This is a genomic window from Brevibacillus laterosporus (genome assembly GCF_030489605.1).
In the GTDB taxonomy this organism is placed as follows: Bacteria; Bacillota; Bacilli; order Brevibacillales; family Brevibacillaceae; genus Brevibacillus_B; species Brevibacillus_B laterosporus_E.
In genome coordinates, this window is sequence record NZ_JAUKFY010000010.1 from 1 (window position 1) to 115,343 (window position 115,343).

Genomic DNA, 115,343 nt, shown 5'->3' on the forward strand with positions numbered 1-115,343 from the left:
AAAGAGAAAGGAAATTCCTTTCTCTTTTTTCATTGCATGGAATTATTTAATTGTTACCCCGAATGTTTCCTCCAAAAGACCAACTGGTAGGAATAGACGGTTTTTCACAATGTCGGAATTTGTTTCTAAGGTTTTACCGTTAGCAATTACCTCAGAAGCCCCAAGGACATAAACAAGTTTTGCATTTCCTTTAGTCAAAGTAACGCTTCTTGTTTTATTGTCGTAGGCTACTTGAATCCCTAGACCCTCAGCAGTTGCACGAACAGCAACTAGTTTATTCGGGTCTTTCTTAGGTTCTTCTTTTTTCACATCTTCTTTAGAAGCGTCGTCTTTCTTAGGTTCTTCTTTTTTCACATCTTCCTTAGAAGCGTCGTCTTTTTTAGGTTCTTCTTTTTTCACATCTTCTTTAGAAGCGTCGTCTTTTTTAGGTTCTTCTTTTTTCACATCTTCTTTAGAAGCGTCGTCATTCTTAGGTTCCTCTTTTTTCACGTCTTCTTTAGAAGCGTCGTCTTTTTTAGGTTCCTCTTTTTTCACATCTTCTTTAGAAGCGTCGTCATTCTTAGGTTCTTCTTTTTTCACGTCTTCTTTAGAAGCGTCAGCAGATTCAGCTACTTTTTGAGTTGTAGAAGAAAGGTCAATGCTATATTTAGCAAAACCGTTTTCTCCCTCACCAATATACTTGATGTAACCGAGCTTTTCAGCAACTTCTTTTGCTTTAGGAGAAGAGGTTAGCGTTACTTTAATGTCACCTTTGATAGGTGCAAAACCCCAGTTTCCATCAGCTGTTGGATTGAAGGATTTTTGCTCTTTAATGTAGTTAATTAATACTTCACGGTTTTCGTCTGGAGAATCGATGATGACATTAGAACCGTCAATACCAGGGAAGTTACCGCCACCGAAAGCACGATAGTTATTTGTTACCACGATGAATTTTTGTTTAGGATCGATAGGTTTACCGTTATATTGCAGGTTAATTACACGATTTGCTTTTTCATTAACCAAAGTACCCTTGATATCATAACGGGAAGGCTGAGTCAGATCGAATTGATACTCTACACCATCCAATGTATCAAAGTTATAAGTTGGGAAAGCATCATTAACTAATGCTTGCTCTTCCTTTTTGGTTGGATCGATTTGGTTAAATTGTCCAGCGGAACGCTCCAACCATTCTTTTACTTGGCTACCGTCGATTAATACAGCTTTAATTGTATTTGGGTAGATATATAGATCTGAAACGTTTTTAACAGCAATTGTTCCAGCTTTAATGTCTGTATAGTATTCAGCACCGTTACGTCCGCCTGCTTTAAATGGCGCAGCTGCAGACAAGATTGGAGTACCTTCATATTCTGTTCCTTGCGTTGCTTTTTCGGCCCACCATCTTTGTGCATTTGAAACGATTTGAACAGATGGATCGTCATTAACTAATGCAAAGAAACTGTTGATTGGAGCTTTTGTTTCGCCAACTGGTCCGCGAACATAGCCTAAGGTGTTTTCGTGGTCATCTTTTACAGCATTCACAATATCCTTATCAGCTTCCACTAGAGCTTTTTTGGTAGCAGCATCATAAATTGGACGTGCTTCAGTTGTGGAATCAATCACTTGCCATTTTCCATCTACTTGTTTAAGAGTTAGGTCGATAACGCCCAGATGATCGCCCCAGAAGCCTGGCATAACAGATGGGATACCATTGATTGTACCTTTTGCTGTGTCAACGCCTTCAATTCCATCAAAATCTTTGCTTGGGAATAGCTTGTGAGCATGACCAAACAGGATAGCATCAATGCCTTCTACTTTACTTAGGTAGTAAACGGCATTTTCGTCATTTCCTTTTGCTGGAGCTTTTTCAAATCCGGAATGAGGAATTGCTACAATGATGTCTGCCCCTTCTTTTTTCATTTGAGGAACGAATTTTTTCGCTGTTTCAATGATATCCTTAGCGATTACTTTACCTTCTAAGTGACCTTTGTCCCAAGCAGTTACTTGTGGAGGAGCAAATCCGATTGCACCGATTTTAATTGTTACTTCTTTTCCGCTTTCATCTTTTACTTTCTTTTCAAAGATGTGGTAAGGAGTGAAGTAGTTTTTATCGTTGTCAGGATTGTTATCCTTGTCATCGATATAGATGTTAGCGTTTACGTATGGGAATTTTGCGCCTTTAAGAGAAGCTTGAAGATAATCAAGGCCAAAGTTGAATTCATGGTTACCGATGTTGCCTACTTCATAGTCAAGTAGATTCATCGCTTTGTAAATTGGATGAACATCTCCATCTTTCAATCCTTTTTCATGAATGAAATCGCCAAGCGGATTTCCTTGGATCAAATCACCATTGTCAAACAAAACACTGTTTGTAACCTCTCCACGTGCTTTCTTGATCAAGGTAGCTGTTTTAGCTAGACCGAATTGGTCAGTCGGAGCATCCTTATAGTAGTCATAGTTCACGACATTTGTATGGATATCAGTTGTTTCCATCAAACGTAATTTCACAATGCTTTCTCCCTCTGCACCTACATGAGCTGTAGGAAGAGCAAACATACTTAGCACCATTGAGGTAGCCAGCACACTGTGTAGATGTGTCTTCTTCAAGTGAAAAGCCCCCTTAAAATATTATAAAATGATGAGAATTGGACAAGTTCGATCATATCACAAGTTTTTAATTTTCGACAGATAAATCGGGAGGAGCAACACAAAATTTACGAAGATTTTACGAGTCAAACGGGAAATGACTGACATAAAAAACGCTTACATTAACAATAATAACGAAATATATTACAACTCATTATAAAAACGTTCGTGATTTATCTGTTTATCTACTATTGTATAAAACTCGTTGCAGATGGAGAATAATAGGAGAAAAACGCCATCTAAAGGGGTTTTTCTGCTATGCTCAAATCATTGCGCCCAGCAAAACTGAAGTGGAAATGGCTAATGTTGTTTCTTATGTTAACAATAGGCTTAGTATTGGGGTTCTGGGTTTCTCGTCTTGAAATGAAGCTGACTAATCAAGTAGATAAAAATAGGATGTCATCGCAAATGGAAGGGAATGAAAGTGTCCCTGTATTCTCCATGCCAAGACAGGTCGTCTTAACCCGTACATACGTATGCGGAGTAACGGATGAGGAGAAAAAAGAAGTCAGAGAACAAACCTTAGAGCAAATATTGAAACCGTACGCCGGCTGGGAGCTGGTTTCGGTTCATCCAGATTATATTGTGTTACATAAAGAAGAGAATGACCTTGCTCCCATTTGTAAAGAGAAGGGTTACTTTGGTTTATCACCTGATGGTTTTTTAACCTTCTTTGAAGGGTTGCCGGATTATCAGAAAGTGATTCAAACCTTTTATCGAATTAACACGGATAGTATGAAAGCGAGCCTTTCTAAAGAAGAGATTGGTCATTTGTATAAAGGTATCCGTGTACATGATCTCGCTGAATATAACAGTATTTTATCTACTTTTAGCGAATTTCAGCGACAGATTGAGCCTCAGTAATCAAAAGCCCGCTCATTACCTAAGTAATAAAAAACAATCAGCTTCTCTTTTGCATTTCGATTGATGAGAAAAGCTGGTTGTTTTTTGTTGGGCTGATTTGTTTGAATGTTAGGAGGAGAAAGAGGAGATCAAATATTCTCTACTATGTAATCGCTTCCTATTTATAATGGGAAAATATTGTTTGGGAACGAGACGTGTTTCCTGCTTGTCGAAAAATAGTGGGTATGTTACAGTGTACCTATTCAATTTCAAATGACTCGTATAATTCTTGGGGATATGGCCCATAAGTTTCTACCAGATGACCGATAATCTCATCTGACTACGAGTGAAAGTGCATCTAGGGTTCCGTTTTTGTCATGCGTTTATTGACAGAAGGACTGGTCCAAGCGATGCAAGCTTTGTTATATACAAAGCTACACCTAAGGGATAAAAACCCAGAAGGACAGGTTTCACTTGAACATTGTTTTTCAAGTGCCTTGTCCTTTTGGGTTTTTTTGTTTTTTTAAAATACTTTGTTGAAAATGTGGAAAGGGGCTTTTGGCTACTCATGAAGGTATTACAGGAAAGAATTTGTCAGGACGGAAATGTATTGTCCGATACGGTTTTAAAGGTAGATGCTTTTTTAAATCATCAGGTGGACTCAAAGCTAGCCATGCTGATCGGGGAAGAATTTGCAAAGCGATTTGCTAAAGAAAACATTACGAAGGTTTTAACAATCGAGGCGAGTGGGATTCAATTTGCAATGGCAACAGGCTTTGCGCTACAGGTCCCTTTTGTTTATGCAAAAAAGAAAAAAGCAATTACGCAATCGGATGATGTATATACGGCATCTGTGCATTCTTTCACACGTAAAGAAACATACCAGATTAGTGTGGCTAAAGCCTATTTAAAGCCGGGTGAGCGCGTACTAATCGTAGATGATTTCCTAGCTACTGGAGCTGCATTAGTAGGATTGTGCGACATTGTGAAAGAAGCTGGTGCTGAATTGATTGGCGTAGGTGCTGTTATTGAAAAAAGCTTTCAGGAAGGTCGAGGCTTGCTTGAGGAAAGAGGGATTGCTATTCATTCGTTAGCTCGAATCAAATCGATGTCCCCAGAAACAGGTATTGAATTTATTGAGGAAATCGGCGCATGCAAATCGTAAGGCAAAAAGGGAGAGATAGAGGGCAATGTTAAGCAAGCAAAAGATATTTACCTTGGGCTTTCAACAGGTTCTAGCGATGTATGCAGGGGCTGTTATCGTTCCGCTTATTATCGGTAAAGAATTGGGATTAACACCACAACAGATGGCATATCTAATCGCAGCGGACCTCTTCACCAGCGGGCTTGCGACCTTGCTTCAAGTGTATGGCGGAAAGTACATTGGATCGGGGCTTCCCGTAATGCTTGGATGTACCTTTACGGCAGTAGGGCCCATTATTGCCGTGTCCCTTTCAGCAGGGAACAGCTTAACAACCGCATATGGTGCTATTATCGTATCTGGTATTTTTGTATTTTTATTTGCACCTTTATTTGGCAAATTACTACGTTTTTTTCCAACAGTGGTTACAGGCTCAGTCGTTACTATCATTGGGTTATCCTTAATTCCTGTTGCGATGAAGAATGCGGCTGGTGGGGAAGGTAGTGCATCTTTTGGTTCCCCTACCAATTTACTTCTAGCTCTTTTAACCTTGCTTTTAATCCTGTTGTTTAATCGTTTCTTTACAGGATTCATTCGATCGATTGCCGTATTGATTGGACTTGTGACGGGTACCATGATCGCCTTTTTCTTAGGCATGGTTGACTTCTCGCATGTGTGGACTGCCTCCTGGATTAGCATCGTACAACCATTCTATTTCGGGGCGCCGCGCTTTGATATAATGGCAATTCTAACCATGATCATTGTCAATATAATCAGTATGGTGGAATCTACGGGTGTCTATTTTGCAGTTGGAAAAGTAACGGACACCAAGATTGAACCCAAAACAGTAGTAAAAGGCTTACGTGCAGAAGGGCTTGCTATTACAATGGGCGGTGTCTTTAACGCTTTCCCATATACAGCTTTCTCGCAAAACGTCGGGCTCCTTTCATTGACAGGAATCAAAGGTCGAGAAGCCATTATGGGAGCGGGCGTAATTCTAGTTACCTTGGGAATGCTGCCAAAATTGGCTGCACTTACAACCGTTATTCCTGATGCTGTATTAGGCGGGGCTATGATTGCCATGTTTGGAATGGTAGTTGCATCAGGTATTAATATTTTATCTAGCGTCGATCTATCCAAAAATGAAAATCTTTTAATTGCAGCTTGTAGTATTGCAGTAGGCTTAGGTTCCGCTGTGGTTCCGCAAATGTTTGATCAACTACCGGGTATGGCGAAAATGATTATGCAAAATGGGATTGTTACAGGCTCTTTAACAGCGATTGTATTAAATATTTGTTTGGCTCGAACAGATAAGGCAGTCAATAGCACTTCTCAGACGACCTCTGAAACGGTATCTGTGTAAGAAAATAAACAATTTCAGGTTTAAAGGTAAGAAAGGATGTTCCAAACAGCAGGATTGCTTAGGGAACATCCTTTTTATCCAACCGTTCTTTGTTACTCTCCAACAAGCTCCAATTCGGCGATTCGCCAACGATCCCATTGTGATCCTCTAACTAAGGTAAAATAACAGACTCTTTGGTAGTTCTTTCCTTTAATGGCATAGGAGAGTTTAACAGGGATGGTGACTGAAAACATATCGCTGGTTTGCTCCTCCGCTGTCATCTTATCTAAAAGCGGGTGCAACCGTTCACGAACATACACCGGATCATTCATGGATGCCAGAGAGCTTGGTGATCCTGCAACCAGCAAGGAAGCAAGACGCTCCTCTTCCCGCAGACAGGTGAGATAATAATCAATAATTTGAAGGGGGCTAGCCTCCCGCAGAGCTGAATAGAGTGTTCCAGCCGCTTTTTGAATCATCAATTGGTGGCCAGCATCCGGCTCGTGACGCTTGTGAGTCGAGCTGCCTAAGAAGTGAATACAAAAATGCCCATTAAATTGATTTCCAGGAATTCCATCTCCACCGTGAGGCATACCGTGCATGGAAGCCGCATAATGTTTTCCGTTTACGGTCAATAAAATGGCGCGCCTTTTCCAGCTCCATTTTCCCTGATAGATCCTCTTCATAATGAGGGTATCCTGCTTGGTTAAAGGCTGTACGTCAGCATGACCACTGCCGGCTCGACGCTGTACACGGAATTGTTCACCTGATTCAATATCTGTGACAGTTCCGCAAGCCATACGTTTAAAGTTTTGTTGTACCTCGCTCCACGGCGATAATAAACCATAATGCTTTTGTTCTGTTAAAGAAACCCATTTTTCAAGATGTGTACGCAACGAATTCGTTACTAGTACTTCCCGATAGGAGTCAAATTCAAATAAACGCTGCTCATCACTATATAGATAACGATTTTTTTCCGTATAGATGATAGCCCGAACAAATTCTGGTTCTGAGCTTGAAATGCGCGGTCTGGCTTCAATTAGCTGTCCCCATTTTTCCTGGCCTGATATCGTCAGCTTCGATTGAAAAGCCGCATGAACAGAGGTTTTTACAATGATGGTTATGCCCCCTTGAGGGAGGGAACCCGGGGGAAATGGCACGAGTTTATCTGTTTTGCTTACGTACACATGATGTTTTCCAAAAGCAGCGGAGGGGGAAAATAGTAAACAAAAGCAGATTAGCAGAAAATAGAGACTGGAAAAGGATTTCGTCTTCATAAACATACCCCTCTTTAAAATGGACAAATGAAAGCGACTTCAGTTATAGAATGCTTCCAGAAATCCATTTCATTCTAAGCTTGTTCGCCTTTTCTGATCGAACGCAAATAGGTAAAATCGGGATACATACCGCAATCATCAACATCGCATACTGTAGGGGACGGCCATGTGAAGGAGGAGTTCTTGTATGTCTTCAATGCCTAGAGGAAGCTACAAAGACCAGTTCCATCAACGCTTGTATGTTCAGCTCAACCAAGGTCATAACAAATTGGACTATCGAAAAATAAATAGTATCGAGAATCAGATGCAGAACGAAGTGGACAATTACGCCCATATGCAGCATGACTTAGCTGATGAGCTTGGTATGAACAAACACTAATTGGCCGTCCCGCGTTATGAAACGAGGCAGAAGGAGTCTGTTGAGAACAATCTCAGCAGGCTTTTTCTGCGTGCTCTGTAATAAAGCAATGAAATGAGCTGAAGATTCATAATCGTAAAAGGGGTAGAAAAAAGCTAGGGTTCGATCTTATAGAAGGGGTTATCAAACTTTCAACGGAAATGCATGTTCGCAATCTGTCTGGTTTGTGTTACAGTTAAAGGAAGACTGGAAGAAGCGGAGAGAATGGAATGCGGATAGTCGGAATTGACCCGGGGATTGCAATTGTCGGGTTTGGGTTTGTAGATAAAGAAGGAAGTTCCTTAAAGCCTGTACAGTATGGTAGCATACAGACAGAAGCTCATACACCTGTGCCGCTGCGATTGCGACAAGTGTATGATGCTACCATCGAGCTTTTGGAAACGTATAAGCCTGATGAAATGGGCATAGAAAAATTGTTTTTTAACCGAAATGTGACCACAGCCTTTACTGTAGGGCAGGCTCGGGGTGTTATTATTTTGGCTGCGGAGCAAAAAGGGATCCCGGTTTTTGAATACACACCAATGCAAATCAAGCAGGCAGTGACTGGCTACGGTGGAGCTGAGAAAAAGCAAATTCAAGAAATGGTACGGATGTTATTGAGATTAAAGGAAGTGCCAAAACCAGACGACGTAGCAGACGCATTAGGTGTAGCGATTACGCATGCTCAAAGCCGCACGTATTATGATATATCGGAAGGTGCAAAGAAATGATTGATTTTGTAGAGGGAATTGTCACTTATATAGATACGGAATACGTTGTGGTGCAAGCAGGCGGGCTTGGTTACCGCATTTTTTGTCCTAATCCTTATTATTTTGTGAAAGATGAAGGGAAGTCTTGCCGTTTATTTACGCATCACCATGTACGTGAAGATGCGATTCATTTGTATGGATTTGCAACCAGAGATGAACGCGATTTATATCGCCGGCTGCTTGATGTGAATGGCATCGGACCAAAAGGCGCATTAGCTATCTTGGCTGGGGCTACACCTGACCAAATTGTTTCTGCTGTTCAACAAGAGAATGTGACTTATTTAACAAAGTTTCCTGGGATTGGGAAGAAGACGGCCCAGCGCATGATCTTAGACTTGAAAGATAAGCTGAAGGGCTTTACACCGTCTATGCTGGTTACATCTGCACCAGAATCTCTTTTGGTGAAGGGAAATTCCGACATGGCTGCTTTAGAAGAAGCAATGCAGGCGTTGATGGCTTTAGGCTATTCAGACAACGAAACACAAGGGATTCGTCCTAAATTGCTGGAATCAGCCAAATCGGGGGCTAGTGTAGAGCAATTGATTAAACAGGGGCTTGCGCTCTTTATGAGGGGATAAAAGAAGATGGACGATAATCGGATTATTACCACCCATATGCAGTGGGAAGAAGATGCTAATGAATTTAGTTTGCGTCCTCGCTTCTTATCCGAATACATCGGGCAAAAGCAGGTAAAAGAAAATTTAAAGGTCTTTATCGAAGCTGCTAAAATGAGAAAAGAGGCGTTGGACCATGTATTATTATATGGACCTCCAGGTTTAGGAAAGACAACTTTATCCCAGATTATAGCTAATGAACTAGGCGTTAATCTAAAAACAACCTCTGGACCCGCTATTGAACGACCAGGTGATTTAGCTGCCATCCTTACGAATCTTCAGGAGGGGGATGTGCTGTTTATTGACGAGATACATAGACTTAATCGCAGTGTAGAAGAGGTCTTGTATCCAGCAATGGAGGATTTTGCCCTGGATATCATCATCGGAAAAGGGCCGAGTGCTCGCAATGTCCGACTTGACCTTCCCCCCTTTACCTTAATAGGGGCTACGACGCGTGCGGGATTACTTTCGTCTCCGTTGCGTGATCGATTTGGGGTCGTTAATCGTTTGGAATTTTATACAATTGAAGAATTAGCTTTCATTGTTTCGCGTGCAGCAGACATCCTGCAAATTGGGATGCAAGAAGGTGGAGCTCTAGAAATTGCCAAGCGCTCCCGAGGGACACCGCGTATCGCCAATCGCTTATTAAAACGTGTCCGGGATTTTGCTCAGGTTCAGGGCGAAGGAATTATTACCCAAGAAATTGCCCATGAGGCTTTAGTCAGACTCCAGGTGGATGCTTGCGGACTCGATCATATTGACCATAAATTACTTCTTGCCATTATTGAAAAATTTGCAGGCGGACCAGTAGGACTGGATACGATTGCTGCTACCATTGGGGAAGAATCACAAACGATTGAAGATGTTTGTGAGCCTTATTTGTTACAAATTGGGTTCATTCAGCGAACACCGCGTGGACGTATTGCGACACCGGCATGCTACACGCATTTTCAACTTCCAATGCCTTCTGAGTCCTAGAAGGATTTGTCCAACAGCAATGAACCTGCAAAAAAGGAGATTAGAGAGACGTGGATGTAACTTTATTTGATTTTGACCTGCCTGAAGAGTTGATTGCCCAGCATCCACTTGAGGATCGCACAGGGTCTCGTTTGCTTGTTCTTGATAAACAAACAGGTGAAGTAACTCATCGGCAGTTTACGGACTTAATTACGTATTTAGAAGCGGGGGACGTGCTGGTTGTTAATGACAGTCGCGTGTTGCCCGCCCGTTTGATTGGCGTAAAAAGCGAGACAGGGGCTAAAATTGAGATTCTGCTGCTCAAGTCGCTTGGGGATGACCGTTGGGAAACCTTAGCACGTCCAGGGAAACGATTTAAAGTAGGGGCTGAGATAGAGTTTGGTGACGGTATGCTTCGCTGTGTTTGCGAAGAGATTACACCAACAGGAGGGCGGATTGTGCGATTCTCCTACGAGGGAATTTTCTATGAGATTTTAGATCGATTAGGCTCAATGCCCCTGCCGCCTTATATTCATGAACAACTAGATGATCGCGAACGCTATCAGACTGTTTACTCTAAGGAATTAGGCTCTGCGGCGGCACCGACAGCAGGCTTGCATTTTACACAGGAATATTTGGATAAGCTTCAGCAAAAGGGGATTAAATTGGCCTATGTCACTTTGCATGTGGGATTAGGAACATTCCGTCCGGTGGAAGCAGATGTAATTGAAGAGCATGTGATGCATGCTGAGTATTATCAATTGACACAGGAAATGGCTGATCTGATCAATGGCGCAAAAGAGGCAGGAAAGCGAGTCATTGCTGTCGGCACTACATCTTGTAGAACGCTGGAGACGATTGCGAAAGAACATGGTGGCAAGCTGGTTGCTCAGTCTGGTTGGACGGATATTTTTATGTATCCTGGCTATGAATTTGCGATTATTGACGGTCTTTTAACTAACTTCCATTTGCCTAAATCAACGCTGGTCATGCTAATTAGTGCTTTGGCCGGACGTGAAAATGTTCTTCGTGCTTATCAGGATGCGATTGCCCGCAAGTATCGTTTCTTTAGCTTTGGAGATGCGATGTTAATTAAATAAAAGAATTTTTATGCGTTTTCTTGTGATTCATGATCATACCTTTTATAATAGATAAGACGTAGGAAAAACATGCTAATAAAACAGATGGTGTTCACATCTGGTTATTGAGGAGTGCAGAAACTTTGGCAGTACGCTACGAATTAATTAAAACGTGCAAACAGACTGGCGCACGGCTGGGACGAGTTCATACCCCGCATGGTACTTTTGAAACCCCAGCATTCATGCCGGTTGGGACTCAAGCCACAGTTAAAACCATGTCCCCTGAAGAAATCAGCGGGATGGGCGCTAACATTATTTTGAGTAATACGTATCATCTATTCTTGCGTCCGGGTCACGAGATCGTTAAAGAAGCAGGTGGCTTGCATAAATTTATGAACTGGAACGGAGCTATTTTAACAGATAGTGGCGGTTTTCAGGTATTTAGTTTAAGCAATTTACGTAAGATTACAGAAGAGGGTGTATCTTTTCGCTCTCACTTAAATGGGGAAAAGCTGTTTATTGGCCCGGAAGAAGCGATGCAGATTCAAAACGCACTTGGTGCCGATATTATGATGGCTTTTGATGAGTGTGCCCCGTATCCGGCTGAGTACGATTATGTAAAAAAATCGATGGAGCGGACAACCCGTTGGGCAGAGCGTTGCTTACGTGCGCATGAGCGCAAGGAAGATCAAGCTTTATTCGGGATCGTACAGGGAGGCATGTATCAGGATTTACGGGAACAAAGTGCACGTGACCTTGTACAGATGGATTTCCCGGGGTATGCCATCGGTGGACTTAGCGTAGGTGAGCCATTCCCGTTAATGTATGAAGTGCTGGATTACACAGTTCCGTTGCTACCGGATAACAAACCTCGTTATTTGATGGGTGTAGGTTCTCCGGATGCCCTCATAGAAGGTGCGCTTCGTGGAATTGATATGTTTGACTGTGTGTTGCCTACTCGTATAGCTCGAAATGGGACATGCATGACGAGCCAAGGAAGGTTAGTCGTACGCAATGCAAAGTTTGCGCGCGATTTTACTCCACTTGACCCTAATTGCGACTGCTACACGTGTAAGAATTATACGCGTGCTTACATTCGTCATTTGATCAAAGCTGAAGAGACCTTTGGCATTCGTTTAACTACGCATCACAACCTGCACTTCCTCATTAAATTGATGGAGAAAGTGCGCCAAGCGATCCGTGAAGATCGTTTGAAAGATTTCAGAGACCAGTTTTTTGCCCAATATGGATTGGGTGAAAATAGATCTTTCTAAGAACTAAGGAGGATGAACCATGCAAGGTTTAGGTGGATTGTTGCCGATTATTATTATGTTTGTGATCTTTTACTTTTTGTTGATTCGCCCTCAACAAAAACGTAATAAAGAACGCAATGCAATGTTGGCAGCTATGAAAAAAGGGGATCGCGTTGTAACAATTGGAGGACTGCATGGCACTATCCAAGACATTACTGACGATACACTTATTTTGAAGGTTTCTCACAACGTACACATGACGTTCGACCGCGGTGCAGTAAATTCTGTTACAGTTCCTAGCCCTACAAAAGAAGTAGCGGAAACGAAAAAAGAGGAATTGGAAGCACCTGCAGAAGATACGAAATAAACATAAACACAAGAAAGCTGTTAGCGATATGCTAACAGCTTTTTTCCTTGTCAACAGATCAAGCCCCTTGATCTGCAAGCCGGAAATTACCGCCGATTAGTCGTATTTACACCAAAAACGCCGCCAATCCCTGCGATAAGAAAGGCAAAGAGAGTGTACAATAAGGTTGAAAAATTAAGCGGAGCATTAAAGCCTAAAAAACCGATCAGCAAGACGAGAAAGAAATAGCCTAAACCGGTTAAACCTCCGTAATACCAGCCGCGTGCACCGCATTTGCGCCCCGTTACGAAACCGCCAATCAACAAGCTGCAAATGTTAATGACATAGCTAAAGTAAGGTAGAGAGCTTTCCTTGACATTGGTAAAGGAAAGAAGTAATGCAGCAAAAATAGAACCTAGCAAGACAAGGCCAAGCGTTAGAAATAATCCCGTCATCACCGAGGCGGAATGACTGCGCATAACACGATCCCATCCTCTCTTTATGATTCATTTTCTTATTACCATCTATATGAGAGGCTTGACAGGCTTATTCATCTCTTGATTGAACATCGCCGCGAATTTTCGTATGATGGATAAGGGAAAAAGACGGGGGTGAGGATACCGATGATAAAAACCTATTTTTATAATCATTCCGAACAAAAGATGATCCACGATGTAGATTTAACAACCAAGGATCAATGGCTGAAATCTCCTGAGGATTTATTATGGATTGATCTGTATGATGTAGGCAATCAGGAGCTGCATTACATTGCGAAAATTTTTGAGTTTCATCCATTGGCCATTGAGGACTGTTTGCATGTCAGCCCGCGTGCAAAAGTGGATAAATATGATGACTACTATTTCTTCGTTTTTCACGCGCTCCGATATAATGAGGAAAGCGATAACGAGATTACTACAGTAGAGCTTAATGTTTTCCTTGGTCCGAACTACATTGTTACTATTCATAAATCACCAATGAATACGATTGGGCGCATTGCAGCTCAATGTCATCGAAGCAATTCCTTCTTAAATCGAGGTCCGGATTATTTGTTGTATGCAATTGTTGACGGGATTACCGATGAATACTTTCCAATTATGGATCGCTTAAGTGTCCGTATTGATGATTTAGAGGATGAAATCTACGAGCATCAAACTGAAGAAATTACAGAGGAATTCTTAGCGTTAAAGCGTACTTTGATTTTAATACGCCGCGTGATTTTGCCGCAAAAGCGGATTTTTGCCAATGTGAACGGTCGCTATTCGTTTGATATTTCAGAGGAAAATGTTCCTTTCTATGTGGACTTAACGGATCACTTGGAGCGAATCGTTGACTCAACAGAAACATTTCGGGATTTAGTAAACGGTGCACTAGATACTTATTATACGATTATTACGGGCAGAAGTAATGAAACAGTACGTATCCTGACTATTATCTCTACTGTTATTCTGCCACTAACCTTTATCACAGGGATCTTTGGAATGAACACCTTTGGATGGATGGGGGATAAGGCAGAGCCTGTCATGTTTGTCATCGCATTCGGTTCAATGATTTTATTGACATCGTGGATGCTCTATGTCTTTAAAAAGAAAAAATGGCTATAACAGAAAGGAAAAGAGAGGGACGCATAAGGTAGGATGGACCCGTGGACACTACTACATAAGGTAGATGAACATGTGGGAGGTCTTATACCGTGGAGCTACTAACCATACTTATGCGTACCCTCTTTAGTTATTTCCTCCTCCTACTCATCATGAGGCTGATGGGCAAAAGAGAACTGGGTCAAATGTCTTTGTTTGATGTTGTTATTTCTATCATGCTGGCAGAAATGGCAGTTCTTTCGATTGATCAGGTGAATAAACCACTTCTGCACATGTTTTCGCCCATGATCCTTATTATGCTGTTGGAAATTGGAATGGCGTATTTGTTTATGAAGAGCAAAAAGATCAGGAACTTCGTTAACGGAGAAGCAGATGTTTTGATTGCAAATGGTGAAATAAGAGAAGAAGCGTTGAAAAAAAATCGACTTAACCTAGATGACCTATTGATTCACCTGCGTCAGGAAAATATAAAAAACCTGGCCGATGTTGAATTTGCCATATTGGAAACGACAGGTAGGGTCAGTGTATTTACGAAACCGGGAAAAACACCTGTTACCTTGCAAGATTTAGGCCTGCAACAGAAGAAGCCTAAGCAATCCTTCACAGGTGTTACTGTGAAATTTCCTATTCCTTTAATTATGGATGGAGAGGTGCAGATGAATGCTTTGGAAAAAATTGGTAAAAATATATTTTGGCTCAAGCAGGAATTAAAAAAACTAGGTTTTCGTCATACGAACGAGATTATCTTTTGTAGCATTGATGAACAAGGAAAACTGTTTGTAAATAAAATCCAAAACCCCCGCAAATAATCACCTGCGGGGGAAAAACATGCTTAATTGCTGACCAATCCAAGGAATCCGCGCTACATCTTGTTTACCCAATACCCTCATGCTAACAAGTAATACTAAGTAGAGAAGCATAGAAGCAGAAGAGCATATTGTTAACATATGGAGTAAGCTAGTATCCTTGAACCAATGCTCAGACATATACGTGCTGCAATAGCCGATAGCCAGCATAGCAAAACCAATTTTTACAAATTCGCCAACCTGAATAGTAAAACCGATCCCTTTGACGAGGCTAGCAAAATGGAGCATGGTTACCAACGTAATGTTTAAATTCAGCGCAATGATCGCTCCATTGATTCCAAATTCAGGACGAGATGTCAGGATAAACATGGATGCGATTTTGACGACTGTTCCAATCAGGGTGTTACGGAATACAACATGTGCTTGATCCAAACCCTGTAGAGCAGCGGCTAATGGAGCCTGGAAAAACAAAAATACAGAAAATGGTGCCAATTGCTTCAATAATAGGCCAACCTCGGCCTGCTTGTATAATAGTTGACAGAGAGGCTCTGCAAATACATATAATAAAACAGCACAGGGAGCTCCGATAACCAGCGTTATACGCATGGCTTGATAAATGCGGCGATGAACCATCTTGCTGTTCTTCTCAAAAGCGGCTTCTGCAACAGCAGGAACCATTGAAATGGATAACGAATAGGTAAGAAAAGTAGGGAAAAGTAACAGAGGGACAGCCATTCCAGAAAATTGACCATATAAGGAGGTCGCCTGAACGGTTTTATACCCTGCTAATAAAAGCGCATAGGGGACAAGCATTGGTTCCATCACATAAGCAATAGAACCTACTACGCGGCTCATCGTGACTGGCAGGGATACATGCAAGAGCTGCTTAATAGCCGGGGAGCTTTTTTGAAACAATGCCCGACGTGAGCCAGGTCTCTTAAACAGATCGCCGAGTTCGCGACTGTTCTTTTTATAATTCCATATCATGTATAACAGGCCAGCTAGCTCACCTAGTAAAATGCTGCCGACTGCACCAATGGTAGCAATAAAAATTCCATAGGGGGCAAGTGTCAAGGTCATACCTATTACTATTAAAATACGGACTATTTGCTCAATCAATTGAGAGAGGGCTGTAGGCACCATATTTTGTTTTCCCTGGAAATAACCACGTAACACAGCCGAGAAACTAGCGATCGGTAGAATAGGTAAAGCTGTCAGCAATAACAGATGGGTGCGCGAGTCCGTAAAGAACAATTCCGTAAAAAAGCGAGCTCCAACAGCTAACAATAATGAGACTAACGTACTCAGTCCAATTGTAATAGCTAGGGCCAAATAGAGGAATCTTCTTGATTGCTGATGATTTTTGGCCGCTTCCGCTTCTGCAACCTGTTTAGCGATGGCAACAGGCAAACCAAATGTAGTAATGGTAATCAGAAAGTAGAGAAGTGGGACGATCATTTGATACAGCCCCATACCTTCTGAACCAATTAATTGGGAAAGAATAATACGATGGGCGAAACCAAAAATCTTAGTAATGGCGCCTGCTACGATGAGTACCATGGTACCGTAAAAAAAGGATTTTTTCATAGGGATAGCCCCTTCTCTTTAACATTTACCTTAAGCTTTACTTACTACACTATTACCATATGGACGTGCCACCTGGGGCATGACTAGATTTTATGTATGGGAGAAACATTTTATAACAACAAAGGTCACGTAAAGAGGTGTAGGAATATGGAAAATAAAGGGAATGTAGTGAGCTTTATTGAGGTAGACAAATATCAGGAAATGTTAGTTTTATGCAAAAGTAAGGCAGAGGAATTTTTGATTCTAGGTTACGATAACATTACTCCTGAAGAGATATGGGAGTGTGTGATATCAGCCTATAAAGGAGAAGAACGCCCCACTCTACATCGTCTTGTTAACGATATCCTCTCCTTAAAAATTAGCAAATATATGAACTATGTGATGATTAATATGTATAAAAATAACGGCGTAATTTGACATGCATTTTTCTACAAGTCTATAATGGGCATATTGATTCTTTGAATTGGGATATTTGCGTATGAACGCTTGGTATCCGTTGGGAAAGGGGCATTATGTTAGATGATAAAGTGGAGTAGATTTGTTCTCTTCCTACTGGTGATCGGACTCTTAGGTACGCTCATGGCCACTACTACCACAAAAGTAGCGGGCAATATCGTACTTGGTCTTGACTTAAGAGGCGGATTTGAGATTTTGTATGAAGTAGAACCGCTTGATGCAAAGCACAAAACAAACACTGAACTACTTGCAGCAACAGCTCAGATGATTGAGAAACGTGTTAATATCGGGGGAGTTTCTGAACCAGAGGTAACCATTGAAAATCCTAACCGCGTACGCGTTAAATTGGCAGGGGTTACTGATCCCGAGAAGCTGCGTTCATTGATCGGGAAACCAGCCGTATTGACGTTCCGTGACATGACAGGTGAAGTCGTTATGCGTGGAACAGACCTAGCGCCTGGTGGTGCTGCTGTTGGTTATGGTGAGCTAAATGAGCCGCTTGTTACCCTGAAATTTGCCGATGCAGAAAAATTTGCAGAAGTAACACGCAAAAATTTAGGAAAACCAGTTGCCATCTTCTTAGATGAAAACTTGTTAACAAATCCTACGATTCAAACTGTTATTACAGGCGGCAGCGCACAAATAACAGGTAAATACACAAAAGAAGAGGCACGTGAATTAGCAGAAACGTTAAATGCAGGTTCATTGCCGGCTAAATTAATTGAAAAGCAAGTAACGGCAGTAGGAGCAAGCCTTGGTGATCTTGCTTTGAAAAAGACTATTTATGCAGGCTATATCGGCGGAGCACTAATTTTCCTCTTTATGCTTTTTGTATACCGTGTTCCTGGTATGATTGCAAATATTACGTTAACAGCGTTTGTTTACGTATGTTTAGTAGTTTTGCAATGGATGCATGCTACGCTTACGCTGCCAGGTATTGCCGGCTTTATTTTGGCTGTAGGTATGGCGGTAGATGCTAACATTATCACCTATGAACGCATTCGAGAAGAAATCATGACAGGTAAGACCGTTCTGTCTTCTTTCCGTGCGGGTGAACGTCGCTCGTTGATTACAATCATTGACTCGCATGTTACTACTTTGATTGCGTGCGTCGTGCTCTTCTACTTTGGGACGAGCTCCATTCAAGGTTTCGCGATTATCCTAGCAATGACTCTAATTGTCAGCTTGATTACCAACGTGTTCGGCTCTCGCTTTTTGCTATGGTTGCTTCTTCGTTCCAATGCGTTTAAGAAGCCTCGCTGGTTTGGTGTAAAGGAGAGTGAAATCGGTGAACTCTAAAGAAAAAGATATTGTTAAATTTGATATTGTTAAAAACCGACACAAATTCTATTGGTTTTCAGGTATCTTACTAGTTCTAGGTTTAGCCTCGATGCTAATGTTTGGACTAAATAAAGGCGTTGATTTCACAGCAGGTACTCGTTTGGATTTATTTATTAACAAGCAGTTTAATGAAGCAGACGTCCAACAAATTATTGCAAAAGTAATTCCTGATGTTCACTTTAAAGATGTAACCAAATATGGTAATAATAAGGAATTTGCAACGACAACGTTTACAGAAACGATCACTCCAGAAAAGCTGAAAGAGATTGAGGCTGCTGTTAAAGCGAAATATGGTAATCAGGTAACGAAACAGGAATCTACAGTTGACCCCGTGATTGCCAATGAGCTCGTGAATAAAGCCATTATCGCTGTTTTAGTTGCTTCTGCGGGGATTGTTGTCTATATTGCGATTCGATTCCAATTCTTATTCGGGATTGCTTGCGTAATCTCCATCTTACATGATGCTTTTATCCCGATTGCTTTGTTCTCCTTGTTCCGTTTGGAAGTTGACTTAACATTTATTGCAGCGATTTTAACGATCGTTGGTTATTCCATCAATGATACGATTGTTATCTTTGACCGTATCCGTGAGAACATGCGGACAATGAAAACAAAAACCATTGAGGATTTAGAACATATGGTCAACGTGAGCTTATGGCAAAGTATGCGCCGCTCTATCTTTACTGTTTTGACCGTGTTCATTACGGCTGCTGCGATTGCTATTTTTGGTAGCGAAGGCATTCGTAACTTCTCCTTAGCTCTTATCTTTGGTCTGATCAGTGGTACGTATTCTTCCATCTTTATCGCTGCACAGATTTGGGTATCTATGAAAGAACGTGAGATGAAGAAAAAAGGATTAAAAGCTACTCCTAATGAGAGCTAAATTGGATAGAATAAACCGTGGGGGATAGCCCCTGCGGTTTTTTTATTCTCAAAAAAATACAATAAGTGGTGGATGGGCAAGCGAAGCGGTACAATAGGTTCATCCAACTGATAAAAGGAGGAAGAAACCAGGTGGAAAATCGTTTGGCAAAGGCTCAGTTTGCTGCATGGGTCGGTATTGTTGGCAATCTGTTGCTGGCACTTGTCAAATTACTTGTGGGCTTGGTAGCTGATTCGCGAGCGATGGTAGCCGATGCCGTTCATTCTGCATCTGATGTAATCGGGTCAGTTGCTGTTTTAATAGGGCTTCGCGCAGCAGAGGCGCCCCCAGATCAAGACCATCCGTATGGGCACGGAAAAGCAGAGTCAATTTCAGCTATTATCGTATCTATCCTACTCGCTATTGTAGGCTTTGAAATTGCTTATTCCTCGTATAAATCACTCTATGAGCCCCTTGAGCCTCCTGGCATGTTAGCCGTATGGGCGGCGTTAGGCTCCATGATAATAAAAGAATGGATGTTTCGATATAAGTATCATCTAGGGAAAAAATTGAATAGCCAATCATTAATTGCGAATGCCTGGGAGCATCGTTCTGATGTATATTCTTCCTTCGCTGCGTTAATTGGTGTTGGCGGGGCAATTCTTGGGGAGAAGCTAGGGGTAAGTTGGACCGTATATCTTGATCCCATTGCAGGGATTTTTGTATCCTTCCTTGTATTAAAAACAGCCTACCATATTTTAAAGGAATCAATTCATTCCGCGATGGATCATGTATTGCACGAGGAAGATACCTTGCCTTTGCGTAAAACCGTTATGGAGGTAGAGGGAGTATTGCGAATTGATGAGCTGTGGGCCAGAGAAACTGGTCACTATCAAATCGTGGATATTAAGGTTTCAGTTGATCCGTTTATAACGGTAGAGGATGGACATCGAATCGGGAAAAATGTTAAACGCAATTTAATGGAAAAACATCAGGATATTCGAAATGTGTTTGTTCACATTAATCCGTATGATGAAAAAGGAAAGTCATGGGATGAGGAACCTGTTAAGACGGATGAATAATGCAGTTATTATTGGACTTTTTCACAATTCAAGCTTATTTATGACAGGACGTTCTTAAAACATACGCTTTTTGCGTTTATAAGAAAGCTTGGCATGCCCTCTATTTCTTTATATAATGGATGAGGATTGGAGGGCTGCCTCATGCTACAAGCGAAATCGCGATGGCAACTCACCCCATATGACGAAGCAATAAGTGCAGAGATTGCCCAAGCGTGTGGAATATCGCCTTTGCTTGCACGTTTGCTCGTTCAAAGAGGGATGGATACGTCACAAAAGGCACGTGACTTTTTGAATGTCAGTCCAAAACAGCTACATGATCCATTTTTATTGGATGGCATGGACAAAAGCGTGCATCGAATCCAACAGGCGATTGAGCGACATGAACCGATTTGCATATATGGAGATTATGATGCGGATGGAGTTAGCTCCACTGCTTTAATGGTGCATTTGTTACGAAAATTGGGAGCCACATTTGATTATTATATACCGAATCGTTTTAAAGAAGGATACGGGTTAAACCAAACAGCGTTGTCATACATTTATGACAGCGGTTTTCGGCTTGTCGTGACTGTGGATACTGGCATAAGCGCGGTAGAGCAGGTAGCGCATGGAAATCAGTTGGGGCTTGATATCATCGTGACGGATCACCATGAACCACCTGAGCTTCTGCCTGATGCGTTTGCAGTAATGAATCCTAAAAAACCGGGCTGTTCCTATCCGTTTGACATGCTGGCTGGTGTAGGCGTTGCTTTTAAGCTGGCCCAAGCCTTGTTAAAAGAGCCTCCGATGGAGTTCGTCGATTTGGCCGCGATAGGAACGATTGCTGACCTTGTTCCTTTAGTGGATGAAAACAGGGTATTAGCTAGTTTAGGATTGCAACGATTGAATCGAACACAAAATGTAGGTATCCAAGCTTTACTTGATGTGTGCGGGCTTCAGGAGAAAGAAATTACTGCGGGACATGTGGGCTTTGCCATTGGACCACGAATTAATGCGGGCGGTCGTTTAGAAACAGCAGAAGCAGCGGTTAAATTGCTCGTGTCAGAGGATGTACAGGAAGCGAAGGAACAAGCGGAAGTACTTGATGAGTTGAACCGGGAGCGCCAAGAATTAGTTCAAGCTATGGCGGAAGAAGCCATTGAAATGGTTGAACAGCTATATCCGGCTGATCAGAGTGGAGTAATTGTTGTAGCCAAAGAGGGATGGAATGTCGGCGTTGTTGGTATTGTTGCCTCTCGTTTAGTGGAGAAATTCTATCGACCTGCTATTGTGCTTGGAATCGATCCTGAAAAAGGCACAGCAAAAGGCTCGGCCCGAAGCATTGCTGGCTTCGACATGTATGAGGCGTTGACGGCCTGCAAGGAGCTTCTACCACACTATGGTGGTCACACAATGGCAGCGGGTATGACATTGCCCATAGAGAATGTAGATCCGCTACGCAAGGCGTTGCATCGCATTTCACAGGAATGGCTGCAACCAGAAGACTTCATCCCCAAAACAAGAGTAGATCTTGAAGTGGCTTTTGATGAAATGAATCTAGATCTTGCTGTAGAACTGGAAGCTTTAGCTCCATTCGGCATGGGTAACCCTACTCCAATACTTGTCTGTGAAAAAGTCGGTCATCAGGGTATGCGTAAAATTGGGAAGGATGAGACACATCTAAAATGTGTATTGTCACATGAGAAATCGCAACTAGATGCAATCGGCTTTGGTTTTGCCCCAATTATGGAACAGGTAGCTCCAACATCAAAGCTTTCAGTGCTTGGTGAATTGCAGATTAATGAATGGAATGGGTTGCGAAAGCCTCAATTCTTGCTTCGTGATGTAGCGGTCAAGCATAAGCAGATTTTCGACTGGCGAGGCACCCGCGATAAAGAGAAAAAATGGTTAGATAAAATAGCAGCGGAAGAGTTGATTACCATCACATTCCAAGCAGCTAATCATCAACGTTTGCACTCTTTACTCGCAAGTCAGCAGCTTACCCAAAGGTCGCTTCTGTATGTAACGAATGCTGGAGAAATGCAAGGAGACTGGAAAGAAGGATGTCGCTCGATCATCTTATACGACCTTCCTTCCTCCAAAAAAGCATTGGGACAGGCGATGACTGCGTTACATGAAATGGACTCCATTTACTGTTTATTTGGAGAAGCGGATGAAGCCTTTGAATTGCTGCATGTACCGAGCCGAGAAGATTTTAAAGCGCTGTATCAAATTTTTCGACAATATGGTAAAATCAACAAGGCTCATCTCGATGCATTAGCTAAAAAATTGAAGCTAAAGCGTTCCATTGTGGAGCGAATGCTTACTATTTTTACAGAGCTTTGTTTTATTGAAGATAGCGAGCAAGCATACCTATTGCATCCAGAACCGGCTAAAGCGCCTTTGGATACATCTTCACGATATCTAGACTGGCGCGAGGAAGCCGAGCTACACGCCGAACTGCTCCTTTCTAATCATGATGGACTAGGAAAATATTTGGATATGCTTCATCAGTCTTAGAAGAAGAGCACCCAACTTACTTTGTTTTTATTCTTTTGTAGGAGGCATTCCTTAATGAACTTTAAAGATTATATTCGCGTGATTCCAGATTACCCACAACCGGGGATTCGTTTCAAAGATATTACTACCCTATTAAAAGATGGCCCTGTATATAAAGCGGCAATCAATGAATTGAAAACATTTGCTGATACCCTAAACGTGGATGTAATCGCAGGACCGGAAGCGCGCGGTTTTGTTGTAGGGGCACCATTGTCATATGCGATGAACGTCGGGTTTATTCCGATTCGCAAGGCAAACAAATTACCTTACAAATCTATTCAAGCTGATTATAGCTTAGAGTATGGCAGTGATGCATTAGCAATGCATGAAGATGCAATCAAGCCTGGTGATCGTGTATTGATTGCAGATGACCTGCTTGCAACGGGCGGTACGATTGAGACATCTATAAATCTTGTTGAACAATTGGGCGGAATCGTAGTAGGGGCTGTATTCCTGATTGAATTAAGCTATCTCGATGGTCGTGAAAAACTAGGTGACATCCCGGTTTCTTCGTTAATCACATATTAATCTGTTGGATAAAAACCTCTGTAAGCTCTGCGCTTGCGGAGGTTTTTTGCGGATTTACCTGAGAAACTCAAGTATAAAGTGTCTATTTTGTGTGTTTTAAGTAGAGAATGGAAGATTATTACCTTTACATTCTCCCCTTCATACCAGATAATAAAAGGTAATACGTTTAAGGGAAAGATAGACGGTTTTCATCTTCAGAGTGAAGATTAAGGAAGGGAAATATGACTACGGGCATCGAGGAAATTTTAAGCAAAGCGAATAGCTATATGTCAAGCGAGGACGTTACTATGCTGGAGCGGGCCTATGATTTAGCACGCAAGGCTCATGAGGGTCAAGTGCGTAAATCTGGGGTGCCTTACATTATGCATCCGATTGCGGTTGCAGGCATTTTAACGGATATGCACATGGATGCAGTAACTGTTGCTGCCGGTTTTCTCCATGATGTTGTGGAAGATACCGATATTACGCTGGATGATTTACGTAAGGAATTCGGATCAGAGGTAGCACATCTGGTAGACGGGGTCACAAAGCTAGAAAAAATTAAATACAAATCCAAAGAAGAGCAGTTAGCGGAAAATCATCGTAAAATGCTTGTAGCCATGGCACAAGATATTCGGGTCATTTTAATTAAATTGGCGGACCGATTGCATAATATGCGTACGTTACGCCATATGTCCGAGGAAAAACAACGTGAAATATCGGATGAAACGCTAGAAATCTTTGCGCCACTGGCTCATCGCTTGGGGATTGCATTTGTAAAGTGGGAGCTAGAGGATACAGCACTGCGCTATTTGAATCCGCAGCAATATTATCGGATTGTAAACCTCATGCAGAAGAAACGGACGGAGCGCGAGGAGTACATTTCAGAAGCAAAAGCAATGATTACTGATAAATTACATGAGTTGCATATTGAAGCGGAGATTGCGGGCAGACCTAAGCATATCTACAGCATCTATAAAAAGATGGTGTCACAAAATAAGCAGTTTAACGAAATCTACGACTTGCTGGCTTTACGCATCATTGTCAATGATATTCGTGATTGTTATGCTGTCCTTGGAATTGTGCACACGTTGTGGAAACCTATGCCAGGACGATTTAAAGATTATATTGCTATGCCAAAGGCCAATATGTATCAATCCCTGCATACCACTGTAATCGGGCCAAAGGGTGAACCATTAGAAGTACAAATTCGCACATGGGATATGCATCGAACAGCAGAGATTGGTATCGCTGCTCACTGGGCCTATAAAGAGGGAAAAGGAGGAGTGCAGGGCTCCTTTGAAGAGAAGATTGGTAATCTCCGTGAGATTATTCAGGGTGGACAAGAAGAGACACCAAATGCTCAGGAATTCATGGAATCCCTCAAACAGGATTTGTTTTCTGATACGGTATTTGTCTTTACGCCAAAAGGCGATGTGGTGGAGCTTCCAAAAGGCTCGGTTCCTTTGGACTTTGCATATCGGATACATTCGGCTGTCGGCAATCGAACCATTGGAGCTAAAGTGAACGGCAAGATCGTTCCGCTTGATTTTGCGTTGCGTACGGGCGACATTATGGAAATCTTGACTTCCAAGCATTCATATGGTCCAAGTCAAGATTGGCTCAAAATAGCAAAGTCTGCCCATGCCCGCAATAAGATCAAGCAATGGTTTAAGAAAGAAAAGCGCGAAGAAAATGTTGCTAAAGGGCTATCGATGATTGAAGCTGAGGTAAAAGCGCGTGGCTTTGATTTAAAAGAAACCATGACTGCCGAGAATTTAAAAGAAGCAGCAGCTAAGTTTAATTTCCAATCTGACGAAGATATGTTTTCTGCTGTCGGATATGGCGGGCTTACTTCAGCACAAGTAGCCAATCGATTGACGGAAAAAATACGTAGAGATCGAGAAGAGCAACAACAGCAACAGCAGCAAGCCATTCAGGAATTTAAATCTCATGCACCTACCCAGAAGCAGACTCGAAGCGACACGGGCATCCGCGTAGAAGGCGTAGACAATTTGTTGACTCGTATTTCTCGATGTTGTTCGCCGGTCCCAGGTGATGACATTATTGGTTTTATTACAAGAGGACGAGGGGTCTCCATTCATCGCAAGGATTGCCCGAATGTGACGGTGGAAGAGAGTGATCGGCTCATCCCTGTACAATGGGAAGGTGACCAGAAACAAAACTACAATGTAGATATAGAAATCACTGGCCATGATCGCACAGGCTTATTAAACGATGTACTACATGTAGTTGGGGAGACCAAAACCAATATAGCGGCTGTGAGTGGAAAAGCGGACCGCAATCGGGTAGCTACGATCAACATGACAATTTGTATTAACAACATAGATCATTTGCATCGTGTGGTAGAACGGATCAAGCGTATCAAAGATATTTATTCCGTTCGTCGAATTCTTAATACCTAGCATATCTTTATTATTATGTGACAGGCAGTGGTTCCTTGGGGACACTGCCTTTTCTTTCATAACCATAAGGGCATAAATTAAAAACAAGAGAACCGGAGTGATAAGTAGTGCGAGTCGTTGTCCAAAAAGCAAAAGCATCCAGTGTATCGGTAAATGGTGAGGTAGTCGGTAAAATTGAGCGAGGGCTGGTTTTATTAGTCGGTATTACCCATGAGGATACGATAAAAGATGTAGAGTTTGTAGCAGATAAGGTAGCCAATTTGCGGATTTTTGAAGACGAGGAGGGAAAGATGAATTACTCTGTTCAAGATACGAAGGGGCAAATCTTATCTGTTTCTCAATTTACATTATATGGAGATTGCAGGAAAGGCCGTCGACCTAATTTCATGGCGGCTGCCCGCCCAGAAGCCGCTGAACCATTATATGAGCAGTTTAATGAGGTGCTACGGAGTAAAGGGCTTCATGTAGAGACAGGGCGATTTGGTGCAATGATGGATGTGCAGATACATAATCATGGACCGGTGACATTAATTGTTGAAAGTTAATGACAGGTGAAACATAGGGCTAGTCAAATTGCCTAGCTAAACACCTAGAAAGAAAGCAGCTAGTCAAAAAATAGACTAGCTGCTTTTTGTGTAAAAAAACTAGTTTGGATAAACCTGGAAGTAACGCAGTATGCCTCGGAACAACCCTTCCGCCGCATTTTGCTGGTGCTGGTCGTCACGTATGTTAGCTTCTTCCTGCGGATTGGTTATAAAGCCGATTTCAGCAAGAATAGCTGGTTTTGGATTTTCGCGAATGACATGAAAATCACCAAATCTGGATGTTAAATCCTTATAGTGAGTTGTCGAGACGATCTCTTTTTGAGTCATTTGGGCTAATTCCATCGATTTTCCTTTGTGATAGTAAAAAATGATGGTACCATTGGTAGCTGCATTAGGATGTGTATTGTGATGGACACTTACAAACATATCCGCATTGTTTTGTACAGCAACCTGAACACGTTGATTCAACGTAAGAGTCGTATCATCGGAACGAGTCATGATCACACGTGCTCCAGAAGCCTCTAAGCGTTGTTTTAGCTTCAGAGCAACCTGTAAGTTAACTTCTTTTTCAAACGTCTTGTACGTCGTCCCTACAGCCCCGCTATCTGTTCCGCCGTGTCCTGGATCAACTACAATCAATTTGCCTCTCGCTTCATTACCGGTTAAAGGAGGCAGATTGGCTATATCTGTTGATTCGTTTTGAACGACCCAGCTCGCGATGTAGGCTGTTGAGTTATCTTTTAGGCGGATTTGATGCCAATCGCCCTCTGTTTTGATTACTGAATAGCTTTCGCCTGCTTGTACGGTACCTACCGGTTCATATTGGGTGCCAGGGCCAGAACGAATATTGGTGCCTTCGTTAATCACCTTGATTTTCATTTCTGATTGATTATTGCTTGGCACCGAGGGCTGAAGAGAGTTTTGGTTCTTATGTTCATTTGGATCAACTACTCCAAGTGTAGGGGGAGCTTCTGTTGATTTAGTTACTAACCAACTGGCAATCCAACCTGTTTTCCCATCCGGTGTTTTTACCTGAAACCAATTGTTGCTTTGAGACAATACCGGTAGAATCACTCCGTTATTTACTTGGGTGAGGACCTGGCTTGTTGTATTAGCTTCACTCCGAATGTTTACATTATTTGCCGTTACCTTCACCGTAGAGCCTGATGTAACAGGATTTTGTTGTGTCGGAGGAGGTGTTGCTTGTCCGGTTTTAGAAGCTTTGGGATTAGCAATCCAAGCTGTTGTTCCATTGTACAGGATTTGATCCCATCCATTTGACTCCGAATATTTACTTACCTGATCCCCTGCGCTTAACTGCCCGATAATCATGGCTGAGACATTAGGCTCTGCATACACGTTAGTTACTGCAGAGATTTTAATACTGCTGGTAGATGGTGGCTGTACAGTAGGTTCTACAGGTGGCAATACCTCAGCAGGTTGGTTATTCTGACCCGGTGGTGTTGTTCCTGGTAGGGGCGTTGATGTAGCAGGCGGAGTAGCATGTTTTACAAATTTAGCATTAATCCAGCCTGTTACCTTTTCAGACACCTGAATTTGTGCCCAGACGCCTTCCTTTTTAATCATTTTATAGCTTTTTGTCTTATCCATTACCTGAATGATTTGAGCATCAGACTTTGGTGCAGTCCGAATGTTTAACATATCAACCGTGCTTTGTAAATAAATTACCTTTGGTGGTTGAGGAGCTGCTTTGATCTCCTGAAGGTATGTATTCAATCCCCAGCCTTGTTTGCCATTCGGCAATTTTACCTGTATCCATTTATCCTTTTTTGATATAACGGTTAGTTTTGTCGACTTAGGCACGGAACTTACGAGTTGATAGTTGGTTCCTGGACCAGAGCGAATGTTTAAATTATCGGCAGTTACCTGCACCTGGCTGGCTGCCCAAACCATTTGGAAGGGGGCGACCAAGCTAGTGAGACACGTTGCAAGTCCGATAATCATCTTCTTGCGAGAAAACACGTTTGTCCCATCCTTTCTGTTTTTCATAATTCCTACGAGCGGAAAATCACATTTTCCACAAAACAATAATCTTCTTCATAGAGCTTGGACTTTCCTGCAACTTTCGACAATTTTTTCGAGATGCATGCAAATCTTCCCATGCGGAAACAATAGGGCAAGGAGGGATTAAGTATGCGCCAATCCAATAAAGAACGTTTCGCTCAAGAATTAAACCGTCGCATTTTTTCTGTCGATTTTCATGATTTCTTGCAAAAAGAAGCCATTTTAAACGATGTAGAAATGTCTCAGGAGTTTCATATAAGCATCCGAGAGGTACAAGAGCTGCGTCGGCGTGCTAAACAATAATTAATGGCGAAAAGCTATTAAAAGTATGCAGGAATCAAGCTGGTAGAGTTTGATAGGGTCGTAGCTTCATGTAGCGAAAAGTCAATGATCCATCAGGAAGTCTCATGTACCCCTTTTTCGCAATAATTATGCCAAATCGTTCTGATGAAACGAACGGCTTTCGAAATCCGTCCATTTTTGAAGTGAACAGTTGGTGCCTTCTCTGAAATTGACCCCCTTATGCTGGTAAGGTAAGATGAGAAGGATTGCGAAAGAAGCAGGTGAAGAACATGTTGCAAATAAAATGCGTGGGTCATCAGTTCGAACGTGAAATCGGCTTTATTGCCGCACTGTTCTACGAAGATCCCGCGATTCATTATGTACAAGATTGGGAAAATTGCTCCCATCAAGATATTAAGATAGAGCTTTGCTGTGAGTCACAAGCCGATGGTGTCCATGCTACTGGACAATTATTGTTTGCCGATCAAAAGCATTCATTTGAGTATGATCGTCCCTATAAGGAGCACTCCGAAAAAGGTATGCGCAAAACAGCAAAGCAAGCAATTAGCTATACGCTATTAACATTGCTGGAGCGTCATACGGGAATGGAACAGGGATGGGGCATTTTGACCGGTATTCGGCCGACTAAATTGCTTCACAAGATGCTACAATCTGGGTTGAGTCGCGAGGAGGCTCATCGCCAATTACGCGAGGACTATATGGTTCGCCCCCACAAACTACAGCTCTTACAAGAGATAGTGGATCGTCAGCTACATGTTGTTCCTGATTTATATCAAATAGATCGGGAAGTCTCTGTCTACATTGGAATCCCATTCTGCCCAACAAAATGTGCGTATTGTACGTTTCCAGCTTATGCGATTGGTGTGCATCGCCAGAATGTAAATCCATTTTTGGCAGGTTTACATGAGGAAATTCGCTCAATAGGTGATTGGTTGACCCGCCAAGACTTGGTAATCACCTCCATTTACTTTGGCGGAGGTACACCTACCAGTATTACTGCTGACGAGTTAGATGAGCTTTTTGTTACACTTTATAAGCATTTTCCTCATATGGATAAAGTGCGTGAACTGACAGTGGAAGCGGGAAGGCCCGATACGATCACTCCTGATAAAATTGAAATCATGAAAAAATGGAGGGTTGACCGTATCAGCATCAATCCGCAGTCGTTTACACAAGAAACCCTTCAAGCGATCGGTCGGCACCATACAGTCGAAGAAACAGTGGATAAATATAAATTGGCCATGGAGATGGGGATAACAAACATTAATATGGATTTGATCATAGGGCTGCCAAATGAAGGGATGCAGGAAATGAAGCATTCGCTTCAGGAGATTGAAAAGCTAATGCCTACTTCTCTAACAGTCCATACACTTTCATTTAAACGTGCTTCGGAAATGACCCAAAATAAAGATAGATATCAGGTGGCTAGCCGTGAAGAGATACTAAGCATGATGCAAAAGACCGAAGAGTGGGCCAAGAAGCAAGGATATGTCCCATATTATCTGTATCGGCAAAAAAACATTTTGGGCAATCTCGAAAATGTTGGCTATGCACTGCAAGATCAAGACTCTATCTATAACATCGTTATGATGGAGGAAGTTCAAACGGTTCTTGGCTTAGGCTGTGGGGCTGTCTCCAAATTGATGCGGCCTGGCAGCGGTCTATTATCACGTTGGCCAAATCCGAAAGATCCTAAAACCTATAATGATACGTATAAGCAGTTAATCGAGAAAAAGCTGAAGGATTTAGATGCACTTTACTCTGATAAATAATCGGGTGATTGCAGGTTGACGCTCACTCTCGATTTTGCTATGATCTGTAATATATTTTGATCTGATGACGGGACCAAGTAACCTTTAGACGGATAGCTAGAGAGGAAGCATCGTGGCTGAAAGTGCTTCTCTATTACGTTTAGGCGAATGACCTCCCTGAAGACCCCAGTGAAAGATAGCATTGCTATTAGTAACTGTAAGGCGCGGCATCGGCGTTACGATGAAAATGAAGTGGGATATGATTACATATATATCCAAGCAGGGTGGCACCACGGGAGAAGAATACAATCTCTCGTCCCTGACATGTACGTAAGTTGGGCATGTCAAGGACGGGAGATTTTTTGTGTTTTCTAACAATTATTTTTCCTGACTTGCCCTGTACGGATTCTTTTTATATAGCACGTAAATAAACAAAAAAGGAGAGACTCACATGGCGAAAATCCAAATTCCACGTGGTACACAAGACATTATGCCGGGCACAGTGGAGCTTTGGCAGCACATCGAAGGAAAGATGCGAGATCTTTGCACACGCTACAATTACCAAGAGATCCGGACGCCAATTTTTGAGCAGACAGAACTGTTTAGACGAGGCGTAGGTGAGACTACGGATGTAGTGGAAAAAGAGATGTATAGCGTTGAATCCCGTGGAGAAGGGGATTTCACCTTACGTCCAGAGGGCACAGCAGGGGTTGTGCGCTCTTATGTGGAGAAAAAATTGTATGGTGTTCCGAATCAACCTACGAAGCTGTATTACTTAGGGCCAATGTTCCGACATGAACGCCCGCAGGCAGGTCGATTCCGCCAGTTCGTTCAATTTGGAGTGGAAGCAATCGGTTCGGCTGATCCTGCAATTGATGCCGAAGTAATTGCTGTAGCAATGCGAATCTATCAAGAGTTAGGGCTTACAGGCTTGTCCGTAGAGTTAAACAGTGTAGGAACTCTGGAAGATCGCGCCCGTCACCGTGGAGCATTGCTTGAAGTATTAAATAGTGTACGAGACGAGCTTTGTGAAGATTGCCAATCACGAATTGATCGGAATCCTTTGCGAGTTTTGGATTGCAAAAACAAAAAATGTCAGACCCTTACAAAAGATGCACCTTCTATTTTAGATTATCTAAGTGACGAATCTAAAAAGCATTTTGAAGAGGTGCAGGCATATCTTACTGCAATCAACATTCCGTTCCACATTAATCCGCGTTTAGTCCGTGGTCTTGATTACTACACGCTGACTGCTTTTGAAATTAAAATGGCAGAGATCGGTGCAGTTGAAACGTTGTGCGGTGGCGGTCGTTATAATGGGTTGGTTGAGCAGATTGGCGGCGAAGATATGCCGGGCATTGGTTTTGCGATGAGTATTGAACGCTTGTTAATGGCTTTAGAATCACAAAATATTCAATTGCCAATTGAAACAGGGCTAGATGCTTACATTGTTTTACAATCTGAAACAGCAAAAACGAAGGCATTCCAGTTGTTAGATTCTCTGCGTGCCAAGGGTGTTAAGGCAGAGATGGACTATTTAGGCCGTAAAATGAAGGCTCAGTTAAAAGCAGCGGATCGTGTAGAAGCAAAGTATGCTGCTATCATTGGCGAATCAGAATTGGAAAAAGGCGTAGTCATGCTAAAAGAACTAGCGACCGGCGAACAGCAGGAAGTAACTTTTGCGGAAGTAAGCGATTGGCTATTGGCTAAACGTTAAGGATATAGAAAAGAGAACGAAATATTGACCTATTGGAGGGACCAACGATGAAATTTGATGTGCGCACTATCTATTGTGGCGAAGTAACCAAACAACATGTAGAACAAGAGATCATTTTAAATGGTTGGGTTCAAAAGCGCCGTGACCTTGGTGGGGTTATCTTTATTGATCTGCGTGATCGCTCAGGAATTTGCCAAGTGGTGTTTAACCCAGAAGTAAATAAAGAAGCATGGGAAAAAGCAGATTGTGTGCGTAGCGAGTACGTCTTATCTGTTAAAGGTAAGCTGATCAATCGTGAACCGGAAGCCGTGAATCCGAAAATTAAAACTGGCGAATTCGAATTGCTAGCAACGGAAATTACCATTTTAAACGATGCGAAAACTCCTCCGTTCTTAATTGAAGATGAGATTGATGTAGATGAGCAGGTTCGCCTAAAATATCGCTATTTGGACCTTCGTCGTCCTGAAATGCAAAAGGCATTCTACTTGCGTTCGAAAGCTACAAAAGCGTTCCGTGATTTCTTGGATCAAAAGGGCTTCTTAGATATTGAAACGCCAATGCTTACGAAGAGCACTCCAGAGGGAGCTCGTGATTACCTAGTACCATCTCGCGTACACCCAGGTGAGTTCTATGCATTGCCGCAGTCTCCTCAGATTTTTAAACAATTATTGATGGTTTCCGGATTCGAGCGCTACTATCAAATCGTACGTTGTTTCCGTGACGAGGACTTGCGCGCTGACCGTCAGCCAGAATTCACTCAAATCGACATTGAAACATCCTTCTTGCCAATGGAACAGCTATTGCCAATGATGGAGGAAATGGTTCAGCATGTATTTAAAGAAACAGTTGGTACGGATGTAGGGACATCATTCCCTCGCTTAACGTATGCAGAAGCGATGGATCGCTTTGGTTCTGACAAGCCAGATATTCGTTTTGGTATGGAGTTGACCAACGTATCCGATCTTGTAAAGGATAGCGGCTTTAAAGTATTTGCAAGCACAGTAGAAGCTGGTGGACAAGTAAAAGCGATTAATGCAAAAGGCTGCGGGCATTATTCACGCAAAGATGTCGATGATCTAGGTAAGTTCGCTTCACGCTATGGAGCAAAAGGTCTAGCATGGATTGCATTTAAAGATGGCGAAGTGAAAGGGCCAATCGCTAAATTCTTCTCTGAAGAAGAGATTACAGCAATTAAAGAGCGCTTGCTAGTAGAAGAAGGCGATCTATTGTTGTTCGTAGCTGATAAACCGAAAGTGGTAGCAGATTCTCTAGGTGCTCTACGCAGCAAGCTAGGTGCTGAATTAGGCTTAATTGACCACAGTAAGTTTGCTTTCCTGTGGGTAGTAGATTTCCCATTGGTAGAGTGGGATGAGGAGGCTAAACGTTATGTAGCTCTCCACCATCCATTCACTCGTCCAAAAGACGAAGATTTGCATCTGTTTGAAACAGACCCAGGTGCGATTCGCGCACAAGCTTACGACTTAGTTCTGAATGGTTATGAATTGGGCGGCGGTTCCATGCGTATTTACAAGCGTGACGTACAAGAGAAAATGTTTACTGCTCTTGGATTTAGTCCAGAAGAAGCAAGAGAGCAATTTGGCTTCTTAATGGATGCGTTTGAATATGGAACACCTCCACATGGTGGTATCGCACTAGGGTTAGACCGTTTGGTAATGTTGCTTGCTGGACGTACGAATTTACGCGAAGTAATTGCTTTCCCGAAAACAGCAAGCGCCAGTGACCTAATGGTTAACGCTCCAAGTGAAGTTGACGAAAGTCAATTGAAGCAGTTGTTTATTGCGACTATTGAAGAAGTGAAAAAAGAAGAAGTAACAAACAAATAACAAACAAGTAAATTTACTTGGGCAAATGGGTCCAACCGAGGCAAGAGGTCTTTTGGTTGGACCTGTTTTTTTGTTTGCTTTGCAGAATTCAATGTGCTAGCATATGTCTGATTCGTAAACGGCTTGGAGTCCTAGTGGAATAATAGGAATTGAATATCAGCCTATTGATAGGTATAATCGGAATGTCACTATTTTTATGATTGTATAAAAAGTATAAATCTGAGAAGATTACTGGGTCATATACGGATGACATGAAATTGTAATTATAGATGGAATGCTACTTACCAAATAGATGAATGTAGGAAAGGTTGTTATTGAATATGTTACATCAATTCTCGCGTTGTGAACTGGCATTTGGTCCAGAGGGCTTGGAGAAAATGAGAAACAGTACCGTTGCTGTGCTTGGTGTCGGTGGAGTAGGGTCCTTCACTGTAGAAGCTTTAGCGCGTACTGGCGTAGGAAAACTGATCCTGATTGATAAAGATGACGTTGACATCACAAACATTAACAGACAAATTCATGCTACTTTACACACGATTGGCCAACAAAAAACAGAGCTAATGAAAGAGCGTATCCACTCCATTAATCCAGAGTGCGAGGTAGTCACGCTTCAGATGTTCTATGACGATGAAACAGCTCCTCGTCTATTCGAGCATAAGCTGGACTATATTGTTGATGCTATGGATACCGTGTCTGCAAAAATTCATGTTATCCTGGAAGCAAAAAAACGCAATATCCCGATTATCTCTAGTATGGGGGCAGCTAATAAGATGGACCCAACGCGTTTTGAAGTGGAGGACATCTCTAAAACCAGCTATGACCCTATTGCCAAGGTAATTCGTCGTGAGCTTAAAAAGGCACGCATTTATAAGGGGGTTAAGGTGGTATATTCCAAGGAAATCCCTGTAACGATTCGTACGGATGTACGGGAACAGATTGTTCAAAATCCGGATTCCCCTATTCGTAAAGTAAAACAACCGCCGGCAAGCAATGCATTTGTGCCATCTGTGGCAGGCTTGATTTTAGCTAGTGTGGTTGTTCAAGATATAATTGGTTGGGTACCGAAAAAAGGGTAGCAAAAGAGTGCCCCGAATAGCGTAGTACGGTTTTACAAAAAAGTGATTAACAATGTTGAAAAGGATAGCGCAGAGGCCTTCGGGCTTTTCTGCGCTACTTTCTTTACGGAAGGAAAGCTCCCCTTTATGTCTTGAAGCACTTGTGATCGATACATGCTATTTAAGAGAATGATTTGATTGATGTTAATAAGCAATCAGCTTGCCTAGTTACTTGCCTTTTCGAAACTTGGCGAAGCCTGGTTTTCTAAGTAAAATGAACAGGGATGATAGCTCAAGGCTATGGTAACAAAAGACAGTTTATAGTTGCAAATAGTTTGAAGAAACCAGATTGGGGTTGAGAAGGATGGATTTATTTTCTTTCGCCCATGAACAGGAAGATTCCAAAGGGCGCACCAAGCCGCTTGCGGCACGAATGAGACCAAAAAACCTAGATGAAGTAGTTGGCCAACAACATATATTAGCTAAAGGATCACTGCTTCGAAGAGCCATTGAAGCGGATCAAATCTCTTCTTTAATTTTCTACGGACCTCCAGGCACAGGAAAAACAACTTTAGCAAAAGTCATAGCGCGTACAACTAAATCGCACTTCAGTGAATTAAATGCGGTGACCGCAGGAGTAGCAGACATTCGCCGTATCGTAGAGGAAGCGAAGGATCGCTTAGTAATGCATAACCAACGTACTACGTTATTTATTGATGAGATCCACCGTTTTAATAAATCTCAACAGGATGCGCTGTTGCCCTATGTAGAAGAGGGAACAGTCATTTTGATTGGAGCAACAACAGAAAATCCTTTTTTCGAAGTCAATGCAGCGTTGCTGTCTCGTTCACAAATTTTTTCCTTGCAATCCCTAACAGATGAGGATTTGGGGCAGGTTATAGATAGAGCATTAACGGATGAGCTTGAAGGGCTTGGAGAATTACGGGTTAAAATGACACCGGAAGCTAAGGAACATCTAATTCACTATGCAGAAGGGGACGCTCGTCGCTTATTAAATGCGTTGGAATTAGCAGCAACGACTACACCATTAAATGAAGCAGGAGAGATTGTCATCACGCTGGATGTGGCCGTAGAATCAATCCAGCGTAGAGCTGTCCGTTACGATAAAAGCGGAGATAATCATTACGATACCGTTTCTGCCTTTATTAAGTCTATTAGAGGATCCGATCCAGATGGCGCATTGTACTGGTTAGCAAGGATGATTGATGCAGGTGAAGATCCGCGTTTTATAGCGCGTCGCTTAATAATCTCTGCATCAGAGGATATCGGTAATGCTGATCCTCAAGCCTTATCCGTTGCGGTATCTTGCTTTCAGGCTCTTGAATTAATTGGTATGCCAGAGGGACGCATTGCTTTGGGACAAGCCACAACCTACCTTGCAACTGCCCCGAAAAGTAATGCAGCGTACATGGGCATTAATCAAGCACTTACGTATGTCCAAAAAGAGGGGCATAAGCCTGTACCTGTTCACTTGCGGGATCGACATTATAAAGGAGCTGCGAAGTTAGGTCACGGGGAAGGGTATCTATATCCGCATAATTATCCCGAAGGCTATGTGAAACAGCGTTATTTGCCTGAGGGTGTGGAAGAGAAATTTTATGAGCCTAAGCAGATAGGATATGAGGCAGAAATTCAAAAGCGTCAAGCATCTCGAAATTAACCCCGATTATTCCGATGCCTTTACATTCTTTTGGGAAAAGTTTATATTTATCGTAATAAAAAACAACTAGAGCGTACTGATCATTCTTTGTTTTGAATAAAAAGAAGAACTTCGACCCTCTGAGCAGGAGAGATCGAAGTAATAGCATGCGAGAAGGATTTCTTACAGAGTACACATGACTATGGGCGTTAAAATGCTACCTTACATGTAGGAACGAATATTTTTCAAAAAAAATAATGATAAAGGAATCTGTCGGGAAAGTACAAAGCTTTAGTAAGGCGAAAGAAGGCCAATTCATTCTTATTGTTTTTACGTCCGTACATTTCCGCCCGGTTTATTCGGTAAATCCCCGTTCTCATTTGGTTGCTTGCTGTTTTTGCTCGCACCAAATCTTGCTTTGTGAGCAATGGTTCCGGCTGGTACTTCATAAAGAACGTCAGATGGATGGTTTCGTCCACGTTCGGAACGCTTATTGGTTGCCATATAAGCTCACCTCCCTGACCATATTTTGACCGAAAGCAAGCAACTCATGTGCTACAAATTCAGGGAAGTTTGTCATAGACGTACAGTGAAACATAGAGGAGAGTTGTTAACGTTGAAAATTTCGACTAAGGGACGCTACGGCTTAACGATTATGATGGAGCTAGCCACCCGTCATGGGGACGGCCCTATTTCATTGAAAAGCATTGCTCAGAGGCATGAATTATCTGAGCATTATTTAGAGCAATTAATCGCTCCCCTGCGAAATGCAGGATTAGTGAAAAGCATTCGAGGGGCTTATGGTGGCTATGTGCTCTCCAAATCACCTGATGATATTACATCGGGAGATATTTTACGAGTATTAGAAGGACCGATTAGTCCTGTGGAGTTTGCGGAGGAAGAGGATCCGGCAAAGCGTTATCTATGGTTGCGCATTCGAGATAGTATAACGTCTGTAATAGACTCCACTACATTGCGTGATCTCATCAATTATCAAGATGATGGACGCACTGATAATTATATGTTCTACATTTAGGTTGTTAGATTACAAAGTAGGGGATTAGAACATGAACTCACACGTATATTTGGATAATGCAGCAACGACTCCTGTTCATCCGCAAGTGATAGCGGCCATGCAACCATATTTCACTGAGGTATATGGAAATCCATCCAGTATTCATGGATTTGGCCGTGAAGCACGTAAAGCATTGGAAAAAGCACGGGAGACAATCGCGGACTTTCTCGGGGCTGATCCCAGTCAAATCATTTTTACCAGTGGCGGAACAGAAGCTGATAATATGGCATTGATCGGTGGAGCGCTTGCTAATGAACAAAAAGGTAAGCATATTATTACAACTCAGATCGAGCATCATGCGGTATTGCATGCTTGTGAGCATTTAGAACGAATGGGATTTGAAGTAACGTATTTACCAGTGGATAAAACGGGAATGGTTAGTCTGGACGATGTTAAAAAAGCGATTCGTCCCGATACCATTTTGGTTTCTATTATGTATGGAAACAATGAGGTTGGGACAATTCAACCCATTCAAGAAATAGGGAGCTTTTTACAGGAGCAAGGAATTCTGTTTCATTCAGATTGTGTACAAGCCTTTGGTTTATTGCGCATTAAGGCAAATGAACTGCCTGTTGATTTAATTTCTTTATCTGCCCATAAAATCAATGGACCAAAAGGTGTCGGTGCCTTGTGCATGGGGCGTAAAACGACAATTACTCCGTATTTACACGGGGGAGCACAGGAGCGTAAGCGACGGGCGGGAACTGAAAATCTCGCTGGTATTGTAGGGTTTGCTCAAGCAATCGAGCTAATGCGCTCTGACCGGGAAGAGCGTCGGCAAAAATATTTAGATATGCGTCAAGCTATGCTACAGGTTTTTAGGGAAGCAGGTATTGCATTTGAGATAAATGGTCATGAGGAACATTTTTTGCCCCACATTCTAAATGTTAGTTTTTTAGGGGTAAATACTGAGACAATGCTGTTTAATCTAGATTTGGCTGGAATTGCAGCAGCAAGTGGTTCTGCTTGTACATCGGGTTCGTTGGAGCTATCTCATGTGCTTACAGCTATGAATTTACCTAAGGAGCGCTCACATACAGCTATTCGCTTTAGTTTTGGCATGACCAACACAACAGAAGAAGTGACAACAGCAGCTCAAAAAATTGTACAGATCGTAAAGCGCTTAGTAAAATAAAGAATAAATATACAGTTTGTTAGAAGCCTAATGAGTTGTGAAAGGTTTGGAACGCTTGTTCGAATCAAGTTGTCAAAACCCTTTTCAGCAAAGTACAATAAAGTAGCACACATCCACTATCATATCGGATAGTGGAATTTTTTTTACGATGAATATTTTCTTATAAAAAGCTCAATAAAGCAGTTCAGCTCAAGGCTTTGCTGGGCTCCAGAAGTCTTTTAAAGTCAAGGCTTTATAGAAAAAGGAGGCGTACTACCGTGCAGCAACAGGCCCTCCCGTTGTTTCGTGAGACCTACATCCGAGGACAAGTAAAACACGAAATTTTTTATAACGAAGAGAACTGGTATGCCATTATTCGTTTTAAAGTGGAAGAGACAACGGAACCGATTAAAGATAAAGAAGTCATTGTTGTAGGGCATTTTCCGCGTCCTCACGAGGATGAGACGTATACATTTTATGGTGAGTGGAAAGATCATCCTAAATACGGAAAGCAGTATGTGGCAGAACGCTACGAGCGTGAAACACCCAAAACAAAGTCGGGTGTTGAAAAGTATTTAGCAAGTGGACTTTTTAGTGGGATTGGTAAAAAGCTGGCAAAGCGGATCGTGGAACATTTAGGCGTCGATGCACTTACCATCATTGCTGAAAATCCCGATGATCTTGCCGCTATTCCAGGTATCTCTCCTAAACGAGCTAAGCAAATCTATGAATCAGTCCTAGAGCATCAATCATTAGAACGTACCATGGTTTTCTTATATGAATTTGGAATTGGTGTTCATTTGGCTTTACGTATTTATCAAGCCTACAAGCATAATACGATGACTGTTTTGACAGAAACTCCATATAAGCTTATTGAGGATGTGCAAGGCATCGGTTTTAAACGTGCAGACGAAATTGCTCTGTCGACAGGAATTGCGGCATCGTCCCAGGAACGAGTCATGGCAGCATGCCTGTATGTTTTACAAGAAGCCGGTTATAGTGAGGGGCATGTCTATTTTCCTCATGAAGAATTAATTACGCGGGCGATTTCGCTATTAACCGAATGCGGCGGACACGTTTTCGAGGCAGAGGATGTAAAGAGCGCGATTGAACAATTGGTAATGGATAACAAAGTACACTGGGAGGAAGAGCGCGTTTATCTTCCGTCCTTGTTTTTTGCAGAGATTGGTCTGGCAAAACGACTTCACTATTTTGCCTCAAGAGAAAATCCTGACAGCTATCCGGCCTCTGAGTTTTACCAAGCGATTGGAAAAGTAGAGGAAGAATTGGGGATTAGCTATGCATCTAAGCAGAGAGAAGCAGTAGAAAAAGCAATGGATTCGGGACTTATGCTGCTGACTGGAGGACCTGGTACGGGTAAAACAACAGTCATTAGGGGAATTTGCCATGTTTTTGCAAATTTGCAGGGAATTAGTTTGGACATGAAGAAATATGACACACAAGATAATCCTTTTCCTATTTTACTGGTAGCTCCTACTGGTCGGGCAGCAAAGCGAATGTCTGAGACAACAGGATTGCCAGCGATGACGATCCATCGTCTTCTTGGTTGGAAAGGAGAGAGCTTTGAGCACGATCAAGATAACCCTGTTCGCGGCAAAATGATTATTATTGATGAAATGTCGATGGTAGACGTTTGGCTAGCCAATCAGTTATTCCGCTGTCTCCCGAAGGATATAAATGTTGTGATGGTAGGAGACCCTGATCAATTGCCTTCTGTAGGCCCAGGCAATGTTTTGTTTGATATGCTGGAGTCCAATGTGATTCCGGTTGTCCAATTGACAGACATTTATCGGCAGGCAGAGGAATCCTCCATTATTCGTTTAGCTCACGACATTCGGGCGGGAAAAGTGCCGCAAGATTTACTTACTCCAACCCAGGATCGGAGATTTTTCACAACTTCGTCACAAAATGTTGTTGATGTTGTGAAACAAATCTGCTCCAGTTCCGTAAATAAAGGATATACAGCAAAAGATATACAGGTTCTTGCCCCAGTGTACAAAGGGGTAGCTGGTGTGAATCACATCAATGAAGAACTGCAGCTTCTATTCAACCCGCCTTCTGAACAGAAGCGAGAGGTAACCTTTGGTGAAACGGTTTTTCGGGTAAAAGACAAGGTGCTGCAATTGGTAAATAATGCGGACGAGCAGGTATTCAACGGAGACATGGGTGAAGTCGTAGCTATATTTCGCCCTACAGAAAATGAGGAAAATGAAGAACAGCTAGTGGTTTCCTTTGAAGGACGAGAGGTTGTATATCGCCGATCACAATATCACCAGCTTACTCTGGCTTATTGTTGCTCGGTACACAAATCACAGGGCAGTGAATTTCCAATTGTGATATTACCTTTAGTGCGTAACTATTATCGTATGTTACGCAGAAAATTAATTTACACGGGTGTAACACGTAGCAAGTCATTTTTGCTAATGTGTGGCGATCCAGATGCTTTTCGCATTGCGGTGCAAAATGATGAGGAAGGAATTCGTTATAGCTACCTGCAAGATCGGCTACGTTTGTACGGATAAAGGAAGGTTTGGCTTAGGTGGAACAGTTTTGGCAGGATATAAGGGCATCTCAACCGCAATACTAACATAACGGGAGGAGATGCCCATGAAGAGAGCATTGGACGTAGTAGGCTTGCCAGTTTTGGCCATGAACACCGGCGAAGAAATTGGGATTGTCCGAGATATCCTCTGTGATCTTCACTTGCAAGTCATTGGTCTGGTTTTGCAAGAAGCAGGCTGGTTCCAGCAGGGACGCTATATTCATTCCAACCATATCGGTACAATCGGGGACGATTTCATCACTGTAGAGGACAAGCACGTTGTGACCTCAATGCGCCATCTAGATACGAATCAAATGTTCTGCCTATTTACAGGTGAGCATGCACTAAAAGGAAAACAAGCTGTAACAGAGACCGGTGCTTGGCTAGGAAAAGTGGAAGATGTTTATTTTTCTGTTGACTGGGAAAGGATGGTAGGGTACGAGTTATCGGACGGTTGGATTGCCGATATTACCGAAGGACGGAAGCGAATTAATGCAACGTCGCCTGTATCAATCGGAAACGAACACCTTATTATCCCCATGCACACCGGATTTAAGGCGCATTAGCGTTTAGGAGGTTATTTTGCATGATGACTTGCCCCAATTGTTCATCAAAAGATATTGGTAAAATTGGAACGAATCAGTACTACTGCTGGAATTGCTATGTTGAGATGAGCATGTCTGGAGACCAGATTTCTTCTATTTATCAGGTAGAAGAAGACGGTTCATTGGAATCGTTAAATGACTTGTTCTTAGATGACCAAGAGCTAAGAGCACAAGCGTAACACCTCAATCTTACCCCATGAGAATCTGAAGGAGGCTGCTAAATGAGACGCGGAATTTTTCGAACTTTGATCATGAGCGGTATCGTAGCTGCTATTGGATATTTGATGAGGTCTAAGCGGAGTCAAAAATTCTTTAGCGGATGGGGGAAAATGAGGTTTTCCCAGCGAGATATTCAGAGACTAGGTCGTTTTGTGAAGCGTTCGTTTGCACGTTAATCCTCAATTCAAACTGGAATGCATTTGGCAGTAGATTTTTTACCCATAGAAAAATTAATGAAAAGCAACCTGTTTCCTTAGATGGAGCAGGTTGCTTTGTTTTGGATTCCAATAACAGTCCTCCCGCATTTTTCCTCTCTGTTTCGCACATCCTACCAAAAGGAGTTTTTAGAGAGGATATGGGGGATATGCCATGGAACAACTGAGAAAACAGCCAACACCACAGCAAAAACGCTATCGTTTTTATCATATCACTGTGTCAATTATCTTATTGCTTATTATAGCTAATCTGTTTGAGTTGCTACGCCCTGCATTGAAACCTCTGTATTTTTTGATTGAAGAGGTAACCCTTCCATTTTTTGCGGGGCTTATTATTGCTTATTTGCTGCATCCTGTCGTTGTGAGTTTAGAAAAAAGGAAGGTACCGCGCTTAACGGCTCTTCTTTTGATTTATTTGGGATTCGTACTGCTAGTAGTCATTACTGTCATGAATGCTATTCCTGTTTTTACGAAACAAATGATCGAACTATCAGACGACCTGCCCCGTTTAACGAGTTGGTATGAGACATGGATACAAGAGTGGGAGGCGCATAAATATTTCTTGCCGGATAGCATCCAGCACGGTGTCGATCGGGCTATTATTCAATCCCAGGAAAAAATGTCGCGGGATATCTCTTCATTTGTGGATGGCGCTAAAAGAACGCTGGGAAAGGTGTTGGGGTATGCGGTTGTTCCTTTTATTGCATTTTATTTATTAAAAGATATGAAAGAAATTCATCGGGGTCTCATCCTATGGGTCCCGCGGAGGTTCCGGCGACAAACCCAAGTAGCTTTGCGAGACATTAACGATTCGCTGGGAAAATATATTCATGGACAAATGGTTGTGTCTCTCATAGTAGGAGTACTGGTTTTTATTGGATATTGGGCAATTAAGATGCCCTATCCTTTTGTCTTAGCTTGCTTTGTGGCTTTAACCAACATCATTCCCTTTATTGGACCCTTGATTGGTGCTGTGCCTGCGTTGTTGATTGCCCTTACGATTTCTACTAAACAAGCCTTATTTGTTATTGTGATAAACATAGTAATTCAAATCATTGAAGGAAATATCATTTCGCCCCATGTTGTGGGAAAAACACTTCATCTTCATCCGCTCACGATTATTTTTGCTTTGCTTGCAGGAGAGGCGATAGCGGGAGTGGTCGGGATGATTTTGGCTGTACCCGTACTCGCTGTACTAAAAGTGATTATTCAACGCGTTATTTTGATTCGAACTCAAAGTTGACATGACTTAGAAAAAAACACTATAATGACGTTGAAACGTTATTCACTGTAATCAATTATATAGCGACTAGATCGTTGATGGAACGAGTAGGTTGAACCCTTTTCCAAGAGAGGACGCTCCCTGGCTGAAAGAGCATCCAAAAGAAGGACAACCGAAGGCTACTCCGAAGACCGGAAAAAAACCGGCGGCAGGACCCCGTTATGGTCATGAAAGCGACAGATTCTCTCATAAAAAAGCATCGTTTCTGTGTTGGGGAATGAGAGTTCTGTAAGCAGGGTGGTACCGCGAGACAATAGCTCTCGTCCCTGAGGGGATGAGGGCTTTTTTTATTTGTCTTCTGACCTTAAGCAAATGTATGCACAGACGATGGTGGACCGAATGAAAAAGAAGCTGGTCTTCCCTCGTGTTGAAAAATAAAGGAGGAAAACAGCATGAAGAAGTTGACAGGTAATCAGGTTCGTCAAATGTATTTAGATTTCTTTGTGAGCAAAGGACATCGAATTGAACCAAGTGCATCTTTAGTACCGGTGGATGACCCATCCTTGTTGTGGATTAACAGTGGGGTAGCTACGTTAAAGAAATATTTTGATGGACGAATTATCCCTGATAATCCACGCATTACGAATGCACAAAAATCCATTCGTACAAATGACATTGAAAACGTAGGACGTACAGCGCGTCATCATACCTTCTTTGAGATGCTGGGCAATTTCTCAATCGGGGATTATTTTAAAGTAGAATCTATTCATTGGGCGTGGGAGTTTTTGACAAGTCCTGAATGGATTGGTTTTGACCCAGAAAAATTGTCGGTTACAATTCATCCTGAAGATGATGAAGCATTTGAAATTTGGAATAAGGAAATTGGCATACCAGAAGAGAGAATCATTCGTTTAGAGGGTAACTTCTGGGATATCGGAGAAGGTCCGAGCGGTCCGAACACGGAGATTTTCTATGATCGCGGTGAAGCATTTGGGAATGACCCAAGCGATCCAGAATTGTATCCCGGTGGGGAAAATGAGCGCTATTTAGAAGTATGGAATCTAGTATTCTCCCAATTTAACCATAATCCTGATGGGACTTATACTCCATTGCCTAAGAAAAATATTGATACAGGTATGGGCTTGGAGCGTATGGTTTCTATTATCCAAAATGTTGATAACAACTATGAAACAGACCTGTTATTCCCGTTAATTGAACAGACTAGCAAAATTTCAGGTGTATCTTACAAAACCAATGATGAGCTGGATGTAGCACTAAAAGTTATTGCAGATCATGTGCGTACAGTAACGTTTGCTATTGGAGATGGGGCTTTGCCTTCGAATGAAGGCCGCGGTTACGTGCTTCGTCGCTTGCTTCGCCGTGCTGTTCGCATGGGTAAAATGCTTGGAATTCAGAAGCCATTCTTGTACACATTGACCAAAACAGTTGGCGATATGATGGGAGAATTCTACCCAGAAGTGGTTCAAAAGCGTGACTTTATCGAACGTGTAATTCGTGCTGAGGAAGAACGCTTCCATGAAACATTGGAGGAAGGTTTGTCCATTTTAGAGGGTATGGTAACAGCAACAAAGGCATCTGGTGGCAACCAGCTGAGCGGTCAGGATACCTTTAAATTGTACGACACATACGGCTTCCCGATCGACTTGACAGAGGATTTCGCAATGGAGCATGGCCTTTCTGTTGACCGTGATGGCTTCGAACAGGCAATGGAAGAGCAACGTGAACGCGCTCGTGCAGCTCGTCAGGATGTAGACAGCATGCAGACGCAGGGCGGGGCATTGTCGGAATTAACAGTAGCAAGTGAATTTATCGGGTATACAACATTATCTACTGACGCTAAAGTTGAAGCAATTATTATTGACAATCAGCTTGTAAATGAAGCACAAGAGGGCGTTACCTGCCAAGTGGTGCTCGATCGTACTCCTTTCTACGCAGAGAGCGGCGGGCAGATTAATGATGAGGGAACTTTAACAGCAGATACGGTTAAAGCACGCGTAATTGACGTACAAAAAGGGCCTCATGGTCAAAACGTTCACCAGGTACTGATTGAAGCCGGTACGTTACATGTAGGAGATCAGGTTGCGTCTGAGGTAGACCAACAAGGACGCAACGCTACGATTAAAAACCATACAGCGACGCATTTGTTGCACCAAGCTCTAAAAGATGTTCTAGGAACACATGTCAATCAAGCAGGTTCTTTGGTATCTCCTGAGCGACTTCGCTTTGACTTTACACATATCAGCTCCATTACAGCAGAAGAGCTGGAGCGTATCGAACAGATCGTGAATGAGCAAATTTGGAGAAACTTGCCTGTAAGCATTTCGAACATGAAGATTGCTGAAGCCAAAGAAATGGGTGCGATGGCGCTCTTTGGCGAAAAGTATGGAGACGTTGTACGCGTAGTTAATGTTGAGGGCTACAGCATTGAGCTGTGCGGTGGTTGCCATGTAGGAAACACAGCGGAGATCGGTCTCTTTAAAATTTTAAGCGAGAGCGGCATTGGTGCTGGCACACGCCGTATTGAAGCGGTGACGGGTCGCGGGGCTTATCAATATTTAAATCAACAGCTAACCACACTAAAAGAAGTGGCACAAGCGGTTAAGTCGCCGCAGCTGCATGAAACTCCTGCTCGCGTAGAAGGCGTGTTAGCTCAATTGAAGGAATCACAGCGCGAAGCTGAGTCACTACGTACAAAATTGGGCAATATTGAAGCTGGAACTCTCACAGAGCAGGTACAAGAAATTAAAGGTGTAAAGCTTCTGGCTACTCAAGTATCTGCAACGGATATGGATAACCTACGCGGTATGGTCGATGAACTTAAAAATAAATTAGGCTCTGCTGTAATTGTGCTTGGTTCGGTTGAAGGCGACAAGGTAAACATTGTAGCTGGTGTTACCAAAGACCTGATGAATCAAGGATTCCATGCTGGTAAAATCGTCAAGGAAGTTGCTGCACGTTGCGGCGGCGGCGGCGGCGGTCGCCCTGATATGGCACAAGCAGGTGGTAAGGAGCCTGCTAAGTTAGGCGAAGCACTTTCTATTGTTGCAAGTGTAGTAGAAGGACAGGCGGTTGCAAACCAATAGGTAAAACGTCTACAATATAGAGTAATAAGGTGAAATGGATTCATTCGCTTTGCGGGTGAATCCTTTGCCTTTCCGATAAACACGAAAAGTGAGTTACTCATTAATATGCTTATAAGAGGCTCATTTTTAAATAAAGCGAGGTGTCAGGCTATGTCTATGGACAATACCATGAAGTTTAGCGCTCCAAAGGAAGCAAGCGAAGCTGAAGTTCGTGCCACTTTGGAAGAAGTATACAGCGCTCTACAAGAAAAAGGCTATAATCCGATTACACAGATTGTAGGATATCTATTATCAGGAGATCCTGCATTTATTCCTCGCCATAACAATGCTCGCAGTTTGATTGGTAAAATTGAACGCGACAAGCTAATTGAAGAAATGGTGAAAGCTTATTTGTCACCAAAAGGTTCATAACATCATAGGAGATAATTATGCGTATACTTGGATTGGATGTGGGTGAAAAGACCATAGGCGTCGCAATAAGCGATGAGCTGGGTTGGACCGCTCAAGGAATCGAAACGATTAGACGCTCGTCCAAAGAAAATGATTTTGGGCGTATCGAAGAATGGATTGCGACGTACCAAGTACAAGCACTTGTGGTCGGTCTGCCGAAGAATATGAATGGCACGATTGGCCCTAAGGGTGAATACTGTCAAGCTTTTGCTGAGCAACTGAAGGAGCGGACAGGGTTGCCCGTTCATCTCTGGGATGAGCGATTGACGACGATGGCAGCGGAGAAAATGTTAATATCGGCTGATGTGAGTCGCCAAAAGCGCAAGAAAGTAATTGATAAAATGGCAGCCGTACTCATCCTTCAGGGGTATTTGGATGCTAATTCGAGGTGAAAACAATGAGTGAAGACATGCAAAATGACTATGAAGTAGGCGACGTGATCGCATTGGTGGAGGAAGGGGAAGACGATTCAGCTACCCGTGATTTCCGCATCATGTACATCCTAGAAGTGGAAGATCGTAAATATTTAGTGTTAGTTCCAGTTGATCAGGAGGATAACGAGGAGTATGAGGTTCACTTCTTGCGTTACGATGGAAGCGATATTCTTGAGCCGATTGAAGACGATGCTGAATGGGATGCTGTAGAAGCTACCTTTGAAACATTGATTGACGAATTGGAAAGTGAAGAGGACTAGTATTTGATCACGTAGTAAAAACTAGCATGGGTCCACTGGAGAAAAGGACGTCACAGGGATGATGACTTTTCTTCAGTAGCTCATGCTTTTTTTAATCAAGGATGGAAGAGGGAGCTTATGGCGACAAAAATGGTAAGTACCGTAATAGAACACGAAGATCAATTTTTACTGATTCGAGAAGATAAGGAAGAACTTGGAGGCTTATGGAACATCCCATCAGGAATTGTACAAGCAGGGGAAAAAATTATGGATGCTGCTGTGCAAAGAGTAGCTGAGAAAACGGGTCTACAAGTAGAGTTAACCAGTCTGTCAGGTATCTATCAATTTGTAGATGAAACGAAAGATTCGGTGGTGTGCAATGTTTTTACAGCGACGGTAAACGGAGGCACCATTCAGATAGACGGCATTAAAATCACGGAAGCAAGATGGTTTCGTTTAACTGAGATTGAGCAGTTGGATGATGATACTCTTTATCAGGCTCATTTGCTGAGAAGAATTTTTACAGATGTAAAAATTGATAGATAAACGGCAAGACTCTATCAATACGTGCAAGATATTTGATCTTTTTGTATAATGAATGGCGATGTAATGTGAGGAGGAGTGTGTGAGCTTGGCAAAAGGTAGTGAAGAGAGACAGGAATTCTTGAGAAATCAATCCCGATCGCGGAAAAAACGAAGCGGTGGGTTTATTGTAAAAGGATTGCTTTGGGCTACATTGCTTGTCCTAGTCGTAGGCGGCGTGGGAACCTATTATGCATATCAACAGCTGCAACCAAGCCCAATCACAGCTACAGTCGAAGTAGATATCCCTCCAGGTTCTAGTGTCAAGCAGATAGCTGCATTGCTAGAGCAGAATGGCATTATTAAGAATGCCGCTCTATTCTCGTATTATGTTCGCTATCAGGGAGTAGCTGGTGATCTGAAAGCAGGAACCTATCAGTTTGATCAGCAAGTGACCATCGATCAATTGATTAAAACGCTGAGCGAAGGAACTCAAGCAGAAGTGGCACGCTTTACCATACCAGAGGGCTGGAATGTAGGCCAGATTGCAGATGCGCTTGCTAAAAAAGGGCTAATTGAGAAAGATATTTTTATAAAGGAAATAAATGAGGGAGATTTCCCTGAATTTCCATTTGTCTCGTCTATTCCGAAGATAGAAGGGCGAAAATACCGGCTAGAGGGATATTTGTTCCCAGAAACCTATGAGGTTCGTAAGGGAGCAACTGAGCATGAGATTATCGCCAAAATGCTGGGGCAGTTTGAAAAAGAGTGGAAGCCGGAATGGAGCGAGCAAATAAAGAAGCACCAGTTAACAATGGATGAAGCTGTTAATTTGGCGGCGATTGTCGAGCGCGAAGTGGTAGTAGATCATGAAAGGCCAATTGTAGCCGGAATTTTTTATAATCGAATGCGTGATGGCTGGAAATTACAATCATGCGCCACTGTACAATTTGTCTTAGGCAAACAACGTGATCGCATTACATTTGATGATTTAAAGATAGCGAGTCCATATAACACGTATCTCCATGAGGGCCTGCCACCTGGACCTATTGCGAGCCCTGGCAGAGCGTCGCTTGAGTCGGTCGTAAATCCGCAAAAAAACGAATACTTCTTCTTTGTGACGAAAAAGGACGGGACACAGGAGCATTATTTCTCCAAAACATTTGCAGAGCATGCTTCCAAAAATGCGAAAAGTCAAGGAAGTTGGTAACAAAACGATAGTGGCTGTTTTGGCGAAATGTGTTATAATAGAACGGTTGTGAATTAGTTTATGACAGATTCTATACCAAAATGTATACTATCTGGTTGAAAGAGAACGGGGGACCTTCCACATGATTACGAACCCTGCGATAGATCATTATTTACAAAATCTCATTCCACAGCGCTCCCCGCTATTAACGCGACTAGAGCAGGAGGCACGTGAAGAGAATATCCCTATCATTCAATTGACTGGGGCCCAATTCTTACGTACCTTACTGTTAATCAAAAGACCCAAAAGCATCTTGGAAGTAGGTACAGCCATTGGTTATTCAACAATTTGGCTGGCTGAGGCTGCTCCTACGGCAAAAATAATAACAATGGAACTTGATGAAGAGCGGATCACCCGCGCGCGGACTTCTTTTAAGGAAGCTGGCCTAGAAGATCGGATTGAACTGATTGAGGGTGACGCGACAAAGGGTTTGTCTGGTTCATATGAGTTTGATTGTCTGTTTATTGATGCAGCCAAAGGACAATATCTCACCTTTTTACAATTATACCTTCCTCTTTTAAAAGAAGGAGGTTTAGTAATTACGGACAATGTTTTATACCGTGGTCTTGTTACCGATCCGCAAGCAGCGGGAAAACGGCAAAAGAAAATGGTTGAGAAGATTGATGGATTTAATAAGCATCTCATGGGACACCCCCAATTAGAAACTTCAATTGTACCTATAGGGGATGGGATCGCGGTTAGTGTAAAGCAGACGAGAGGAGAGGGCAGTGCGTGAAAAAGCCTGAACTATTGGTTACGGTAAAAAAATTAGCTGATGTCCTGCCGCTAATTGAGGCCGGTGCAGATGCTCTAAGCATTGGAGAAGCACGCTACGGACTACGCAATGCAGGAGACTTTACCGTTGAAGAAATAGACGAAGCGATTCGCTTGGCACATAGCAAGGGTGCTAAGGTGTACATCAATATAAATTCGTTATTGCACAATGAAGAATTAGATGGATTAGACGATTTTCTGGTTCATTTGGAAGCAGTAGGAGCAGATGCGGTAGTGTTCGGTGACCCTGCTGTGCTGGTTGCTGCTAAACAAGTGGCTCCGAAGCTAAAGCTGCACTGGAGCATGGAAATGCTATCCACAAGCTACGATACGATTAATTATTGGGCAGAAAAAGGGGCAAGCCGTGCTGTATTGGCACGTGAATTGACGATAGACGAGACGATCGAAAATCAGCAGGAAGCAAAATGTGAAATTCAAGCACAAGTACATGGACCAACCTGCATTTTCCAATCCAAGCGTGATCTTGTTTCGGCTTATTTTGGTCATCAAGGACGCGATCTGGAGCAGGAAGATACCAGTATGGAGCGCGGCATGTATGTGAAGGAAGAAAAACGCCGCAATATTAGCTATCCTGTGTATGAAGATGTCCATGGAACTCATATTATCAGTGCAGAAGATATTTGCATGATTGATGGTCTTGAGGACTTTGTGAATGGTGAATTGGACAGTTTGAAAATTGAAGGATTGCTGCATACATCTGAGTATGTCATCGCAGTGACGAAGCTATATCGTGAAGCATTAGATTTGTGCGTATCTGATGTAGAACAATATCGTGATAAAGCGGCTGAGTTTCTGCAAAGAGTAGAAGCTCTGCAACCAAAAAATCGACCTTTAAACACTGGATTTTATTATAAACCACCAATTCCTTACCATGCATAATTAGGAAAGAAGACTTGCGTAAATTGAAATGAGAGGTGAATCATCTTGAGCACGATTATAACTCCAAACCAAGCCGGATTGAAACCGGTGATTGCCAAGCCTGAGCTGCTGGCTCCAGCAGGTAACCTAGAAAAATTACAGTTTGCGATTCGCTATGGAGCTGACGCCGTATATATCGGAGGTCAAGTATACAGCTTGCGTGCGAATGCTGATAACTTCTCCTATGATGAAATGCGTGAAGGGGTTAAATTTGCCCATGCTCACGGAGCTAAAGTGTTTGTAGCGACCAATATTATTGCCCACAACGAAGATTTAGGCGGTATGGCCGAGTATTACCAGGAGCTGCAAAATATTGGTATTGATGCTGTTATCGTAGCAGACCCTGCTTTGATTCAGGCATGTAAGAAGGCGGCTCCTAAAATTGAAGTTCATTTGAGCACTCAGGCCTCCACAACGAACTGGCGCTCTGTTCAATTTTGGAAAGATGAAGGAATTTCCCGTGTCGTGCTAGCACGTGAAGTTTCCATGAAAGAAATTTATGATATAAAATCTCATGTTGATGTAGAAATCGAAGCGTTTATTCACGGCGCGATGTGTATTGCTTATTCCGGTCGATGCGTATTGTCTAATCATATGGCGATGCGTGATTCTAACCGTGGAGGCTGCGCACAATCCTGTCGTTGGAAATATGATCTATTCGAAGATGGATTTAACTTTGAAGAGGCGGAGAAAAACGGTGCCAAGACATTGTTTGCTGAAGGAGAAGAGCAATATACGATGTCTCCGAAGGATTTAAGCATGCTGCCATATATTGCAGATATGATTGAAGCCGGTGTCGATTCCTTAAAAGTGGAAGGCCGGATGAAATCTATCCATTATGTAGCGACCGTTTCCCGTGCATATCGCATGGCGATTGACTCTTACTTTGAAAATCCGAAAGACTTCAAGATCAAACAAGAATGGATCGACGAAGTGTATAAGGCTGCGCCGCGTACGCTGTCCACTGGATTCTTTTATGGAAGCCCAAGTACACAAGAACAAATCTTTGGTGAACCAGATCATCCGATCCCTTACGATTTTGCGGGATTGGTTATGGATTACGATCCGGCTACAAGCATTGCAACTGTTCAAGTGCGCAACCACTTTAAAGTGGGCTCAAAGGTAGAATTCTTTGGACCAGATACATTCTTTGCACAACAGGTAGAACAAATTTGGCACCATGTCACCGATGAAGCATTAGATGCAGCACGTCATCCAATGTCATTGGTCAAAATGAAGGTAAACCAACCGGTGAAGCCTTATGACATGATGAGGAAGGAGCTATAGAATGGGTCGCCCCGTACTGATTGGGGTAGCCGGGGGAAGCGGGTCCGGTAAAACCACCGTTGCAAGAGAATTATACCGCCAGTTTAAAGACGAGAGCGTCTTGATGATTGAGCAGGATTCTTATTACAAGGATCAAAGCTACATGACAATGGATGAGCGTGTAAAAACAAATTACGACCATCCTTTTGCTTTTGATAATGACCTGTTGCTAACACACCTCCATGAGCTACTCAACTATCGAGCAATCGAAAAACCGCAATATGATTTTAAGGAGCATACCAGAGCGGCAACGACAGTCTGTGTCCAGCCTGCCGATGTTATTATCCTTGAAGGTATGTTGATCCTAGAAGACCAACGTATTCGCGATATGATGGATATTAAGGTATTTGTTGATACAGATGCCGATGTTCGCATCGTGAGGCGTATTCAGCGCGATATTGAGGAGCGCGGACGCAGTTTAGACAGTGTTGTCCAACAATATTTAAATGTTGTTCGTCCTATGCATTTGCAATTTATCGAACCTACTAAGCGCTATGCAAATATCATTATTCCAGAGGGTGGCTATAACAAGGTAGCACTTGATCTGCTCTCTACGAAGATTCACAACATCTTACATGATAAGAACCAATGTTTTTTTGAATAAGCATAGCTGTTTCATGAATGAAAAAAGACTCATGCCATCTTTTGTATGGCGTGGGTCTTTTTGGTTTGAAAAAGTGCCTGAAGGGAGATACTGGTGAGAAAAACGAGAGGAGGTTAGAAAGAAAATGGACCTGCAAGTGCTGCATAAACGCAGAAGCTTTCTCATCCTATTAATCATTAGTTTGTTGTTTGGAGGCTTATTGGTTAGGCTTTGGTGGATTCAGGTAGCAGCAACTAATTCATTTTCCCCTCATAAAATTGATTTGGTTAAAGCGGCGGTTAGGCAAAGACAGCAAGCTATTACATTAAACAGCGGTCGAGGTGAAATCACAGATCGTCATGGAGAACCACTTACAGGCGTAGAAAAGAATGCGCTCATTATTTTTCCGTTGGCTCGTGGAAATGCGGAGGTAAATGAGAAAATCAGAAAGGTAGCTGAGATTGTGCAAAGCAGGGAGTCTGAAATCATGAAAATGATTCAGAATGGAAAAAATCCGGCTCCTTTGCGTGATTTTGCTGGAAATATTATTGAGCTAAATGAAAAACAGATGAAGCAAATTAATGATTTAAAAATTCCTGGCATTTTATCCGTAGCAATGACGGAACGCTATGCCCCAACAAGCATCGCTAAACAGGTGATCGGGTATGTAAGTCAAAATCCTGAGCGAATCGCACAATTATATCCAGATGATTTGCGCAATGGAAAAATGATGCCGGATACCCCAATTGGGTCTTCAGGACTGGAGAGAACGTTCGATCGATTTTTACAAGGAATGCAGCCCTCCATCCTCTCTTATTATGTAGATGGTCAAGGAAATCCCTTAAGTGGATTGGATACCAGATTTTCGATAGAGGATAATGCCTTTTACCCATTGACAGTCAAAACAACAATGGATCGCCAAATTCAAGCATTTATGGAACAGGCCATGGATATGGCAGGAATAGAAGCTGGGGCGATCGTAGTGCTGGATGTGAAAAATAGTGATATCCTGGCAATGGCTTCTCGTCCAAAGTTTGATCCAACAAAGGTGAATGTGGAAGAAGGAAATTGGAAAAACCAAGCATTGATTCAGATTTCACCAGGGTCGGTTTACAAAACAGTCGTAGCTGCTGCAGCACTAGAGGATGGGGTTGTATCCCCTAGTGAAACCTTTACCTGTGAAGGCAGCTATGGTAAATATGGATTCTCCTGCTGGAAAAAAGAAGGTCACGGACACTTAACGATGCTGGAGGCCTTTGCAGAGTCATGTAATATTACTTTTGCAGAAATCGCCAAGCGTTTAGGAGGAGAACGGCTCCTGAAGCAGGCAGAGAAAATGGGACTGACCAAGCAGGTTGGCTGGCAGATTGACCAGTTGTATAAAATGGAGAACTTTAAGCAGCTAGACGGAGAAGAAAGTGGACAAGTGTTTGCTAAAGGAGTTTCGCCAAATGATGAGGGTGTTCTCATTCAGACAGCAATTGGTCAGCGAGATGTGCAAATATCTCCTCTGCAAGCAGCAAATATGATGGCTATGATTGCCAGAGGCGGAACAGCAAAAGAAGCCCGCCTTGTCTCGGAAATTGAATATCGAAATGGAAGTCGCTTTTATGAGTTTTCACAGAAGGATTTAACTGGCGCAGGAGTGGATAAGGTTACTTCGCAAAAGCTCTCGCGTTTTCTACAGGAGGTTGTCCGACAAGGCACGGGCAGCTCCTTGAAAGACCTGCCGTTATCTGTTGCTGGTAAAAGCGGAACCGCACAGGTCTTGTATAAAGGAGAGCCTAAGGTGCATCAGTGGTTTGCTGGATTTGCTCCTGCTAATAGTCCGCGATACGCTATTGTAGTGGTAGCGAAAAATCAACAGATATCAGGGGCGAATAAAGCGACGCAAGCATTTAAATTAGCTATTGAGCGGCTTGCGACGTTTGAACTTCGATCCTAGAAAAAGAACGAATCCCTCTTTCTAGGAAGTATGCACGAGCCATTAGCTGTTTCTGTCGGTTATATCCGACTATCAACATGATAGGTGAATCCGAACGATATTCATTTTGATTACTTTTTTGAACAAACGTATTTTTGTCGGTTCGACTGGGCGTAAGACGCGGCATAGTATGACTGTGCCAGTCACCAATGTACTGAATTCTACTATTTGGTCGTGTTTTACGCTTAATGATACGTTGAAGATAATTATCATCAAATAAAATGGAATGCTGCATCCGTAGTGCATTAGGACCAGGCTCACTAGCAAATGTAATAATCCAACTCTTGGCATCTTGTTTATAGCCTAAAAGAATTCCACCTGTTTCTAATTCTGGATAATGTCCAACCGCCCTTCGTATCTGTGACCATGCGGTTTCTGTAAGGTATAAGGTTGTCATTCCAAGACCTCCTTTCCAAAATGACGGAACTGTTAACTATCTTGCCAGTATATGTGAGAGGCTGGGAGGACGTGTATTGGTCAAGTGGCTATACCAAAAACAAAAAAGAAGAATAACAGGACAAAATACCCTGTTCTTTTGTGTAAAAAGCTATAACCTCGAATTTTTTACAAACAGTAAGTAATTAGGCCTAAATTTTTTGATGTATATTGACGATATAGATAATGCATAGGTCTGTTCAAATCACTGAAAAATGTGGGGGGCGATACCATTTGAATCACAGAAGCCTTTCGTTTCGTGCGATAGCTTTCATCTCAGTCATCATTTTATTATTTGCCTCGGTTTCCATTGTCTTATCGTACGATCGGCAGAAACAGATGTTTATTCAAGTAATTTCGGCAATTTCAAAAACAGTCGATACCCAGCTTGAAACCTTATCTTCAGAAATAGATGCCGTGAAACGTCTACTCGCTGACGATTCAAGCACCTATTCGGGGTACACCAACGTGTTTATAAGTCTGTCCAATAAGTTGGATAATTCTTTAAAAGCGGAATATATAACAGATGGTTATCTATTTGCTCCAGACCTTATTGAAACAGATCAAAAGAGCCAGCTTAAGGTTATTTTAGCAAGCGATAAGCTTGTTGAGGCGGGTGTTAAGCCTAACACAGCGGTCGAGCTTAATCCTTCACAGCTTACCGCTTATCAAACAGCATTGGAAAAGGGAGAAAGTATTTCAAAAACCTTTTTTATGGAAGACAGAGAAATTTTAACGGTATTTACCACGATTAAGAACCGTTCTGATCAGGTTTCGGCAGTACTGGCTATTAACTTTGATTATGATTTGATGCAAAAGGATTTGTTGCAAAGCTTACAAATACCTGTATTAATAAGTTTATGCATGGGTGGTCTTTTACTTGGTGGCAGTATCTTTGCCATTCGTCATACGTTGAAGCGCATCAAAGATATATCTGACCTCTCTTTACAGACTGCACAAGGAGATCTTACTGTTCGTGTGCCAGTAACTTCTAAGGATGAGATAGGGGTATTGGCAGAGAACTTTAATGCGATGTTATGTAGCATTGAAGAGGTCGTAAAGGGGATTGATCGAACAACAGCAAGTATGGTCGACTCTTCCGAAAATCTCTTTGTTCACGCTGAACAGACCACGCAAGCCACGACACAAATTTCCGCCGATATTCAACAGGTAGCAGCCGGTTCGGAAACCCAGATGCAGGGGGCTATGGAAAGTGTACGTTCAATGGAAGAAATGGCTACAGGAATTCAACGTATTGCCCAATCTGCTTCTCAGGTTGCAGAAGTAGCTGTCGAAGCAACAAAAGAAGCCGAGCAAGGAAATATAGTGATCCAAAATACGATTGAACAAATGAAAGCATTAAGTCAAACGGTTAATGAAGCTGTAATGGTTATTAATATCTTAAATGAGGTTTCTGCTGAAATCGGACATATTACTGGAGCCATTACTACAATCTCTAATCAAACCAATCTACTTGCATTAAATGCAGCGATTGAAGCGGCACGTGCGGGTGAAGATGGAAAAGGCTTTGCTGTTGTAGCTAATGAAGTGCGCAAACTGGCTGAACAATCGAAAGAATCATCAGATCAAATCAGATTGCTGGTACAAGGCATTCAGGAGGGCACGCAACAAGCAATGGACTCCATGACAAAAGGAGAAAAAGAGGTAGTAGAAACGGTAGAAGCTGTTGAACAGGCTGGACAGGCTTTTGAAAGAATTGTTTCGTCCATTCAAAATATTACCGGACAAATTGAAGAGGTGTCCGCCTCCTCCGAGCAGATGTCAGCCAGTTCAGAGGAGGTCACGGCGACTATAGAGCAGTTATCACAAATTGCTCAAGGTGCTACACAATATACACAAAACGTAGCCTCCTCCTCTGAGCAGCAGTTAGCCGCCATAGAAGAAGTTGCCGCTTCTGCAAGTGAAGTGAACCGAACGGCAAAAGCTTTACAGACTGCGGTTGAACATTTTAAAGTGAGCAAAGAATAGTAAAATCAAAGGGATAGCGTAGTACACTTTTAAAATAGGGAAAATACCTACGCAAAGAAAAGACTAGAGGGCTGTAGGAACGAATCATGGTAGCCAAATAGATACATGCAGGTTCGAAATCATATGGCAAGACGGCAGGGAAGCATCCTGTCGTCTTTTTTTAGAATGGATACGTATATTCCTCTTTTTTAGAAAAGAAAGTTTAGTCATAAAGCACTTTGGAAATGGACAAAAATCAGGTATAATATAAAATTTAGGGGCCTTTAGAGGGGCCAATGAAAGTAGCAGAGAAAAGTCAGGAGCGGAGTATAGTATGAGTCATCAGTCAGAACAATGGACTTCACGAATTGGTTTTATTTTGGCAGCAGCCGGATCGGCAATCGGATTGGGAGCAATTTGGAAATTTCCATATGTAGCGGGAACCAGTGGGGGAGGAATCTTCTTTCTATTATTTCTATTCTTTACTCTACTGATAGGGTTGCCGCTGTTACTATGTGAATTTGTTATTGGCCGTAGTACAGGAAAGGAAGCGGTGTCTGCCTACCGAGAATTAGCTCCCGGAACGAAATGGTACTTCTTAGGTATCATGGGAGTCATCACGTGCTTCTTACTATTCTCTTTTTATAGTGTAGTAGGAGGCTGGATATTACTATATTTGGGAATGGCAGTCACAGGAAATCTAAGCCATCCTAATATGAATTACGAGCAATTATTTGGGCAAGTCATTTCCGAGCCTTATCTGGCGTTATTTGCCCAATTTATTTTTATCGTGCTAACGGTTATCATCATTGCCCGCGGCGTTCAAAATGGCATTGAAAAGGCAAATAAGTATATGTTTCCTGCTTTATTTATTTTGTTTATTGTACTTATGGGACGAGCCTTAACGTTACCTGGCGCATGGGAAGGAATCGTTTTCTTCTTAAAGCCTGATGTGAGCAAAATCGAATCTTCCACGATTTTAGCTGCGATGGGACAATCATTTTTTGCACTGAGTCTTGGGGCATCTGCGATGGCTACTTATACATCCTATCTGGATAAATCAGTAAGCTTAACACGATCAGCCGTTTCCATTGTTAGTCTAAATTTACTCATATCCTTGCTCGCAGGGTTAGCGATTTTTCCAGCCGTATTTGCACTTGGATTTGCACCCACACAAGGACCGGGACTACTCTTTCACGTGTTGCCTGCTGTGTTTAGCCAGATACCATTAGGGGGATTCTTTTTAGCATGTTTCCTGGCACTTTTCTTTTTTGCCACGATTACATCTGCTTTTTCCCTTTTAGAGATAACAGTAGCTTCTCTGACGCGAAAAGATTCAAGCAAACGTCGACGCTATTCTTGGATAGCTGGAATGGGGGTCTTTGTACTAGGAATACCATCCTGTTTGTCATTTGGAATTTGGTCAGATAAACTTTTTTTTGGCAAAAGTATTTTCGAAGCAGCAGATTATCTAGTTAGTAACTTGCTGCTACCATTAGGAGCCCTGCTCATTGCTTTGTTTGTTTCTACGAAAATGAAACGTGAGCTGCTGCAGGCCGAATTCGTACGCGGTTCCAAACTGGCAACAAGCTTCTTTGGAATTTGGTTTTTACTAGTCAGATACGTGTTACCTGTTCTTATTATTCTTGTGTTCCTAAATACGTTGGGAATTGTTACGTTCTCCTAAAATCAAGGGTTACATTTGTATTCGCCAGCTAATTAGCTGGCTTTTTTTGATAGTAGCAAGCTTATATTTCCATTTTATTGATAGGTAATACTATTTCAGGTTGTTTATTGTATTCGAGATTTTATTAGTTTTGATCCTGTACAGGCACGTATAGGCAATTGCCTACATATGGATAGGGAGAGGAGAAGACTGAAGGGGAGGTGGCAGACTTGTCAAGTGTCTTCGTGGCGCTTTCGCTACTGTTTAAGGAATTGGTTATGTTTGTGGCGTATGTGAAAAACAATGCGTTTCCGCAACCGCTGCCCGAGGTAGAAGAAGAAAAGTATCTTAAATTAATGGCAACGGGAGACCCCATCGCTCGAAATAAATTAATTGAGCATAATTTGCGATTGGTGGCGCACATCGTCAAAAAATTCGAAAACACCGGCGAGGACAGCGAGGATTTAATCTCTATCGGTACCATCGGACTAATTAAAGCCATTGAGAGTTACCAGGTGAATAAAGGAACGAAGCTTGCTACCTATGCAGCAAGATGTATTGAAAATGATATTCTACTGTCATTAGTCATGCGTATCCTTATTGATCAGGCTAAACGTGTTTGTTGTAGAACTGTGCTACTATTGTTGTCAATAAAAAGAAGCAACCGCCCTGAGCAGACATCAGCGGCTACGGTTACTTCTTCTTAAAAGGCGGACTCTCCGGTGTGGGAGAGACTATGTATGATTTGTAGGTGTTGGAAGCACCCGCGATTTTCAAGTATAATAGCTTTGGCCGTTTGGTTACATAAAGAAGTTATTAGGCCTTTTTAACAAATTGGGATTTTAATTTCATAGCCCCAAAGCCGTCAATTTTGCAATCAATATCATGATCCCCATCAACTAAGCGGATATTTTTTACTTTTGTACCTATTTTAATGACGGAAGAGCTTCCTGTTACTTTAAGGTCTTTGATTACTGTTACAGTATCACCATCGTTTAAAACATTTCCATTTGCATCCTTAATAACTTTTTTATCCTCACTATGTTCAGCTTCTGCTGCTAAAGTCCACTCGTGAGCACATTCAGGGCAAATAAACAAACTTCCATCCTGGTAGGTGTATTCTGAACTACACTTTGGGCAATTTGGCAAATCTACCATTATTCATTTCCTCCATTCGTTTCATGCTAAATGAATATATAAGAATAATTTTCAATTTCTGTTTGACAACTTCGAAGAAAAGCACGAGCTCGAAATCCACAAAAATATAGGCAGTTTCTTATATCCTTATATACTGCCATAGTCTTCTCTTATTGACAACCTTTCCCTTCATTATCCTCATAAAAACGCAGGTAATTCGAAATAATTATCACTCGTTATACATGTGAATGGGGTATAACTATTTTCCTATGTACGTGCAGAAAAAGTGATACCGCCCGGTTATCATGGGGACGGTATCGGAGTAATATCTAACAGAAGAAGCGACGACGACAGCAGCAACGACGACGACGTTTTTTGAAACAGCAACGACGGCGTCGGCGGAAGCAACATGACATGTACGCCACCTCCTTATCGTTTAATACTTTATAATAAGCAACAATACTGAAAAATGATTGGACGAACCTTCGGGGAAATGCGTTTGTTTATGCGGATTAAGAGCTATATCGATAAGTAAAGGGTATTAAAATGTTTATAGCCAAGCGAGGTTCAGAAATGTAATCCTGTTTTATCAGTAGCATGAACAGCTATTTGGATACTTGTTCTTGTTCTCTTTTCATTATGTTTTCATATGTCAGTTAGATGTTTTTGGCGTACCCACCATTCTTAATATTTTTTGTGTATGACAAGCAAACTGAATCAAGGCTTTTTAGAACGAGGACTGGACATTCCATAATCTGGGGGGATTGCCGATAAATAAAGAAGCTTTTTTCGAAAGCAGACAAGCACAACCCGCATAACCTTTATGGGGGGGATGCCTAGATGCATATCAAAGTGATTGAAGGTGATTCTACTAGCGAGATACGTCTATCCTGCTATGCTTATCTGGAAGAAAAGTACAGAAGGGAGAGGTTAGATGGTCGGAGTATATGCGAGGGTAAGTACAGAGGAGCAAGCCAGGAAGGGGTTCAGCCTGAAAGACCAGATAGCCGAATGCAAAAGAAAGGCCAAAACGGATAACGTTTTAGAATATGTGGATGAAGGAATTTCAGGGGAATTTCTAGATCGGCCTGCATTAACCAAAATGCGTCAGGATGCTCGAGACGGACTTATCAAAAAGATCGTATGTCTAGACCCGGATCGACTTTCGCGTAAACTGATGAATCAGTTGATTATTACAGACGAGCTGGATAAACGCGGTGTGGAATTGGTCTTTGTTAATGGGGAATATGCGAAAACTCCCGAGGGTAACCTGTTTTACAGTATGCGCGGTGCCATTGCTGAATTTGAGAAAGCAAAAATTACAGAACGCATGAGCAGGGGGCGCAGACAAAAAGCACGGCAGGGTAAAGTACTGCGAGATTTTCAAGTCTACGGCTACAACTTCGATAAAGAGCACGACCGAATGATTGTCAATGAAAACGAAGCGGAAATTGTGAGACTTATATTCGAATTATTTACAAAACCGAACAATCTCGTAAAGGGTATTAATGGAATTGCTCATTATCTTACAAAAAAAAATATACCGACAAAACGCGGAGCAAATGTCTGGCACCGTCAAGTAGTTCGACAGATCCTTCAAAATCGTGCATACATCGGAGAGTTTTATCAAAATCGTTGGAACACGGAGGGAATGTTAGGCAATAAGCATAGAGCTCCAGAGGAACGTATCCCAATGAGGGAACGCCCGAAAGAGGAGTGGATTCAAGTACAGTGTCCAGCCATTATCAGGAAAGAAACGTATGAACACGCACAACAGTTAATGAACGAGTCACGGCGCAGATGGGCGAAGGAGAGCAACCACAGATATCTTTTAAGTGGGCTGGTACGCTGTGGAAATTGCGAGAATACCATGACAGGTAGAAAATCAAATAACTGGGGAAAGCCCATACTTGAATATACGGATGTAAAAAATTTCTCTGGTGCGAAACATTTTGGTTGCGGCAGGAAAATAAAAGCAAAGGAGCTGGAGAATGAGGTATGGAGAACAATTCGGACCTGGCTGAATCAACCGAACGAAATTGCGGCAGCAAGTGAGATAGTGCAGCTTGATCAAAATTCTTCATTGGAGGAAGCTGAGATATCTCGATTGGAAAAAGAGGTCGTAAAGGCGAAGTCGGGGAGAAAACGGCTGCTTATGTTATTTTCTCAAGGGCTTGATATATCCCAAGAAGAGATTCAACAATCTATTCGCGAGCTTAAAGAAAGAGAAGCAGCATTAACAAAGGAACTAACTGCTCTTACAGCTTCTGTTTTGCATCAGGAAAGGAACAGGCATAGACAGAGCCAGCTTCAGGAGGCTGTCGAATATTACCTGAATAAAGGACGGGAGGAGCTTACCTTTGAAGAGAAACAGAAAATGATTCGTCACATCGTCCGTGAAGTAAGAGTTTTTGAGGACAGTGTAGAGATTTACACATTCTAACCATGTATCACTAATGACTTTAAAATGGAAATTCTGATGCACCTACGTAGTTTGAAAAAAACCAAAAAGGATGTATCTCTGCATGATCCGATTGGAATGGATAAAGAAGGAAATGAATTGACACTTAGATGTTATCCATCTGAGTGTCAATTTTTTATTGTGGTAATTTAGGATACAGGGTTATCTCAAACTGGTCGTTTCGTTGATGCTTTTCCTTCCGATAGATCACTTTATCGAGGACTGATTTTATCAGATGATTTTTTTTGGCAGGGTCATCTGTTTTTTCATATAAATCTATTACTGTTTCAACCCTAGGAATCATGTCATGCTGCGCTTTTTCTTTTTGTAGTTCCAGACGTAATTCTTCTTGTGCTTGGATAATAGCTGCTTTTGTAGCGTCTATGCGTGTTGTTAAGCGGTGTGATCTGTCTGTGTATGTTGTTTCGTCATAGATGCCGCGTTCCAAAAGGTCGTGTAATTTAGACTTTTGATTTTCTAATTTCTTTATTTCACGTGTCAGACTTTTTACAGCAAATTCCTTCAGTTTGATAGAGCTGGTACTTGCTTCAGGCTCTTTATATGCATCCCAATTGGCTTTATAATGTTTTAGCCATTTCTTCAAATTTTTTATGATGGCGTTTTCTACATAATCAAAGCGGCTGCTTTTATTTGTGCAAAGCTGGTTATAGCATTTCAAATGTGGTGCATGATCCCCATATGGACGGTAAACCATAGATGATCCGCATAGATCACATTTGATAACACCAGCGAATGGGTTCGTAATGCCATTTACCAATTGATAAGGAACATGGTATTTCTTTTTTAAGATTTCCTGCGCTTTATAAAATAACTCTTCCGAAACTAAAGGTGCATGCTTCCCCTTAGCATCAATCCATTCTTCTTGGGGGCGAAGTTTTTTTTCGCTCTTTTTTGTTACATCCGTGGATTTCTTGAAGCTTGTTTTTTTCCACTGTACACGCCCGATGTAGACAGCGTTTTTTAAGATGACTAGGACGGATGGGGCCGTCCATGGTTTTTCTGTATAAGTTTTATAGCCAAGCTTGTTTAACTGATTAGCAATATGACTTGTTCCGAGTCGTTTTTGGTAGTCATCATGTGCATACCATTCGAAAATCATTTTCACAACAGGTGCTTGTTCGGGATGGGGAATGAGGTATCGTTCTTTTCCCTTCTTTTCAATTAAATATCCATATGGTGGGCGAGTCCCTATGTAATTGCCGTCCTCAATGGAACGAATGCGTCCGCCCTGTAGCCGGCGATTGATGATTTTTAGCTCTTTTCGAGCCATAAATGCTTCGAATTCGCTGTACTCTTCGTCCCACTCATCCTCTAGGTCATAGATTTTTCGGGGGGTAATGATCTTAGTTTTAGATTGGCGGAATGTTTCAAGAATCAGGCCTTGCTCCTGCATATTACCGCGTCCAAGGCGATCCATATCCATCACCAGTACAGCATCATATGCATGTGCTTGAACTTCTTTTAAAAGCTCTTGCATTTCTGGGCGATAGAGGAGACTTTCTCCAGAGACGATTTCCTCACGAATTTTGACGATATTTAGTTGCAACTGCTTTGCCACCTTCAGCAAGGCTTTTTTGTGTTTTGCAAGGGTTTCCCCTTCGCCACGAGATTCTGCTTCGAGGTCTGCTCGGGATTTGCGCAGATAAATAGCAATGCGTTTCATACGATACCTCCCGAAAAGCAAGATCATGCCTATGATAAATGAAATCCATTGGCTTAAGCAAAATGAGTAGAAATAATTTGTAAAAAATCCTATATTGATGTGTTCGAATTAAGCAATAAAATCAGGATTGTCCCATTGCCATCACCTCATATAGATAAAGCGAGGAGGGATCATTACATGAAGTACGATATGTCCATTCAAGATGGCCAAACCATTGTGAATATCGTAGCTCCGTCCCCTATGACAGAGGAGGAAAAGCAAAAGGTTCTCCGTGATTATCACAACGCAGGCTGGGCCATTATCAAATCCCTTTATGCAAAAGATGCTTCGGTATGACCGCCCAATCTGGGCGTGATGGACAAGCTTGCAAATATTTCCTTCCTTTGCAGATATTATTGATCAAAAGGTAATCCGTTAGATGTAGAACGGACCGTACAAGATGGATTTCCCTATTTGTTATTTCAAACCGTCCTCTTTCTTTTATATAATCCAGAATATGCTTCTTAAGCTGGAGGTATGTTTGGAGATTGCCAAGAGTACAGCTTTGTTCCACTCTATATAATAAAAGACCTCTCTAATGAGAGGCCTGAGGATCATTAAAATATTAATTCACAACCTTGAGGGTATCCGCACATAGGTTTAGCTGCTGCATATGAACTAGTAGAAATAGAGAACACTAAAAATGCAGCAAATGCAATAGTCACAAACTTTTTCATTATGTCACCACCTTTTTGCAATATTCAGATATTAGCATAACACAGATTGAAATATTTGGATATAAATAATAAAACTTTTTTATCAGGAACAAATATGTGTTGCATATTCTTAAAGATTTGTTGTCACAAAATCCCTGGTGCTGGATCAAATGAATAGACAAAAAAATGAAAAAAGAGAGGATGACATTTTCGATGAAAAAGCAAGCATTCGCAGCAGTATGTATGATGACTTTCATGCTATCAACCACTGCCCCTTTTTGTCCAGTATTAGCAGAAGCCGTGAATAATAAAGCTAGTAAGGAAAAACAAACCTTACATATTGATCAAGTGATTGCAGAAATAAATCAAAAGAAGCCAATTTCTGTTTACTTTGAAGCAACAGACATTACTCATGATCTCAAAAACGGAAAGCTTCAGAAATCTACTAGTTATATAAAGAATTGGGATAATACAATAAAGGGTGAAGAGCGCATAGAAATAAGAGAGAATAGGAAAATACAGTATTCTGTCAGCAAAGCAGGTAAGACAACAAAGTATATAACAGGGGATAAGGAAGCCATCCTTTATCAAAAGGGATCAAATTCCGAAAATAATGTAATCAATAAAGTAAAAAAAGATTTGGACTTCCGAATCATAAATAAAAAACATACTTCTCCTGATACGAAAAAGACCGTTCAGGTTGTAGAAGAGTCATTACTTAATCGACCGGTTTATCATATCTCTTTAAAAACGGAAATAGCAAGAAACGGGAAATCCAATGTATCCTATCAAGACTGGTGGATTGATAAAGAAACGGGCTTTAAATTAAAGTCTACTGGAAACTGAAATAATAACAGACAAACCCATGAGTATACGGTAACCAACGTTAATTTTAAGCCTACATTTAGTGAAAAAGATTTTATATTTGAATTACCAGTAGGGGTAACATTAGTAAACGAGGAAAGATTGAAAAAGAAATTAGAATAAAAAGAAAGCATCCATCTTGGGTGCTTTTTACTTTTCTATCAAAGGGTACATTCTTCTTAGATAGACGAACACCTAATAAATGATAAATAGGCTACTCGAAATTACATAGATTTTTAAACCCATCAGAAAGGGAGTGAGCTCATGACTTACCCCCTTTCTGGTTGCTGTTAAGGGATTTTGTCTTGCTAATAATACATCGTACCTGAAAATTTTAGGTCGATTTTTTCTAACATACAAAAATGACAAGACAACAGTATGGTATTAATCGGCTACTCTTTCAATCGTAGGTGCTATTGCTATTGGTGGAATTGACAACGTCCACGCTTTTGCAAATACATTCAACTTTTCACCCAGAACATAATGGTCACCAGCAGATACAGGGACTCTTAAAATTTTGTTTTGAGAAGCTAATTCCCACCAATCATCTTGGTAAGAAAGTGCTTCTTCTTTTGTAGAAGTATTGGCTACAACCATGTATATATCATCAATCGAAATAACGTAGCCAGTGAAAGGCTGTTGCTCCTCCTGCTCAACAGAAGAAATAGAGGAGTTCTGTAAAGAGGATTGAGTTGAATCCGCAAAAGCAGGTGTTACCCCCATTGTGAATCCAAAGCCTAATGCAAGAGTGGTTACTGCCGTTACTAATTTGTTTTTTGAAATTTTCATAATCAAATATCCTCCTTTAAATTTTATCCTTACATAGTAGGGGTTCTATTTCTATGTCGCAAAACCTTTGTATATTCAAATATTTAACAAATTAGTCAAAATTTAGATATAAATCTAAAGCGATCAGGCAAGAGAAAGAGCTGGCGGAAATTGTTACAGAAATCTGATGCTCGGTAGTATGATTTCACACATGAATAATTAGTTAGTGAAGGTACAAAAAGAATAGGCGAAACGAAAAACGTTTGGGAGGAGGAAGGGAGGATTTGCTGGTTCAGTTCTTTTTTATCGGTCTAAAAGCTCATATTGCTACATGGGCTTTTTTTGCCATTTGGGTTAGGATAGTGCCAATTTTAAGGTAAGGTACTTTTTGCACAAAAATGTTCGTAGTGCATGGAATATCCTGATGTAAAAGGGAGGTGTGGAAAGTGAAAGAACATCATGAATTAAAAAGGATATGGGGTCAAATTACAAATACTGAACTTGAACAGTATTCTAGGAAAAATCCCGTAGAAATGAAGAGATCATGTTATATCTACTCTTCATCATCATCTACATTTTGTTGCACATTTATTACTGGAGTAATCAGAGTTACAGGAGCGACCGGAGCCACAGGAGCGACCGGAGCCACAGGAGCGACCGGGGCCACAGGAGCGACCGGGGCGACAGGAGCGACCGGGGCGACAGGAGCGACCGGGGCGACAGGAGCGACCGGAGCCACAGGAGCGACCGGGGCGACAGGAGCGACCGGGGCGACCGGGGCGACAGGAGCGACCGGGGCCACAGGAGCGACCGGGGCCACAGGAGCGACCGGGGCGACAGGAGCGACCGGGGCGACAGGAGCGACCGGGGCGACAGGAGCGACCGGAGCCACAGGAGCGACCGGGGCGACCGGGGCCACAGGAACAACGGGGGCGACAGGAGCGACGGGAGATCCAGGAGCGACCGGGGCGACAGGAGCGACCGGGGCGACAGGAGCGACCGGGGCGACAGGAGCGACCGGAGCCACAGGAGCGACCGGAGCCACCGGAGCGACGGGAGATCCAGGAGCCACAGGAGCCACGGGAGCCACAGGAGCCACAGGAGCCACGGGAGCTACGGGAGCCACCGGAGTCACCGGAGCGACCGGAGCCACGGGAGCCACAGGAGCGACAGGAGCGACAGGAGCGACGGGAGATCCAGGAGCGACCGGAGCCACAGGAGCGACGGGAGCCACAGGAGCGACGGGAGCTACGGGAGCGACAGGAGCGACAGGAGCTACGGGAGCCACAGGAGCTACGGGAGCCACGGGAGCGACAGGAGCGACAGGAGCGACAGGAGCGACGGGAGATCCAGGAGCCACAGGAGCTACGGGAGCTACGGGAGCGACGGGAGCTACGGGAGCCACGGGAGCCACGGGAGCTACGGGAGCTACGGGAGCCACGGGAGCGACGGGAGCCACGGGAGCCACGGGAGCGACGGGAGCGACAGGAGCCACGGGAGCCACGGGAGCTACGGGAGCGACAGGAGCCACGGGAGCTACGGGAGCCACGGGAGCTACGGGAGCTACGGGAGCTACGGGAGCGACGGGAGCTACGGGAGCCACCGGAGGCACCGGAGCCACGGGAGCTACGGGAGCCACAGGAGCGACTGGAGCTACGGGAGCCACCGGCCCAACCGGCCCAACCGGTCCGACCGGCCCAACCGGCCCAACCGGCCCAAACTTAACAGTCTTGGGTGGATATGCTGCTCAAGCTCCACAAACAGTAGCCGCTGGGGCTCTAATAAGCTTTGCTGATCCGTCGACAACCAGTATTTTTGTTAATACAGCACCAAATGCAGCAGTGGATGGAATCGTTATACAAATACCAGGACAGTATTTTGCTATAGCGAACATTGACATTTCCCCAGTACAAGCAGGTTCACCAGTAATTATTGGAATTGCATTAAATGGCAATACAACTGAAACCTTAGCTTCAGCGATATATGTAAATCCAGCAGGTCAAGAACTTACAACATTTGGTTTCACTGGCCCGCTAGTAGCAGGAGATTTTCTGCAAGTATTCAATTTAAGTGCAGTACCGATTTTGATAGGAAGTCCGGCATTAGGACCAGCAGCACGGTTTAATGTATTTAGACTTGGACCATAAAAAAATGAGTTACCTATCTTATCATACAAACAAACTGCACTATTAAGCGCTCTTAGGCTGTCGAGGAAACTCGACAGCTTTTATACGTTTTCATAGGGTATGAACGGAGAGAACAGTGAAAAGCACATCACTGTGAAAACTGGTTCCCGTTTGATGATAAGAACGCTAAAGGCAGGACTTTCATGAACTGATACGCTGTAAAACGGATAAAAAACGAAAAGTCCCCCATCGCTTTTGATGATAACAAATGAACTAATAAGAAATGAAATACCTGTAGGAAACAAATCAACCACAAAATTTGCCAGTAAACTGACGGATGGTCTTTTGCTATATTTCGGATGATTTATGGCAATCTTATCACATGCGGAATAGACTGAAATAAAAAGCGATAGTGGAGGGAAAGAAATAAATGGCTTCAAAGTCAGATGATTCCCTTTCAGCGGAGGATTTAGGGATAATAGCTGCTGTAATTGTTCTTATTGGAGACCTTGTAGCTCTCTATAGTTTACTGAAAGCAAAACAGGAGAAAAAATGAAAAGCCTTTATTTTTATTTGGAAGGCCATGCATATCTACAAGGACTTTTATACCGAAATATTTAGGTTCTCTTTAAAGATTTAACGAAGGTTGCAGTAAAGTGCTATTCAACACCAGATTTAAGGTCTCCGATAAACTCCTGGTTGTTGTTTTTGTTGGATCATTCCGTTAGACAGCCCTTATTGTGGTATAAAAATACATTCATTACATCTGGTTGTATCTTTATAATTAATTCCATTACTCTTTATTCTTTTTACTGATAGCTCCATATCTACAAACCTTATCATCCATTAATTAAATTTTTTAAAACAAACCTATTTTATTAATATAGTCAATTATTACTATTCTGTTCAGCATCCTTTATAAGGAAAGCCGGTTCTACTATCTAATGTAGTAAAACCGGTAATTTTTGCTTGTATGGAGTCTGATAGTAAAACTGCGTGATAAGATCCAATATAAGTAAAGACTTAAAAACTTGTACAGAGCAAAGCGGGGGCTTAGTCTATGATGAATAAATCAATAGATTTGCATTAAACTTGAGTGGTATTGTGCTATAATCACCTTCCATATTTGGTTGGAATAAGTTGACTGCTAGCAATGTTCCGCAGGCTTCATAGTCGAAGCGGATGCTCACATGTAAGCCTTTCTTCCCCTTGTATTCACCCTGGCGTGCATAGATTTCGTGCACAAATGGAAAACCGTTGTTGTCTGAGAGGACAGACAATCGGAGCTTCAAGGGATCCAGTTACAATGAAGTATTCAAGATTACTGCCAACTTTGCCCCTTTCAGATTGGAAGTTATGACGCTAATGCTATGCTTTGAAATATGTAAATGCAAGTGAAAACAGCCACCCGCGATTGAATGGCTGCTTGATAATGCTTTCGACTATAATAAAGCTCCAGTAAAGGTGATCCCTCCAATTATTGCTGTTGCCAGACCTATTTACCCGAAAATAAAAACCGAATGATAAAAGAAGAAGAAGTATTCAAAAGCTTGTTTAGAGAGCTGAATAATAAAGCACGTTAAATTACACAAATAAGGCTTTAAAGGGATACTTACAGAAGGGAATAGTGGATAAAAGTATGCATGCTACTCGAATGTTCTACCTATTACAAAAAACATCTGATCATATAGATAACCTCAAGGGGTGAATGAAATTACCCTGATAGATGTTCTGGGCACAGAAACAGATGAGGTAGTAGATGCAGTGCAACTGAAGCTGGAAAGCAACAAGATTTATCAACATATTCATATTTTAGATGAACGTGAAAAAGAGGTCATCATCGGTCGTTTTGGCCTTGATCAAGACAAGGAAAAAACACAACGGGAAATAGCGCGTGAATTGGGTATTTCTCGCTCATATGTATCTCGTATTGAAAAAAGAGCATTGATGAAGCTGTTTCATGAGTTTTATCGAACGAAACAGACGCAGGGCGGGAGATGATTTGATCATGGGGGAGTACAAGAGACACATCAATCGAACACTCCCCCAAAAATTACATCATTGATCCGTACCTTTGTTATCTAAATGCTTAGAACCAATACATAGAAAAGTTCAAGTATTGAAACTTTTTTTATTGATGGTTTACTTAACGTATAAGGAAAAGAACATAAGGGATGTGGCATATGATTACGAATCTTCATGTAAGCGACGAAGAAATAGCTAAAAAAATTCTTAACGTACAAATTCCTGCATATAAAATAGAGGCAGAGATCATTCATTTTTACGGAATTCCTCAATTAAAAGACACAGTTGAAACCATTCGGACATGCAATGAAAATTTTTTAGGCTATATGATTGAGCAGGAATTGGCAGGGGTTATTTCTTATACGGCGGATCAAAATCATATTGAGATCTGTCGATTAGTGGTTCACCCCTACCATTTTCGAAAAGGCATAGCCAGAAGCTTGGTGGGTTATGTAATAGAGAATGTAGCCAAAGGAAAGAAAATAACGGTTAGTACTGGGGCAAAGAATATTCCGGCGAAAAAACTCTATTCGATGTTTGGATTTATAGAAGTAAAAGACATTGAAGTTGCCCCTAATGTCTTTATTACATTATTGGAAAAATAGACAAATACGTAATAATCATGGATCATGATGAACGTATGAAATCTCGTTCGAGAGGAACCTACGACTATTTCATGGGCTAGTCTTGGTCAGTCTGAAAATCTTGTAACTGTGATGTGTAGATAAAGATGTTAAAGGTCATTACATTTACTTTAGGATGATTGGAGAAAAAGTGATATAATTTGATTATTCAGTCATTTATCCAATAATAAGGAAGTGTTCAGAATGCCTGTTCAAACATTCAAAGCAACTTCGCATTTACAGGATGGAATGGTCGTTAAGGCTCGTTCCAGAAATTTTGAGTTGACCATTGATGAACCAAAAAGCTTAGGTGGGACTGATACCGGGATGAATCCTGTAGAAGTGGTGCTTTCCGCATTAGGTGCCTGCCAATCTATCGTTGCTAGAGTATATGCCAAAAAATTTGACATTCGTCTTGATGATTTTTGGGTAGAGGTAGAAGGTGATCTTGATACAGATGGTTTCATGAATAAATCTGATGTTCGTCGTGGATATTCTGAGATCAGGTACACATTTCATGTCAAAACAGATGCTCCAAAAGAACGAGTAGAATCATTCGTAGAATTTTTAGAGCAAACTTGTCCAGTTGGAGATACAATTGCTAATCCGGTGAATCTAAAATTAAACGGAATTATTATTGAATCCTGATCTATAAGATACGTAAATGATATTAGCGGTTGTAAAGCACCTCTTGCAGGTGCTTTTTCATTTTTATAAAATATAACGATAGGATTATATCCATACGGGAATCGACTTATTTTTAGGATGCAATTCTTCTGAATAGTAAGAAGATATTGCATGTAACAAAAGAAATTACAATTAGGTTTACTTTTGATAGTAGATTAAAATAAAATAGAATATAAACTTTCAATTAAATACTTCGATGAGGAGTGTGGTTACTTAATGAATGTTTACACCGAACCTCCTAAAAGATGCCCAGTTTGTAAGAACCAAAAGCTTCACAAAACCGAAAGCCGCATTCAGGTATTCGATGATATTGTAGACGGAGAGCCAAGAAAAATAGAGGTAAAACGTCAAAGGTACAGATGTCCGAATTGTCTGACTAAGATGTGGGACAAGGTTCACGGAGCATGCTCATATCGAAGGAAAACGTACACATTTATGGAAAGAGAGCAAAATATCCGCAAAGAAAAAAACATTAGATAACATAATTGTATGTTGAGAAAGAAGATATTCTGGACTACTCGATGGCTTTAAGATCACTCTCTACGTATATAGACAGGTGTACCGATTGGCACAAGTTTGGCAAGGGCCTCTACGTCACGATTATACATACGAATACATCCGCGTGATACATATTTTCCGATGGAGGCTGGATTGTTGGTGCCGTGGATTCCATAGTGAGGTTTGCTTAGACCCAGCCAATATGTACCAAACACACTTAGGGGACCGCCTGGGTAAGAATTCGGATAAGGGACTTTGCTAATAATGGTAAAATTCCCGCGCGGTGTAGCTGTAGCGATTTTGCCTAAAGCTACCGGGTATGATCGAACAAGCCGGTTTCCATTGAATAGATATAATTTTCGCTTGGATATGGAAACATGAATGTGATAAGCCAAAAGACATCACCCTCTACATTAAGCGTCATTACATCTTATGCGTAAGAAGTGAAAGGGTAACAAATCCTTGTGTCTGATTAAGGAGTAGCCCCTGCCAAGACAGGGTTTGGTTCGCGGTATGAACGAGAAATAGGGTAAGCTTATGAAAGCTTGCCCTATTTCAGAGTCTATTTATGAGGAGTGATTTGTTTTCTTCGATGCATCTAGCTGTGTGACATAAGCAGCTTTACCTGCACCTAGACCCACGAGTAGCTGTAGGAAGATAACTACAATAATCCCCAGGAGAGAAGGATTCCACTCCTTCGTGACATCGTGTAAAAATCCAAACAAAATAGGACCGCAAGCTGCCAGTGCATAACCTATTGACTGGGCCATACCAGATAGCTCAGCTGATACCATAACATTGGGAGCGCGAAGAGCAAACATAGTGAGAGCCAGACTGATACTTCCGCCCTGCCCTAATCCAATAAACATAATCCATAGAAACAGCAAAGCATTATTACCTGAAAGAAGCCCAGTAAAGCCAATCATGCCAAGCAGAGAAACGAGAGCCGCCAGACCACTCTGACTCCTACTGCGACCAGCTATCATTGGAACAATAAAGCTAACTGGTAAACTGACAAATTGCATGAGAGACAAAATCCATCCTGCTGATTCGGCACTATAGCCACGATCGATTAAGATAGCCGGTAACCATGAAATGCTTACGTAAAAAGCTAATGACTGCAAGCCCATAAAGAGTGTGACCTGCCACGCAAGGGGACAACGCCAAATGCTTTTTATAGACGCTTTATTTATTGATGATTTTTTTGGAATATGCAGAGATTGAAGCTGAGGAATCCATATCAATGTAGCTGCAAGGCTCAGAAAGACCACACTTAATAGCGAGGCCCTCCACCCAAACTCTAGTCCGTGTGCAATCGGTACACTAAGTCCAGATGCTAGTGCCGCGAAGATACCCATTGATAGAGAATAAGCGCCAGTCATAATTCCAATGTTATGAGCGAAATCACGTTTGATTAGGCTAGGTAACAAGACGTTTCCGACTGCGATTGCTGCCCCAATCAAAGCTGTACCGACAAATAGAAAAATAGTTGAAGGAAAGTAGCGTAAGAGAATGCCTAGGCTAAGTACAAGTAGCCCAATAAATAAAGTTTTTTCCATACCAAATCGACGGGCTAGTTTTGGGGTAACAGGAGATAAGACTGCAAAAGCAATTAAAGGCAGGGTAGTTAACATTCCAGCAGTTGTCCCAGATAGACCTGTTGTATTACGGATATCGCCAATCAGAGGGCCAACTGATGTTATGGCAGCACGGAGATTGGCGGCAATTAAAATAATTCCGAGAACGGTAAGGATTGTCCGAAATTTGGACTTATGCGCATGGATACGATTCGACTTATATGGCTGCGTATTCATTTTTTCCTGTCTCCTTCCCAAGCATATAGGATCTGCTGTGGTCTAGTTATAGATGAGCAGACGATTGCCTCCGTGGCGTCTGTTCTGGCTGTTTCATTGCTTCAATTAAAATGTTACTGATGAGCTAGAGTGGGTGATTTAGTCAATGATGCCAGTTACCGTACAAGTTAACGCAAAATGTCTTTTTTTGTACAATTCCTTCTAAAAAGCATACAGTCAATCATGGGATGATAGTATAATGTAGATGGTACCATATAATGGATATTCGCTCAAAGAGAAAGGTTCTTACATGTGTAAGCCATTTTTTTTAGTGCTTCAAAAAAATATAAAAAAATTTTATTTCACTATTGCTAAATAAATTTACATCAGGTATAATAGATTTTGTTGAGAGATTATTACCAACATTTACTACACGGAGGGATACCGAAGTGGTCATAACGGGGCGGTCTTGAAAACCGTTAGGCGGCAACGTCACGGGGGTTCGAATCCCTCTCCCTCCGCCATACTTTATAGAAAAGCCGATGAAGAAAAATCATCGGCTTTTTTGTGTGTTTTATATGGTAAGTGTCTGTCATGCAGCGGGAAGCATTTAGGGCTGGATCTGACGATAAAAATAGGTGACGGCGACCGTTCCTGCCAGAATCACTAAACTCTCAGATTTAAAGAAAAAAGGGTAAAAAGCTGCTTGCGATTACCAGAAATGTCTCCCAGAACAAATACTCACCCATCTACATAGCATGATGAGCATAAAGACAAGAAAGAGATAATGAGTATTTTGATGCTCCTGACACAGATCAAGAAATTGGTGCTTGGTTGGATCTGCATCATCAGAGGGAGAAATAGAAAAGTTGAGGATAATACCAGCTTTATATATAACAAAACGCTCCCTTGCTAAATAAAAGGGAGCGTTTCATTGGTCATATGCTGTTGACAACATGTTGTGGATCACCTGCCATATCTATTGCAAAGAAGATAGCTTCTTATACTGCTCGAACGTGATAAAAGGAGAACATAATTTTGGTCGCTAGGGCTTTTGATTTTTCAATAGCCAATACCTTTGCTTTGCGAGCGGCGTCCAACATGCTGTTCGCTTCAACACGTTCTTCCCATCTGTTCGTTTTTGTTTCGAACAAAAATGTGTACGTCCTCATTACTCTTTCAACTCCTATTTATATTCTTACTTGTTTATACGATGCAGAAACAAATAAGTTTCAAAAAGTTTGGTAATGCAAGAGGTTTTCTACTTCCTATTATGATCCAAAATAAGGAAAAAGATAGGAGGTAATTGTTAATTATTTTTGAACATTTAGAAAAAATATCATGAATGGTAAAAGGGAGATAACTAGGTGTGATAATAAAAACAGCACGAACTATTCTATTCCAAAAAAAGAAAAAGGATACCATTTACGACCTGATTTTTTAAAAAAGGCAAAAAAGATAATCGAACCTCGCCATCTGCCGTTTCGCTTCATGTGCTTTGAAATAAGATAAGGTAGGAGGTGAAATCAATGAGTCACGAGCTTATTGTTGACCCGCGGGTCTTTCCTCCGACTTCGCAGCCGTCTTATAAAAGTTATAGTGATTGGGCGATAGAATGGTGGCAATGGGCTTTTTCCATTCCAAAGGCTATTCATCCATTATTGGACCTAACTGGCGACTACTCAGAAGTGTATCAAATGAAACAACACGAAAGACCCGTTTGGTTTTTGGCTGGAAGTTACAGTGGACGCCCGGCGGTTCGTACATGTACGATTCCACATACAAAGCCGATCTTTTTCCCCGTATGTAGTGCAGTCAGTAATGACATTTTTTTACCCAAAATAACAGGAATGCCTCTAGATTTACCCGGTGGTGCAAAATATCTAGCAGACCATATTGTAGAAGCAAACGTCATTTTGGATGGATATCCAATTAAAACGGAAGTGTATCGTGTTTCTTCTCCAATTTTCCCCATTCAGCTACCTTATGATAATCTTCTTGACATAGAGGTTCCTGTTGGCGCATGTAAAAAGGCTAACGCAGCTACCGATGGTTTTTGGCTCATGCTAAAACCATTAAGAATGGGAGTTCATCAATTACAAATACGTGGTAAAATGAAGCTTCCTGATACGCCAGAACCATATGTGACAGAGGTAACATACGAATTGCTAGTTCAATAGGGAGAATAACAACAGTAAAAATGGGTGAGAAACTGACCCATTTTTGTCTTACATAAAACAGTCAAAAACAAGGGAGATTCCCCAAACTGTCAGTGAAGTTTTATTGGCTGGATTATCCTATGCTATACTAGCGAAAAGCATACGTAGCGCTGGAAACATCGCGTACCTTAAGACAATCACCTATAATGAAAAAAGGGAGTTGAGCTAATGAAAATACGCTCCATTGAACCAACACCAAGCCCTAATACCATGAAGCTGACGTTAGATGAACAGCTTCCGAATGGTGTTCAACATAATTTTACCCAAAAAACAAAAGGACAGGCCCCGCAGTATATCCAAAAGCTGTTAGCTATTGAAGGAGTGAAAGGGGTTTTTCAGGTTGTAGACTTTATTGCATTAGAACGATTGTCAAATGCAGCTTGGCAACCAATACTAGCAGAAGCTAAAGAGATATTGGGTGCTGAAGAAATGAGTAGCAATGATTGGGCTCATAATCAGGAAGAGGCACCCGCCTTTGGAGAATTACAAGTATATGTGCAAATGTTTAGAGACATTCCTATGCAGGTAAAGGTTATTGCAAATGGAGAGGAAACCCGTACGGGACTTCCAGAACGGTTTGCAAAAATGGCCATGCAGGCCGGAGTTAGTTCCCCGAACTTAATTACAGAGCGTCAATGGGTTGAACAGGGCGCAAGATATGGAAATGCAAAGGAAGTCGGTGAGGAAGTAGCGCAGGAATTGGATGCTGCTTATGACGAGGCGCGTCTGCAAGCGTTACTGCAAGTAGCATTAGCTCAAGGGGGGCAACAGGAGCTGCCAAAACCACGACCGCCGCAAAAAGTGACGATAGAAATGTTTACCGATCCTGATTGGCGTAAACGCTATGCGGTTTTAGAGCGAATGGAGCCAACGGAAGAAGACCTTCCTCTTATGAAAAAAGCATTGGAGGATGAGAAAGCGTCTATACGTCGCTTAGCTGTTGTTTATTTAGGGATGATCGGGACAGAAGAAGTTCTTCCTTTGTTGTATCTAGCCTTACGGGATGCTTCTCCTTCCGTTAGAAGAACTGCAGGTGACACCTTATCTGACTTAGGAAATCCTAAAGCGATCCCAGCTATGATCGAAGCTTTGCGTGATTCAAATAAATTGGTTCGTTGGCGTGCTGCTCGTTTTCTATATGAAGTAGGCGACGAATCAGCCTTGCCGGCTCTACACCAAGCTGAAGAGGATAGGGAGTTTGAAATTAGCTTGCAAATTAAATTAGCTATTGAACGAATCGAGGGTGGAGAAGAAGCAAGCGGGACAGTGTGGCAACAAATGACGAACCGCTCTAGAGAGTAGAGGATGGAGATCATATGGGGAAAAAAGGGTTAGCAATCGGGCATAAAGCTCCAGAATTTGAACTGGAATCCACCGAAGGAACGATCAGGCTAGATCAATATGCGGGTAAGCCCTTGCTTCTCTTATTTATTCGGGGAACCTGGTGTCCAAATTGTCGTAAACAGTTGGAAGCCTTACAGACTGCCTGTACTCGTTTTGATAAGCTAGGTGTGCCGATTGTTATTATTGCGGGTCAAAAATTACAAAATCTGATTCAGTATGCCGAAAGCACCAATATGCCATTTCCCTTGCTCTCAGATTCAACTCGTGAAGTAATAAAAGCGTATGAGGTGTTTACTCCAATCAAATGGGATTCTTTTCGGATTGCTGTTCCGAGTGCGTATTTATTGGACAAGGAGCAGGTTATCCGCTATGCCTATATCGGTAGTTCTCAGTTTGACAGACCAGGCATAGAGGAATTGCTAGAGGAAGTGCAAAGACTTATAGCAGAGCCATAGCAAGCCTCAAGCATAAGTAGAAAAATCGGTAGTAGTAAAAGGCGTTTGTGTTGTTACGGACGTCTTTTTGTGTTGAAATAAGTTTAATCTTTTACACGTTGAATCAATCAAAGACCATTTTACCTAGCTTAACAATAGTTGTATTTAGCGATATTCTTCACTAATTAAATGACTAGCTGGATAGGAAAGATTGTTTTTCTTTATGCATAAATTATTCACCCGTAGAAAGTTACTCGATATAGATTCCTCATTGGCCGCCAGCCTTTTCCGTCATTTCCAGCATCTGTGCTTTAAGTGATCTTATCATGAAAATCTCACCGCCGTTTGATTACATTTGTATATACATGAATAAACGAATCCACTATAATAGTAAAAAGTTTTCACTGAGGGCATGAGCCAAAAAGCGCATAGGGCAAGGAAATATACCGTTGATGGTATGAATGATTATGCAAAAATTCGATTTCTTCATCTAATGGAAAAGTGCTTTTCCTTGTGAACCTTGTGAAGAAAGATCGAAGTGATTTTTTGTTATTTGAATAATGAGGAGTGTAAACCGATGAAGCGATTTCCCGTCCGTTCCCTCTGCACGATCCTACTTCTGTCTTCCATGCTAGCGGGATGTGGTGTAGTTAGTACAAACAGTTCCGATTCAACTTCTAAACCTGAAACGACAGCAAATGCTGGGACGAAGGAACAGAAATTACGCCTCAATATTAAGACTGAACCGCCAACTGCTGACCCAGGTTTAGCACAGGACGCAATTTCAATGGCTGTTGCCCGCTCCGCCTTTGATGGCTTGTTCCGGTTGGGCGAGGATGGCAAGCTGCATGAATCAGTAGCAGAGAGCTACACGATTTCAGATGATTTGAAAACCTATACATTCAAATTGCGCAACTCTTCATGGTCAAATGGCGATGCGGTTACTGCTAAGGATTTTGAATATGCTTGGAAACGTGTCTTAGATCCGAAAACAGGCTCTGAGTATGCCTACCAGCTTTATTATATTAAAAATGGTCAAAAGGCTAATGCCAAAGAGGTAACACTGGATCAAGTAGGTGTAAAAGCGCTTGATGATAAGACTCTGGAGGTAAAGCTGGAAAATCCAACTCCATTCTTCCTGGAGTTACTGTCCTCCGTGACCTACTATCCAGTCAATCAAAAGGTGGTAGAGGCTAATGAGAAATGGGCAAATAATGCGTCCACACTAGTTGGAAACGGTCCATTTATTATGAAAGAATGGCAGCATAAATCTAAGATTACATTTGAAAAGAATCCTGCCTATTGGGATAAAGAAAATGTAAAACTGGAAAAGTTAGAGTTTAACATGATTGAGGATTCTACAACAGAATTAAGCATGTATGATAACAATGAACTAGATTGGTCTGGTTCTCCACTGGGAGATATTCCGTCTGATGCGATTGGTGCATTGAAAGATAAATTGCATACCCAAGCGACAGCGGGTACGTACTGGTATGTATTTAACACCAAAAAAGCTCCATTTAACAATAAAAAAATACGTCAAGCATTTGCCTATGCGATCAATCGTCAGGCACTAATTGATAACATTGTCCAAACCGGTGGAACAGCGGCACTTGGTATCTTGCCTCCATCGATGTCACTAAACCCTAATGGTTATTTTACAGATAATAATATCGCAAAAGCGAAACAACTGTTGGCTGAAGGCTTAAGAGAAGAGAAGCTGACAAAATTACCGGAAATCGAGCTTTTGTATAATACGGATGAGTTACATGCAAAGCTTGCGCAAGCTATTCAGGATCAATGGCGCAAAACCTTGAACGTAGAAGTGAAACTGAAAAACATGGAGTTAAAAGTAGTGCGCGAAGCGATGAAGGAAGGCTCCTTCCAAATTGCACGTGCTAGTTGGATTGGTGATTTTAATGATCCCATTAATTTCTTGGAGGTATTTAAAGCAGAAGGTGGCAGCAACAAGTCAGGTTGGTCTAACCCAACATATACCGAGCTTTTAGCCAAGTCTTCAGCGGAAGGCAATCAGGAGAAACGCAGGGAGCTGTTAAAACAAGCTGATTCGATGCTCATGAATGAAATGCCAGTCACTCCGATCTACTATTACACATATAAATGGTTACAAAAGGATGACGTGAAAGGCGTAGTCATCGACGCACTAGGCTTTGTCGATTATAAATACGCCCGCCGCGAGTAGAAAGGGAGCGAGAGGCTTGCGTCCGGTTATCGGAATCGCTAGTTCCAAAATGTATGTTTCAGACAATCGGGTGGATCATTTTTTCTACACGAGTCATTGTTACGTGGAAGGGATTATCAGAAGCGGAGGAATACCGCTTCTTTTGCCGTTAATACACGAAGAAGTCTATCCAATTGATGAGATGCTTGAGGCTGTGGACGCTGTGCTTTTGACTGGTGGCGTTGACCCTGCCCCTCATCTCTATGGAGAAGCTCCTCATCAGCGGCTTGGTGAAGTAGACTACGAACGTGACCAAGCCGAGCTTCGACTAATCCGTACTGTAATACGTACACGTAAGCCGATGCTTGGAATATGCAGAGGGGCACAAATGATAGCGGTAACAGTCGGGGGCAGCCTGATTCAGGATATCGAGAGTGCATATCCAAACGCGTTGCAACATCAGCAAATCGGTTCAAAGCAGTACGGCTCTCACTACATTCAGGTGTCAGATGGCTTTTTAAAGGGGGCCTTACGATCTGAAACAGTTTTAGTCAATAGCTCTCATCATCAGGCTGTTAAAACATTGCCTGCAGGTTATCGTGTGACGGCTGTGGCTCCTGACGGGGTGGTTGAAGGCTTTGAAAGCGAAGATGGTCGTACAATTGCAGTCCAATGGCATCCTGAACGCATGTGGATGCATGACGAACAAATGCTAGGGATTTGTAAGGCGTTTGTACAGCTAGTGAACCAGCACACAGATTAATAAGGAAAACGAAAGCGTGTGAACAAGGAATGAGGACTCCTTTGTTTACGCGCTTTTTTGCTAACGATAAAGCGTAACATTAGGGGGAAGTTTGTTAGATTCTATGCACAAATCGACTAATTTTGGGCAATCTAAAAAAAACATTTGACAAAAGGTTTAGTTGTAACTAAAATAGTTACAAGAAGAGCGGTTGTCCAATGACTTGATCTGATCTGATTTATTCAAATGAGCACCGTGTTTGATATTTTAATTCCTAAATAAGGAGGCCTATCATATGAAAATCGCTATTATTGGAGCAACAGGAAGAGCAGGAAAATTGATCATGCAAGAGGCATTGCAAAGAGGTCATGAAGTGACAGCTATTGTACGCGATGCATCCAAGCTTGATCAAAATCAAAAGGTAGCTGTACTGCAAAAAGATATATTTGACCTAACTACTCAGGATTTAAATAAATTTGATGTTGTTGTTAATTCCTTTGGTGCAAAACCAGGAGAAGAACATTTACATGTAGAAGCAGGAAATGTTTTGATTGAAGCGCTAAAAAATGCTCCACAAACAAAGTTATTTGTAGTTGGAGGAGCGGGAAGCTTGTTTGTAGATGAAGCAAAAACTGTTCGTCTATTTGAAACACCGGAATTCCCGAAAGAATATTTGGCTACAGCAACAAATCAAGGTAAAAATCTAGAAATTCTAAAGCAATCCAATCTGCCTCAATGGACTTTCTTGAGCCCATCTGCAATGTTTGAACCAGGTGAGCGCACAGGGCGTTATCAAAAAGGGGAAGACAATTTATTGGTAAATGCAAAAGGTGAAAGCTCTATTAGCATGGAGGATTATGCAATCGCAGTACTTGACGAGCTTGAAAATCCACAATTTGTAAACAAACGTTTCACTGTTGCGTCTGTATAACTTGACGCCAATAGGGCAATGTTTTGAGTAGCATTATTTTTTCTAACAACAGGGAGGTATCTACCATGGCAAAAGATTTCTACACAGCAGTTGAAGGAAGACGTTCTATTTATGGTATCAGCAAAGAAGTGAGCATCTCAGATGATAAAATCAAAGAAATCATCGAATTTGCTCTAAAGCATACACCGTCTTCATTTAATTCCCAAACAGCTCGCATTGTGCTTCTATTAGGAGAACAACATGATAAATTGTGGAATTTGACAGAAGCAGCTTTGCGTAAGGTAGTTGGGGATAACAACTTTGCTCCAACTGAAGAAAAAATGAAATCTTTCCGTAATGGTTACGGAACAGTACTTTTCTTTGAAGACCAACAAGTAGTAGAGCAATTGCAAAAGGATTTTGCGCTTTATAAAGATAACTTCCCAATTTGGTCTCAACAATCTTCTGGTATGCATCAATTTGTTATCTGGACTGCTCTTGAAATGGAAGGCTTAGGAGCTACCTTGCAACATTACAATCCATTAATTGATGAAGACGTTAGAAAAGAGTGGAATGTTCCAGCTCATTGGAAACTAATTGCGCAAATGCCATTTGGTCAACCAACAATGGCTCCTAAGGAAAAAGAATACAAACCACTAGATGAGCGTTTTAAAACATTTAAATAAGCAACACAGCAACATGTAAGACTTGTAGGATTTCCTTGATCGTAATGAACAGTGTAGTGGAGAAAAACTGAAAAATAGATAAATTGGAGCTACCTAACCTTGTGGGTAGCTCATTTTTTTGTCTGCATACTTATCTCTATTCCCATCCACCTGACATCGCGTTATAATGAACAAATCTTTTAGAATGAATCGATGTCAATGGAGTAAAGAAGGGTGAATGTGAACACAGAAACAAACAAATACCAACATCAAACTCTATTTCAAATTACGTGGCCGATTTTTTTTGAACTAGCGCTACATATGGGGATGGGGATTATTGCAACTCTGATGCTGAGTCATTATTCCGATGACGCAGCTACAGGTGTAGGCGTGGCAAATCAGCTCTTAAATATTTTTATTTTAATTTTTAACGTGACGTCAATTGGTGCGACTATTTTGATTGGTCAAAGACTTGGAGCTAATCAATTCGATCAAGCAAGACAGCTAGCACGGTCTGCATTTGGCTTAAATTTTTGGTTTGGAATGGCTGTTGCTGTAATTGTGGTAATATTTGGAAAACAATTTCTTAGTCTTTTTGAGCTTGAAGGAGATGTTCTTGCCTATGGACTTTTGTTTGTACAAATTTGTGGGGCGTCCTTGTTTTTAGAATCAATTGCTTTAGCTTTAAGCGCTGTGCTTCGCAGTCACGGATATACGAAGGACTCTTTAATGGTTACCCTGTTGATGGACATGATCAGTGTAGGCGGTAATATTATCGCGATTACAGGCATTTTTGGATTGCCTATTACGGGAGTGACTGGCGTAGCTTGGGCAATGGTGGTCGCACGTGCCTTTGCAGTGGGTGCTTTGTTATATTTGGTTTTTCGTCAGCTTGCTTTACGTATTCAAGCTAAAGATATCTTCATTGTGAGAAAAAAGGATATCCAAGGACTTTTATCCATTGGGATTCCTTCGGCTGGTGAAAATTTGTCCTATCAGCTTTCACAAGTAATCATTACAGGATTTATTGCGATGATGGGAACTGCATCGCTGGCAGCACGTGTCTATGTCTTGAATATTTCTATGGTCTGCTACCTGTTTACACTAGCAATTGCACAAGGTACACAGTTGCTGGTGGCCCGCTATATTGGTGGAAAACAATACGACAAGGCCTTACGCCGAGGGATGCGTACTTTAAAAATTTCAATGTGCGCTTCATTTGCCACGACACTGATTATTGCATTATTAGGCTCGCCGATTTTACAAATGTTTACGACTGACCCAGCTATTATTGCTGTAGCCCTTCCTGTTTTGTGGGTTATGGTCATTACCGAAACAGGCAGAGCGATGAACATTGTTTTAATGGGTTCGTTAAAGTCGGCTGGTGATGTTCGGTTTCCAGTAATTATCGGCATTTTTGCAATGTGGGGGATTGCGGTAGTCTTTAGCTATACGCTTGGTATCTATTTTGGACTTGGTTTGCTTGGGGTATGGATTGCACAAGGAATGGATGAATGGTTCCGCGGGTGCTTTGCTATGCGTAGATGGGTAAACAAACCCTGGGATACCACTCAAAATGTAAATAGGTCAACGAAGTGAATTGAATCGTTACACCCAGTGTTCTATAATAACAATAGAATCAGATGAGAATATATGTTTGGATGAAGCGGCTATGAAAAAATTTATTCATGTGGACATCGATGCATTTTATGCTAGCGTAGAACAACTGGATCATCCGGAATGGCGGAATCAGCCTGTCATTGTGGGAGGTACCGGTAATCGGGGCGTAGTAGCTACCTGCAGCTACGAGGCCCGTTCGTTTGGTGTGCGTTCTGCTATGCCAGTTGCTCTTGCACGAAAAAAATGTCCACAGGGGATTTTTGTTCCATGCCGCTTCGCTCGTTATCATGAAAAATCCGAGGAAATTAGACGGATTTATACCGAGTATGCAGAATTGTATCAGCCCATCGGACTAGATGAAGCTTACTTAGATGTGTCTCATTATGAAAACGCAGTTCCCATTGCCAAAGAGTTGAAAAGACGCATTAAACAAGAAACGGGCCTTACCTGTAGTATCGGTTTATCCTACAATATGTCTCTTGCCAAAATCGCCAGTGATTTGAAAAAACCAGATGCTTTTGTCATTATTCGTGCAGAAAATGCTTTGGATGTTCTGGCTCCGTTACCAATTAGTGTTTTACATGGTGTAGGTAGAAAATCGCAGGAGGTTTTATCTAAAAAGGGGATTGAGACTGTTCGAGATTTGTGGGAGCTGTCTGTAGAGGACATGGTTCAACTATTTGGCAAGTGGGGACATGCGCTATACGGGCGTGCACGCGGAATTGATGAACGAGAAATTGAAATGGATCGTCCTGTTAAATCAATTAGCAGAGAAACCACACTTGTGTACGATTTGCAGGAACGTGACCGAATTGCTGAAATTGCCCGTGAATTACTTGCTCATATAAAAGAAGAAGCAGAGCAAGAGGGGGTACATCCTCAAACCCTCACGTTGAAAGTAAGATTAACTGACTTCACAACAAAAACTAAACAGCGTAAAGTAATGTCAGGAACATCCTGGGAGGAATGGTTAGAATTTTTATTGGATGAATTTGATTTCTCACGCGGCGTTAGGTTGATTGGTGTCGGCTTTTCTAATTTTCTGCGGGAAGACGAACAGAAGGAAAGATTTGAACAGCTTAGTATTTTTTCACTCCCCGCCTGGAAAGAAGGAATGTAACATGAGTAAGACTATCGTTTATTATGATGAGCATTGCAATATGTGCTGTTTTATTCGTGAACGGTTAACTAGTTTATTGTTACCTGGGAAAAAGCATCAGATAGAGTGGCGTCATTACGCGGAAGCGCCTGCTTGTGATTTACAGGATAAAGCATGCGGAGAAGCAATGGAGGTTCTTCTTCCCTCAGGAGAACGTCTGCGAGCATTTTATGCAGTGAGAAAATTGCTCGCACTTACTTATTTTTGTTGGTTATCCCCGTTTTTTTATTTGCCAGGTGCTGCTTATTTTGGTGAAAAAACATATGCTTGGGTTGCCCGAAATCGATATCATTGGTTTGGAAGAACAGAGGAATGAACGCGATGACAGATACGAATCGGTTTCATTGCTGTGCGACGTGTCAGCATTTTTGCGTGCACAAGGGCGGTCAGGGTGCTAAAACCACATACACCTGTGGGAGGCTCGGGTATGAGACGAAGCCATCCTATCGTTTTAATTGTTGGCGGCCAACAGAGCGGGTTTGCAAATTAATTGAAAAAGAGAACCTTTCTTTATAGCAGATTTGATTTTGTTTTGCAACAAGCCTTCCAAATATGGTATAGTTAGTCCCGATATCTCGTTCGTGGTGCATGCAAAACCAGTGAACGGTGAACGGGAGGTACGGGCAATTGCTTTTACAGAAGTTAACCCCAAATGAGTATGTGGAATCCATCTTTTCCATTAATATAGATGAACTCCGAAAACGTAATATCAAAGCAGTGATTACTGATTTGGATAACACGTTAGTTGGATGGGATACACCTGATGCTACTCCAGAGGTAATGAATTGGTTTAAGCGTTTGGATGAAGCAGGAATTCAAGTGACGGTTGTATCCAATAATAATAAGGCACGGGTTTTACACTTTTGTGAACCCTTGCAATGCCACTATATTCCGGCTGCGCGAAAACCTACCAATCAAGCGTTTAAACGTGCGATTGAAATTATGAAAGTTCGCATTGAGGAGACAGTAGTTATTGGAGATCAATTGTTTACAGATGTGTTGGGCGGCAACCTTTTAGGGTTTCATACTATTTTGGTTGTTCCAGTTAAAAATTCAGATGGTTTTTTTACGCGATTTAATCGGAAAATGGAACGACTTGCCCTGCACTGGATGAGCAAGAAAGGAATGATTTCGTGGTACAACAACAAGAAGTAAATCAGGACTTCGAGGGCCCGGTTAGCTGTGCGGGTTGTGGAGTTGAAATACAGACAGAAAATAAAGCGAAGCCAGGCTATGCACCAGCTTCTGCATTGAAGCGTGAAGTAGTGATTTGTCAGCGTTGTTTTCGCATTAAACACTATAATGAAGTAGCGCCTGTAGAAATGCATGATGATGATTTTCTCCGTATTTTAAATGGAATTGGTTCCACAAAATGCTTAGTGGTTATGGTAGTTGATTTATTTGACTTCCAGGGCTCCTGGCTACGGGGATTGCCTCGCTTTGTCGGACAAAATCCAATTCTGCTGGTCGGAAATAAAGTAGATTTATTACCTCGCAATATTAATCTTAATCGTGTGAAAAACTGGATTCAGCATGAAGCGAAAGAACGTGGTTTAAAGCCAAATGAAGTGGTTCTCGTGAGTGCGCAAAAAGGAATAGGTATTGATGAGCTGCTTGCTCGAATAGGAGAATTCCGCAAAGGACGAGATGTTTATATTGTAGGGGTAACGAATGTTGGTAAATCCACGCTGATTAATCGGATTTTACACGATTACGGTGCAGCGGACATGGAAATCACCACCTCGCCCTTCCCAGGAACTACCTTAGATAAGATCGAAATTCCTCTAGAGGATGGACGTTCTATATTTGATACACCTGGTATTATTAATCGTGATCAGATCGGTCATCTTGTGTCACCTGAGGATTTACGCAAACTTACTCCGAAATCACGGATTAATCCGCGCGTTTTCCAATTAAACGATAAACAGACGTTGTTCTTCGGTGGATTGGCTCGCGTTGACTATGTAAGGGGGGAACGTCAGCCATTTGCTTGCTACTTGGCTAATGACCTGTACATTCACCGTACAAAATTAGATAATGCGGAAGAAGTGTTGGCGAAGCATCATGGGGAGATGCTTGCCCCGCCTTCAGGAGAAGCGGCTAAAGCGTTATTGCCATTTACCCGCTATACGCTAAAAATTGATTCAAATGTACCTACTGATATCGTTATTGCTGGGCTTGGCTGGATTGCGCTTCAGGGAAAAGTAAAAGGGGTCGTAGAAGTACATGTGCCTAAGGGTGTAAGTGTCGGATTACGAAAAGGCTTAATTTAACCAAGTCTGTGTCGATCACTTGAACAACAAGCAAGCCCCTTCTTTGCGGAGGGGCTTTTCTAACTTACTTGGGGGAGGGGTCTTCCTGTTACATAGTAAAACGACAATGGTTGGGCTGTTTGGACGTCCTGTAGGACATTCCTTATCTCCAGTGATGCATAATACGGCTTTTGAACAAAAACAATTGCCATTTGCTTATGCAGCTTTCGAAGTTAATGATGATCAGATTAAAGAAGCGGTCGAGGCTATTCGAGCTTTAGGCATGCGAGGCGCTAACGTCACCATACCGCATAAAGTAGCCGTTATTCCGTATTTGGATAAAATTGATCCCTTGGCAGAACGGATTGGAGCCGTTAATACTATTGTAAATGAAGATGGCACCCTGATTGGATATAATACGGATGGGACAGGGTATGTTCGCTCGTTATTAGAAGAAACAGGGATTGATTTAACAGAGCAGACGGTTGCGCTGCTAGGTGCTGGCGGTGCCGCTCGCGCAGTTGCATGTACATTGGTGGAACGTGGAGTAAAGGAAATTCGGATTGTTAATCGCTCGCTTGAGCGTGCAGAATTATTGGCGATGGCACTGGGTTCACAAATCCCTATACGTGTATATTCATTTTCTCAAGCGGAGCAAGCGATTCTAGATAGCACTCTTTTAATCAATACGACTTCTATTGGAATGTACCCTCATATCCATGAAATGCCTGTAGATAGGAAATGCTTACGGCCTGATTTAATCGTAAGCGATTTAATCTATAATCCATTAGAAACACAATTGTTACAGTGTGCCAAAGAAATCGGAGCAACCCATCACTCAGGTCTTGGCATGTTTATAAATCAAGGGGCGCTGGCTTACGAACTGTGGACTGGTGAAGCGGCGCCTACTGACAAAATGAGAGAAATAGTGTTGCAGCATTTGCAACAAGGAGGAAATTAAATGCTAACTGGTAAACAAAAACGTTATTTGCGCTCTATGGCCCACCACCTTACGCCTATTTTTCAAGTAGGGAAGGGCGGAGTAAATGAAAATATGGTAAAGCAGATTCAAGAGGCTCTAGAGGTACGCGAGCTCATCAAAGTCTCCATTTTGCAAAATAATATGGATGACAAGCATGCAGTGGCAGAAGATTTGGCAACTGGAGCAGGTGCGGAAATGGTACAATTAATCGGTCATACCGTTGTTTTGTACAAAGAGTCAAAAGAAAATAAAACGATCGTGCTGCCATAGGGACTAAAGAAGGCATATGAAACGTATTGGAATAATGGGTGGCACATTTGATCCAATTCATAATGCACATTTATTAATCGCCGAGCAGGCGAGAGAGCAGGCAAAGCTTGATGAGGTTTGGTTTATGCCTGCTCATATTCCACCCCATAAACAAAAGAAAAAAAGTGTAGCAAACGCTATTCACCGAGCAGAAATGGTACAACTAGCAATACGTAATCGTCCGCAGTTTCGGATTACGACGGTAGAGTTGGATCGAGAAGGTCCTTCTTACACTGTTGACACGATGCAACAATTAGTTACGTTACATCCTACTTACGAGTTCTCATTTATTATTGGAGGAGACATGGTAGAGATGCTACCACAGTGGCATGGCATAGAAGATTTGGTAAAGCTGGTACGTTTTATTGGATTTCATCGTCCACACTTCGCACCACAGCCTTCGAAATGGACCACCTATGTGGATTTTATCGAGATTCCGCTTTGGGACCTTTCTTCTACGTATGTCCGCGAACAGATCCAGATTGGAAAAAGTATTCGCTATCTTGTTCCTTCAGCGGTGGAATGCTATATAAAGGAGAGCGGGTTATATGGAGCAGATCCAACATAGAGAAGCCTTGCTTAATCAGGTTAGAGCTCAAATGCATGAAAAGCGTTACCAGCATACCTTAGGCGTAGCAGAATCAGCCAAAAAGCTGGCCGTTCGTTACGGAGCAGATCCGATAAAAGCTGAGTTGGCGGGACTGCTGCATGATTACTGCAAATGCTGGGAAATTTCTCGGCTGCGAGATTACCTTCTTCGTTATGATTTGCCTCAGGATCTGCTTTCTGGGGATAAAGAATTATGGCATTCTTTTGTAGGAGCGATTGTGGTGCAACAGGAGCTACAGATACAGGATGCTGAGATATTGCAAGCGATTCGTTATCATACGACAGGCCGTGAGAACATGTCCTTGCTGGAGAAAGTTGTTTGTCTGGCTGATTACATTGAACCCAATCGCAATTATCCTGGTGTAGAGGATATTAGAGGCCTGGCAGAGCAAGATTTGAATCAGGCGTTAGCACTTGCCCTCGGAGGAACAATACGTTTTTTAATTGAAAAAAAACAGCGGGTATATCCGCTCACTTTGCTTGCTTATAATGATCTTGTAATAGAATGAGGAGGCCTTTCATGGTACAAATAGACAATCAATTGCTTCAACTAGCATATAAAGCGTGTGAAGATAAAAAAGCAGAAAATATTGTGGTTCTTGACATCCACACCATCTCAGTTATGGCAGACCGTTTTATCATTTGTCACGGTAACAATGAGCGTCAAGTACAGGCGATTGTTCGTGAAATTCGTGATCAGGTGCATAAAAATGGGTATAATATTCGTGGTATTGAAGGGGAAGAACAAGGTCGTTGGGTATTAGTTGACTGTGGAGATGTAGTTGTTCACGTTTTCCATAAAGAAGAACGCGACTTCTATAATCTTGAAAAGCTATGGTCTGATGCACCTCGCGTCACTGTAGAAGTGTAGGAAACGGCTATGTCATATACGCATTTAGCTACAGTCTACGATGCGTTGATGGCGGATACGCCTTATCAGGACTGGCTGGTTTGGGCGGAGGATTATTGGCAGCTACACGGTAAGCCACAGACAATTCTTGACTTGGGATGTGGTACAGGCAGTATTGCCATTCCTCTGGCCCAAAAAGGCTACCAGGTAACTGGTGTTGATTTATCGCCAGAGATGCTCGCAATTGCCTATGAAAAAATGAAAACAGCACATGTTGATATTAATTGGGTTGAACAAGATATGACAGAGCTTTCTGTCAGCCCGATTGATTCGGTTATTTCCTTCTGTGACTGCCTTAGTTATATTACGGAAAAGGAAGCTGTACAAGCTACGTTTCAGCGTGTGTACCAGCATTTAAAACCAGGTGGAACCTTCCTTTTTGATGTACATAGTCCTTATAAAATTCTCACCTTTTTTGGAAATAACACATTTACACATGTAGATGAAGAGATTAACTACATCTGGCAATGCTATACGGATGAAGAGCGAATAGAAGTAGAGCATGATCTTACTTTCTTTATTCGTTTAGAAAATGGATGCTATCAAAAACGGGAAGAAACACAATACCAACGAGCTTATCAGCCGACAGAGATCATTTTGTGGCTGCGAGAAGCCGGCTTTGAAGAAATTAAGCTAACTGCTGATTTTGTGAATCTTCCTCCTGTTGCTGAAAGCGAACGGCTATTTTTTTCTGCCAAACGTCCTCATGATTGACATGTTCCGGTAAAAACGACTATAATCGATTCATATATGAACAAAGCGAAAATGAGGCCTAGTACAAAAACTAGATCTGGCAAAGAGAGTTGACGGTAGGTGCGAGTCAACCCGATTCTTTTTGGAACTCCCCTCATTGCTTTTTTGCTGAAGACTTTCGTTGTGTAGGCAAAAGCGTCTGTCCACGTTACGGAAAAGGAAGGGAGTAGGGCACTGGGTAACGTTTCATCGTGTTAAACAGTTGCTTTGCTAACTAGGGTGGTACCGCGAGAAGAAAACAACCTCTCGTCCCTAGCAGCTTTTTCGGCTGTTAGAGATGTGAGGTTTTTTGTGTGTCTTAGGGGCTAGACGTTTTTTGTCTGCTGATCATAAGACGCGGGTAACCTTTTAAATATGTTACCAATGTGAAGAAGGATTTGTGAAAGAGTAGAAGGAGGATGTAGCAAATGTCTATGCCGTATAATCCACAAGAGCTGGAAGTCAAATGGCAGAAAAAATGGAACGAACAAAAAACAAACAAAACGGTGGAGGATTCCTCTAAGCCAAAATTTTACTGCCTTGAGCAATTTCCGTATCCATCTGGGCGTTTGCACATGGGCCATATGCGTGTATATTCAATCGGGGATGTTATTGCTCGTTTGAAGCGTATGAGCGGTTTTCAAGTATTGCACCCAATGGGCTGGGATGCATTTGGTTTGCCGGCTGAGAATGCTGCGGTTAAATTCGGAGCACAACCAGCTAAATGGACATATGAAAATATTGATTTTATGAAAATGCAATTAAACCGTCTGGGTGTAAGTATTGACTGGAGTCGTGAAGTGGCGACTTGCTCCCCAGATTATTATAAATGGACGCAATGGCTATTTTTAACTTTCCTAGAACAAGGTCTTGCATATCGCAAGCGTGCTTTTGTAAATTGGTGCCCAGAATGCTCAACTGTACTTGCGAATGAGCAGGTAATTGATGGATTATGCTGGCGTTGCGATTCAGAAGTAACTAAGAAGGATCTGGAACAATGGTTCTTTAGTATTACTGATTATGCAGAACGTCTTTTGACGGATTTAGACAAATTGTCAGGTTGGCCGGAAAAAGTACGCACGATGCAAAAAAACTGGATTGGGAAAAGCGAAGGAGCTAATGTTACTTTCACAATTCCAGAGCTCAATGACGAGCAGGTAAAAGTATTTACAACTCGTCCTGACACGCTTTATGGCGTAAGTTATTTGGTATTGGCACCGGAACATCCATTGGTACCAAAATTGATCGCTGGTAAAGAGCAAGAAGCCCCTGTTCTTGCTTTTGTCGAAGAAATGAAGAAAGAAAGCGACATTACTCGTACAGCGACTGATGCTGAAAAAGTGGGATTCTTCACAGGAGCATACGCGAAGCATCCTCTGACAGGGGAGCAATTGCCGATCTGGGTAGCTAACTATGTGCTACTTGATTACGGTACAGGTGCTGTAATGGGTGTGCCAGCCCATGATGAACGTGATTTTGCATTCGCGAAAAAGTATGATTTAGCGATGAAAGTAGTTATCAATCCGGAAAATCCAGAAATTCTAGCTGATGAAATTGGGGTCGATGCCGCTTACACAGAAGACGGTACCTTAATAAACTCTGCTCAATTTGATGGAATGCCAAACCGTGAAGCGATTAAAGCAATTGCTGATGTACTTGAGCAGCAAGGTAAAGGCGGATTGTCTACCACTTATCGTCTACGCGACTGGCTGGTTTCTCGACAACGCTATTGGGGCGCTCCAATTCCAATCATTTATTGCGATAGCTGTGGCGTAGTACCAGTGCCAAAAGAACAACTGCCTGTGTTATTACCAGAAGATGTAGTTATCGATGGAAAACGGAATCCATTGACTAGCTCTGAGGAATTCATGAAAACCACGTGCCCTACATGTGGTGGAGCAGCAAAACGCGAGACGGATACAATGGATACCTTCATCGATTCTTCTTGGTATTATTTACGATATACGGATGCAAGCAACAATGAACTGCCTTTCTCTAAAGAGAACGCAGACAAATGGATGCAAGTCGATGAATACATTGGCGGTATTGAGCACGCAATCCTGCACTTGTTGTATTCCCGATTCTTTACCAAAGTGCTGCATGATGCAGGTATGCTGTCCTTCGATGAGCCGTTCCGCAGCTTGTTAACACAAGGCATGGTATTAAAAGACGGGGCTAAAATGTCTAAATCAAAAGGCAATGTGGTAAGCCCGGATGAAATGATTGAGAAGTATGGAGCGGATACGGTTCGTTTGTTTATTCTGTTTGCGGCTCCGCCTGAACGGGATCTAGACTGGACGGATACTGGAGTAGAAGGAAGCTTCCGTTTCTTGAACCGTGTATGGCGCTTGGTAGAGAGCAATCAGGAATTATTCCAGGCTCCTTATCAAATAGCTGCGAATGATGATGCAGCCAAAGATTTGTATCGTACTACGCATCATACCATTAAGAAGGTAACAGAAGATATTGGTGAGCGTTATACCTTTAATACAGCGATCAGTACGATTATGGAGCTAGTTAATAAGATGTACAGCTATCCAGCAGAATCAGACCGCGGTACCTTTGCTTTTGCAATGGAGACCCTTATCATTCTGCTTGCACCAATCGCACCACATATCTCTGAGGAAATGTGGCAACAATTGATCGGTAAGACTAGCAGCGTACACATGCAGGAATGGCCAACGTTTGATCCTAAAGCATTGGTACTGGATGAAGTAGAAATCGTAATCCAAATCAATGGTAAAGTACGTGAAAAGCTGGTAGTCGCTAACGGACTTAGCAAAGATGAGCTAGAGAAGCATGTACTTGCTCATGAAAAAGGAATTGCACTTATTGACGGTAAAACCGTTCGTAAGGTAATTGCTGTCCCAGGTAAGCTGGTTAATATTGTAGTAGGTTAATCATCTGTTTCGAGTAAAAAAGACAGCCTCTTCTCCTAATGCTAGAAATTAGCTATAGGAGGGGGGCTTTTTTCTTTTGCGGATTATCGACACTCTTTTATTCTCCTGTATTTTACTTATGTACATGTATTAAGTAGTTCATATAAGTCATATTGAATTTTAGATGAATAATCGAGGTCATGAAATCATCTTCCACATAATAAAGCCCCATCTATTGGAGTAAGGATAAACGTAATAGGTAAGAACAGCCATGTCTATAAAATCATTCTTTCATGATTCATTCTAATACTGACTACCAATTTTCCAACAGTTCCTTCAATTCGCGTTGATCCTCTTCAAATTTCTTTTGTGTGATGCGGAATACATGATGAAATACTCCAGGTAGAGAACCTTGTAAAATTCGCAGTCCTTCTCCTGTAATTCCTCCTGGTACGCAGACACGCGCCTGTAGCTCTGGTAAGGTAAAGTGTCCTTGTTTTAATAATTCAGCTACTCCAATTAGCATTTGGGTTGTTAAATGAACGGCTGTTTCGTGGGGAAGACCCGTTTCTTCTTCCGCAGACCGAATTATTTGTTGCAGTGTATAACTGAGAAAAGCAGGTCCACAACTAGCGATATCTGCTGAGATTCGCAAAAATGAAGCTTGAATTTCCAAGGGAAGCCCGATATGTGATAGAAGGTGGAGTAAACGTTCCCTTGACTCGTCTGTGGCAGAACGACCGTATTCAAGCAAAATGAGTCCACTCAAAGCTTGATTAGTGATGCTTGGAACTGCACGTATAACCTGACAAGAGACTAATTTTTCCAGTTCTTCTACTACTATGGGACTTGTAATTGTAACCAAGACCTGTTCATTGGAAAGAGAAGATGCGAATTCAGCTAATGCTGATCGATATTCTTTTGGCTTGACACATAAAAAAATCAGATCGCTGTTTGTAACGACATCAACATTACTCGTAGCGATTTGCAATTCTGGAAATTGTTCTTGTAGAAGTGACAATTTGCTTGAAGTTCGATTATAGGCTCTAATTTGGTTGGGCAACACAGCCTGAGAACGAATAAAAGATTGTATGAGCATGCCCCCCATACTTCCAGTTCCAATAAACCCAAGTTGCATGAAAATCCCTCCATACTTTTTTTGTAAAGAACTGTACAGGCGATACCATTTTCGTTCTAAAAGAGGTCTTTACATCTTATGTGTTAAAGGAGGGGTTCATGTTTTTTTGGAAGAGTAACGTTTTTATTTTCGGAACAAACTTACCCAATAAAATAACAAAAATATCTTTATTCCCCGGGGCAATAAGCTTACGAAGCTGATAAATTTTCCTTCATAATCAAACTGCTTGGAAAAATTCTTTGTTATACTCCCAGTGCTATTTCTTTTTGAGCCTCGTCCCGTCTAATTCACATATCTAAATATTTGGGTTCAATTTATTCACAGGTTGCAATCTTTTTTATTTTTTCAAAGGTCTTCTTACCTATACCCGAAATTTTCATCAAATCTTCTAATTTAGTGAAACCCTTCTTATCGCGATAGGCCATTATATCCTCTGCTCGTGTTTTCCCGATTCCCGGTAATTTCATAAGTTGCTCCAATGTAGCGGTTTTAATATTGATTTTAGTAGCAGAAGCTTGGGGTGAAGAAGGTGGCAAACTGCTTTGAATTGGCAAGCTGGGGTGAAGGAATGAATTAGTAAACTGGTTAGGAAAAGAAGTAGCTGACTCTTGCAGGGTAGGAACATATAAAACCATTCCATCCGTTAGCTTTTGTGCCAAATTAACTCGCTTTTGATCAGCCTGTGCTAAGAAACCACCGGCTTTCTGAATCACATGCATGACTCGTTCATTTGAGTCAAAAGAATATAAGCCCGGATGTGTGACAGCCCCCTTTACATCAATATAAAAGGAATGATTCATATTGCTGATTGGCTCATCTTTAGCAAGGGGGGAATCTATGGATACAGAAGATCTAGTATCAGAAAGGGTCTTTTCTTTAGAATCATCATTTTTATGTGAGCCTGTATTAGTGTTCACAGTAGAATTTTTTTGTTCGAATTCTGCAAGCTTAGTTGTTTGCAATTCGGTCGTAGCAGTGCTTTCCTTTTCAGCGAAGGCAACAGGAGTAAGTCCGGACATAGTGGTGGATTCAGCGGCGGGGTATATCCAGAAGCTAAGTCCAATAAATAAAAGAGCAGCACTCACAAAAATCCATTTTCGATAACGATCCCACAATTCCATAACCATTATTTATCCCTCCATCAGATCTTTAAAAATATCGTATAAAAAGATAGAGGGGAGTGCAAAAAAACCTTTCAATCACTTAGATTGAAAGGTTTTCAGGTAATTACTATCTTGCTATGCTTGAAGCGTTATTTTGCTTGCGAATTTGAACAGCAGGACTTACATAAGGCTGGAAGGAATACTTCTGCTCGATAAATATCTGATGCCATAGCATAAAGATTAAAATGGTCCAGATCTTACGGCTATAATCACCGTGACCTTCCTTATGCTCATCAAGCATGTACAACACATAAGCTTTATTAATTAAATGATCTACTTTCGCTTCAAAAATCAATTCTTTCGCCCATTTGTAGAATTCATTCTTCAACCAATGACGGGTTGGAACTGGGAAGCCAAGCTTTGGACGAGTCTTGATTTCAGGAGGCAAAAATTCCTTCATAGCTTCCCTTAAAACATGCTTGGTTGTACCTTCCGCAATCTTGTATTTGGTCGGAATAGTTGCTGCGAATTCAAATACCTTTGGATCAATGAACGGTACACGTAACTCCAGAGAGTTTGCCATGGTCATTTTGTCAGCTTTCATCAAAATGTTGCCGCGAAGCCAAGTATGGATATCCAAATACTGCATTTTGGTTACATCATCATAGCCTTGGACTCGCTGATAAATTTGTTGCGTGATATCGAATGGAGATTTGTAATGACCAGCATGTTTAATATTCTCCATCACTACTTTTTCCTTGATCTCTTCACTGAAGATCATGGCATTTCCAAAGAAACGCTCCTCAACTGTTTTAGAGCCGCGAATCAAGAAGTTTTTCCCTTTCATGCTATCTGGCAAATGTTCAGCAACACTGCGCATGGAGGATTTCATCCAACCTGGCATATGCTTAAACATCCGAAGGGAGTGTGGCTCACGATATATGTTATATCCGCCAAAGAATTCATCTGCCCCTTCACCAGATAGAACAACCGTAACGTGCTCGCTAGCCATTTCTGCTACGAAATATAGGAGAATAGCTGATGGATCTGCTACTGGTTCGTCCTGATGCCAGATGAGACGAGGCAATTCCTGCAGATAACGCTCTGCATTCATGGTGACTTCGTGATGCTCTGTACCTAGATATTCTGCTGTACGGCGCGCGTAATCGAGTTCGCTGTATCCCGGGATATCAGAGCCAATTGAAAAGGTTTTAACTGGTTCAAACTTACGTAACATCCCTACGATGCTGCTGGAGTCTACACCACTGGATAAAAATGCTCCGCGGGAAACCTCACTAACTCTGTGTTTATCTACGGAATCTAGCAAAATAGAGCGGGTACCTTCTACAAAATATGAGAATGGCTTACTTTCATCCGGTTCAAAGTGAACATCCCAATATTGTTCAATTGTCAGCTTATCATCCTGAATGACAAAGAAATGACCTGGAGGGATGCGATATATTCCTTCATACATTGTCTCAGGGTCAGGGACATATTGAAAGGTTAGATAATGATAAAAGCCTTGTTGATTGACTGCTCGAGGCACGCCTGGCAGTTCAAGCAAGCTCTTAATTTCACTAGCTACAGCAATTGAATCGGCCGTTTCCGTATAGTAGAGCGGTTTAATTCCAAAATGATCGCGTGCTCCAAACAGTAGGCGTTTACGGCTATCATAAATAGTGAAACCAAACATACCGCGAAGTTTTTTCGGTGCATCAAAGCCAACCTCTTCATACAAGTGAAGAATGGTCTCAATATCTGAATCGGTCTGGAACACGTGACCCTGTTCCTTTAACCATGTCTGTAGTTCTTTGTAGTTATAAACTTCCCCGTTACCGATAATCCAGATATCTTTTGTTTCATTAAACAAAGGCTGATGACCGCCAGCAACGTCAATGATGCTAAGACGGCGGAAGCCTAATGCAATATTATCTTCTACATGGAAACCATCGTCGTCAGGACCGCGGTGCAAAATCACGTCGGTCATTGCTTTTATCGTTTCTAGTTGTGCAGGTGCTTGATGCTTATTGAAGAACGAAACAATTCCACACATTCTCTTAGACTCTTCCTCTCACAGGGTGGTCCCCTGAAAATACACTATCTTAATCTAACATGGATTCCAAGCAAGCGCAATGCGGCAGTTGACTCGATTAAAGCAGGGCGAGTGGACAACAAAATGTAAACGATTAACGTAAAATGTTTTTTCGCCTCGTCTACAAGACAGCTCTCTTGCCCGATTCAGGTAACCCTTTGCATCTTATTATAAACAAATAAGAGGTCCTCTTGTGCGAAAGAGAACCCATGTCGACAGCGTATTTTAGTTAGTTGTTCCTTACATCCGAAAAAGGTATGTGAACGACCTCTATACCTTTTAGGAAATGCTCATTCCATTTATTTGGATAGGCATTACGGTACACGATCCGTGAAATCCCTGATTGAGCGAGTGTCTTAGCGCAATTTTCACAAGGTTCGTGTGTAACGTAGGCCGTAGCTCCCTTTAGACTGTCTCGATCTGCGTGTAAAACACTATTCACTTCGGCATGCACTGTTCGTACACAACGTCCAGCTTCATTAATTAAACAGCCTCCATCATCACAATGATCGTGACCATGGATGGAGCCATTGTAGCCCGTTGCAATAATATGTTTATCCTTCACAATTACGCTACCCACATGAAGGCGGGGGCAGGTAGAACGGGTGGATACCTGGTCGGCAATATCTAGGAAATATTCATCCCAACTTTTTCTCGCCATGTTGCTTCTCTCCTTTGACACCGAACACTGTTCTTACTACTATGTATTATAATTTTGCTTTATTATACTATAACCCTCTTCGCTTTCTCTATTATTTTTGTCCATATTCTTGCTCCTATAATGGATTGAGGAATAGAGAGAAAGGTGGAGAACGGGTGGCAGCCTATCATTTTTTTCTGACATCACTATGTTGGATTGCCGGGATTGGGCTTAGTAATTTGGGTAGGCTCAAGCTCTTTTCACCTTCTTTTTATTTATGGAGCGGATTTGTTCTATTAATATTGGCCGCGATTGGGTTGAAGGGCAGGGCGAGGAAATGGAGCTTGCTCTTAATGGGTTCTCTCCTTGCCGGTGCATGCTATTTTAGCTGGTACGATAGTCGCTATGTTTCTGATTTAGTGCATTATGCAGAGGGAGAGGAGCTTGTTTTCCTACAGGGAAAAATTGATTCTCCTGTAGAGCGAGATGGGGATTTGGTGAGGTTCTATGCACGAATTAACAACGTGAACAGTAAACAGAGAATGAACACCGCATCCCAGACGACAGATTTAAATGAGAGAGTTCTTATTCGTCTTAAGCTACAGCATGAGGAACAAATTAATACTATAGAAGGCTGGCATTCGGGTAATTCCTTTCAGGCACATGCTACAATAAAGCTCCCAGGTGCAGCTCGTAATCCGCATGCTTTCGACTACAGATCCTATCTTCGGTATCAAAAAGTAGCAGTAATAGTTGATATAGATGTTACGGATATAGAGGTTGAGGAGGGAGAAGGGGATTGGCGGGCCATTTTTACTAGATGGCAAAAAGCGGAATCCAGACAATTAGAAAAGCTAAACTTGGGGCCTGAAAACATCGGGTTTTTCAAATCGCTTCTATTAGGTCTGCAATCAGAGGTAGGAGCTGATCTTCAAACAGTTTATGCTGATTTAGGATTTATTCATGTGCTTGCCATTTCCGGCTTACATATCACAATCGTGTCTAGCGGCTTTCTATGGATTGTACAAAAGATTGGTGTTCCTACAAAGATTTCTTATGTGATAGGGATACTATTTATTTTGGTGTATGTAGGGCTAGTGGGTATGGGTGTATCAGCCGTACGATCAGGCTGTATGGGGATTCTTGGGTTGTTAGCACGATCTCGGGAAAAATCTGCGCAGGGTCTAGAAATACTTGGTGCCACAGGGCTTATTATGTTAATCTACGATCCGTATCAATTATTTCATCTAGGATTTCAATTATCTTTTTTTATTACGATGGGATTATTAGTCTTTGTACCGTTGCTAGTCCAATTGGAATGGCCCATGCCTAAATGGTTGGTTTCTACTCTAGCAGTCACACTGGTTTCGCAACTAATTTCATTTCCCTTTCTTATTCATTATTTTCATTTGTTTTCACCGATTTCATGGCTGGTTAATCTATTATTGGTGCCTGTCTATTCATATATTATTTTGCCGCTTGGCTACATCCTGCTACTTTTTTCTCATATTCATATTGCATTAACTTACATACCTTCTGTTGTAGCTGATTATCTTTTAACCTTTGTTCATTCCTTTCTTTCATTTCTCCACCAAACAAAATTTCCATTGAGGCATTGGGCACATCCTGTTTGGTGGTGGCACGTACTATATATAGGTTTTTTGGTAGGGTTTTGGGCAATGTGGCATTTAGGCTATCACCGTAAAAAGGACCTTTTCATGGCGACCTTTATCCTCATTTTATTGGTGATGATTGCTCGCGATCCATGGGGAAAAAAGGGCGAGGTAGAAATTACCATTATTGACGTGGGGCAAGGAGACTCTATAATAGTTGAGATAGACGATTCTTTTGTATATGTAATAGATACAGGAGGAACGGTCTTCTTTGAAAGAGAGCCTTGGCAAAAACGTAGAAATCCATTTGAAGTCGGAAAGGATGTTGTAGTGCCTTATTTGCGCTCTAAAGGAGTGGAACGCATCAACTGTCTTGTGCTGACACACGGGGACCATGATCATGTAGGAGGGGTAAAAGCACTGTTGCCTGCTCTGAAGGTGGATCGTGTCCTTACCAATGGTAGACAACCTAAGGCTGAGGCAGAATGGTTTCAAGCTTTACATAGTGAACAAATCAAAGTGCATACCGGATATTCAGGCTATACCTGGCAGGATAATCCGCAGGTTACGTGGACTTGGCTATCCCCGGATCCTAAAAGGACACAAGGGAGCTCTGAAAATAATGCTTCTGTTGTGCTGCTCTTGTCTGCATACGGTGTAAACATATTGTTAACAGGCGATTTGGAAGAATCGGGAGAACAAGAATTGTTACGGCGCTATGCATTACCTCCTATTGATCTTTTAAAGGTAGGGCATCACGGGAGCAAGACTTCTAGTAGTGAGGAATTCTTACATGCTGTTACTCCTAGTGTCTCATTGATTTCAGTAGGAACTAACAATCGATACCATCATCCATCTGAGCAAGTAATAGAGCGTTTTAAACAACGGAATACACAGATTTATCGCACGGATCACCATGGAGCGATTACTGTTACAATTAATGAAAATGGATACAAAGTTACTCCTACATTACAACCAGAATAATTACAATGATGGATTATGTTTGCAACTTTCATGAAGTTGCCTACGTCTGAAAGGAAGGAGAGAGCGCTAATGATTGAAGCTGACCTGATCAAAAAGGCGCAGGCAGGAGATCAAGAAGCTTTGGTGGAACTGCTTCGCTCCATTGAAAACACCGTGTATCGGAGCGCTTTCTATATTACAGGTAATGAACACGATGCAATGGATGTAGCCCAGGAAGCTTTATTACGCGTCTTTAGAAAAATTGGCACCTTTCAGGAAAAAGCCAAATTTACCACATGGGTTCAACGTATTGTCAGCAACATTTGCATGGATCGCTTTCGGGCAAAAAAGGAGACATTATCTATCGATGAATATGAACTGACGCTACAAGACAAACAAAATGTTGAAGATACGATTTTGTTGCATAGCATGTCAGAGGATGTTCATCGAGCAATTGCCAAATTACCGGAGCATTATCGAGTAGTTGTTGTGCTTCGCTATTTGCAGGATTTTTCCTATCAAGAAATTGCTGATACCTTGGACGTACCGCTCAATACGGTAAAATCTTATCTGTTTAGGGCTAGACATCAATTGCAGACACTGCTGCAGGAATATGAGAAGGGGGGGATAAGAGGATGACGCAGGATGACATTCATGAATGGATGCAAAGAGATTTGGACGATGATTTATCTGAGGAAGAAAAACGAATTTTACAAGCTAAGTTAGCTGAAAATCCAGAGTATATGCTCCAGTACGAACGTTTAAAAAAGGTATCTGATGGATTGGCAAATCTGCCAAGAGTTACACCACCGTTTAGTATTGTTGATGCGCTCTTACCTCAATTGGAGCAGTCCCGAGAAACCCCTGAACCAGCGGCTGTTACACAGACGGAACTACCTCGTCTAGAGTTAAAACAGACAGAAGACAAATCAGTAGGGAAAAAACGCCGGTTGCCATTGTGGGTGGCTAAGGTAGGAAGCGGTGTTGCGGCAGCTTGTTTGCTGCTGGGAATTTTTGTTATGGCCAATAAGGACAAAAATGAACCAATTGCTCTTACGAATGGAGCTTCTGGTCATGTACAAGAGGACGTATCAAAAAATTCAGCAGGTGACCCGACCGTTAAGGAAACACGAAAAACAGAAAAACCTAAATCTACACCTACTGATAAAAAAACATCTGACAATGAGAAGGGCCAAAGTTCGCAAGAGGCTTCAAAAGAGGTGCCAGTTGTTCCACAAAATGACACCTCGACTGAATTAAAAGGAGAGCAAAAGCAAAAAGAGAACAAACCGGATCACCACCAGAGCGGACCTAGCGATAGTAAGTCTGATACTGAAACTAGTGTAGCAATGGCACAGACGGATGGTCGTTTGAAGGATGGCAACCAAACGGATGAAAATCAAACACAGCACGAGATTGCTATTTCTCCTAAAATAAAGGATAATCACACTTCGGCTTCTGGCAAACAAGCATCTGCCCATGAGCAGTCGATATCAGAAGGAGCACTTTTCTCCTTGATTCCTGATCAGGTGGACAACTACAATAAGCTGGATCAAGAGGGCAAGGTTCAAGCATGGGAGGAAGCGTCTAAAGAAGTGCAGGAATTTTTGCAGGAGCATCCTGATCTGCAAAATGTCAAAAATCAGAAGGATTTAGAGAAGGTTATTCAAAATGCCATTGAGCGGGCGCTGAAGGAACAGAAAAAACGAGAAGAAGAAAAAAAGCAAAGAGCGGAGCAGCAAGCTAAAGATAAGCAAAAAGAATTAGAGAAGAAGCAAAAAGAACTACAAAAAGAATGGGAAAAACAGATGAAGGAATGGGAGAAGCAGCAGGAAAAGCAACGAAAAGACACAGAAAAGCACCTAGAAGAGTGGACCAATCCACAAAATGGCTGGAATTGGCAGAAATAATGATTGGGAATCAATAGCCAGCAGCTACTGGAAATCAGGAGGCACCGTTTCAAGAATGCTAATAAAAAAAGAGCAGAGTATATTCTTGCATTCAGGGGCCATTGGGTGAAAGAGAACGGGCTAAAAAAACAACCCTCAATTATAACAATAGGCTGTTTTTCATTAATGAACGATAAGTATTTCGAAGCTTGGGGATAGCATAGGCTTCCTTCCTGGATCTTAGGCTGACTCATCATGCGCAGATAGGACGAACGCCAAATTTTGCAGAAGACTGACACCAAAAAGTGCGTTTTGCGTAAGATAAAGTATCAAGCACCCCCTGCTTCCCGTATAGAGAGAAAACATCCGGGGTTTTCTCTCTAGCGTTTACATAAAAGCGAATGTTGCTTGGTTAAACCATGGCTGAAGAGGTCGTGGTTTTTTTGCGTGCAAGCCTAAGCGTGTTATAATTAAAGTAAGGAAAAAATAGAAGAAATAGCGAGTAACAAAGGAGAGATCGGAATGCCGTTACGCACGGCGATGCGGGAGATTAAACAGAAGCGATTTGCTCCGGTTTATGTACTTTATGGGCCGGAGACGTATCTAAAAGAGGAATTTATGACCTTGCTTCGTAAAGAAATGATTGACCCGACATACGCTGATTTAAATATAGGAATGTACGATTGTGCTCAGACACCTTTAGAAGATATGTTAGTAGAAGCCAACACCTTGCCGTTTTTGTCCGACTATCGTTTGGTAATTGCCAGTAATGCCTATTTTTTAACCGGGGCAAAACCACCAAGTAAAATCGAGCATAACACAGATGTTCTTCTGGATTACTTAAAGGACCCGACTCCAAGCAGTTCTCTCGTGTTGGATGTACATGCCGATAAGCTGGATGAACGGAAAAAGTTAACAAAGCAATTGCAACAACGCGCTGTTGTTCTAGGATTTCAAACATTGCAGGATGCCGATTTATATGGATGGATTGAACGGACTGCACAACGCTTTGGCGCACTGATTGAACGAGAAAATGCTATGTTGCTGGCAGAGCGTGTTGGTTCAGAATTACGGTTATTAGTTAAAGAGATCGAAAAAATGGCGCTCTATGTAAAGAAAAGTGATAATCAAACGGGAGAAATCACTCGTGAGACAATTGAGCTTTTGGCCTCACGAACGTTAGAGCAGGATGTCTTTTTTCTTGTTGAAGCCGTTGTTACTGGAAGGGTAACAGATGCGTTTCGCACTCTGTATGATTGCTTGAAAATGGGAGAAGAGCCGATTAAGTTGATGGCGTTATTAGCGAGACAGTTTAGATTGATATACCATGTGAAGACGCGTGCTCCACTAGGCTATACGCAGCAACAGCTAGCTGGTATGCTAAAAATGCATCCGTATGCGGTTAAAAAGGCGCTGGAGCAAGCAAGACATTTTTCGGAGGCTAGTTTACGCCGGCTGCTAGGAATCCTTGCAGAAGAGGATTACCGGATGAAATCAGGGCAGACCCACAAGAGATTAGCTCTGGAGGTATTTATTGCGAAAGTAGGACAAGAGTTGCAACGATAAAGACTAGACAGCTTTTCCAGGCATGAGGGACTCGTCTATTAGCAAATCGTAATGACAGGTACAGTGCTTTATGTCAGCAGAAAATAAGATAGCTCTACAGGGTGCAGACACTCGATGTAGGGCTTTTTTATTATGCCTGGACTACAGCAAGATTACGTAAGTTTTCAGGAGATGAGAAAGGGAAGATTGGTAAAATGTCCGTGATGTTAGATGTGTCGCATTGGAGAATAAAATCCTTGCTAGTTGTGAATTATGATTTCGGCCTGGCAATCCATTTGCTGGAAGCCGCTAACTGAAGGAGGTAGGGTAATGGGGAATTATCAGTAAGGCAAACAAAACAAAATTTCCTATGCTAATGGAGCTTGCGTTGTATGCTATGCGGACGTGGTTCGATCATCAAATGCAACATGACAGAAGGGGGCATGCTTAGCTCTAAAATAAAAAACCCTGCAAACCTAAGGTTGCGGGGTTTTTTGGCCTGTCAAAACGAATTATGCTACAGGAGCAGTAAGAACGTTAAGTTTTTTCATCAGGCGAGATTTTTGACGATTAGCTGCGTTTTTATGAATAAGACCTTTCGTAGCAGCCTTGTCAATTTTCTTAACAGCTGCAAGAAGGGTTGTTTTAGCTAATTCCACGTCAGAAGCAAGAACTGCTTTTTCAAAGTTCTTGATTGTTGTACGAAGATCAGATTTTTGAGAAGCGCGTTGAGCACGGCGTTTTTCGATCGTCTTTGTACGTTTGATAGCGGATTTAATGTTTGGCATACTTTCACCTCCTTAAAACAATAGAAAAGACCATAGCAAAAGAAATGCAACAAATAGTATTCTAGCATGCGTTTGGTGCATTTGCAAGGAATGATTTTGCGAATAAAAATGACAGAAGCAAGCAACCTAGTATTAAGAAATAAGAACAGAACACATGATAATCTGGTTCTTAATCGGAAGGAAAGAGAAATGAGCCAAATTAGCTTGTCGCACGGTTATTTTTCTCTACTTGGAGGCGAATAGAATGGATGTACATAACATTGATCTAGCTAAGTATACAATCCGCACTGATCTGGCAGTAGAAGCACATGAGGCAGCTCGTGAACAGAATCAAAGCGATATTCCAGGGGTTTTCCTAGCAACAGATAACTCTGAGCCGGGTATTACCGTTACCAGAGTACAGGTTGAGAATGAGGAGGCAGGTAAACAAATCGGAAAGCTCCCGGGAAATTATGTGACAATTGAGGTGCCAAAGCTCAGAGATAACGATTCAGAGCTGGAAGGGATAGTAACCAAGCGATTTGCCCGGGAATTTGCTAGATTTTTGCAGGAACTCGGATTAACAGAGGACAAAAAGGCGTTGGTTATTGGTCTTGGAAATTGGAATGTAACGCCTGATGCACTAGGCCCTCAAGTTGTTGAAAATTTATTGGTGACACGTCATTTATTTGAACTAGCACCTGAATCAGTTCAGGAGGGATATCGTGAGGTTAGCGCACTCTCTCCCGGTGTATTAGGGATTACGGGTATTGAGACTAGTGAAATTGTGTTTGGCGTGGTAGAAAAGAGCAAGCCGGACTTTGTAATTGCGATTGATGCCCTTGCATCCCGAGCCCTACATCGTGTCAATACAACGATTCAGATTGCTGATTCGGGTATCCATCCAGGTTCGGGGGTAGGAAATAAGCGTAAATCTATTGACCAAGCCACATTAGGAGTTCCTGTCATCTCTATAGGGGTTCCAACGGTGGTATTTGCTTCTACCATTGTAAATGATGCGATTACTTATTTATTAGGTCATTTTAATCAGTCGATGCAGGAGCAAAATCGAGCATTTAATCGACTCACTGCTTCGGATATGCCGGAGCGTAAAGAACCTTACACAGAGGAAGACTTGCCTGATATGGAAAAAAGGGGAACCTTCATGGGATTAGTAGGGCAGCTATCTGAGGATGAAAAGCGACAGTTAATTCATGAGGTCCTGCGTCCGCTAGGGCAAGAGCTAGTAGTGACACCTAAGGAAATAGACGATTTTATGGAGGGGATTTCTAATATAGTAGCTACAGGACTTAACCAAGCGTTGCATAGAGCCGTCTCTGAGGAGAATGTGAGTGCCTATACACATTAAAGAAAAGTAGACTGCTTCGCCATAAACAATCAATAAAAAACCTCAAAAATCGAAGCGTTATTTTACTAGGGTGATCGTTCTATCTACTCTATGACATGCATACTATAAAGCATATGCAAAAGAAGCGTCAGAGGAGGAGAAATGAAAATGATCACCCTATTACAACGCTATTTTTTTGCGCTCTCTGCCGGCACAGCTCTGTTATTTTTGCTTGTGAGTCTTTTGCTTGTAAACCCCAATCATCAGGATTTTCTCTACTCTAGCAGCATTCAACGAGCTGCTTCCAACGTGTCAAGTATTACGTTTCTAGATGCGATGGGCATGGAAATCCCTAGCTTGCATCGGATTGTTCAAGCGCAGGGAGAGCCTGAGAGCTCCACGATGCAAAGCTTCTTCTTTCAACTCATTACCGGTATTTATCCTGGTGATTTACGCAGTCTGTTAGGCAGAGAACTGCCGGGCTTGCTTACCTACGATGATGCTCGAATTATTGTGCCAGGTCAAGGATTAGAGCTAGTGGATTTGTACGTGGAATCTGCCGCACCGAATGCAGTCGTTCAGGATATGAATAGAGAAGAAAATACAAAAGTAAGGGACATAATACAGCCGGGACAAGTCGAAAAGGATGAAACGAAGACGCCAAGTCCTTCTAGCATAGCTGGGGAGAAGCGTGTTTTTATTTACAATACACATAATCGGGAATCATGGACGCATGTAGCACCTACTGTAGGGACGTCAGTTGATCATCCAACAAAAAATATTCAGCTCGTTGGCAAACGATTCGGAAAGCTTTTGCAAGAAAAAGGGGTAAATAACATTGTAAGTGAAAATGATTTCATTCAGCAATTAATCGACCAGAAAAAGACATATCCGATGGCATATGCCGAGTCATATAAAGCTGTCAAAGCTGCCGCTCAAAAAAATCCTGCTTTACAGTATTATTTTGATATCCATCGCGATGGTGATGTGCCCCGTAGTAAAACGGCAATCACTATAAACGGAAAAACATATGCCCGCATCCTATTTGTCATCGGAACACGCAATCGTAATTTCATGCAAAATGAACGGATGGCCAAAGAATTGAACGCTTTGGTAGAGAAAAAATACCCGGGACTATCTCGTGGTGTAATCGCAAAAGGTGCTCATGAGGGAAATGCCGAGTATAACCAGTCTATCTCTCCGGGTAGTCTATTACTAGAATTTGGTGGAATCAACAATACGCTTGAGGAATCTTACAATACAGCAGAAGCATTTGCTGATGTTTTTGCGGAGTATTACCAAAAAGCAGAGAAAGTGAACAAGGAGCAAACACCAAAGAGTAGTAAGAGTAAGGAGTGAGAGCTTGGATGGCGCATACGATACGATTTATCGGTATGGTGATTCTTTTGTTAATTGGCATTGTACTGGGCATGCAAACCGCTGAACGGGGTATCAATAAAGTGGACGGAAGTTTACGTGAACAATCCCAGACCTTTGCTATTACCAAGGTTGATAATAATCAGGTAGAGATAGCGGTTATGGGGAAACAAGTAAGAACAGAGCCAAAACGTGTCGTTAATTATGTGAGTGAAGCCGGGGAATCGGTAGGAAGATGGATTAAAAAAGGGACGGAAGCTACAGTAAATTGGATTTCTGGATTTTTTGAACCATAAAGCCAGTAATGAAACAAGGTAAGAATAAATTAGGTAGATTGGGAAAGGCAATTTGTGCTGAAGTGTTCGCAAGTTGCCTTTTTAGCTGGAGTACAGGTTTTTGTGGAAAAAAATAACTGGTTTATTTATACAAAATTAATTTTTATTCATACTATATTATTTTAATGTTGCTAGTTTTATAAATAAATGCAATAATTATCTAAGTTATCAAAAAATAACCCATAAGAACAATGGTATAGAGAGGTGCGGTCCCTTTGACGCAAAAGATTTTGCACATTGAGAATCTAGAGACCCATTTTTTTACTGATCGTGGACGAGTTCCGGCCGTTGATCGAGTTAATTTATCTATCAACAAAGGTGAAGTGTTAGGCATTGTAGGTGAGTCAGGATGTGGCAAGAGCGTTACGTCACTATCTGTCATGCGATTAGTACCTAATCCTCCAGGGAAAATTGTGGGCGGCAACATTTTGTTTAAGGGAGAAAACCTGCTAACTGCCAGCGAAAAGCGAATGCGAGAGATTCGAGGGAACGAAATCGCAATGATTTTTCAGGAGCCAATGACTTCTCTGAATCCCGTTTACAAAATTGGTGACCAGATTAGAGAAGCTGTTATCCTGCACAAAAAAGCTTCTAAAAAAGAAGCAACAAAGCGTGCCGTTGAGATGCTACATTGTGTGGGCATTCCGCGTGCTGAGGAAATTATTCATGAGTATCCACATCAATTATCTGGCGGAATGCGTCAGCGTGTCATGATTGCGATGGCGATGGCCTGTAGTCCGCAATTATTGATTGCAGATGAGCCAACTACAGCTCTTGATGTTACCATTCAAGCCCAAATACTTGACTTGATGCGCAGTCTAAATGAGGATATGGGGACCGCTATCATGTTGATCACCCACGATCTAGGGGTGGTGGCAGAAATGTGCCACAGAGTGGTTGTGATGTATAGCGGAAATGTGGTGGAAGAAGGGGATGTCAGGAATATTCTGAAGAATCCCAAACATCCATATACGCAAGGCTTACTCCAATCCATTCCACACTTAGAAGAAAAGAAGGAGCGGCTTTACTCCATCCCAGGCAATGTTCCACTGCCAGGAACTATTAAAGAAGGCTGTCGATTTGCACCGCGTTGTGAATATGTGACAGACAAATGCCGGATAACGATGCCGCAGCTAGTGCAAGTGGGCACAGGACATCGGGCTCGTTGTTTTCTACATGAACAATAACATCTGAAGGGAGGCAGATTGGTGGAGGATTTATTAGCAGTGAATCGTTTGAAAAAATACTTCCCTATCACGGGGGGAGTTTTTGCCAAGGAAATCGGCGCAGTAAAAGCGGTTGATGATGTCTCTTTTCGCGTTAAGAGGGGGGAGACCTTAGGATTGGTGGGAGAAAGCGGTTGTGGCAAGTCTACAACAGGTAGGTCCATACTCCGATTAATAGAACCAACAAGTGGTGAAGTGCTGTTTGAAGGAAAAAATGTGGCCCGGATGAAAAGAGAGGAAGTACGGGAGATTCGTAAGGATATGCAGATTATTTTTCAGGACCCGTTTGCGTCTTTAAATCCGCGCCATACAGTCGGAAAAATTTTAGAAGAGCCTCTGATTGTTCATGGGATCAATTCCTCCAAAGAACGGAGTCAGCGTGTTCATGAATTACTAGAGGTAGTCGGACTATCTAGCTATCATGCGGGACGTTATCCTCATCAATTTAGCGGAGGACAGCGTCAGCGAATCGGAATTGCTCGTGCACTGATTTTAAATCCCAAATTAATTGTGGCTGACGAGCCAGTATCCGCCTTGGATGTATCTGTTCAATCACAGGTGCTTAATCTCATGCAGGATTTGCAAAAAGAATTTAACCTGACGTATTTATTCATTGCTCATGATCTAAGTGTGGTTCGGCACATTAGTGATCGTGTAGGTGTTATGTATTTGGGCCGCATTGCAGAGCTTGCGGATAAAGACGAGCTGTATGCTAACCCTCTGCACCCGTATACAAAAGCATTGCTGTCAGCCGTACCTGTAGCAGATCCTGATAAAAAGCAGGAAAGGATTATTTTGAAGGGTGATTTACCAAGCCCAGCTAATCCGCCGGCAGGATGTACATTTCATACGCGATGTCCTCATGTGATGGATGTATGCAGAGAAAAACGTCCTGAGATGCTTGAATCGAGAGAAAATCATTTGGTAGCCTGTCACTTATATAGTTAATATTCAAAATTTTACGAAAATAAATGGGCATATTTTTATAAAAAGAACGTACTGTTTTGACAAAACCTCTTTTTTAAGTGATTTGTTACAGGCTGAAAACATCAAGAATGCATGAAGCAAGGAAGCGCTGGCTATACGTTGCTTTCTGTTCATGAAAATAGAAAACAAGGGGGATTAAAATATGAAGAAAAGGAAGCTGGCAGCAGCTCTTTGCGGAATAATGGCTTTTTCTGCAGCTTTGACTGGCTGTGGAGGCAATGTAAACGAACCCGCCAAACAAGGAGAAACAAAGACAGCAGAAACCAAAAAAGGCGGAAAAACCCTAATTGTGGGGCGCGGTGGAGATTCTGTAGGCCTTGACCCAATCACGATTACGGATGGAGAGTCGGCGCGGGTTACAGAAAACATTATGGAAACACTAGTAAAATACAAAAAAGACAATACAGAGGTGATACCAGGACTTGCTGAAAAGTGGGATATTACTCCAGATGGTAAGAAATACACCTTCTATTTGCGAAAAGGCGTTACCTTCCATGATGGTACACCTTTTAATGCAGAGGCTGTTAAATTTAACTTTGAGCGTTGGATGGATAAAAGCAATCCATACCACGATAAAGAAGGCTATGAATATTACAATGACATGTTTGGCGGCTATAAAGGTGACAAGGACCATGTCATCGCTTCTGTAGATGTGAAAGATGAGTACACGATCGTCCTTACATTAAATCGCCCTCTGGCACCTCTTATGCAGAATCTGGGTATGTTCCCGTTTGCTATCGCTTCGCCAGATGCTGTGAAGAAGGGGACTAAGGAATTTAATGAGAAGCCTGTTGGAACTGGTCCATTCAAATTTGAGAAATGGAATCGAAATGATAGTATTACGATTATAAAAAATCCAGATTATTGGCAAAAAGGTCTTCCTAAGTTAGACAAAGTTATTTTTAAGGTGATTCCAGACAACTCCGCTCGTTTAACAGCGCTTACATCTGGTGAGATAGACATTATGGACGGTTTAAATCCTGATGATGCGAAACCTGTGAAGGAAAATAAAGATCTGCAGTTATTTATCCGTCCTTCTATGAATGCTGGCTGGCTTGGTTTTAACATTGAGAAAAAACCTTTAGACAATGTGAAGGTACGCCAAGCAATGGGGCATGCCATAGATAAGCAAGGTATGATTGAAGCTTTCTACAGCGGTTTTGCCCAGCCTGCTACTAATCCGTTGCCCCCCTCTATTTGGAGTCATAATGATCAAATTAAGGATCGCGACTATAACCTAGAAAAAGCAAAGCAGTTACTGACTGAGGCAGGTTATCCAAATGGTTTCAAAGTGAAATTCTGGGCAATGCCAGTACCACGTCCATACATTATTAATGGTCAAAAAATGGCTGAAGCAATACAACAGGACTTTAAGAAAATTGGTATTGATGCTGAGATCGTTTCCATGGATTGGGCGACTTATTTGGATAAAACCAGAAAAGGGGAACAGGAGCTTTATCTCCTTGGCTGGACTGGAGATAATGGTGACCCCGATAACTTCCTAAACAACCACTTTAATAAAAATAACATAGGTGGCAGTAACCGTTCCTTCTACAAAGATGAGAAGGTTACTGACCTGCTGGTGAAGGCGCAATCTGAGGTAGATGTTGCAAAACGTGCTGCAATTTACAATGAGATTCAACAAATCATCTTTGATCAAGCAATTCTCATCCCATTGGTGCATTCGACACCTCCAATCGCAGCGAAAGCGACCGTTAAGGGCTATGTGCCACATCCAAAAGGTAGTGAAAGCTTAGAAGAGGTGGATATTGAATAGGTTTTCATATGTAAAAGGGTAGGAGCTGAGCTTTCCTCTTACCCTTTTCTTTTACCATTCATTTATCCGCTATCGTTTATGAATAAACAAGCAAGGAAAGCGAGGAGACGGTATTTGCTAGCTTACACTATACGACGATTGCTCATGCTGATCCCTGTATTTTTGGGCATGTCTATTATCGTGTTTTCCATTATTCACGCCATCCCCGGGGACCCAGCCTTAACGATTTTAGGAGAGAAGGCTAGTCCGAGTGCCGTTGAAGAGCTCCGGGAACAACTAGGATTAAATCATCCATGGTACATTCAATATTTTTCTTATCTCAAAGATGTAATGACAGGTAATTTAGGTGTATCACTTCATACCAAAGCAGCTATTGCCAAGGAGATCGTTCCTTATTTATCTGCTACTACGGAGTTAGCTATTGTCAGCTTGTTGTTTGCGCTTGTTGTAGGGATTAATGCTGGAATCATTTCTGCTTGGAAACAAAATTCTTGGTTTGATTATGTATGCATGCTCATTGCTTTGATTGGTGTTTCTATGCCCGTTTTTTGGCTAGGGCTAATGGAACAGTGGTATTTTGCACAGGAATTAAAATGGTTACCTTCAGTAGGGCGGGATAATCCGCGTGATGCTGTAGAAGCGATTACCCATTTCTACCTGCTCGATACGATCATTAGTGGGAGATGGGATCAATTCAAGGATGTGATCTTGCACCTTATCTTACCAGGCATTGCACTAGGAACCATTCCAATGGCCATCTTTGCACGAATTACGCGTTCAAGCATGCTGGAAGTGATGCGTTCTGATTACATTCGTACGGCCCGTGCCAAAGGACTGGCTCAGTTTTTCGTGGTGTACAAGCACGCGCTAAAAAATGCCTTAATTCCGATTTTGACAGTGATTGGCTTACAGTTAGGAATGCTTTTAGGCGGAGCTATTCTTACCGAGACTATTTTTGGCTGGCCGGGGATCGGGCGTTACATTTATACAGCGATTGGTAACCGTGACTACCCAGTTATCCAATCCGGCATTCTTGTGATTGCCTTTCTTTTCGTATTGATCAACTTAATTGTGGATTTACTCTATGCCTATGTGGATCCACGTATTAAATATCGTTAAGGGGGGTCAACAGTGGCACAAGTAACTCCAGAGATGCAAGCTGTCTCTTCTAAAGAGCAGGTTGAAAAAACAACGTCTCCTTGGCAAGATGCCTGGCGAACGCTACGGAAGAATAAAATGGCTTTGTTAGGATTTGGGATCATCCTCTTCTTTATTCTTGTTGCGATTCTTGCTCCTGTTATTACTACGCATCCTTTTGATGAGGGTGCTTTAAAAGAGAGAAACATGCCTCCTTCTGCAAAACATTGGTTTGGAACTGATTATAATGGTCGGGACGTCTATACCCGCGTAGTATATGGGGCGCAAATCTCTTTATGGGTAGGGACATTTTCGGTTATAGGCTCTATTATCATAGGGACGCTGCTTGGACTGATTGCTGGCTATTATGGAAGATGGATTGACATGCTTATTTCTCGTACATTTGATATCATTTTAGCCTTCCCTAGCATTTTGCTAGCTATTGCAATCGTTGCCATTCTAGGTCCTTCTCTGCAGAATGCACTAATGGCTATTGCGATTATCAATGTGCCTACTTATGGGCGATTAGTGCGTTCGAAGGTGCTTAGTTTAAAAGAAGAGGAATTTATTATGGCTGCCAGGGCTATTGGAATGAAAGATGCCCGGATTATTTCACAGCACATATTGCCAAATAGCATTGCTCCTATTATTGTGACGGGGACCTTAG

Annotated in this window: 102 protein-coding genes, 1 tRNA gene, 2 pseudogenes, 1 riboswitch and 1 other annotated feature (1 of these 107 running past the window's edge); of the genes and pseudogenes, 87 read left to right on the forward strand and 18 right to left on the reverse strand. The window is 42.0% G+C overall.

Going from position 1 to position 115,343, the window contains the following annotated elements:
* Nucleotides 1–42 precede the first annotated feature (42 nt).
* Complete coding sequence (locus tag QZ995_RS12435; protein WP_301807212.1) at nt 43–2,583, reverse strand: bifunctional 2',3'-cyclic-nucleotide 2'-phosphodiesterase/3'-nucleotidase; 2,541 nt, start codon at nt 2,581–2,583, stop codon at nt 43–45.
* A 297-nt stretch (nt 2,584–2,880) separates the two neighbouring features.
* Here QZ995_RS12435 and QZ995_RS12440 point away from each other — a divergent pair, with 297 nt between their 5' ends.
* The 3 genes from QZ995_RS12440 (at nt 2,881) to QZ995_RS12450 (ending at nt 5,969) form a co-directional block, all read left to right on the forward strand.
* The gene (locus tag QZ995_RS12440; RefSeq protein ID WP_301807215.1) at nt 2,881–3,486 is read left to right on the forward strand and encodes a BofC C-terminal domain-containing protein; all 606 of its coding nucleotides are present in this window, start codon (nt 2,881–2,883) and stop codon (nt 3,484–3,486) included.
* A 237-nt stretch (nt 3,487–3,723) separates the two neighbouring features.
* Nucleotides 3,724–3,828, forward strand: a riboswitch (purine riboswitch).
* A gap of 205 nt (nt 3,829–4,033) precedes the next feature.
* Entirely contained in the window at nt 4,034–4,630 is a 597-nt protein-coding gene (locus QZ995_RS12445) for a xanthine phosphoribosyltransferase (protein WP_301807217.1), read from the forward strand.
* 25 nt (nt 4,631–4,655) lie between these two features.
* Nucleotides 4,656–5,969 carry a nucleobase:cation symporter-2 family protein gene (locus QZ995_RS12450; protein WP_301807220.1) on the forward strand — a complete coding sequence of 438 codons (1,314 nt, stop codon included), beginning with the start codon at nt 4,656–4,658 and terminating at the stop codon, nt 5,967–5,969.
* Nucleotides 5,970–6,061: 92 nt separating this feature from the next.
* On the opposite strand, the gene QZ995_RS12455 is transcribed toward QZ995_RS12450, so the two are convergent.
* Nucleotides 6,062–7,225: a hypothetical protein gene (locus tag QZ995_RS12455; RefSeq protein ID WP_301807222.1), complete on the reverse strand. Its 1,164-nt coding sequence runs from the start codon at nt 7,223–7,225 to the stop codon at nt 6,062–6,064.
* A 187-nt stretch (nt 7,226–7,412) separates the two neighbouring features.
* Between QZ995_RS12455 and QZ995_RS12460 the strand changes: the two genes are divergently transcribed.
* The 7 genes from QZ995_RS12460 (at nt 7,413) to yajC (ending at nt 12,662) form a co-directional block, all read left to right on the forward strand.
* Nucleotides 7,413–7,604: a hypothetical protein gene (locus QZ995_RS12460; RefSeq protein ID WP_301807226.1), complete on the forward strand. Its 192-nt coding sequence runs from the start codon at nt 7,413–7,415 to the stop codon at nt 7,602–7,604.
* Between the two features lie 248 nt (nt 7,605–7,852).
* A complete protein-coding gene (gene ruvC / locus QZ995_RS12465; RefSeq protein WP_301807228.1) occupies nt 7,853–8,353 on the forward strand; it encodes a crossover junction endodeoxyribonuclease RuvC in 501 nt (166 codons plus the stop codon).
* Nucleotides 8,350–8,970, forward strand: a complete 621-nt coding sequence (ruvA, locus tag QZ995_RS12470; RefSeq protein ID WP_301807229.1) for a Holliday junction branch migration protein RuvA — start codon at nt 8,350–8,352, stop codon at nt 8,968–8,970. The genes ruvC and ruvA overlap by 4 nt, the downstream gene beginning before the upstream one ends.
* 6 nt (nt 8,971–8,976) lie before the next feature.
* Entirely contained in the window at nt 8,977–9,984 is a 1,008-nt protein-coding gene (gene ruvB, locus QZ995_RS12475) for a Holliday junction branch migration DNA helicase RuvB (protein ID WP_031413976.1), read from the forward strand.
* Nucleotides 9,985–10,034: 50 nt separating this feature from the next.
* Nucleotides 10,035–11,063 (forward strand): tRNA preQ1(34) S-adenosylmethionine ribosyltransferase-isomerase QueA, encoded by a 1,029-nt coding sequence (gene queA, locus QZ995_RS12480; protein ID WP_301807231.1) that lies wholly within the window; start codon nt 10,035–10,037, stop codon nt 11,061–11,063.
* Between the two features lie 122 nt (nt 11,064–11,185).
* A complete protein-coding gene (gene tgt, locus QZ995_RS12485) occupies nt 11,186–12,316 on the forward strand; it encodes a tRNA guanosine(34) transglycosylase Tgt (protein ID WP_301807233.1) in 1,131 nt (376 codons plus the stop codon).
* Nucleotides 12,317–12,335: 19 nt separating this feature from the next.
* Nucleotides 12,336–12,662, forward strand: a complete 327-nt coding sequence (gene yajC / locus QZ995_RS12490; protein ID WP_031413978.1) for a preprotein translocase subunit YajC — start codon at nt 12,336–12,338, stop codon at nt 12,660–12,662.
* A gap of 86 nt (nt 12,663–12,748) precedes the next feature.
* Here yajC and QZ995_RS12495 read toward each other — a convergent pair whose 3' ends face one another.
* Nucleotides 12,749–13,120 carry a TIGR04086 family membrane protein gene (locus QZ995_RS12495; protein WP_301807238.1) on the reverse strand — a complete coding sequence of 124 codons (372 nt, stop codon included), beginning with the start codon at nt 13,118–13,120 and terminating at the stop codon, nt 12,749–12,751.
* A gap of 144 nt (nt 13,121–13,264) precedes the next feature.
* Here QZ995_RS12495 and corA point away from each other — a divergent pair, with 144 nt between their 5' ends.
* Complete coding sequence (gene corA, locus QZ995_RS12500) at nt 13,265–14,242, forward strand: magnesium/cobalt transporter CorA (RefSeq protein ID WP_031413980.1); 978 nt, start codon at nt 13,265–13,267, stop codon at nt 14,240–14,242.
* An 89-nt stretch (nt 14,243–14,331) separates the two neighbouring features.
* Complete coding sequence (locus tag QZ995_RS12505) at nt 14,332–15,048, forward strand: DUF421 domain-containing protein (protein ID WP_301807242.1); 717 nt, start codon at nt 14,332–14,334, stop codon at nt 15,046–15,048.
* Here QZ995_RS12505 and spoVB read toward each other — a convergent pair whose 3' ends face one another.
* Nucleotides 15,049–16,632: a stage V sporulation protein B gene (spoVB, locus tag QZ995_RS12510; RefSeq protein WP_301807245.1), complete on the reverse strand. Its 1,584-nt coding sequence runs from the start codon at nt 16,630–16,632 to the stop codon at nt 15,049–15,051.
* Nucleotides 16,633–16,779: 147 nt separating this feature from the next.
* On the opposite strand from spoVB, the gene QZ995_RS12515 reads away from it, so the two are divergent.
* The 8 genes from QZ995_RS12515 to dtd all read left to right on the forward strand — a co-directional run bounded on the left by QZ995_RS12515 (nt 16,780) and on the right by dtd (nt 26,389).
* Nucleotides 16,780–17,049 carry a post-transcriptional regulator gene (locus QZ995_RS12515; protein ID WP_301807247.1) on the forward strand — a complete coding sequence of 90 codons (270 nt, stop codon included), beginning with the start codon at nt 16,780–16,782 and terminating at the stop codon, nt 17,047–17,049.
* A 102-nt stretch (nt 17,050–17,151) separates the two neighbouring features.
* On the forward strand, nt 17,152–18,387 hold the full coding sequence (secD, locus tag QZ995_RS12520) for a protein translocase subunit SecD (protein ID WP_301807250.1): 1,236 nt from the start codon (nt 17,152–17,154) through the stop codon (nt 18,385–18,387).
* Entirely contained in the window at nt 18,377–19,312 is a 936-nt protein-coding gene (gene secF, locus QZ995_RS12525) for a protein translocase subunit SecF (protein WP_301807252.1), read from the forward strand. Before secD ends, secF begins: the two co-directional genes overlap by 11 nt.
* A gap of 131 nt (nt 19,313–19,443) precedes the next feature.
* Nucleotides 19,444–20,373, forward strand: a complete 930-nt coding sequence (locus QZ995_RS12530) for a cation diffusion facilitator family transporter (protein ID WP_301807253.1) — start codon at nt 19,444–19,446, stop codon at nt 20,371–20,373.
* A gap of 141 nt (nt 20,374–20,514) precedes the next feature.
* Nucleotides 20,515–22,872, forward strand: a complete 2,358-nt coding sequence (gene recJ / locus QZ995_RS12535) for a single-stranded-DNA-specific exonuclease RecJ (RefSeq protein ID WP_301807255.1) — start codon at nt 20,515–20,517, stop codon at nt 22,870–22,872.
* A gap of 54 nt (nt 22,873–22,926) precedes the next feature.
* Nucleotides 22,927–23,439, forward strand: a complete 513-nt coding sequence (locus tag QZ995_RS12540) for an adenine phosphoribosyltransferase (protein ID WP_301807256.1) — start codon at nt 22,927–22,929, stop codon at nt 23,437–23,439.
* A 221-nt stretch (nt 23,440–23,660) separates the two neighbouring features.
* Nucleotides 23,661–25,844: a RelA/SpoT family protein gene (locus QZ995_RS12545; RefSeq protein WP_301807259.1), complete on the forward strand. Its 2,184-nt coding sequence runs from the start codon at nt 23,661–23,663 to the stop codon at nt 25,842–25,844.
* A 107-nt stretch (nt 25,845–25,951) separates the two neighbouring features.
* Entirely contained in the window at nt 25,952–26,389 is a 438-nt protein-coding gene (dtd, locus tag QZ995_RS12550; protein ID WP_301807262.1) for a D-aminoacyl-tRNA deacylase, read from the forward strand.
* Nucleotides 26,390–26,488: 99 nt separating this feature from the next.
* On the opposite strand, the gene QZ995_RS12555 is transcribed toward dtd, so the two are convergent.
* A complete protein-coding gene (locus QZ995_RS12555; RefSeq protein ID WP_301807264.1) occupies nt 26,489–28,372 on the reverse strand; it encodes an SH3 domain-containing protein in 1,884 nt (627 codons plus the stop codon).
* A gap of 171 nt (nt 28,373–28,543) precedes the next feature.
* Between QZ995_RS12555 and QZ995_RS12560 the strand changes: the two genes are divergently transcribed.
* From QZ995_RS12560 to QZ995_RS12585, 6 genes are all read left to right on the forward strand, one after another.
* The gene (locus QZ995_RS12560; protein WP_003338334.1) at nt 28,544–28,717 is read left to right on the forward strand and encodes a hypothetical protein; all 174 of its coding nucleotides are present in this window, start codon (nt 28,544–28,546) and stop codon (nt 28,715–28,717) included.
* A gap of 269 nt (nt 28,718–28,986) precedes the next feature.
* Nucleotides 28,987–30,489: a coproporphyrinogen III oxidase gene (locus QZ995_RS12565; protein ID WP_301807270.1), complete on the forward strand. Its 1,503-nt coding sequence runs from the start codon at nt 28,987–28,989 to the stop codon at nt 30,487–30,489.
* Nucleotides 30,490–30,919: 430 nt separating this feature from the next.
* Nucleotides 30,920–32,185: a histidine--tRNA ligase gene (gene hisS, locus QZ995_RS12570; RefSeq protein ID WP_301807274.1), complete on the forward strand. Its 1,266-nt coding sequence runs from the start codon at nt 30,920–30,922 to the stop codon at nt 32,183–32,185.
* Between the two features lie 47 nt (nt 32,186–32,232).
* Nucleotides 32,233–34,029, forward strand: a complete 1,797-nt coding sequence (gene aspS, locus QZ995_RS12575) for an aspartate--tRNA ligase (protein WP_301807275.1) — start codon at nt 32,233–32,235, stop codon at nt 34,027–34,029.
* A gap of 320 nt (nt 34,030–34,349) precedes the next feature.
* Nucleotides 34,350–35,105, forward strand: coding sequence for a tRNA threonylcarbamoyladenosine dehydratase (locus QZ995_RS12580; RefSeq protein WP_031413992.1), 756 nt, complete (start codon nt 34,350–34,352; stop codon nt 35,103–35,105).
* Nucleotides 35,106–35,448: 343 nt separating this feature from the next.
* Complete coding sequence (locus QZ995_RS12585; RefSeq protein WP_301807277.1) at nt 35,449–36,765, forward strand: AAA family ATPase; 1,317 nt, start codon at nt 35,449–35,451, stop codon at nt 36,763–36,765.
* 309 nt (nt 36,766–37,074) lie between these two features.
* On the opposite strand, the gene QZ995_RS12590 is transcribed toward QZ995_RS12585, so the two are convergent.
* Nucleotides 37,075–37,248, reverse strand: coding sequence for a hypothetical protein (locus tag QZ995_RS12590; RefSeq protein ID WP_197490567.1), 174 nt, complete (start codon nt 37,246–37,248; stop codon nt 37,075–37,077).
* A gap of 112 nt (nt 37,249–37,360) precedes the next feature.
* Here QZ995_RS12590 and cymR point away from each other — a divergent pair, with 112 nt between their 5' ends.
* From cymR to QZ995_RS12680, 18 genes are all read left to right on the forward strand, one after another.
* Nucleotides 37,361–37,780, forward strand: a complete 420-nt coding sequence (gene cymR / locus QZ995_RS12595) for a cysteine metabolism transcriptional regulator CymR (protein ID WP_003338326.1) — start codon at nt 37,361–37,363, stop codon at nt 37,778–37,780.
* Nucleotides 37,781–37,811: 31 nt separating this feature from the next.
* Nucleotides 37,812–38,954 carry a cysteine desulfurase family protein gene (locus tag QZ995_RS12600; protein WP_301807290.1) on the forward strand — a complete coding sequence of 381 codons (1,143 nt, stop codon included), beginning with the start codon at nt 37,812–37,814 and terminating at the stop codon, nt 38,952–38,954.
* A 257-nt stretch (nt 38,955–39,211) separates the two neighbouring features.
* Nucleotides 39,212–41,476: an SF1B family DNA helicase RecD2 gene (gene recD2 / locus QZ995_RS12605; protein ID WP_301807292.1), complete on the forward strand. Its 2,265-nt coding sequence runs from the start codon at nt 39,212–39,214 to the stop codon at nt 41,474–41,476.
* 85 nt (nt 41,477–41,561) lie between these two features.
* Nucleotides 41,562–42,062 carry a PRC-barrel domain-containing protein gene (locus tag QZ995_RS12610; RefSeq protein WP_301807294.1) on the forward strand — a complete coding sequence of 167 codons (501 nt, stop codon included), beginning with the start codon at nt 41,562–41,564 and terminating at the stop codon, nt 42,060–42,062.
* Nucleotides 42,063–42,082: 20 nt separating this feature from the next.
* Nucleotides 42,083–42,280 carry a hypothetical protein gene (locus QZ995_RS12615; RefSeq protein WP_003345362.1) on the forward strand — a complete coding sequence of 66 codons (198 nt, stop codon included), beginning with the start codon at nt 42,083–42,085 and terminating at the stop codon, nt 42,278–42,280.
* A gap of 42 nt (nt 42,281–42,322) precedes the next feature.
* On the forward strand, nt 42,323–42,496 hold the full coding sequence (locus QZ995_RS12620; RefSeq protein WP_301807301.1) for a hypothetical protein: 174 nt from the start codon (nt 42,323–42,325) through the stop codon (nt 42,494–42,496).
* Nucleotides 42,497–42,689: 193 nt separating this feature from the next.
* Nucleotides 42,690–43,778: an AI-2E family transporter gene (locus QZ995_RS12625; protein ID WP_301807303.1), complete on the forward strand. Its 1,089-nt coding sequence runs from the start codon at nt 42,690–42,692 to the stop codon at nt 43,776–43,778.
* 431 nt (nt 43,779–44,209) lie between these two features.
* Nucleotides 44,210–46,861: an alanine--tRNA ligase gene (gene alaS, locus QZ995_RS12630; RefSeq protein WP_301807305.1), complete on the forward strand. Its 2,652-nt coding sequence runs from the start codon at nt 44,210–44,212 to the stop codon at nt 46,859–46,861.
* 150 nt (nt 46,862–47,011) lie between these two features.
* Nucleotides 47,012–47,272, forward strand: coding sequence for an IreB family regulatory phosphoprotein (locus tag QZ995_RS12635; protein ID WP_003338316.1), 261 nt, complete (start codon nt 47,012–47,014; stop codon nt 47,270–47,272).
* A 17-nt stretch (nt 47,273–47,289) separates the two neighbouring features.
* Nucleotides 47,290–47,703 carry a Holliday junction resolvase RuvX gene (gene ruvX, locus QZ995_RS12640; protein ID WP_031413999.1) on the forward strand — a complete coding sequence of 138 codons (414 nt, stop codon included), beginning with the start codon at nt 47,290–47,292 and terminating at the stop codon, nt 47,701–47,703.
* 5 nt (nt 47,704–47,708) lie between these two features.
* Nucleotides 47,709–48,005 carry a DUF1292 domain-containing protein gene (locus QZ995_RS12645; RefSeq protein ID WP_301807308.1) on the forward strand — a complete coding sequence of 99 codons (297 nt, stop codon included), beginning with the start codon at nt 47,709–47,711 and terminating at the stop codon, nt 48,003–48,005.
* Between the two features lie 117 nt (nt 48,006–48,122).
* Entirely contained in the window at nt 48,123–48,530 is a 408-nt protein-coding gene (locus QZ995_RS12650) for an NUDIX hydrolase (RefSeq protein WP_301807309.1), read from the forward strand.
* 79 nt (nt 48,531–48,609) lie between these two features.
* Nucleotides 48,610–49,716 (forward strand): endolytic transglycosylase MltG, encoded by a 1,107-nt coding sequence (mltG, locus tag QZ995_RS12655; protein WP_301807311.1) that lies wholly within the window; start codon nt 48,610–48,612, stop codon nt 49,714–49,716.
* 121 nt (nt 49,717–49,837) lie between these two features.
* On the forward strand, nt 49,838–50,491 hold the full coding sequence (locus QZ995_RS12660) for an O-methyltransferase (RefSeq protein WP_301807312.1): 654 nt from the start codon (nt 49,838–49,840) through the stop codon (nt 50,489–50,491).
* The gene (locus QZ995_RS12665; protein WP_301807313.1) at nt 50,488–51,429 is read left to right on the forward strand and encodes a peptidase U32 family protein; all 942 of its coding nucleotides are present in this window, start codon (nt 50,488–50,490) and stop codon (nt 51,427–51,429) included. Before QZ995_RS12660 ends, QZ995_RS12665 begins: the two co-directional genes overlap by 4 nt.
* A 45-nt stretch (nt 51,430–51,474) precedes the next feature.
* The gene (locus QZ995_RS12670; protein ID WP_301807314.1) at nt 51,475–52,755 is read left to right on the forward strand and encodes a peptidase U32 family protein; all 1,281 of its coding nucleotides are present in this window, start codon (nt 51,475–51,477) and stop codon (nt 52,753–52,755) included.
* A gap of 1 nt (nt 52,756) precedes the next feature.
* Entirely contained in the window at nt 52,757–53,398 is a 642-nt protein-coding gene (gene udk, locus QZ995_RS12675) for a uridine kinase (RefSeq protein ID WP_301807316.1), read from the forward strand.
* A gap of 124 nt (nt 53,399–53,522) precedes the next feature.
* On the forward strand, nt 53,523–55,322 hold the full coding sequence (locus QZ995_RS12680; protein WP_301807319.1) for a peptidoglycan D,D-transpeptidase FtsI family protein: 1,800 nt from the start codon (nt 53,523–53,525) through the stop codon (nt 55,320–55,322).
* Here the strand turns inward: QZ995_RS12680 and QZ995_RS12685 are convergent.
* Nucleotides 55,285–55,758 (reverse strand): Mov34/MPN/PAD-1 family protein, encoded by a 474-nt coding sequence (locus QZ995_RS12685; RefSeq protein ID WP_301807322.1) that lies wholly within the window; start codon nt 55,756–55,758, stop codon nt 55,285–55,287. The genes QZ995_RS12680 and QZ995_RS12685 overlap by 38 nt on opposite strands.
* 272 nt (nt 55,759–56,030) lie before the next feature.
* Here QZ995_RS12685 and QZ995_RS12690 point away from each other — a divergent pair, with 272 nt between their 5' ends.
* From QZ995_RS12690 to QZ995_RS12700, 3 genes and pseudogenes are all read left to right on the forward strand, one after another.
* Entirely contained in the window at nt 56,031–57,785 is a 1,755-nt protein-coding gene (locus QZ995_RS12690) for a methyl-accepting chemotaxis protein (RefSeq protein WP_301807325.1), read from the forward strand.
* Between the two features lie 313 nt (nt 57,786–58,098).
* Nucleotides 58,099–59,451 (forward strand): sodium-dependent transporter, encoded by a 1,353-nt coding sequence (locus QZ995_RS12695; protein WP_301807327.1) that lies wholly within the window; start codon nt 58,099–58,101, stop codon nt 59,449–59,451.
* Between the two features lie 209 nt (nt 59,452–59,660).
* Nucleotides 59,661–60,014, forward strand: a pseudogene (locus QZ995_RS12700) (sigma-70 family RNA polymerase sigma factor); the annotation flags it as partial.
* A gap of 232 nt (nt 60,015–60,246) precedes the next feature.
* Here QZ995_RS12700 and QZ995_RS12705 read toward each other — a convergent pair.
* Nucleotides 60,247–60,588 carry a zinc ribbon domain-containing protein YjdM gene (locus tag QZ995_RS12705; RefSeq protein ID WP_301807333.1) on the reverse strand — a complete coding sequence of 114 codons (342 nt, stop codon included), beginning with the start codon at nt 60,586–60,588 and terminating at the stop codon, nt 60,247–60,249.
* A 913-nt stretch (nt 60,589–61,501) separates the two neighbouring features.
* Between QZ995_RS12705 and QZ995_RS12710 the strand changes: the two genes are divergently transcribed.
* On the forward strand, nt 61,502–63,010 hold the full coding sequence (locus QZ995_RS12710; protein ID WP_301807335.1) for a recombinase family protein: 1,509 nt from the start codon (nt 61,502–61,504) through the stop codon (nt 63,008–63,010).
* 154 nt (nt 63,011–63,164) lie between these two features.
* Here the strand turns inward: QZ995_RS12710 and QZ995_RS12715 are convergent, their stop codons facing one another.
* Nucleotides 63,165–64,712, reverse strand: a complete 1,548-nt coding sequence (locus QZ995_RS12715; protein WP_301807336.1) for a recombinase family protein — start codon at nt 64,710–64,712, stop codon at nt 63,165–63,167.
* 177 nt (nt 64,713–64,889) lie between these two features.
* Here QZ995_RS12715 and QZ995_RS12720 point away from each other — a divergent pair, with 177 nt between their 5' ends.
* Both QZ995_RS12720 and QZ995_RS12725 read left to right on the forward strand, forming a co-directional pair.
* The gene (locus QZ995_RS12720; RefSeq protein WP_301807338.1) at nt 64,890–65,048 is read left to right on the forward strand and encodes a hypothetical protein; all 159 of its coding nucleotides are present in this window, start codon (nt 64,890–64,892) and stop codon (nt 65,046–65,048) included.
* A gap of 572 nt (nt 65,049–65,620) precedes the next feature.
* The gene (locus QZ995_RS12725) at nt 65,621–66,253 is read left to right on the forward strand and encodes a hypothetical protein (RefSeq protein WP_301807339.1); all 633 of its coding nucleotides are present in this window, start codon (nt 65,621–65,623) and stop codon (nt 66,251–66,253) included.
* Between the two features lie 402 nt (nt 66,254–66,655).
* Here the strand turns inward: QZ995_RS12725 and QZ995_RS12730 are convergent, their stop codons facing one another.
* Nucleotides 66,656–67,060, reverse strand: a complete 405-nt coding sequence (locus tag QZ995_RS12730) for a DUF3221 domain-containing protein (RefSeq protein ID WP_301807340.1) — start codon at nt 67,058–67,060, stop codon at nt 66,656–66,658.
* A gap of 425 nt (nt 67,061–67,485) precedes the next feature.
* Between QZ995_RS12730 and QZ995_RS12735 the strand changes: the two genes are divergently transcribed.
* The 5 genes and pseudogenes from QZ995_RS12735 to QZ995_RS12755 all read left to right on the forward strand — a co-directional run bounded on the left by QZ995_RS12735 (nt 67,486) and on the right by QZ995_RS12755 (nt 72,461).
* Entirely contained in the window at nt 67,486–69,186 is a 1,701-nt protein-coding gene (locus QZ995_RS12735) for a hypothetical protein (protein ID WP_301807341.1), read from the forward strand.
* A 409-nt stretch (nt 69,187–69,595) separates the two neighbouring features.
* Nucleotides 69,596–69,721 (forward strand): hypothetical protein, encoded by a 126-nt coding sequence (locus QZ995_RS12740; RefSeq protein ID WP_301807343.1) that lies wholly within the window; start codon nt 69,596–69,598, stop codon nt 69,719–69,721.
* A gap of 1,151 nt (nt 69,722–70,872) precedes the next feature.
* Nucleotides 70,873–71,166, forward strand: a pseudogene (locus QZ995_RS12745) (sigma-70 family RNA polymerase sigma factor); the annotation flags it as partial.
* Nucleotides 71,167–71,348: 182 nt separating this feature from the next.
* Nucleotides 71,349–71,795 carry a GNAT family N-acetyltransferase gene (locus QZ995_RS12750; RefSeq protein ID WP_301807346.1) on the forward strand — a complete coding sequence of 149 codons (447 nt, stop codon included), beginning with the start codon at nt 71,349–71,351 and terminating at the stop codon, nt 71,793–71,795.
* 222 nt (nt 71,796–72,017) lie between these two features.
* Nucleotides 72,018–72,461, forward strand: coding sequence for an OsmC family protein (locus tag QZ995_RS12755; protein ID WP_301807348.1), 444 nt, complete (start codon nt 72,018–72,020; stop codon nt 72,459–72,461).
* 572 nt (nt 72,462–73,033) lie between these two features.
* Here QZ995_RS12755 and QZ995_RS12760 read toward each other — a convergent pair.
* A complete protein-coding gene (locus QZ995_RS12760) occupies nt 73,034–73,393 on the reverse strand; it encodes a L,D-transpeptidase (RefSeq protein ID WP_301807352.1) in 360 nt (119 codons plus the stop codon).
* A 171-nt stretch (nt 73,394–73,564) separates the two neighbouring features.
* A complete protein-coding gene (locus QZ995_RS12765) occupies nt 73,565–74,812 on the reverse strand; it encodes a CynX/NimT family MFS transporter (RefSeq protein ID WP_301807355.1) in 1,248 nt (415 codons plus the stop codon).
* A 414-nt stretch (nt 74,813–75,226) separates the two neighbouring features.
* Here QZ995_RS12765 and QZ995_RS12770 point away from each other — a divergent pair.
* A tRNA-Ser gene (locus QZ995_RS12770) sits at nt 75,227–75,315 on the forward strand.
* Between the two features lie 477 nt (nt 75,316–75,792).
* Here QZ995_RS12770 and QZ995_RS12775 read toward each other — a convergent pair.
* On the reverse strand, nt 75,793–75,963 hold the full coding sequence (locus QZ995_RS12775) for a hypothetical protein (protein WP_003343153.1): 171 nt from the start codon (nt 75,961–75,963) through the stop codon (nt 75,793–75,795).
* Between the two features lie 357 nt (nt 75,964–76,320).
* Between QZ995_RS12775 and QZ995_RS12780 the strand changes: the two genes are divergently transcribed.
* The 19 genes from QZ995_RS12780 to leuS all read left to right on the forward strand — a co-directional run bounded on the left by QZ995_RS12780 (nt 76,321) and on the right by leuS (nt 94,760).
* Nucleotides 76,321–76,971, forward strand: a complete 651-nt coding sequence (locus QZ995_RS12780; RefSeq protein WP_301807359.1) for a hypothetical protein — start codon at nt 76,321–76,323, stop codon at nt 76,969–76,971.
* Between the two features lie 207 nt (nt 76,972–77,178).
* Nucleotides 77,179–78,312 (forward strand): virulence factor, encoded by a 1,134-nt coding sequence (locus QZ995_RS12785; protein ID WP_301807361.1) that lies wholly within the window; start codon nt 77,179–77,181, stop codon nt 78,310–78,312.
* Nucleotides 78,313–78,326: 14 nt separating this feature from the next.
* Nucleotides 78,327–78,809 (forward strand): peroxiredoxin family protein, encoded by a 483-nt coding sequence (locus QZ995_RS12790; protein WP_301807363.1) that lies wholly within the window; start codon nt 78,327–78,329, stop codon nt 78,807–78,809.
* Between the two features lie 556 nt (nt 78,810–79,365).
* On the forward strand, nt 79,366–80,991 hold the full coding sequence (locus tag QZ995_RS12795) for a peptide ABC transporter substrate-binding protein (RefSeq protein ID WP_301807366.1): 1,626 nt from the start codon (nt 79,366–79,368) through the stop codon (nt 80,989–80,991).
* 16 nt (nt 80,992–81,007) lie between these two features.
* Nucleotides 81,008–81,733 carry a gamma-glutamyl-gamma-aminobutyrate hydrolase family protein gene (locus QZ995_RS12800; RefSeq protein WP_301807369.1) on the forward strand — a complete coding sequence of 242 codons (726 nt, stop codon included), beginning with the start codon at nt 81,008–81,010 and terminating at the stop codon, nt 81,731–81,733.
* A 274-nt stretch (nt 81,734–82,007) separates the two neighbouring features.
* Nucleotides 82,008–82,643: an NAD(P)-dependent oxidoreductase gene (locus QZ995_RS12805; protein WP_064018392.1), complete on the forward strand. Its 636-nt coding sequence runs from the start codon at nt 82,008–82,010 to the stop codon at nt 82,641–82,643.
* Nucleotides 82,644–82,708: 65 nt separating this feature from the next.
* Nucleotides 82,709–83,308: a nitroreductase family protein gene (locus tag QZ995_RS12810; RefSeq protein WP_031414030.1), complete on the forward strand. Its 600-nt coding sequence runs from the start codon at nt 82,709–82,711 to the stop codon at nt 83,306–83,308.
* Between the two features lie 219 nt (nt 83,309–83,527).
* Complete coding sequence (locus QZ995_RS12815) at nt 83,528–84,886, forward strand: MATE family efflux transporter (protein ID WP_301807518.1); 1,359 nt, start codon at nt 83,528–83,530, stop codon at nt 84,884–84,886.
* 73 nt (nt 84,887–84,959) lie between these two features.
* Nucleotides 84,960–86,027, forward strand: coding sequence for a DNA polymerase IV (gene dinB, locus QZ995_RS12820; RefSeq protein ID WP_301807372.1), 1,068 nt, complete (start codon nt 84,960–84,962; stop codon nt 86,025–86,027).
* A gap of 1 nt (nt 86,028) precedes the next feature.
* Nucleotides 86,029–86,382, forward strand: coding sequence for a thiol-disulfide oxidoreductase DCC family protein (locus tag QZ995_RS12825; protein ID WP_301807375.1), 354 nt, complete (start codon nt 86,029–86,031; stop codon nt 86,380–86,382).
* 311 nt (nt 86,383–86,693) lie between these two features.
* Nucleotides 86,694–87,221 carry a YqeG family HAD IIIA-type phosphatase gene (locus tag QZ995_RS12835; RefSeq protein ID WP_301807376.1) on the forward strand — a complete coding sequence of 176 codons (528 nt, stop codon included), beginning with the start codon at nt 86,694–86,696 and terminating at the stop codon, nt 87,219–87,221.
* Nucleotides 87,200–88,339 carry a ribosome biogenesis GTPase YqeH gene (gene yqeH, locus QZ995_RS12840; RefSeq protein ID WP_301807379.1) on the forward strand — a complete coding sequence of 380 codons (1,140 nt, stop codon included), beginning with the start codon at nt 87,200–87,202 and terminating at the stop codon, nt 88,337–88,339. Before QZ995_RS12835 ends, yqeH begins: the two co-directional genes overlap by 22 nt.
* An 85-nt stretch (nt 88,340–88,424) precedes the next feature.
* A complete protein-coding gene (locus QZ995_RS12845; RefSeq protein ID WP_301807524.1) occupies nt 88,425–89,279 on the forward strand; it encodes a shikimate dehydrogenase in 855 nt (284 codons plus the stop codon).
* The gene (gene yhbY, locus QZ995_RS12850; protein ID WP_003338267.1) at nt 89,280–89,570 is read left to right on the forward strand and encodes a ribosome assembly RNA-binding protein YhbY; all 291 of its coding nucleotides are present in this window, start codon (nt 89,280–89,282) and stop codon (nt 89,568–89,570) included.
* A gap of 16 nt (nt 89,571–89,586) precedes the next feature.
* Nucleotides 89,587–90,177: a nicotinate-nucleotide adenylyltransferase gene (locus QZ995_RS12855; protein ID WP_301807383.1), complete on the forward strand. Its 591-nt coding sequence runs from the start codon at nt 89,587–89,589 to the stop codon at nt 90,175–90,177.
* Nucleotides 90,158–90,727: a bis(5'-nucleosyl)-tetraphosphatase (symmetrical) YqeK gene (gene yqeK, locus QZ995_RS12860; RefSeq protein ID WP_301807385.1), complete on the forward strand. Its 570-nt coding sequence runs from the start codon at nt 90,158–90,160 to the stop codon at nt 90,725–90,727. The genes QZ995_RS12855 and yqeK overlap by 20 nt, the downstream gene beginning before the upstream one ends.
* 11 nt (nt 90,728–90,738) lie before the next feature.
* Nucleotides 90,739–91,089 (forward strand): ribosome silencing factor, encoded by a 351-nt coding sequence (gene rsfS, locus QZ995_RS12865; RefSeq protein ID WP_031414039.1) that lies wholly within the window; start codon nt 90,739–90,741, stop codon nt 91,087–91,089.
* Nucleotides 91,090–91,098: 9 nt separating this feature from the next.
* Nucleotides 91,099–91,842 (forward strand): class I SAM-dependent DNA methyltransferase, encoded by a 744-nt coding sequence (locus QZ995_RS12870; RefSeq protein WP_301807388.1) that lies wholly within the window; start codon nt 91,099–91,101, stop codon nt 91,840–91,842.
* 39 nt (nt 91,843–91,881) lie between these two features.
* Nucleotides 91,882–92,138, forward strand: a binding site (T-box leader).
* Nucleotides 92,139–92,294: 156 nt separating this feature from the next.
* Entirely contained in the window at nt 92,295–94,760 is a 2,466-nt protein-coding gene (gene leuS / locus QZ995_RS12875) for a leucine--tRNA ligase (protein WP_437124733.1), read from the forward strand.
* A gap of 292 nt (nt 94,761–95,052) precedes the next feature.
* Here leuS and comER read toward each other — a convergent pair whose 3' ends face one another.
* From comER to QZ995_RS12895, 4 genes are all read right to left on the reverse strand, one after another.
* Nucleotides 95,053–95,877, reverse strand: coding sequence for a late competence protein ComER (gene comER, locus QZ995_RS12880; protein ID WP_301807392.1), 825 nt, complete (start codon nt 95,875–95,877; stop codon nt 95,053–95,055).
* A 314-nt stretch (nt 95,878–96,191) separates the two neighbouring features.
* A complete protein-coding gene (locus tag QZ995_RS12885) occupies nt 96,192–97,004 on the reverse strand; it encodes a ComEA family DNA-binding protein (RefSeq protein WP_301807394.1) in 813 nt (270 codons plus the stop codon).
* A gap of 103 nt (nt 97,005–97,107) precedes the next feature.
* Nucleotides 97,108–99,033, reverse strand: a complete 1,926-nt coding sequence (gene asnB / locus QZ995_RS12890; RefSeq protein ID WP_301807396.1) for an asparagine synthase (glutamine-hydrolyzing) — start codon at nt 99,031–99,033, stop codon at nt 97,108–97,110.
* Between the two features lie 268 nt (nt 99,034–99,301).
* Complete coding sequence (locus tag QZ995_RS12895; protein WP_301807399.1) at nt 99,302–99,733, reverse strand: deoxycytidylate deaminase; 432 nt, start codon at nt 99,731–99,733, stop codon at nt 99,302–99,304.
* Between the two features lie 155 nt (nt 99,734–99,888).
* Here QZ995_RS12895 and QZ995_RS12900 point away from each other — a divergent pair, with 155 nt between their 5' ends.
* The 4 genes from QZ995_RS12900 to holA all read left to right on the forward strand — a co-directional run bounded on the left by QZ995_RS12900 (nt 99,889) and on the right by holA (nt 105,743).
* Nucleotides 99,889–102,309 carry a DNA internalization-related competence protein ComEC/Rec2 gene (locus QZ995_RS12900; protein WP_301807401.1) on the forward strand — a complete coding sequence of 807 codons (2,421 nt, stop codon included), beginning with the start codon at nt 99,889–99,891 and terminating at the stop codon, nt 102,307–102,309.
* Between the two features lie 69 nt (nt 102,310–102,378).
* Complete coding sequence (locus QZ995_RS12905) at nt 102,379–102,927, forward strand: RNA polymerase sigma factor (protein WP_003338255.1); 549 nt, start codon at nt 102,379–102,381, stop codon at nt 102,925–102,927.
* A complete protein-coding gene (locus QZ995_RS12910; RefSeq protein WP_301807404.1) occupies nt 102,924–104,198 on the forward strand; it encodes an anti-sigma factor family protein in 1,275 nt (424 codons plus the stop codon). The genes QZ995_RS12905 and QZ995_RS12910 overlap by 4 nt, the downstream gene beginning before the upstream one ends.
* A 501-nt stretch (nt 104,199–104,699) precedes the next feature.
* Nucleotides 104,700–105,743: a DNA polymerase III subunit delta gene (gene holA, locus QZ995_RS12915; protein WP_301807406.1), complete on the forward strand. Its 1,044-nt coding sequence runs from the start codon at nt 104,700–104,702 to the stop codon at nt 105,741–105,743.
* Between the two features lie 491 nt (nt 105,744–106,234).
* Here holA and rpsT read toward each other — a convergent pair whose 3' ends face one another.
* On the reverse strand, nt 106,235–106,510 hold the full coding sequence (rpsT, locus tag QZ995_RS12920; RefSeq protein ID WP_003338252.1) for a 30S ribosomal protein S20: 276 nt from the start codon (nt 106,508–106,510) through the stop codon (nt 106,235–106,237).
* 244 nt (nt 106,511–106,754) lie between these two features.
* On the opposite strand from rpsT, the gene gpr reads away from it, so the two are divergent.
* The 8 genes from gpr to QZ995_RS12960 all read left to right on the forward strand — a co-directional run.
* Nucleotides 106,755–107,858: a GPR endopeptidase gene (gene gpr / locus QZ995_RS12925; protein ID WP_301807410.1), complete on the forward strand. Its 1,104-nt coding sequence runs from the start codon at nt 106,755–106,757 to the stop codon at nt 107,856–107,858.
* Between the two features lie 147 nt (nt 107,859–108,005).
* Nucleotides 108,006–109,196: a stage II sporulation protein P gene (gene spoIIP, locus QZ995_RS12930; protein WP_301807526.1), complete on the forward strand. Its 1,191-nt coding sequence runs from the start codon at nt 108,006–108,008 to the stop codon at nt 109,194–109,196.
* A gap of 8 nt (nt 109,197–109,204) precedes the next feature.
* On the forward strand, nt 109,205–109,510 hold the full coding sequence (locus QZ995_RS12935) for a DUF3679 domain-containing protein (protein WP_064018373.1): 306 nt from the start codon (nt 109,205–109,207) through the stop codon (nt 109,508–109,510).
* Between the two features lie 254 nt (nt 109,511–109,764).
* Nucleotides 109,765–110,736 carry an ABC transporter ATP-binding protein gene (locus QZ995_RS12940; protein ID WP_301807412.1) on the forward strand — a complete coding sequence of 324 codons (972 nt, stop codon included), beginning with the start codon at nt 109,765–109,767 and terminating at the stop codon, nt 110,734–110,736.
* Nucleotides 110,737–110,754: 18 nt separating this feature from the next.
* Nucleotides 110,755–111,723, forward strand: a complete 969-nt coding sequence (locus tag QZ995_RS12945; protein WP_301807414.1) for an ABC transporter ATP-binding protein — start codon at nt 110,755–110,757, stop codon at nt 111,721–111,723.
* Between the two features lie 181 nt (nt 111,724–111,904).
* Entirely contained in the window at nt 111,905–113,539 is a 1,635-nt protein-coding gene (locus QZ995_RS12950; RefSeq protein ID WP_301807416.1) for an ABC transporter substrate-binding protein, read from the forward strand.
* Nucleotides 113,540–113,653: 114 nt separating this feature from the next.
* On the forward strand, nt 113,654–114,658 hold the full coding sequence (locus QZ995_RS12955; RefSeq protein WP_301807417.1) for an ABC transporter permease: 1,005 nt from the start codon (nt 113,654–113,656) through the stop codon (nt 114,656–114,658).
* A gap of 33 nt (nt 114,659–114,691) precedes the next feature.
* On the forward strand, nt 114,692–115,343 hold the 5' portion of the coding sequence (locus QZ995_RS12960; protein ID WP_301807528.1) for an ABC transporter permease. 227 nt of this gene lie beyond the right edge of the window; only the first 652 of its 879 coding nucleotides appear in the window; it begins with the start codon at nt 114,692–114,694; its stop codon lies beyond the right edge, outside the window.

Bases quoted from the DNA above. Each gene is read 5' to 3' on its own strand.
- QZ995_RS12440 (WP_301807215.1), top strand. From the start codon at position 2,881: ATGCTCAAATCATTGCGCCCAGCAAAACTGAAGTGGAAATGGCTAATG.
- QZ995_RS12445 (WP_301807217.1), top strand. From the start codon at position 4,034: ATGAAGGTATTACAGGAAAGAATTTGTCAGGACGGAAATGTATTGTCC.
- QZ995_RS12450 (WP_301807220.1), top strand. From the start codon at position 4,656: ATGTTAAGCAAGCAAAAGATATTTACCTTGGGCTTTCAACAGGTTCTA.
- QZ995_RS12455 (WP_301807222.1), bottom strand. From the start codon at position 7,225: ATGAAGACGAAATCCTTTTCCAGTCTCTATTTTCTGCTAATCTGCTTT.
- QZ995_RS12460 (WP_301807226.1), top strand. From the start codon at position 7,413: ATGTCTTCAATGCCTAGAGGAAGCTACAAAGACCAGTTCCATCAACGC.
- ruvC (WP_301807228.1), top strand. From the start codon at position 7,853: ATGCGGATAGTCGGAATTGACCCGGGGATTGCAATTGTCGGGTTTGGG.
- ruvA (WP_301807229.1), top strand. From the start codon at position 8,350: ATGATTGATTTTGTAGAGGGAATTGTCACTTATATAGATACGGAATAC.
- ruvB (WP_031413976.1), top strand. From the start codon at position 8,977: ATGGACGATAATCGGATTATTACCACCCATATGCAGTGGGAAGAAGAT.
- yajC (WP_031413978.1), top strand. From the start codon at position 12,336: ATGCAAGGTTTAGGTGGATTGTTGCCGATTATTATTATGTTTGTGATC.
- QZ995_RS12495 (WP_301807238.1), bottom strand. From the start codon at position 13,120: ATGCGCAGTCATTCCGCCTCGGTGATGACGGGATTATTTCTAACGCTT.
- corA (WP_031413980.1), top strand. From the start codon at position 13,265: ATGATAAAAACCTATTTTTATAATCATTCCGAACAAAAGATGATCCAC.
- spoVB (WP_301807245.1), bottom strand. From the start codon at position 16,632: ATGAAAAAATCCTTTTTTTACGGTACCATGGTACTCATCGTAGCAGGC.
- QZ995_RS12515 (WP_301807247.1), top strand. From the start codon at position 16,780: ATGGAAAATAAAGGGAATGTAGTGAGCTTTATTGAGGTAGACAAATAT.
- secD (WP_301807250.1), top strand. From the start codon at position 17,152: ATGATAAAGTGGAGTAGATTTGTTCTCTTCCTACTGGTGATCGGACTC.
- recJ (WP_301807255.1), top strand. From the start codon at position 20,515: ATGCTACAAGCGAAATCGCGATGGCAACTCACCCCATATGACGAAGCA.
- QZ995_RS12540 (WP_301807256.1), top strand. From the start codon at position 22,927: ATGAACTTTAAAGATTATATTCGCGTGATTCCAGATTACCCACAACCG.
- QZ995_RS12545 (WP_301807259.1), top strand. From the start codon at position 23,661: ATGACTACGGGCATCGAGGAAATTTTAAGCAAAGCGAATAGCTATATG.
- QZ995_RS12560 (WP_003338334.1), top strand. From the start codon at position 28,544: ATGCGCCAATCCAATAAAGAACGTTTCGCTCAAGAATTAAACCGTCGC.
- QZ995_RS12565 (WP_301807270.1), top strand. From the start codon at position 28,987: ATGTTGCAAATAAAATGCGTGGGTCATCAGTTCGAACGTGAAATCGGC.
- hisS (WP_301807274.1), top strand. From the start codon at position 30,920: ATGGCGAAAATCCAAATTCCACGTGGTACACAAGACATTATGCCGGGC.
- aspS (WP_301807275.1), top strand. From the start codon at position 32,233: ATGAAATTTGATGTGCGCACTATCTATTGTGGCGAAGTAACCAAACAA.
- QZ995_RS12580 (WP_031413992.1), top strand. From the start codon at position 34,350: ATGTTACATCAATTCTCGCGTTGTGAACTGGCATTTGGTCCAGAGGGC.
- QZ995_RS12585 (WP_301807277.1), top strand. From the start codon at position 35,449: ATGGATTTATTTTCTTTCGCCCATGAACAGGAAGATTCCAAAGGGCGC.
- QZ995_RS12590 (WP_197490567.1), bottom strand. From the start codon at position 37,248: ATGGCAACCAATAAGCGTTCCGAACGTGGACGAAACCATCCATCTGAC.
- QZ995_RS12600 (WP_301807290.1), top strand. From the start codon at position 37,812: ATGAACTCACACGTATATTTGGATAATGCAGCAACGACTCCTGTTCAT.
- QZ995_RS12610 (WP_301807294.1), top strand. From the start codon at position 41,562: ATGAAGAGAGCATTGGACGTAGTAGGCTTGCCAGTTTTGGCCATGAAC.
- QZ995_RS12615 (WP_003345362.1), top strand. From the start codon at position 42,083: ATGATGACTTGCCCCAATTGTTCATCAAAAGATATTGGTAAAATTGGA.
- QZ995_RS12620 (WP_301807301.1), top strand. From the start codon at position 42,323: ATGAGACGCGGAATTTTTCGAACTTTGATCATGAGCGGTATCGTAGCT.
- QZ995_RS12625 (WP_301807303.1), top strand. From the start codon at position 42,690: ATGGAACAACTGAGAAAACAGCCAACACCACAGCAAAAACGCTATCGT.
- alaS (WP_301807305.1), top strand. From the start codon at position 44,210: ATGAAGAAGTTGACAGGTAATCAGGTTCGTCAAATGTATTTAGATTTC.
- QZ995_RS12635 (WP_003338316.1), top strand. From the start codon at position 47,012: ATGTCTATGGACAATACCATGAAGTTTAGCGCTCCAAAGGAAGCAAGC.
- ruvX (WP_031413999.1), top strand. From the start codon at position 47,290: ATGCGTATACTTGGATTGGATGTGGGTGAAAAGACCATAGGCGTCGCA.
- QZ995_RS12645 (WP_301807308.1), top strand. From the start codon at position 47,709: ATGAGTGAAGACATGCAAAATGACTATGAAGTAGGCGACGTGATCGCA.
- QZ995_RS12650 (WP_301807309.1), top strand. From the start codon at position 48,123: ATGGCGACAAAAATGGTAAGTACCGTAATAGAACACGAAGATCAATTT.
- QZ995_RS12660 (WP_301807312.1), top strand. From the start codon at position 49,838: ATGATTACGAACCCTGCGATAGATCATTATTTACAAAATCTCATTCCA.
- udk (WP_301807316.1), top strand. From the start codon at position 52,757: ATGGGTCGCCCCGTACTGATTGGGGTAGCCGGGGGAAGCGGGTCCGGT.
- QZ995_RS12680 (WP_301807319.1), top strand. From the start codon at position 53,523: ATGGACCTGCAAGTGCTGCATAAACGCAGAAGCTTTCTCATCCTATTA.
- QZ995_RS12685 (WP_301807322.1), bottom strand. From the start codon at position 55,758: ATGACAACCTTATACCTTACAGAAACCGCATGGTCACAGATACGAAGG.
- QZ995_RS12695 (WP_301807327.1), top strand. From the start codon at position 58,099: ATGAGTCATCAGTCAGAACAATGGACTTCACGAATTGGTTTTATTTTG.
- QZ995_RS12705 (WP_301807333.1), bottom strand. From the start codon at position 60,588: ATGGTAGATTTGCCAAATTGCCCAAAGTGTAGTTCAGAATACACCTAC.
- QZ995_RS12710 (WP_301807335.1), top strand. From the start codon at position 61,502: ATGGTCGGAGTATATGCGAGGGTAAGTACAGAGGAGCAAGCCAGGAAG.
- QZ995_RS12715 (WP_301807336.1), bottom strand. From the start codon at position 64,712: ATGAAACGCATTGCTATTTATCTGCGCAAATCCCGAGCAGACCTCGAA.
- QZ995_RS12720 (WP_301807338.1), top strand. From the start codon at position 64,890: ATGAAGTACGATATGTCCATTCAAGATGGCCAAACCATTGTGAATATC.
- QZ995_RS12725 (WP_301807339.1), top strand. From the start codon at position 65,621: ATGAAAAAGCAAGCATTCGCAGCAGTATGTATGATGACTTTCATGCTA.
- QZ995_RS12730 (WP_301807340.1), bottom strand. From the start codon at position 67,060: ATGAAAATTTCAAAAAACAAATTAGTAACGGCAGTAACCACTCTTGCA.
- QZ995_RS12740 (WP_301807343.1), top strand. From the start codon at position 69,596: ATGGCTTCAAAGTCAGATGATTCCCTTTCAGCGGAGGATTTAGGGATA.
- QZ995_RS12750 (WP_301807346.1), top strand. From the start codon at position 71,349: ATGATTACGAATCTTCATGTAAGCGACGAAGAAATAGCTAAAAAAATT.
- QZ995_RS12755 (WP_301807348.1), top strand. From the start codon at position 72,018: ATGCCTGTTCAAACATTCAAAGCAACTTCGCATTTACAGGATGGAATG.
- QZ995_RS12765 (WP_301807355.1), bottom strand. From the start codon at position 74,812: ATGAATACGCAGCCATATAAGTCGAATCGTATCCATGCGCATAAGTCC.
- QZ995_RS12775 (WP_003343153.1), bottom strand. From the start codon at position 75,963: ATGAGGACGTACACATTTTTGTTCGAAACAAAAACGAACAGATGGGAA.
- QZ995_RS12780 (WP_301807359.1), top strand. From the start codon at position 76,321: ATGAGTCACGAGCTTATTGTTGACCCGCGGGTCTTTCCTCCGACTTCG.
- QZ995_RS12785 (WP_301807361.1), top strand. From the start codon at position 77,179: ATGAAAATACGCTCCATTGAACCAACACCAAGCCCTAATACCATGAAG.
- QZ995_RS12790 (WP_301807363.1), top strand. From the start codon at position 78,327: ATGGGGAAAAAAGGGTTAGCAATCGGGCATAAAGCTCCAGAATTTGAA.
- QZ995_RS12795 (WP_301807366.1), top strand. From the start codon at position 79,366: ATGAAGCGATTTCCCGTCCGTTCCCTCTGCACGATCCTACTTCTGTCT.
- QZ995_RS12805 (WP_064018392.1), top strand. From the start codon at position 82,008: ATGAAAATCGCTATTATTGGAGCAACAGGAAGAGCAGGAAAATTGATC.
- QZ995_RS12810 (WP_031414030.1), top strand. From the start codon at position 82,709: ATGGCAAAAGATTTCTACACAGCAGTTGAAGGAAGACGTTCTATTTAT.
- dinB (WP_301807372.1), top strand. From the start codon at position 84,960: ATGAAAAAATTTATTCATGTGGACATCGATGCATTTTATGCTAGCGTA.
- QZ995_RS12825 (WP_301807375.1), top strand. From the start codon at position 86,029: ATGAGTAAGACTATCGTTTATTATGATGAGCATTGCAATATGTGCTGT.
- yhbY (WP_003338267.1), top strand. From the start codon at position 89,280: ATGCTAACTGGTAAACAAAAACGTTATTTGCGCTCTATGGCCCACCAC.
- QZ995_RS12855 (WP_301807383.1), top strand. From the start codon at position 89,587: ATGAAACGTATTGGAATAATGGGTGGCACATTTGATCCAATTCATAAT.
- yqeK (WP_301807385.1), top strand. From the start codon at position 90,158: ATGGAGCAGATCCAACATAGAGAAGCCTTGCTTAATCAGGTTAGAGCT.
- rsfS (WP_031414039.1), top strand. From the start codon at position 90,739: ATGGTACAAATAGACAATCAATTGCTTCAACTAGCATATAAAGCGTGT.
- QZ995_RS12870 (WP_301807388.1), top strand. From the start codon at position 91,099: ATGTCATATACGCATTTAGCTACAGTCTACGATGCGTTGATGGCGGAT.
- leuS (WP_437124733.1), top strand. From the start codon at position 92,295: ATGCCGTATAATCCACAAGAGCTGGAAGTCAAATGGCAGAAAAAATGG.
- comER (WP_301807392.1), bottom strand. From the start codon at position 95,877: ATGCAACTTGGGTTTATTGGAACTGGAAGTATGGGGGGCATGCTCATA.
- QZ995_RS12885 (WP_301807394.1), bottom strand. From the start codon at position 97,004: ATGGTTATGGAATTGTGGGATCGTTATCGAAAATGGATTTTTGTGAGT.
- asnB (WP_301807396.1), bottom strand. From the start codon at position 99,033: ATGTGTGGAATTGTTTCGTTCTTCAATAAGCATCAAGCACCTGCACAA.
- QZ995_RS12895 (WP_301807399.1), bottom strand. From the start codon at position 99,733: ATGGCGAGAAAAAGTTGGGATGAATATTTCCTAGATATTGCCGACCAG.
- QZ995_RS12905 (WP_003338255.1), top strand. From the start codon at position 102,379: ATGATTGAAGCTGACCTGATCAAAAAGGCGCAGGCAGGAGATCAAGAA.
- QZ995_RS12910 (WP_301807404.1), top strand. From the start codon at position 102,924: ATGACGCAGGATGACATTCATGAATGGATGCAAAGAGATTTGGACGAT.
- holA (WP_301807406.1), top strand. From the start codon at position 104,700: ATGCCGTTACGCACGGCGATGCGGGAGATTAAACAGAAGCGATTTGCT.
- rpsT (WP_003338252.1), bottom strand. From the start codon at position 106,510: ATGCCAAACATTAAATCCGCTATCAAACGTACAAAGACGATCGAAAAA.
- gpr (WP_301807410.1), top strand. From the start codon at position 106,755: ATGGATGTACATAACATTGATCTAGCTAAGTATACAATCCGCACTGAT.
- spoIIP (WP_301807526.1), top strand. From the start codon at position 108,006: ATGATCACCCTATTACAACGCTATTTTTTTGCGCTCTCTGCCGGCACA.
- QZ995_RS12935 (WP_064018373.1), top strand. From the start codon at position 109,205: ATGGCGCATACGATACGATTTATCGGTATGGTGATTCTTTTGTTAATT.
- QZ995_RS12950 (WP_301807416.1), top strand. From the start codon at position 111,905: ATGAAGAAAAGGAAGCTGGCAGCAGCTCTTTGCGGAATAATGGCTTTT.